The following is a 115,343-nucleotide window of genomic DNA, read 5'->3' as shown; positions in this document are numbered from 1 at the left end:
ACGAGGCGCGTGCGCCAGCGCGCGCGGCCCCGCGGCGCATGCGCGGCGAGGTGGCGATCGAGCGAGCGGAAGCAGAGGGCAAGACGATTCGCACCGCCGAGCGTCACGGCGATGTCGTGCGCGACGTACATGTTGTCCGAGCAGAGCAGCAGCGCGTCGTCGAGCCAGACCTCGGCGATCGTCGCGAGCCCGTTCAGCCGGACGATGCGCGGCCCCGCGCCGTGCAGCGTCGTTCGATACCAGTAGTCGCTATCGCCGAGCGGATACGGATGCGCCGGATCGAAGCGCCGCGCGCCGGCAAGCGCCTGCGCGACCGTGCCGGGCACGGGCGCGGCGCACCAGCCGGCTTCGGAGAGCTCGCTCGGCCGCGCGATCGCGCCGGCGGGCGTCGCGATCAACGTCCATTGAGCGGCGCTGCGCGCCACGCGATCCGGCGCGGATTTCATCTGACCGTGGAGACGGGCCTCGGCGGCACGTACAGCGTGCCGAACGGCGGATTCGGCTCGGCCTTGCCGGGCGGCGCGATTCGCGCGACGCCGTCGACGAGCGAGGCGTACGCGCGCTCGAGAATGTCGAGACTGCTCTCGCCGCGTTCCTCCTTGCCGCGTGCGCTCGCACGCGCGAGGCGGAATTCGAGCACCATCGATTCGGACGCGATCGTGTCGCACGCGGCGACGAGCGTGTCGAACGCGCCGTTGCAGCCGCTCGCCTCGAGCCAGCGCAGATAGCGGCCGAACAGCTCGAAGTTCGCGCCGAGCTGGCGCAGCGTATTGAACGAATACACGTGGAAGTACGAGATCGGCCGCGACGCGATCGTCTTCGCGTCGCGCGCGAGCTGCTCGCGGAACGCGGCGATCGGGTTCGATGCGGGCCGGCGCTTCAGGTGGCGCGCGAGGAGGCCGAGCGACGCTGCGCACAGCTCGCGTTCCTCGAGCGGCTTGAATCGCCGCTTCGCGCATTCGACGTACGGCACGAGCTGCGTCGGCCCGTGCTTGCCGAACAGGCCGTCGTAATCGATGCCTTCCGCGAGGTAATAGCCGCTGTTGTGGAAGTAGCCGACGCGGCGGCGTTCGCGATCGATCGCGTCGATGCCGATCGTCGTTTTCGTGTGCTCGGTCTGATAGCTGTTGCCGCGCGTGTCGGGCAGATACCATGCGTCGACTTCGACGAGCATCAGGTTGCCGCGCGCGACCTGGTTCTCGACGTGCGCGTCGACGGGTTCGAAGATCGCGTGCTCCTGCACGACGATTCCGTACAGCGTCTCGAGATCCTCGAACGGAAACTTGAAGAACGAGAACTGGTCGCCCTCGAAGTCGAGCGTGATCGTAAACGGCAGCGCCGCGTACGGATTGAGCCCCCACCAGCCGAGCACCTCGATCCACAGATCGACGTAGCAGTTGGTTTGCTTCCAGACCATCTGCGGCCCGTGCAGCGCGTGCGGGCGGTAGTGCCGCACGCGATGCCGGATGTCGGTGAAGATTTCTTCGAGCGACGCGCCGTTCGCCGGCGCGTCGAGCAGGATGCTGCTCATCGATGTCCCCACAGTACGTCGCGTACCGCTTGCGGCCATGCGTCCGGATCGAAGCCGTGATGCCTGAAGAGGCCGAGCGTCAGGCGCTCGAGGCCGAAGCCCACGCAGCCCGTGTGCGCGACCGCGGCCTCGGCCGTCTTGATGCCCCACAGCAGGCCGAAGTGGTCCATGTGGTAGTTGAAGCTCAGGCACGCGGTCAGGCGGCCGTCGTATTCGATCGGAATCAGGAGTTCGAACTTCAGGTTCTGATCGCGCTGGCTGCTCGCGACGATCTTGCCGCCGCGGCCGAAAAACGGATCGTTCGCGAGATCGATGCTGTTCGGCAACTGCAGCGCGTCAATCATTCGCGTGCCGCGCTCGATCCAGTCCTGGCGGAACGCGAGGATCTGCTCGGGTGTGCCGATCCGGATGTATTCGCGCATCCGGAACAATTGCATGCGCGTCGGATCGAGCGACGGCTCGTGGCGGAAGCAGTACGAGAACGCATCGACGATCCGGCCGTCGGCGGGCAGCGCGCCGCGCTGCGCGACGACCGGATAGACCGGGTAGCATGCGGCGGGCGTCATCACGACATAGGTCGGCTTCTGATTCTCGGTCCAGTCGTCGCCGCGATCGAGGCATTGCAGCACGCGCTGGTGATCGTGCTCGTTGCCGCAAAAACTGTGCACGGTGCCCGCGAGTTGCGGGAAGCTCTTCAGATATTCGCTGCGCTCGAACTCGGGGCGGCTCATCGCGGGCGGGAAGCGCAGCACTTCCGCGTGCTGGTCGGCGCCAAGGCGCGTGATGTAGCCGTCGAGCGCGTCGACGACGCGTTCGAACTTCTCGCTGCGGCCGAACAGGCCCTGAATGCCCGTCGAGATCAGCAGCCCCGCTTCGACGAGTTCGTCGCGCAACGGGTTCACGCCGCCGCGATCGATGGGCGCCCGAGCCGCTTCGGCCGCGCGCGCGGAAGGGTTGGTCATGTCGTTCAAATCTCTCTCTCCAGCGTTGCGGGACGCAACGCGAGCAGCAGGTTCGCCGTGTTGGCTTCGATGCGATCGTTGCTGATCATGAGCGGCGCCGAATGCAGGTCGCGGATGTGGCGGCCGAGCGTGTATGGCGTGCCGTTCTTGTACGACGCCATCCCGCAGATCATCGTCGCGTGCTTGACCACGTCGAGCGCGGTCGTCGACACGTAAGTCTTCAGCGTGTTGATCTCGGCCGCCTGCGCCATCGACGCGGACCACGAGCGCGCGGCGCTCTGCTCGTGCAGGCGCAGCGCGCCGTCGATGCGCGCCTGCATCGCCTGCAGCAGCGCGAGCGCGTCGGCGATCCGGCGGCCGGACGGCGGCAGCGTGCCGCCTTGCTTTTGCATCTGCGCGCGGAAGAACTGATGCGCGCGCAGGAACGCGTCGTTCGCGATGCCGGTCCACACGGCCGCCCACAGGATGTGCGACGTTGGCACCATGGTCCGCTCGGCGATCTGCGCGAACGGCACCGGGAAGATCTGCTCGCAATAGCCGCGCGCGTCGAGCGCGAAGCCTTCGCTGCAGGTGCCGCGCATGCCGAACGTATCCCAGCCGCTGCGGCGCGTGAGGGTTGCGTTTTCCTTCAGCAGCGTGACGAGCACCTGCTCGGCGGCGGGCGCGTCGCGATCGCGCCGCGCGGTGACGAGGATCGCGTCGGCCTGCGCGCCGTACGAGATGGTCGGCGCGAGTTTCGCGAGCGTGAACATGTCGCCGTCCGCTTCGATCGCGCAGCGGCTGTTGCGCAGATTGCCGCCGACTTCCTCTTCGGACGTCGCCGAGGCGAGCAGCCATTCGCGCTCGGCGAGCTGCTCGATGAAGCGGCGATGCCAGTCGCTCGACAACGCATGATCGACGATGCTGGCGACCTGCGTCTGATGCATCGCGTAGATCATCGCGGCCGACGAGCACGCCTGGCCGATGATCCCGCACGCGGCGGAAACGGCCGTGAGCGACGCGCCCCGGCCGCCCAGCTCGGTCGGCACGAGCGCGCCGAGCAGACGTTCTTCGCGCATCGCGTCGATCGCTTCGGTCGGAAAGCGCGCGTCGCGATCGACGGCATCGGCGAAGCGCGCGGCGACTTGCGCGACTCGGCGCGCTGCTTCGTTCAACGTATGATCTTCCGCAAGCGGGGATTCGACGGCAGCGACGCGTGCGCTGCCGGTTTCGGCGTCGAAGCGCTTCATGCGGATTGCTCGGCGCGCTGCAGTTGCGTGACGGCCCCGGCGAGCGAATCGATGCTTTGGAACAGCTGGCGATTCAGCATTTCGTCCGGAATCTCGATGTTGAAGTGCTTCTCGATGGCAAGCATCAGTTGAATCGTGTTCAGCGAAGACAGACCTGCCTCGTACAGATCGTCGCTGTCCGCGATGTGGTCGATCGACGCTTCGAGATGCGCGACGTCCTTGATGATTGTTCTCAATTCGTTTTTCATCTGGCGGCTCCGGCTTGAATGAGGTTCCCCGTACCTGCGGGCAAGACTCATGACGCCCGCGTGGCGTATCGTGGCTAGTAGACCATCGGGCATGCGGTGGTTCTGTTCGGCACCTAACCGACGTAGTCGCGCACCGCGCGGAGGGCGTGCACCGTGCGCCGCGCGTGCGTTGACGGTGCCGTACGAAGATGTCGCATGAAGCGCGCGCCGCCGCGAGCGTGCGGCGCGAAGCGGGGTCAGCTGCGCAATTCGGTGAGCGCGCCGGACGCGCTCGTCGGCGCGGACAGGATCTTCTTCATCTCGTCGCGGATGATCGTGTGGCATCCGCACGACTGTGCATCGAGCCCGGGCAGGTCGACGAGGATGATCGAGCTGCGGTACTGGCGGATCAGCCCCATCTTCTGGATGTCGCCCGCCGCGTCGGTGACGGTTTCGCGACGCACGCCGAGCATTTGCGCGAGCATGCTGTGCGTGACCTGGATTTCTACGCTGCGCGAGCGGTCGTACGCGAGCAGGAACCACCGGCAAAGCTGGTTCTTCAATACGTGATGCCGGCTGCAGAACGAGATCTGCTTTGCCTGCGCCATCAGCAGATGCGTGCAGCGAAAGATCGCCTGGCGGATCTGCGCCGATTCCTCGAGCAGGTTCGACAGCACGCGCGCGCTGAGCCGATACGAAAAGCCGTCGCGGCAAGTTATCACGCGGCACGGCGTCGCACCGTCGCTGCCGACGAGCTGCGGGCTCACGATCCCTTCGTTGCCGATCTCCGCGATCTCGAGCGTCATGCCGTCCGACGACGCGTACTGAATCGAGATGACGGTCGTGACCGGCAGGTAGACGTGCTCGAGCGGCGTGCCTGGCTCGCACAGCACCTGCCCCGACTTCACGTGCACGAGCTGCAGATGGCTTGCGAGCGTCGCGCGCTCGGCGACGCCGAGCGATGCGAGAAAACGGTTGGCGTCGGTGCGGTGCGGCAGCTCGATGATGCCGCCTGTCCTCGTCGACGGCTCTTTGTATTCGCGGTAGGTCACGGCTTGTCCTTCCCGGATCGGAGATCCGGAGCAACGGCGCAGGGCCCCCTGAAGGCGCCGCGCACGATCAAACCTGCCTGGCTAGACAGGTGTGGTTTTTATTTGTTAATTCGACTTGACGTTGAAAATCCAATTTCAGATTATCACGGCGGATTTTTTGAGGTTTGCGTGCGATGCGCATTTCACAAATTTTAACATTTAGGAATATTCCTAGATTTTTTGAGAAAGTACTTAATTGCTTCGTAAGGAATAATCGGTTTTACCATTTTTAATGCATTGCACGCCGACATTTCGGTATCTATTTCCGATTCAAGAAATTCGTTTGGCAATTTTTACCATTTCCCGAGAGAGGTGGTCGGTGAGCTTTTTGTGTTTTTGTTAAATCGTTTGTAATCAATGAATTACAGGCATTGTGTGGGCTGGATGACAGAGTGTGTCAACTGTTCGTTGACTCACCTTTGCGACAGTTTTCAAAGAACCGCTGCGAACTTCCGTTTTATTGAGATGAAATGGTCATATCATTCCATTGGCGCCTGTAAAAGTGCGCCGGCCGTTGTGCGGGAAGGGTTAAGCGCTAAGCGCCGGGGGCGTTGTAAAGATTACGAAATTGTTAGATGAGACACCTGCTGTCGCTCGAACTGTATCAAAGTGTCCACGGATGAGACGCTTTCGGTTGGCGGCTAAATATTCAGATAGGAATTCTCCGGCCAATGCCTTTATATATTAAGGAATTGCACCAATTGGCACGTTAATCGCTTAAGGGTTTTCACCCCCGCGAAGAGGGTGGTGCGTCAGTGTGTAAGAGGACGACCAGAAGGGCCGCCGACACGATTCCGAGGAACATACGATTCTTGCTGTGACCGTGTCTTGCGAAACGGAATCCTGCGCCGCAAACGAGCGGCGCCGACAAACCGGGACACGAACATGCTTCATCAGAACAATGGGTTTCATGCCAACGCCCTGCTGGGCTCGCTCGACGACGACAGCCTTCGCGCGCTCGCGCCGCACCTCGAGCTCGTGAAGATCAAGAGCGCCCAGCTGCTCTGCGAAACCGACGAGCCGATGCGCCACCTGTATTTCCCGACCACCGCGATGATGTCCGTGCTGTATCTGATGGAAGACGGCGCGATGGTCGAAGTCGCCGCGGTCGGCAGCGAAGGCGTGGTCGGCGTGTCGACGCTCGCCGACTACGGCAGCGGCGGCGCATCGGGCCGCATCGAGGTGCGCAGCGGCGGCTACGCGTATCGCGTGCCGACTCAGGTATTCCGGCGCGAATTCGATCGCTCGCTCGACACCTTCCAGCTGATGCTGCGCTACTGGCAGGCCGCGATGACGCAGATCGCGCGCGGCGCGCTCTGCAACCGGCATCACTCCGTGAGCGAGCAACTGAGCCGCTGGCTGCTGCTCGCGCACGATCGCGTCGAAGGCGACGAGCTCGCCGTCACGCAGCAGACGATCGCGAACATGCTGGGCGTGCGGCGCGAAGGCATCACGGAAGCGGCGGGCAAGCTGCAGGAGGCGGGACTCATTCGCCAGCGCCGCGGCCACATCACGGTGCTCGACCGGCAGGGTCTCGAGGCGCACGCGTGCGAGTGCTACGGCGTGATCCGCGGCGAATTCAACCGCCTCATTCTCGAGGCGAGGCGCGAAGCGCATGCGCCGCAGCCGGTTCCGGCGGAAGGGCGGCCGCTGCGCGTCGCCGCGTATCACGGTGCAGTGCGTTCGGCTGCTTGAGACGAAATAACAAGAAACGCGGAGATTCACTGATGTTGGGACTCTTGAACAAGTTGCTCGATGTGTTGCTGGTCGCGGCGGGGGCGCTGGTCGCGCAATTGCTGTACGACGGCGGCATGCTCGACGTGTCCGACGAGCAGCGTACGGCCATCGCGCTGCTGTGCACGCTGACGCTGATCGTGTTTCCGGCGATCGGCGTCTATGACGGCGCGCGCGAACAGATGTCGTATCGCACGCTGTCGCGTGTGCTGCTCGGCTGGCTCGGCGTCGCGGCGGTTGCCGCGACCTTCACGTTGCTGCTGCACGGCGACGCCGACGCGTCGCTCGCGTGGCTTGGCCGAACGATGCTGATGTCCGGCACGGTGCTGCTGCTCGGCAAGGTGTCGATTCACGGCGTGCTGACGGGCTGGCGCAGGCCGGGCGCGAAGCCGCGCGCGGTCGCGATCGTGGGTTCCGAGGTCTACGGGCGCGCGGTGCTCGAGCAATTGCGCGCGGCGTCGTCGCACGGCTACGAGGTCGTGTGCGTGTTCGACGAAGGCGTGCAAGCCGTCGATGCGAAGCGTCAGGTCGGCGGCGTGCCCGTCGTTTCCGATCTGCGCGAGCTGAAGCGCCACGTGCGCGCGGGTGCGATCGACGAGATCTGGCTCGCGCTGCCGCTGTCGCACGAGCGGCAGATCCAGCGGATCGTGCGCGAGTTTCGCCATGATTTCGTGAACCTGCGCTTCCTGCCCGACGTGCGCGGCATCACGTTCTTCAACCGCTCGGTCACGCAGGTGGTCGGCATGCCGGCGATCAATCTCGCGACGAGCCCGCTGTCGATTCCGCAGCTCTGGCCGAAGTTCATCTTCGATCGCATGTTCGCGCTCGCGGTGCTGATTCCGCTGTCGCCGATTCTTGCCGCGCTTGCGCTCGCGGTGAAGCTGTCGTCGCCGGGGCCCGTGCTGTTCCGGCAGAAGCGCAAGGGCGTGGACGGCCGAGAGTTCGAGATCCTGAAGTTCCGCACGATGCGCGTGCATGCCGAGGCGGCGGGCGTCGTGCGCCAGGCGTCGCGCAACGATTCGCGGATCACGAAAGTCGGCGCGTTCCTGCGCCGCACGTCGCTCGACGAACTGCCGCAGTTCTTCAACGTGCTGTTCGGCCAGATGTCGGTCGTCGGTCCGCGTCCGCACGCGATCGAGCACGACGATATCTACAAGGAGCTCGTCGACGGCTACATGTACCGTTATCGCGTGCGCCCCGGCATCACCGGCTGGGCGCAGGTGAACGGCTATCGAGGCGAGACGCGCAAGGTCGAGAAGATGGCCGCGCGCGTGAAGTTCGACCTCTTCTACATGCAGAACTGGACCTTCTGGTTCGACATCAAGATCATCCTGATCACGCTCGTCAAGGGATTCGTCGGACGCAACGCGTTCTGAACGCCGAGCGCTCGCGCATCGGAACGCGACCGCGGAGAACTCCGCTTCGACGACCACGCTACCAAGGAGAAACCACAAGATGTTCAAGCCCCTAGCATGGGCGGCCGCCGCGGCGGCCGCCTTGTCGGGCTGTGCGCTGGCCCCCGGGCCGGCGCTCGATTCGAGCCGCATGAACGACAATCTGAGCGCACCGACGGATTCGGCGGTGTACGACGTCAAGCTGATTACGCCGCAGCTCGTCTACACGCTCAAGCAGGCCGACGAGGCCGACACGCGCGCGAAGGAAGCGGGGATCGCGCAGAGCCTGCCCGCCGCGCCCGCCGACTATCGCGTCGGCCCGGACGACGTACTCGGCATCGTCGTATGGGATCACCCCGAACTCACGCGCGGCGGCAGTAACGGCACGGGCACCGACACGTCGCCGCTCGCCGACATCGGCACGCTGCAGGCGTCGGGCGGCCTGGGCGGCGTGCTGCCGCAGCAGGTCAGCGCGTTCGGCACGAACGGGCAGGGCGAGGTCGATTCGCCGGGCCAGCGCGTCGCCGCCGACGGCACGATCTTCTTTCCGACGATCGGGCGCGTGCGTGTCGAAGGGATGAGCCCCGTGCAGATCGCCGCGCTGCTGTCGCATCGGCTCAATAAACAGATCAGGAATCCTCAGATCGACGTGCGCGTGACGCAGTACCGCAGTCAGCGCGTGCAGGTGACGGGCGACGTGAAGAACCCGGGCCAACTGTCGCTGACGGGTTCGCATCTGCGCGTCGTCGATGCGCTCAACCGCGCGGGCGGCGGCAATCCCGACGCCGATCTGCAACGCGTGCTCGTCACGCGCGGCGACCAGGTGATGACGATCGACGTGAACCGCATCCTGAATCGCGGCGACTTGCGCCAGAACATCGTGCTGCAGGCGAACGACATCGTTCACGTGCCCGATCGCACGCAGAACCGCGTGTTCGTGATGGGCGAGGTGCCGAAGCCGCAGACGGTCTACATGAACCAGGGGCAGTTGTCGCTCGCGGATGCATTGAGCGCGGCGGGCAGCATCGATCCGACGGGGGCGAATCCGCGCCAGGTGATCGTGGTCCGCCATCCGAATCCGCCGCTTGCTCAGGCACCCGGCGTGCAAAGCGGACTGCAGGAAGGCCTGAAGAAGGTCAACTACGCGCCCGAGCACAACAAGCCCGAAGTGTTCCGCCTCGATATGACGCAGGTGGACGCGCTGATGCTCGCGACCGAGTTCGACATGAAGCCGCTCGACGTCGTGTACGTGGGCACCGCGCCCGCCGCGCGCTTCAACCGGATGCTCGCGCAGATCCTGCCGACCGCCGAGTCGTTCTATCTGATCTGGTCGGTGAGCCACGGCCGCTGACGCATGCGGATGCGGCGCACGGCGACGTTCGCGCGCCGTGCGCCGCCTTGTGCGCTGCGTTGTGCGCCGCGTTGTGCGACGGAACGCACAGACCGCGCGCCACGGAACGACGACACTTGAACGTGTATAGCGTACATCCGCGACTGTCGCGGATGCGACCGTCAACCAGGTGTCGTCACGCCGCCGCTGCCGCCATGAATCTGTCTTCCCCCTTATCCAAACCGTCGCCGCATGTGCTGCGAGATCGTCAGGACTTCGATGTAATGACGGCGAGCGTGTCGCAGGCGGCGAGCGCCGTGCACGACGCGCCGCCTCGCGCCGCGCTCGCCGCCGAGCGTTCGGGCGTCGCGGCGTTGCCGGCGCCCGTCGCGATCAACGGCAAGTTCACGTCGCAGCGCCTCACGGGCGTGCAGCGCGTCGCGCACGAGTTCACGTCGGCGCTTGCGCGTCTGTTGCCGGGCGAGCGTAATCCGACGCTCGTCGTGCCGCGCGATCACGCGAGCGATGCGCTGCCGCCCGCGGTCGCGCGTCGCGTCGTGCCGCGGCTGCGCGGCGCGCTGTGGGAGCAACTGGCGCTGCCGTTCGCGACGCGCGGGCAGACGCTCGTCAGCCTCTGCAACGTCGGGCCGCTCTTCAAGCGCAACCAGGTGGTGATGATTCACGACGTCGCCGTGTTCGACTTTCCGCAGGGCTATTCGCTCACGTTCCGCCTTTGGTATCGCTTCGCGTTCTGGATGCTCAAGCGCCGCGCGCGGCACATCCTGACGGTGTCGCGTTTCTCGAAGGAGCGGATCGTCGCGCGTCTCGGCGTCGCGCCGACGGACGTGTCGACGATCGTGTCGGGCGTCGACCACTTCGGACGCGTCAAAAGCGATCCGTCGGTGCTAGAGCGGCTCGGCCTCGCCTACGACGGCTACGTGCTGATCGTCGGCTCGATCGCGCCCGGCAAGAATCTCGCGCGCACGCTCGACGCGATCGCGCGGCTCGAGCGCACGCACCCCGCGCTCAAGTTCGTGATCGCGGGCGGCAGCAACGTCAAGATTTTCGGCGCGTCGCAGCTCGGCGAGAACGCGAGCGCCCGGAACGTCACGTGGGCGGGCTACGTGAGCGACGGCGAGCTGAAGGCGCTTTACGAGCATGCCGGTTGCTTCGTGTTTCCTTCGTTATACGAAGGATTCGGCCTACCGCCGCTCGAGGCGATGTATTGCGGGTGTCCCGTGATCGTGTCGCGGGCGGCGTCGCTGCCCGAGGCGTGCGGCGACGCCGCGCTGTATTGCGACGCGCACGACGCGATCGACATCGCGGCGACGATCGCGCAGCTGATGGGTAATGCCGAGCTGCGCCGCGAGATGCGCGAGAAAGGGCGCAGGCACGCGTCGCGGTATCAATGGGACGTCGCCGCGAAGCAACTGATCGGCGTGCTGCGCGCGCTCGATTGACGCAAGCCAAAAGAAGTCGAGAGGGCGTCGGAAGCGGTGGCCGAGCCCGGCCTGAATCGCGTCCGTATTGCGGTTGTTTGGCGATCGTAACGCGTGACGACGCGATTCCACGTGACGCGCGCGAGCGATCGTCGAACCGGTAGCTCGCAGGCATCGACGCGATGCCGGACACGCGGCCGTCGCTGTCGCCTTCGCCGGTGCGGTCGTGGAGGCTGCGCGCGTTGAGCGTGAGGTACGCGCCCGCGCCGGCGGAAAGCCTGACCTTGTCATCGAGGAGCGCGTGCGCGAGCCACCGATGCGACATGTAGTACGCGGCGCGCACGCCCATCAACATGCCCCAGCCGTGCGAGTTCGAACAGCCGCGCCCTTCGGACGCGGCGGTCGTGTCGAGATACCGGTACGGGCCCGCGCCCGCCGAGATCACGAAGCGGTTGTCGCGCAGCGGCGGCCGGCTCCAGAGCCGGACCGCCTGGCCGTCGCGGTGGTGATTCGTAATGTGTCCCTCGTTGTACTAGGCGAAGCCCCGGCGGCCGCATAACGGCCGAGCCCTTCCTGATAATCGAACGCCCGCGTGTAGCTGTGAGCGCCTCTGCCCGAGAGCAGACCGCCGAACAGCGCGAATTCCTGCGCGTGCGCGGATGTCGCGGCGAGCGCGGATGCGCGGACTGCGCTTCGCAGCGGAAACCGGCGGGACAGGGCGGTGCGAAGAGGCGACGACGACAGGCGGAGAACTGGCGCAACCTTTCACATGGTTTGATTCGGGTCGAACCGATTGTCGCGTAAATGGCAGGAACGTGACGTGACGCGCCGGCGCGCGACGCTGATTTCGCAAATGGCGGAAGAGACGAGCGGGAGCCGTTCGCGCGCGATGCGACGATGCGGCGTATTGCGCGTGCGGTGAAAGTCCGGCGGCGGCGCTTCGTACGAGCTCGCATCGCCGTGCGAGCGACGTCGCCGCGCAATCGTGCGCGGGCGGACGAGCCGGGCGAAAAAAAGCGGCCCGAAGGCCGCGTCCAAACTCGCAGATTTTCCTTCGGACGGAAGGAAACAAGCAACTGTGTGCAACGAGTGTAGCGAAACCTCGCGTGCGGATTCAGCCCGTTTCGTGCAAATCTGTGTTCTCGGCGGCAGCTTTCCGCCTGCCGGCATCCGTGCATCGGCCGCCGGACGCGATGTCGCGCGCGGGCGGACGCGGCGGGGCGATCGCATCGCGCCGAGCGCCGCGCGTGCAAGATCGTCTACCATCGGAATTCAAGCGGGCGGCGTGCGCGCCCGCGCAATGTGCTCGACGATCGCAAGGAGGAGCCATGTTGACATTGCGCAAGATTGGAATCGGCGTGCTCGCGTGCGCGTTCGCGGCGGGCCTCGCGCGTGCGGAGACGGTGAAGCTTGCCGCGAACCTGCAGCCGTCGAGCGAGGTGCCGCCGACGACGAGCAAGGGCTCGGGCGCGCTCGACGCGACCTACGACACGGCCACCCACACGCTGCGCTGGAACGTCGCGTACCGCGACCTGACGGGCCCGGCTACGGCCGCGCATTTTCACGGCCCCGCGCCCGTCGGCCAGAACGCGGGCGTTCAGGTGCCGATCCCGAAGGACGCGCTCGCGAGCCCGATCGCGGGCGAGAAGGCGCTGACCGACGAGCAGGTCGGCGACCTGATGGCGGGCAAGTGGTATTTCAACGTGCATACGAAAGCCCATCCGGGCGGCGAGATTCGCGGCCAGATCCGGCCGGCGAACTGAGCCGCGCAGGCGGATTTAGAGGGGCCAATCGACGGACGCGCGCCGAATCGCACGTAGTATCGTCACGTTCTTCTGGTTCGGAGTGCGTTCGATGAGTTGGCAGAGCAAAGTCGCGTGCTGGCTGCTGCGCCGGCAATTTCGGCCCGAGACGCTGCGGCCCGTGATCGAGCCGGCGCGCGCGCGGCGTCTGACGAAGCTGCGCATGCGCGTGCCGCGCCGCCCGCCCGCGGGCTGGCGGCTGCGCGAGCGCTACGCCGACGGCGACGCGCCGCTGCGCGGAGAATGGCTCGAGCGCGCGGACGCGCTGCGCGGCCACGCGCGGCACAGCCGGATGCTGCTGTATTTCCACGGCGGCGGCTATTACTTCTGCTGCCCGCAGACGCATCGGCCGCTCGTGTTCGCGCTGACGAAGCACGCGGGCGTGCGCTCGTTCTCGCTCGACTACCGGCTCGCGCCCGAGCATCCGTTTCCGGCCGCGCTCGACGACGCGCTCGCGGCGTACCGGCATCTCGTCGCGGCGGGCACGCCGCCCGAATCGATCGTGTTCGGCGGCGATTCGGCGGGCGGCGGCCTTGCGCTCGCGACGCTCGTCGCGCTGCGCGACGCGGGCGATCCGCTGCCCGCGGGCGCCGTGCTGTTCTCGCCGTGGACCGATCTCGCCGCGACGGGCGACACGCTGCGCTCGCACGACGGCCTCGATCCGATGTTCGCGGGCGCGGCGCTCGGCCGCGCGGCGCGCCTCTATCTCGGCGACACGCCGGGCACGCATCCGTACGCATCGCCGCTATACGCGGATTACACGGGATTGCCGCCGCTCTTCATCCAGGCGGGCAGCACCGAGGTGCTGCTCGACGATTCGCGGCGCGTCGCGCACAAGGCGCGCGCGGCGGGCGTGCACGTCGAGCTCGAGGTGTGGCCGGAGATGCCGCACGTGTGGCAGATCTACGTGCCGTTCGTGCCCGAATCGTCGCGGGCGCTCGAGCGCGCGGCCGCGTTCGTGCGGCGCGTCGCCGTCGAGCGCGCGACTCAGCGCACGGCCGACGCGTCGATCGCCTGATACGCGGCCTTCACGGCCGCCTGCCCGTACTTGCGCTCGAGCCGGCGCACCGCGAAGTGGCCGTGCGCGGCCTGCTGGAAGTGGTCGATGAAGAGCGTATTGACGGTTGCGCCGAGCACGGCGCCGATCGCCGGAATCGACTTCGCGGCGATCTGCTCGGTCACCTGCACCGAAAAGCGCGACGCGATCGACTGCACGAGGCGCAGCAGGGCGGTCGAGCCGTGCGTCGCGAAACCCTTCGACGCCATCTCCGACGAGGCTTTCGACACCGCCTGCGCGAGTGCGCCGCGCAGCACGAAATAGCCGATGTCGGCGTCCTCCTCTTCCTTCTCGCGCCTGTCCCGCCGCGCATTGCCGCCGGTTTTGTCCGCGCCCGGCAGCGGGCCGAAGCCGCCGCCCATCCCGAGCACCGCGAGGCATTGCAGCTGCGCCTCGGCGGCCGACAGATCCTCGCCCTCGCTGCGCGCGATGTCGCAGATCGAGCGGAACATCAGCGTCGTCGTGACGGGCAGCTCGACAGGCAGCGCGAACAGGCCGAACGCGCCGCCCGCCGCGCCCGTCGTCGCGACGGCGAGCTTGTGCAGCAGGTTGCTCGGCTTGCTCGGCGTCTCGCCCTCGCTCGCGACGCCGCCCGACTTGCCGAGCGTGCGCAGCGCGATGTGCAGGCACTTGCGCAGCGCGAGCTGCGTCGCGTCGTTGATCTTGTCGGTCGCGAAGCCGGGCAGCTTGCCGATCATCTTCTCGACGGGCGCGCCGACGACGCTCGTCAGCTTGATCGTCAGCGACGGGCTTTCGAGCGCCTGCTTCGCCCGGCGCAGCGTGTCGAGATCCTCGGCCGACAGCGTCGGCCCGGTAACGATTGTGAGCGGTTCCATCTGACTCCTTCGCGGCGCGCATCGCATGGGGGGCGCCGGCTAGGTTACCCGATGCATGATAAAATTTTTAATTCGTTGACGCATCAAAAGTTGCGCGAACAAAAAATGGCTGTCCATACCGCCGCCCACCATTCGAGCGGGCAAGTCCTTCCGTTTCGAGAATCGCTGCTCGCGATGCTCGGCATTTCCTTCGTGACGATGCTCGTCGCGCTCGACCAGACGGTGGTCGGCACCGCGCTGCCGACGATCGTCGCCGAGCTGCGCGGCTTCGACCTGTACGCGTGGGTCGCGACGTCGTACCTGCTCGCGTCGGTGATCACGGTGCCGATCTTCGGGCGGCTCGGCGACTATTACGGGCGCAAGCCGTTCGTGATCGCGTCGCTCGTCGTGTTCACGGGGGCGTCGGTGCTGTGCGGGATGGCGCAGGACATGCTGTCGCTCGTGCTCGCGCGCGGGTTGCAGGGAATCGGCGGCGGGATGCTCGTCGGCACCGCGTTCGCGTGTATTCCGGACCTCTTTCCCGATTCGGTCGTGCGGCTGCGCTGGCAGGTGCTGATGAGCTCGGCGTTCGGCATCGCGAACGCGATCGGGCCGTCGCTCGGCGGCGTGCTCACGCAGAACTACGGCTGGCGCTCGGTGTTCTACGTGAATCTGCCGGTGGGCCTGCTGTCGCTCTTCTTCGTGTGGCGCTATCTGCCGCACATGCGGCACGTCGAGCACAGCGCCAAGATGCGGCTCGACTGGCCGGGCGCGCTCCTCATCGCGGCGACGCTCGGCGCGATGCAGCTTTTCGTCGAATGGCTGCCGAAGTACGGGATCGGCGGCTGGCCGACGCTGCTGCTCGTCGCCGCGCTTGCGGGCGGCGTCGCGCTGTGGCGCTGGGAGAAGCGCTGCGCGCAGCCGATTCTGCCGTTCGACATGTTCTCGAACCGTGCGCTGTCGGCGCTCTTCATTCTCGCGATCCTCGCTGGCTTCGCGATGTTCTCGCTCCTTTTCTACGCGCCGCTGCTGTTCCAGGGCGGTTTCGGGATGTCGCCGCAGCAGGCGGGCGTCGTCATCACGCCGCTCGTCGTGTTCATCACGATCGGCAGCATCATGAACGGCCGCGTGATCACGCGCATCCGCCACCCGAATGCGATGCTGTACGTCGGTTTCCTGCTGTTCGCGATCGCGTGCGGGGGCGTCGTCGCGTCGACGCACGCGACGCCCGGCTGGGCGCTGATGGCGCTGATGGTCGCGGGCGGCGTGGGCCTCGGCTTCGTGCTGCCGAACCTGACCGTGTTCGCGCAGCAGACGGCGGGCCGCGAGCATCTCGGGATCGCGACCGCGCTGCTGCAATCGCTGCGGATGGTGGGCGGGATGGTCGGCACGGCGCTCACGGGCACGCTCGTCAACCAGCTCTACGCGAGCGGCGTGCGCGACGCGCTCGCCGCCGACGGCGCGCTGCGGTGGCAGGCGAGCCTCGCCGATCCGCAGGTGCTGATCGACCGCGCCGCGCAGGCGCGCCTGGTGGACGAACTCGCGCGCGCCGGGCATCATGGCGCGCGTTTGCTCGAAGCGGCGCGCGAGTCGCTCGTCGGCGCGATTCATATCGGCATCGCGCTCGGCGCGCTCGTCGCGCTCGTCGCGGTGTGGCAAAGCCGCCGCGTGCCGCCCGTCGAGCTGCGCCGCAAGCTCGAGCCGACCGTCGTCGCCGAGTGAGCGGGCGCTTGCTCGCGCCATCCCTATCAGTTTGCTTATCGGAGCCGAAGTCAGCGCATGGAAGAACAGGACCGCATCGCGATCTTGCAGCAGTTCGGACGCACGTACCGCGCGTTCATGGCCGCGTTCGAGACGCACGTCGGGCAGCCGCTGCCGCGCTGGCGCATCATGGTCGCGCTCGAGCAGCAAGGCGGGGCGTCGTCGCAGAAGCGGCTCGTCGAGCTGTTGCGCGTCGATCCGGGCGCGCTCACGCGCCAGTTGAAGACGCTCGAGACGCTCGGCTGGATCGACCGCGAAGCCGATCCGCGCGACAACCGCGTGACGAACGTGAAGCTGACGAGCGCCGGGCGCGCGGCGTTCGAGGCGTGCCTGCCGCGCCGCAATGCGTTCCTGCACGACACGATGGCGTCGCTGCCGGACGATGCGCTCAGTGCGCTGTCCGGCGCATTGGCGATGCTGGAGGCGCGCGTCGCCGAAGTGGGCGGCGCGCCGCAGGCGAAGGCCGCGACGCGCTGAGCGCGCGGCGTGCATGCGGTGCGCGCCGCCGCGCGCGCCGGCTCAGAGTTCGATGCGCGTGCCGAGCAGCGCGAGGAATTGCGACAGCCACGCGGGATGCGCGGGCCACGCGGGCGCGGTGACGAACGGCGCGTCGGTGACGGCGGCGTCGACCGGGATATCCGCATATTCGCCGCCCGCGAGCCGCACTTCCGGCGCGCACGCCGGGTAGGCCGAAATCCGCTTGCCGCGGATCACGTCGGCCGCCGCGAGCAATTGCGCCGCGTGACAAATCGCCGCAATCGGCTTCTTCGCTTCGGCGAACGCGCGCACGAGCGCGATCACTTTCGGGTCGAGACGCAGATACTCCGGCGCGCGGCCGCCGGCGATCGCGAGCGCGTCGTAGCCCGTCGCGTCGACGTCGTCGAACGTCGCGTTGAGCGTGAACTGGTGGCCGGGCTTTTCCGTGTACGTCTGATCGCCTTCGAAATCGTGAATCGCCGTCTTCACCTTGTCGCCCGCGCGCTTGCCGGGACAGACGGCGTCGACGTGATGGCCGATCGCGAGCAGCGCCTGGAACGGCACCATCGTCTCGTAGTCTTCGGCGAAATCGCCCGTCAGAAACAGAATCTTCTTTGCTGCCATGGCCTTCTCCTGTTGAACGACGTCGGATGATCCAGGACGAACGGGCAGTGTACTCCGGCCCGCCGCGATGCAGATGACGCGCGCGTGAAGCGCGCGTGACGCAAGGGGCGATCGGGTGCGCGGCCGCCGCACCGGCGCGGCGCGCACGGATGATGGGGCCGTCGGCGTCAGGATGCTTGGCGAGGCGGCTGCCCTCTCGGCGGCGCGGAGAATGTGGCGCCGGACGGAATGAAATGATGCGCGGAGCGCGGCGCGGATGGGCGAAGCGTGCGGCGTGCGGGCGTTGCGCGAGCGTGCGCCGCCGATCGCGAAACGAACGGGCGCGGGAACGGCGAATCGAGCGGCGACTCGGCATGCACGGCACGCGCGGCATGCACGACGCGCGTGGCGCTAGCGCGCGCTCGTGCGCGACTGCTTCGCGCGAACGCCGGCTGCCCGTGCGCCAGATCGCTACCGCGGCCCGCCAAACGTGCGTCGACGCCGCAAGTGCGCGTGGATCGCCTCGGTCACGTGACGGCGCGAATCGATGACGAAGTAGCGACGAAGCGACGAAGAGCGGCGGCCGCCGCTCGGGTGCGACGCGGCACACGCGGCGTCGCGCGTCGTCATGCCGCGCCGTGCGTTGCCGCACTCGGTCGCCCCTCGCGAGCGGCCGCCGCTCGCGCCGCCGGCCGCTTGCGTGAAACGCGAGTCGACGTCAGAAGTACGTCTCGATCACTTCGGTCACGCGGTACTGCGGATCGACGACGAGCAACTGCCGCCATTTGTCGAACGTGAGGCACGGGTGCGAGATGTCGAACGCCACCATGTCGCCGACCTTCAGGTCCGCGCCCGCCGGAATCTTCAAGTACGCGTGCTGATCCATCAGCCCGGTCACTTCCCAGCCTTCGCCCGGCGCGATCTCGCGCGGCAGCCCGCCCGCGCTCGGGCGGAAGTGGCGCGCCGGCTCCGGCAGGCCCGCGTCGAACGCCGAGTCGCGCTTGCCGAGCGCGACGATCGCGCGCTCCGGCTCCGGAATCGATTGCACGTAAGCCCACAGTTGCAGCGCCGGCAGCAGGCCTTCGCCCATCTTCCGCGCGATCGGGTTGCGCGCGAAGATGTCGGTCTGCGCCTTCTTGTAGATGCCGACGTCGTGCGTCAGATAGCAGCCGGGGCGCAGCACGACGTCGATCACGCCGGCGTCGGACGCCTGCGCGAACTCCTCGGCGACCACGTCGTACCATGCGGAGCCCGCGCCCGACAGCAGCGCCGGCGCGCGCGCGAAGCGGCCCGCCGACGCGAGCTCGTGCACGAGCCCGACCGCGCGCCTGAGGAACGCGCGGATCTCGCCTTCCTCCTTCAACACGCCTTCGTACAGCTCGATGCCCGCGAGCTTCAGCACGCCCGCGTGGCGCGCGATCGCGGCGAGCACCGCGTCGCGTTGCGCGTCGTCGCGCACGCCGGTGCGCCCGCCCGGCACGCCGAGCTCGAGCAGCACGTTGAGCGGCTTGCCCGCCGCGCCGAAGAAGCGGCCGAGTTGCTCGACGCCGTCGACCGAGTCGACGAGGCAGAAGAATTCGAAATCGGGGTCGGTCAGCAGCTCGGCGATCATCGCCATGTTGTGCTTGCCGACGAGCTGGTTCGCGAGCAGCACGCGCCGCACGCCGCCGTGGTACGTGGCGCGCACCTGATGCGCGGTCGCGAGCGTGATGCCCCATGCGCCCGTTTCGAGCTGGCGGCGGAACAACTGCGGCGCCATCGTCGTCTTGCCGTGCGGCGCGAGCTTCACGCCGTATTCGGCGACGAACGCCTGCATCCACTTCAGGTTGTGCTCGATCCGCTGCGCATACAGCACGGCGGCGGGCAGGCTCACGTCCTCGGCGAGCAGATTCCATTCGAGGCGGCCCGCGTCGGCGAGCGGCACGCTCGCGCTCGGCACGTTGCCGAGGCCCTTGCCGAACGGATCGATCGTCGCTTCCTGATAGTTTGTAACTTTCATCTCATCTCGCTCCATCGTCCATATATATCGATGCGAAGTTGACTTCGCGATAGTACAGAAAGTAGCATCGCTGCGGTGATGTTATTTATTAACAAGCCGGTTCGCACCGGCTGCCCCTGCAAGCACGCCGCGTCCCCATGATCTCGTCCATCGAGCAGCCCGCCTTCGACATCGTCGCCCGGATCACCGAGTGCGCGCCCGAGCTGCGCGACGCCGAGCGCAAGGTCGCGGCGCTGATCCTCGGCGATTTGGCCCAGGCCGCGCACGCGAGCATCGGCGCGCTCGCCGCGCAGGCGGACGTGAGTGTCGCGACCGTCACGCGTTTCGCGAAGGCGGTCGGCTGCCGCGACGTGCGCGAGCTGAAGCTGCGGCTCGCGCAGGCGGCGGCGGTCGGCCAGCGCTTTCTGACCCCGGCCGAGGCCGACTCGGAGCGCGACGCAACGCCCGTCGCGCGCGTGTACGAGGACGTGCAGATCGCGCTCGAGCACAACCACCGGCTGCTGCGCCAGACGCCGTTCGACGGGCCGGCCACGGCCCTCGCCGCCGCGAACATGATCTACGTGTACGGCCAGGGCGGCGGCTCGACCGCGCTCGCCGACGAGCTGCGCTTTCGCCTCGTGCGCTTCGGCCGGCCGGTCGCGAGCTACCAGGACGCGCTGTTGCAGCGGATGGTCGCGAGCACGGCGGCGCCCGGCTGCGTCGTCGTCGCGTTGTCGGTGTCGGGGCGCGTTCCCGAGCAGATCGAGAGCTGCGCGCTCGCGAAGCGCTACGGCGCGACGCTCGTCGCGATCACCGCGCCCGCGTCGCCGCTCGCGCAGCTCGCCGATCACCTGATTCCCGTCGTCGCGTTCGAAACCGATTTCATCTTCAAGCCGTCGACATCGCGCTATGCGATGCTGATGGCGCTCGACGTGCTCGTCACCGAAGTCGCGCTGCGGCTCGGCGACGACTGCCGCGAGCTGTTGCGCCGGATGAAGCACGCGCTCGACCTGCACCGCGGCGGCGGCGACCGCCAACCGTTAGGAGACTGACATGCACTCGCATCCCGAAGCGGCCGATACGCTGATCGTCGGCGCGCAGTTGTACGACGGCACGGGCGCGCCTCCCGTCGAGCGCGACGTCGCGATTCGCGGCGACCGGATCGCCGCGATCGGCAACCTGTCGAACTGGCTCGCCGAGCAGGTGGTCGAGGCGAACGGCCGCGCGCTCGCGCCCGGCTTCGTCGACGTGCACACGCACGACGATACGCACGTGATTGACGCGCCGCAGATGCTGCCGAAGATTTCGCAGGGCGTGACGACGGTGATCGTCGGCAATTGCGGGATCAGCGCGTCGCCCGTCGCGCTGAGCGGCGATCCGCCCGATCCGATGAACCTGCTCGGCGCGCGCGAGGCGTTTCGCTATCCGACCTTCGCCGCGTACGTCGACGCGGTGGGCGCGGCGCGGCCGGCCGTGAACGTCGCGGCGCTCGTCGGTCATACCGCGCTGCGCAACAACCAGATGGACCGGCTCGACCGCGCGGCAACCGAATCCGAAATCGCCGCGATGCGCGTGCAGCTCGAGGAGGCGCTCGCGCACGGCGCGCTCGGCCTGAGCTCGGGGCTCGCGTACGGCTCCGCGTTCGCCGCGCCGACCGAAGAGGTGATGGCGCTCGCCGAGCCGCTCGCGAACGCGGGCGCCGTCTACACGACGCACATGCGCACCGAATTCGACGCGATCCTCGACGCGATGGACGAGGCGTACCGCGTCGGCCGGCATGCGCGCGTGCCCGTCGTGATCTCGCATCTGAAGTGCGCGGGGCCGTCGAACTGGGGGCGCAGCGGCGAAGTGCTCGCGTCGCTCGAGGGCGCGCGGCGCATCCAGCCCGTCGGCTGCGACTGCTATCCGTACAGCCGCAGCTCGTCGACGCTCGACATCAAGCAGGCGACGGGCGACATCGACATCACGATCACGTGGTCGCGGCCGCATCCGGAGATGGCGGGCAAGCTGCTGAAGGCGATCGCACGCGAATGGGGCGTGCCCGAGCAGGACGCGGCGCGCCGATTGCAGCCCGCGGGCGCCGTGTATCACAACATGTCGGAGGACGACGTGCGCCGGATTCTGTCGCATCCGGCGACGATGGTCGGCTCCGACGGCCTGCCGAACGATCCGCTGCCGCATCCGCGCCTCTGGGGCGCGTTTCCGCGCGTGCTCGGCCACTACGCGCGCGACGAACGGCTGATCCCGCTCGAGGAGGCGGTGCGCAAGATGACGTCGCTGTCGGCGCGGCGCTTCGGGCTCGCGCAGCGCGGCGAAGTGCGGGGCGGCCATCACGCGGACCTCGTGCTGTTCGACGCGGATCGCGTGCGCGACGCGGCGACGTTCGAGCAGCCGCAGCAGCCGGCGCACGGGATCGAGGCGGTGTGGGTGAACGGCGTGCTGTCGTATTGCGGCGGCGCGCCGACGGGCGAGCGCGCCGGCCGCTTCGTCGCGCGCGGCGCGCGCGCCGCGGCGACGGCGGACGACGCGTTCTGAACGTGCCTGATTGCCGTGATGGAAGCGGCTCCCGATCCGGTCGAGGCGCGTGGCGGTAATCGAACGTCGGCAATGGAACGTCGGCAATGGAACGTCGCGCGCCGCGCGCCTTGCGCGGGCGGCGCGCGTTGGCAAACGAAACGAAGGAGTGAAACGATGAAGCGATATGGCGTGGGCGAAGCGAAGGGCACGGGCGGTCAGGTGATGCCGTTCGCGCGTGCGGTCGAGGCGGACGGGTGGCTCTACGTGTCCGGCCAGACGCCGATGGTGAACGGCGAGGTCGTCGAGGGCGGGATCGTCACGCAGTCGAAGCAGGCGATCGAGAACGTGATCGCGATCCTGAAGGAAGCGGGCTACGGCCTCGAGCACGTCGTGCGCTGCGGCGTGTGGCTCGACGACGCGCGCGATTTCGCGTCGTTCAACAAGGTCTTCATCTCGTATTTCGGCGAGCATCCGCCCGCGCGCGCGTGCGTGCAGTCGAGCATGGTGATCGACTGCAAGGTCGAAGTCGACTGTATCGCGTACAAGGCGCCGGCGAAGTGACGCGGCGCGCGCCGCGCGCGGCACGTCGGCGGTAAACGAAAAACGGGGCCCCGAGCGGGCCCCGTTTTTTCATGGGCGAACCGGATCGGCGCTCGCGGGCGGGGCGCGGCTGACCGATCGCCTCGCACCATCCCGCGCCATCCCGCGCCATCTCTCGCCATCTCGCGGCAAGCCGAGCATTCGCACGCAGGCGGCGCTCGGTGACGGCCGATGGCGGCGCGCGACGCTCGCGCCGCGAGCGTCACCGCCCGCGCGTCACTGCCGCGCGGTGCGCGCGTTGTCCGGCATCGGCTGGTTGTAATTGGTGCGGAACGGATTGATGTCGAGCCCGCCGCGGCGCGTGTAACGCGCGTAGACGGCGAGCTTCACCGGCTTGCACGCGCGCAGGATGTCGACGAAGATCCGCTCGACGCACTGCTCGTGAAAGCCCGTGTGATTGCGAAACGAAATGATGTAGCGCAGCAGGCCGGCATGATCGATCGGCGCGCCGATGTAGTGGATCTGCACGCTGCCCCAGTCTGGCTGGCCCGTCACCGGGCAGTTCGATTTCAGCAGATCGGTGACGAGCGTCTCCTCGACGGGCGCCTCGTCGTGCGACGCGGTGAGGAACGACGGATCGGGCTCGTAGACGTCGGCTTCGAGATCGAGGCGGTCGAGCGACAGCCCGTCGAGCTCGTCCATCTGCAGCTTGCGGAATTCGGCGGGCGGCGCAAGGCGCACCGTCACGTTCGCGCCGCATGCGGCCGACACGTCGCGCTTGAGCGTGTCGCGCACCGCGTCGATCGATTCGAACGCGGTCTGCGCGAACGAGCCGAGATACAGCTTGAACGACTTCGATTCGACGATGTTCGGCGATTCGGCCGGCACGTAGAACGTCGCGATCGCGACTTGCGGCTTGCCGCGCGCGTTGAGCCACGACAGCTCGTACGCGTTCCAGATGTCGGTGCCGAAGAACGGCAGCTGCGCGCCGATGCCGATCTGCTCGCGCGCGCCCGCGCGCGGGATCGGAAACAGCAGCGACGCATCGTAGGCGCCCGAGTAGACGGTCGTCTTGCCGAGCGGGGAGTGTTCGGGGTTCATATCGTATGGGGATTGCGGATCAGGACAGGAAGAGGCGATACGCGGGATTGCCGCTCTCTTCCCAGAACGGATAGCCGAGCGCCGCGAGGAAGCGCTCGAACTCCGCGTGGTCGGCCTGCGGCACTTGCAGGCCGACGAGGATCGAGCTGTAGTCGGCGCCCTGGTTCCGGTAGTGGAACAGGCTGATGTTCCAGTCGGGCGCCATCGACGACAGGAACTTCATCAGCGCGCCCGGCCGCTCGGGGAATTCGAAGCGGAACAGCCGCTCGTCGTGCGCGAGCGGCGAGCGGCCGCCGACCATGTAGCGGACGTGCTGCTTCGACAGCTCGTCGCCCGACAGATCGACAGTGTCGAAGCCGTGCACGGCGAAGTTGCGCGCGATCTCATCCGATTCGTCGCGCCGCTTGATCTGCACGCCGACGAAGATGTGCGCCGATTGCGCGTCGGCGATCCGGTAGTTGAACTCGGTCACGTTGCGCTCGCCGACGAGCGAGCAGAAGCGCTTGAAGCTGCCGCGCTCCTCGGGGAGCGTCACCGCGAACACCGCTTCGCGCGCCTCGCCCACTTCGGCGCGCTCGGCGACGAAGCGCATCCGGTCGAAATTCATGTTCGCGCCGGACGTGATCGCGACGAGCGTCTCGCCTTCGATGCCTTCGCGCTCCGCATACCGCTTCGCACCCGCGACCGCGAGCGAGCCGGCGGGCTCGAGCACGCTGCGCGTGTCCTGGAACACGTCCTTGATCGCCGCGCAGAGCGCGTCGGTGTCGACGGTCAAGACGTCGTCGAGATACGCGGTGCAGAGCCGGAACGTCTCCTCGCCGACGAGCTTCACCGCGGTGCCGTCGGAGAAGAGGCCGACCTCGGCGAGCTCGACGCGCTCGCCCGCGTCGAGCGAGCGCTTCATCGCGCACGAATCGTCGGTCTGCACGCCGATCACCTTGACCTCGGGCCGCACCGCCTTCACGTACGCGGCCACGCCCGCCGCGAGCCCGCCGCCGCCGATCGGCACGAAGATCGCGTGGATTGGCCCCTGATGCTGGCGCAGGATTTCCATCGCGACCGTGCCCTGGCCCGCGATCACGTAAGGATCGTCGAACGGATGGACGAACGTGAGGCCGCGCTCGGCCTGCACCTTCACCGCGTGCGCGTAGGCGTCGCTGTACGATTCGCCCGCCTGGATCACCTCGACGGTCGGGCCGCCGTGCGCGCGCACCGCGTCGACCTTCACCTGCGGCGTCGTCACCGGCACGACGATCACGGCCTTCACGTTCATCCGCGCGGCCGAGAACGCGACGCCCTGCGCATGATTGCCCGCCGACGCGGTGATCACGCCGCGCGCGAGCGCGTCGGCTGGAATGTGCGCCATCTTGTTGTACGCGCCGCGCAGCTTGAACGAGAACACCGGCTGGTTGTCCTCGCGCTTCAGATAGACGGGGTTGTTCAGTCGCGCGGACAGATTGCGCGCGCGTTCGAGCTCGGTTTCGAGCGCGACGTCGTACACCCGGGCGGTCAGGATTTTCTTCAGATAATCGTGGGAGGCCATGAGAGGGCGTGAAAAGCGTGGATGCGGCGGAAAAAGGCAATGATAGCGCCAACCCTCGCCGTTTCGGCCTTAACTGAATGGTTACCGACCGTCCGGACGGCGAATCGGGCGCTTGCCGGGCGCCGTCGGGCGACTGAAAGGGGCGCGCGCCGCGCCGCGCCGCCGGCCGCAAACCCTCGTCGCCCGGGCGGCGCGGCGGATTCGACGGGTCATTCGGCCGCCGCGCCGACGATTAACGCGTTCGTCCAACCTGGGTTAGAATTTCGTTTTGAATCAAGGATCGGAAGATGCAAAGGCAGTCTCGGATCGTCCTGTTGAAGCCGTCGCCGCGCGCCGCGGGTCCTGCGGCGCAACGGCACGCGCGCCGCGCGCGATCGTGTTGACGGTACCGAGCGCCGCCGGGCCGTGTCGACCGGAGTCGCGCATGAGCGCCTGCTCCGGCTCCTTGCGAAGCGGTCGTTCCGGAATCGCGCTCGAACGCGCGCTCCGGGCCCACGCAAAGCAGTCACGCGCCGGGTAACAGAAGATTTCCCCAAAATCGCGCACCACGCGCTTGCCGGATTCGCGCTCCTTCGTCGCGCGCCGGCCTCCGAATCGTCCGAACATGAACGCACCGCAAGTTTTCGATCCGCACGGCGCGGCAGCCGCCGTCGCCGCCGACCCCGCTCCGCGCCTGCGCGAAATCCCCTACAACTACACGTCGTTCTCCGATCGCGAGATCGTGATCCGCCTGCTCGGCGACGAAGCCTGGGCCGCGCTCGACGAGCTGCGCGCCGAACGCCGCACGGGCCGCTCGGCGCGGATGTTGTACGAAGTGCTGGGCGACATCTGGGTGGTGCGCCGCAATCCGTATCTGCAGGACGATCTGCTCGACAATCCGAAGCGCCGCGCGCTCCTCGTCGAGGCGCTGAACCACCGCCTGTCCGAGATCGAGAAGCGCCGCCGCGCGGATCTGTCCGAGCACGGCGACGTGGCGGGCCGCGAGCGCGCCGCGCGCGTCGAGATGCTCGCCGCGGCCGCGCAGCGCGCGGTCGACGAATTCGCGCACGAGTTCGAGAAGATGGCGGAGCTGCGCCGCCGCGCGACGAAGGTGCTCGGCCGCTGCACGCAGAAGGACAACATCCGCTTCGACGGTCTCGCGCGCGTGTCGCACGTGACGGACGCGACCGATTGGCGCGTCGAGTATCCGTTCGTCGTGCTGACGCCCGATACCGAAGCGGAAATCGCGAGCCTCGTGAAGGCGTGCTTCGAGCTCGGCCTGACCGTGATCCCGCGCGGCGGCGGCACGGGCTACACGGGCGGCGCGGTGCCGCTCACGCCGTTCTCGGCCGTGATCAACACCGAGAAGCTCGAGCAGCTGGGCGCCGTCGAGCTGACCGAGCTGCCGGGCGTCGCGCACAAGGTGCCGACGATCTTCTCCGGCGCGGGCGTCGTCACGCGCCGCGTGACCGAGGCGGCGGAGGCGGCCGGCTACGTGTTCGCGGTCGATCCGACCTCGCTCGACGCATCGTGCATCGGCGGCAACGTCGCGATGAACGCGGGCGGCAAGAAGGCCGTGCTCTGGGGCACCGCGCTCGACAACCTCGCGTGGTGGCGGATGGTCGATCCCGAAGGGAACTGGCTCGAAGTCACGCGCGTCGAGCACAACCTCGGCAAGATCCACGACATTCCGGTCGCGCGCTTCGAGCTCAAGTGGTTCGACGGCGCGCGCGCGCCGGGCGAGAAGCTGTTGCGCGCCGAGACGCTCGACATCGAAGGCCGGCGCTTTCGCAAGGAGGGCCTCGGCAAGGACGTGACGGACAAATTCCTCGCGGGCCTGCCGGGCGTGCAGAAGGAAGGCTGCGACGGCCTCATCACGTCCGCGCGCTGGGTGCTGCACAAGATGCCCGCGCACACGCGCACCGTCTGCCTCGAATTTTTCGGCCAGGCGCGCGAGGCGATCCCGAGCATCGTCGAGATCAAGGATTACCTGTTCGAGACGTCGAAGCAGGGCGGCGCGATCCTCGCGGGCCTCGAGCATCTCGACGAGCGCTACCTGCGCGCGGTCGGCTACGCGACGAAGAGCAAGCGCCAGGCGTTTCCGAAAATGGTGCTGATCGGCGACATCGTCGGCGACAACGCGGACGCGGTCGCGCACGCGACGTCCGAAGTCGTGCGGATGGCGAACGGCAAGAGCGGCGAGGGCTTCGTCGCGGTGAGCGCCGAGGCGCGCAAGCGCTTCTGGCTCGACCGCAGCCGCACCGCCGCGATCGCGAAGCACACGAACGCGTTCAAGATCAACGAGGACGTCGTGATTCCGCTCAACCGGATGGGCGAGTACACCGACGGCATCGAGCGGATCAACATCGAGCTGTCGATCAAGAACAAGCTGCAGCTCGTCGACGCGATCGAAGCGTTCTTCACGGCAGGCAGCCTGCCGCTCGGCAAGAGCGACGACGCGAGCGAGATCCCGAGCGCCGAGCTGCTCGAGGACCGCGTGCAGCAGGCGCTCGATCTGATGAAGCGCGTGCGCGCGCGCTGGGAATTCCTGCGCGACAAGCTCGACATGCCGCTGCGCGAGGCGCAGCACTATCTCGTCGCGCTCGGCTGCGAGGCGCTCGCGGAGAAATTCGCGGACCGCGTCGACGCGCAGCCGGACGCCACCGTCTTCCACGTGGCGCAGGACCGCACGGTGCGCGTGTCGTGGAAGCAGGAAATTCGCGCCGAGCTGCGGCAGATCTTCAACGGCGGCGCGTTCAAGCCGATCCTCGACGACGCGCAGGCGATCCACAAGCAGGTGCTGCGCGGCCGCGTGTTCGTCGCGCTGCACATGCACGCGGGCGACGGCAACGTTCACACGAACATTCCGGTGAACTCCGACAACTACGAGATGCTGCAGGACGCGCACGCGGCGGTTGCGCGCATCATGACGCTCGCGCGCTCGCTCGACGGCGTGATCTCCGGCGAGCACGGCATCGGCATCACGAAGCTCGAGTTCCTGACCGACGACGAGATCGCCGAATTCCGCGCGTACAAGCAGCGCGTCGATCCGCAGGGCCGCTTCAACAAGGGCAAGCTGCTCGAAGGCGCGGATCTGCGCAACGCGTACACGCCGAGCTTCGGCCTGATGGGCTACGAGTCGCTGATCATGCAGCAGTCCGACATCGGTGCGATCGCCGAATCGGTGAAGGACTGCCTGCGCTGCGGCAAGTGCAAGCCGGTGTGCGCGACGCACGTGCCGCGCGCGAATCTGCTGTACAGCCCGCGCAACAAGATCCTCGCGACGTCGCTGCTCGTCGAGGCGTTCCTGTACGAGGAGCAGACGCGCCGCGGCGTGTCGATCAAGCACTGGGACGAGTTCAACGACGTGGCCGACCATTGCACCGTCTGCCACAAGTGCGCGACGCCGTGCCCCGTCAAGATCGACTTCGGCGACGTGACGATGAACATGCGCAACCTGCTGCGCAAGATGGGCAAGAAGAAGTTCAACCCGGGCAGCGCGGCGGGCATGTTCTTCCTGAACGCGACGAATCCGCAGACGATCAACGCGACGCGCGCGGTGATGATGGGCTTGGGCTACAAGGCGCAGCGCCTGGCGAACGACGTGCTGAAGAAGGTCGCGCAGAAGCAGACGGCGCACCCGCCGTCGACGACCGGCAAGCGGCCCGCCGTCGAGCAGGTGATCCACTTCGTCAACAAGAAGATGCCGGGCAACCTGCCGAAGAAGACGGCGCGCGCGCTGCTCGACATCGAGGACAACAAGATCGTGCCGATCATCCGCAACCCGAAGACGACGACCGTCGATTCGGAGGCGGTGTTCTACTTCCCCGGCTGCGGCTCCGAGCGCCTGTTCTCGCAGGTCGGCCTCGCCACGCAGGCGATGCTGTGGGAAGCGGGCGTGCAGACCGTGCTGCCGCCCGGGTATCTGTGCTGCGGCTATCCGCAGCGCGGCTCGGGCCAGTACGACAAGGCGGAGAAGATCGTCACCGACAATCGCGTGCTGTTCCACCGGGTCGCGAACACGCTGAACTACCTCGACATCAAGACGGTGGTCGTGTCGTGCGGCACCTGCTACGACCAGCTCGCCGGCTACGAATTCGACAAGATCTTCCCCGGCTGCCGGATCATCGACATCCACGAGTTCCTGCTCGAGAAGGGGCTGAAGCTCGACGGCGTGACGGGCACGCGCTACATGTATCACGATCCGTGCCACACGCCGATCAAGACGATGGACCCGGTCAAGCTCGTCAACGATCTGATGGGCGCGCAGCACGACGGCTACAAGATCGAGAAGAACGAGCGCTGCTGCGGCGAATCGGGCACGCTCGCCGTCGCGCGTCCGGACGTGTCGACGCAGGTTCGGTTCCGAAAAGAGGAAGAGATCAAGAAGGGCGCCGCCAAATTGCGTAACATTCCGGTGGTGTCGGGCAACGGCGCGAACGGCTCGGCCGCCGGCGTGTCGGACGTGAAGATCCTGACGAGCTGCCCGGCGTGCCTGCAGGGCCTGTCGCGCTACAACGAGGACGCGAACATCGAGGCCGACTACATCGTCGTCGAGATCGCGCGCCACATGCTCGGCGAGAACTGGATGGCCGACTACGTCGCGCGCGCGAACAACGGCGGGATCGAGCGCGTGCTGGTGTAAGGTGACGAACGTTCCACCAGTGAAGGAATTGACGATGGATTGCGTATTCTGCCGCGAAGATGGCGGCGAGCTGCTCTGGAAGGACGACGCGGTGCGCGTCGTCCTCGCGACGACCGAAACCGATTACCCGGGCTTCTGCCGGGTGATCTGGCATGCGCACGTCGCCGAGTTTTCCGATCTCGACGAGGCCGAGCGCGCGCATTTGATGCGGATCGTCTACGCGGTAGAGAAGGCGGTGCGGCGGGTGATGCAGCCGACGAAGGTGAATCTCGCGAGCCTCGGCAACCAGGTGCCGCACGTGCACTGGCACGTGATTCCGCGCTTCTCGAACGACGCGCATTTCCCGCAGCCGATCTGGGCGCCGCGCCAGCGGTCGGTGTCCGACGCGCTGCTGCGGCTGCGCGCCGCGCAGGCGACCCTCTTGCACAACGCGGTGCACGAGGAGATCGAGCAGGCGGTGAGCGGAGGCCGGGCATGAGCGGCCAGGCTTCGACGGCGCCCGTGCCGTCCGGCGTCGTCGTCCATGCGGTGTCGCGCGTGCTGGAGTTGCAGTATCCGAGCGGCGAGAGCTTTCGCGTGCCGTTCGAGCTGATGCGCGTCTATTCGCCGTCGGCCGAAGTGCGCGGCCACGGGCCGGGCCAGGAGACGCTGCAGACCGGCAAGCGCGACGTGACGATCACGGCGCTCGAGCCGGTCGGCAACTATGCGCTCAAGCCGACGTTCTCGGACGGCCATTCGACGGGCATCTATTCGTGGGAGCTGCTGTACGAGCTCGCGACCCGGCAGGACGCGCTCTGGCGCGAATATTTCGACAAATTGAAGGCGGCGGGCGTCGAGCGAGACGCGCCAATGCCGGCGGACTCGCTGCCGCGAGGCCACCACCACTGAACGACGGCGCCGGGCGGCGCCGTTTGCCATTGATAGAGGATCAACGCGATGAGCAAAACCCACTTCGGCTTTGAGACCGTCGAGGAAAACGAAAAAGCGAAGAAAGTCGCGGGGGTGTTTCACTCGGTCGCGAGCAACTACGATCTGATGAACGACTTGATGTCGGCGGGCCTGCACCGCGCGTGGAAGGCGTTCACGATCGCGCAGGCGAACGTGCGGCCGGGCTTCAAGGTGCTCGACCTCGCGGCCGGCACGGGCGATCTGACGAAGGCGTTCGCGAAGGCCGCGGGGCCGACGGGAGAAGTCTGGCACACGGACATCAACGAATCGATGCTGCGCGTGGGCCGCGACCGCCTGCTCGACAAGGGCGTCGTCACGCCGTCGTTGCTCTGCGACGCGGAGAAGCTGCCGTTTCCCGACAACTACTTCGACGTCGTCACCGTCGCGTTCGGCTTGCGCAACATGACGCACAAGGACGCCGCGCTCGCCGAGATGCGCCGCGTCGCGAAGCCGGGCGGCCGCGTGATGGTGCTCGAATTCTCGAAAGTCTGGGAGCCGCTGAAAAAAGCGTACGATCTCTATTCTTTCAAAGTATTACCGTGGCTTGGCGACAAGTTCGCGAAAGATGCCGACAGTTATCGGTATCTTGCTGAATCTATCCGGATGCACCCGGATCAGGACACGCTGAAGACGATGATGGAACAAGCTGGGCTCGACGCCGTCAAATATTACAATTTGTCAGGTGGCGTGGTAGCTTTACACGTGGGAACCAAGTATTAAGGGGTTCCATCCATACAATTTCCTTTCAGCTTGGAGGCCAGGATGTCCGAATCGCGTTCGTCGTTTAACCGCAGCAGAGAGCCGAAGTCGTTGGCGCGGCGAATCGGCACGTTCCTGATGGTCGGCCTCCTCGCCGCCGGCACGTTCGCGTCGCTCGACGCCGAGGCGAAGCGCATGGGCGGCGGCCGCAGCGTCGGCCGCCAGTCGCAGACGCTGCAGCAGCGCCAGGCGACGCCGCCCGCGCAGCAGCCGATGCAGCAGGCGGCGCCCGCCCAGGCGCCGCGCCAGCAGCCGGCGCCCGCCGCGCAGCCGAATCGCTCGCGCTGGCTCGGCCCGATCGCGGGGCTCGCGGCCGGCCTCGGCATCGCGGCGCTGCTGTCGCATCTGGGGCTCGGCGGCGCGTTCGCCAGCATGATGGCGAACGTCATCGTGATCGCGCTTCTCGCGATGGTCGGCATTTGGCTCGTCCGCAAGTTCATGAACCGGCGCGGCGCGCAGCGGCCCGCCTACGCGGGCGGCCAGCCGTCGCTGAACCAAGGCGGTTACGGCCAGGATGCGGGCGCTCGGCGCGAGGCGTCGCCGAACGGCGCGTTCGGGGGCTCGGGCAGTTCGTACGCGGGCGAAGCGCAGCGCGTGTTCGGCGGCGCGGCCGCCGCGACGACGGCCGCTGCGGCCGCCGCGCCTGCGGTGCCGGCGGGCTTCGATACCGAAGCGTTCCTGCGTAACGCGAAGGTCTATTTCGTGCGCCTGCAGGCCGCGTGGGACGAGGGCAACCTCGCCGACATCCGCGAATTCACGACGCCCGAGATGTTCGCCGAAGTGAAGATCGATCTCGACGGCCGCGGCGCGGGCGCGAACCAGACGGACGTCGTGCAGCTCGACGCCGAGCTGCTCGCGGTCGAGGATCGCGGCAACGAGCACTTCGCGAGCGTGCGCTTCCACGGCCTCATCCGAGAGGCGCAGGGCGCGGCGGCCGAGCCGTTCGACGAAGTGTGGAATCTGTCGAAGGCCGGCAGCCAGGGCTGGCTCCTCGCGGGCATCCAGCAGGCGAGCACGCACTGACGGAAGTCGTGCCGAGCGTCGCGCCTCGCGAGGCCGCGGCCGAACCGACGTTACAATAGAAGCCCGCGCAGGCGCCCTGCCTGCGCGGGCTTTTCATTGCCAGCCAGATGACCCTTGCCGCCAAGCCGTTTGCCGCCGCCGTCAATCACCTGCTCGCCCGCGAATCCTGGGCGCGCGACCGCCTGATTCCCTATGCCGGCAAGACCGCCCGGCTCGAAGTCCCGCCCGTGACGCTCGTGCTGCTCGTGCAGCCGGACGGCTATCTCGCCGCCGTCGACGCGCACGACGCGCGCCAGTTCGACGTGTCGATCGCGCTGTCGAGCGGCGGCACGGGCGGCCCGTTCGACGCGGCGGCCGCGTTCGTGCAGGGCGGTCAGGCGGCCGTGATGAAGCACGTGAAGATCGACGGCGACGCGGAGTTCGCGACCCAGATCGCGAAGCTTGCCGAGCACCTGCGCTGGGAGCCGGAGGAGGATCTCGCGAAGATCGTCGGCGACGCGGCCGCGCACCGGATCGCGACCTTCGTGCGTTCGACGGGCGAGCACGCGCGCCGTTCCGGCCGCAACGTGCTCGATTCGATCGCCGAATACTGGCTCGACGAGAACCCGCAGGTCGTGCGCAAGAGCGTGCTCGCCGATTTCGACGCGGAGCTCGCGCGGGCGCGGGACGCGCTCGCGCGCGTCGAGAAGCGGATCGAACGACTGGAGCAAAAAATCGACGCGCGCGCGGGCGGCAGCTCGCGACGCGCGCAGTGAGGGCCGCAAGGCATGCGCATTTTCCGTTTCGTCAAAATCGTCTTCACCGTCATCCGCTTCGGCCTCGACGAGGTGATGCTGTCGCGTATCGAAAACCGTCGCGTGAAGCTCCTGCTGCGCATCACGACGATCGGGCGCCGTTTCTCCGATCCGCCCGCGGTGCGGCTGCGCCGCGCGCTGGAAAGCCTCGGGCCGATCTTCGTGAAGTTCGGCCAGGTGCTGTCGACGCGGCGCGATCTGCTGCCCGTCGATTTCGCGAACGAGCTCGCGAAGCTTCAGGACCAGGTGCCGCCGTTCGATTCGGCGGTTGCGATCGGTCTCGTCGAGAAGGCGCTCGGCGCGCGCATCGACGAGCTGTTCGATGCGTTCGAGCGGGAACCCGTCGCGAGCGCGTCGATCGCGCAGGTGCACTTCGCGAAGCTCAAGCAGGGCGAGCACAAGGGCAAGGCGGTCGCGGTCAAGGTGCTGCGTCCCAACATGCTGCCCATCATCGATTCCGATCTCGCGCTGATGCGCGACATCGCGACGTGGGCCGAGCGCCTGTGGGCGGACGGCAGGCGGCTCAAGCCGCGCGAGGTCGTCGCCGAATTCGACAAATACCTGCACGACGAGCTTGACCTGATGCGCGAGGCGGCGAACGGCAGCCAGCTGCGCCGCAACTTCGTGGGGCTCGACCTGCTGCTCGTGCCGGAGATGTTCTGGGATTACTCGACGCCGAGCGTGCTCGTGATGGAGCGGATGGCGGGCGTGCCGATCAGCCAGGTCGACACGCTGCGCGCGGCGGGCGTCGACATTCCGAAGCTCGCGCGCGAAGGCGTCGAAATCTTCTTCACGCAGGTGTTCCGCGACGGCTTCTTCCATGCGGACATGCACCCCGGCAACATCCAGGTGAGCCTCGATCCGAAGCATTTCGGGCGCTATATCGCGCTCGATTTCGGCATCGTCGGCGCGCTGTCCGATTTCGACAAGAATTACCTCGCGCAGAACTTCCTCGCGTTCTTCAAGCGCGACTATCATCGCGTTGCGACGCTGCATCTCGAATCCGGCTGGGTGCCGCCCGATACGCGCGTCGAGGAGCTCGAAAGCGCGATCCGCGCGGTCTGCGAGCCGTACTTCGACCGCGCGCTGAAGGACATCTCGCTCGGCCAGGTGCTGATGCGCCTGTTCTCGACGTCGCGCCGCTTCAACGTCGAAATCCAGCCGCAGCTCGTGCTCTTGCAGAAGACGATGCTGAACGTCGAGGGGCTCGGCCGTTCGCTCGATCCGGAGCTCGATCTGTGGAAGACCGCGAAGCCGTATCTCGAGCGCTGGATGGCCGAGCAGATCGGGCTGCGCGGCTGGTACGAGCGCTTCAAGGTCGAGGCGCCGCAGTGGAGCAAGACGCTGCCGCAGCTGCCGCGCCTCGTCCATCAGGCGCTCACCGCGCATCACGAGGCGCCGCGCGCGATCAGCGACGACCTGATCCGGCAGATACTCGTCGAGCAGAAGCGGACCAACCGGCTGCTGCAGGCGCTCCTCGTGTTCGGGCTCGCGGTCGGCGCGGGCGCGGTGATCGCGCGGGTACTGATCGTCATCGCGTACGGCGGCTGAGCGCGGGGCGCAGAATTCAGACGAGCGCCGCCCACAGCCGGCGCGGGAAAGGCGAGCAACGGGTATGACGAGCGAAACGAAGAAATCCGATGTGGCCGCGCATGCGGCGGGCGATGCGAAACCGGCGAGCGCGGCGGCTTCGGCGATCCCGGCCGCTCCGGCTACTTTGGCTACTTCGGGCACCACGGCCGCGCCTGCCGCTCCGGCCGCGCCCGCCGCTCCGTCCGAATCGTCCGAGGCGAAATTCGCGACGCGTGACCCGGGCGACGCATCGTTCTGGGACGAGCGCTTCGAGCAGGGCTTCATCCCGTGGGACGCCTCGCGCGTGCCGGATGCGTTCGCCGCGTTCGCCGCGCGGCATCCGGCGCGCCCCGTGCTGATCCCGGGCTGCGGAAGCGCATATGAGGCGCGCTGGCTCGCGCGCGCCGGCTGGCCCGTGCGGGCGATCGACTTCTCCGCGCAGGCGGTCGCGGCCGCGCGCCGCGAGCTGGGCGACGACGCGGAGCTCGTCGAGCAGGCCGACTTCTTCACGTACGCGCCGCCGTTCGTCCCGCAATGGATCTACGAGCGCGCGTTCCTGTGCGCGATCCCGACAAGCCGCCGCGCCGACTACGCGCGGCGAATGGCCGAACTGCTGCCGGCGGGCGGCTTCCTCGCCGGCTTCTTTTTCATCGGCGCGACGCGCAAGGGGCCGCCGTTCGGAATCGAGCGCGCGGAGCTCGACGCCCTGCTTTGCCCATACTTCGCGCTCGTCGAGGACGAGCCCGTCGCCGATTCGCTGCCCGTGTTCGCCGGACGCGAGCGCTGGCTCGCGTGGCGCCGCTTGTAGCGGCCCGCTGGCGCGGACCCGGGGTGGCGTCCGCCTTTCGGCTATAATTCAAGGCTTTGCAAGCCTTTTATACCGGTTATTGTTTCTGCGGGAAAATACCATGCCGATCTACGCCTATCGTTGCGAAGCGTGCGGTTACGCGAAGGATGTGCTTCAGAAGATGAGCGACGCGCCGCTGTCGCAGTGCCCGGAATGCGGGAAGGACGCGTTTCGCAAGCAGGTCACGGCGGCCGGGTTTCAATTGAAAGGTTCGGGCTGGTACGTGACGGACTTCCGCGGCGGTTCGGGCGGCAAGAGCGCGCCGGCAGGCGCGTCGGCCGCGGACGGCGACAAGGCGGGCGGCGACAAGGCGGCAGCGCCCGCCGCCGCATCGGACGGCGCGGCGGCGAGCGCGCCGGCCGCGCCCGCGCCCGCCGCCGCGCCCGCGAGCAGCACTTGACGGCTGCGCCGCCCGTGTCGGCGGCGCGCTCCGCGCCTGGCGAACCGGCGCGATTTTTCGACGGCAGATGATGAAAAAGACGACCCTCAAATCGGTGTTTTTGACCGGACTCCTGGTTCTCGTCCCGCTCGCGATCACGCTGTGGGTGCTCGGGCTCATCATCGGCACGATGGATCAGACGCTGCTCCTGTTGCCCGAATCGTGGCAGCCGGAGCGGCTGCTCGGCTTCCGGCTGCCGGGGATCGGCGCGGTGCTGACGCTCGCGTTCATCTTCGTCGTCGGGCTCGCGACGCAGAATTTCATCGGCCAGAAGCTCGTCACCTGGTGGAATGCGGTCGTGCGGCACATTCCCGTCGTCGGGCCGATCTACACGAGCGTGAAGCAGGTGTCCGACACGCTGCTGTCGAGCAGCGGCAACGCATTCCGCAAGGCGCTCCTCATCGAGTATCCGCGCCGCGGCGCCTATACGATCGCGTTCCTCACCGGCACGCCGGGCGGCGACGTGGTCAATCACCTGAAGGAAGAGTACGTGAGCGTCTACGTGCCGACGACGCCGAATCCGACGTCCGGCTTCTTCCTGATGGTGCCGAAAAGCGAGGTCGTCGAGCTCGACATGTCGGTCGACGCCGCGCTCAAGTACATCGTCTCGATGGGCGTCGTCGCGCCCCCGGCGCCCGCGGCCGCGCCCGCGCGCCGCCCCGTCGAGCCGCCTATGTAATGCCCGGGAGAGAGAGCGGCTCTCCCCGTTGACCACTACGAAAGAAAGCAAACATCATGTCGATGCGAACTGAATACTGCGGTCTCGTGACCGAACACCTGCTGGGCCAGACGGTGTCGCTGTGCGGCTGGGTCCAACGTCGCCGCGATCACGGCGGCGTGATCTTCATCGACCTGCGCGATCGCGAAGGGCTCGTGCAGGTGGTGTGCGATCCGGATCGCGCCGAAATGTTCACGGCCGCCGAAGGCGTGCGCAACGAGTTCTGCATCCAGGTGAAGGGCCTCGTGCGCAGCCGTCCGGAAGGCACGGTCAACGCCGGCCTGAAGAGCGGCAAGATCGAAGTGCTGTGCCACGAGCTGAACGTGCTGAACGCGTCGGTCACGCCGCCGTTCCAGCTCGACGACGACAACCTGTCGGAGACGACGCGCCTCACGCACCGCGTGCTCGATCTGCGCCGTCCGCAAATGCAGCACAACCTGCGCCTGCGCTACCGCGTCGCGATCGAGGCGCGCAAGTACCTCGACGAACAGGGTTTCATCGACATCGAAACGCCGATGCTGACGAAGAGCACGCCGGAAGGCGCGCGCGACTACCTCGTGCCGTCGCGCGTGAACGCGGGCCAGTTCTTCGCGCTGCCGCAGTCGCCGCAGCTCTTCAAGCAGCTCTTGATGGTCGCGAACTTCGATCGCTACTACCAGATCACGAAGTGCTTCCGCGACGAGGATCTGCGCGCCGACCGCCAGCCGGAATTCACGCAGATCGACTGCGAGACGTCGTTCCTCGGCGAGCAGGAAATCCGCGACCTGTTCGAGGACATGATCCGTCACATCTTCAAGACGACGATCGACGTCGAGCTCGACGCGAAATTCCCGGTGATGCCGTATTCCGAGGCGATGGCGCGCTTCGGCTCGGACAAGCCGGACCTGCGCGTGAAGCTCGAATTCACCGAGCTCACCGACGCGATGAAGGACGTCGACTTCAAGGTGTTCAGCACGCCCGCGAACACGAAGGACGGCCGCGTCGCGGCGCTGCGCGTGCCGAAGGGCGGCGAGCTCACGCGCGGCGACATCGACGGCTACACGGAATTCGTGCGCATCTACGGCGCGAAGGGTCTCGCGTGGATCAAGGTCAACGAGCGCGCGAAGGGCCGCGACGGCCTGCAAAGCCCGATCGTCAAGAACCTGCACGACGCGTCGATCGCGGCGATCCTCGAGCGCACGGGCGCGCAAGACGGCGACATCATCTTCTTCGCGGCCGACCGCGCGAAGGTCGTCAACGACAGCCTCGGCGCGCTGCGCCTGAAGATCGGCCACTCGGAGTTCGGCAAGGCGAGCGGCCTCGTCGAGTCGGGCTGGAAGCCGCTGTGGGTCGTCGATTTCCCGATGTTCGAATACGACGACGAGGACGCGCGCTATGTCGCCGCGCACCATCCGTTCACGAGCCCGAAGGACGAGCATCTCGAATACCTCGAGACCGACCCGGGCCGCTGCCTCGCGAAGGCGTACGACATGGTGCTGAACGGCTGGGAAATCGGCGGCGGCTCGGTGCGTATCCACCGCGAGGACGTGCAGAGCAAGGTGTTCCGCGCGCTGAAGATCGGGCCGGAAGAGGCGCAGGCGAAGTTCGGCTTCCTGCTCGACGCGCTGCAGTACGGCGCGCCGCCGCACGGCGGGATCGCGTTCGGCCTCGACCGCATCGTCACGATGATGGCGGGCGCCGATTCGATCCGCGACGTGATCGCGTTCCCGAAGACGCAGCGCGCGCAGTGTCTGCTCACGCAGGCGCCGAGCCCCGTCGACGAGCGCCAGCTGCGCGAGCTGCACATCCGCCTGCGCCAGCCGGAGCAGCCGAAGGCGTAAGGCGCGCCGCGCGCCGGCCGCGGCCGAATCCGGTTTCCGGATCGGCCCGCGCTCGGCGCGGCCGGCGGCAACCGACCGCATTCGGCCACTGTCTCCGGCCACCGCATTCGATGGCGTTTGGCTGGCATCGGCGGTAGCCGAAGGAAACCGCAGAAATGGGCGCGCAATGCGCCTTTTTCGTTTTTTGCGGTACAGTCGGACCCATGGTTTTTTGACGGTGCCGCGCTGCCCGCCGTTTCGCGCGGGCTGGCGCCGATGACTTCCCGATGACGAAACCGCCGAAAATCCCCGAATCCGTCCTCGTCGTGATCCATACGCCCGCGCTCGACGTGCTCGTCATCAAGCGCGCCGATCAGCCCGACTTCTGGCAGTCCGTCACGGGGTCGAAGGATGCGCTCGACGAGCCGATCGCCCAGGCCGCCGCGCGCGAAGTCGCCGAGGAGACGGGCATCGTCGTCGGCAGCCCAGGCGTTCCGCCCGCCGCGCTCGTCGACTGGCATCACGCGATCGAATACACGATCTACCCGCAATATCTGCACCGCTACGCGCCCGGCGTCACGCGCAACACCGAGCACTGGTTCAGCCTCGAGGTGCCGGGGCGCGTCGACGTGACGCTGTCGCCGCGCGAGCACACCGACTATCTGTGGCTGCCCTATCGCGACGCGGCCGCGCGCTGCTATTCGCCGTCGAACGCCCAGGCGATCCTGCAGTTGCCCGAGCGCCTCGCGTCGCGCGCCGCATGAGCGGCAAGACTCGCCACCGTCTCGCGCAGTTGCGGCAGATGTTCCTGCACGAGCGCGGCTCCGCGTCGCGGCTCGCGTTCACGTCCGGCAATGTGGTGCGGCTTTGCGACGGCGGCGCGGCGTTCTTCCCCGCGCTGATCGAGCGGATCGATGCCGCGCGCGAGCGCATCGCGCTCGAAACCTACATCTTTCGCGACGACGCGGTGGGCCGCGCGGTCTCAGCCGCGCTGATCCGCGCGGCCGCGCGCGGCGTCCACGTGCGGGTCATCACCGACGGAATCGGCACCGAGCGCCTGCCGCTGTTCGGCACGTGGCCCGACGCGGGGGTCGAGCACCAGATCTACAACCCCTATCTGTTCGGCCGCTTCGGCTTCTCGCGCACGCACCGCAAGCTCGCGGTCGTCGACGACGCGCACGCGTTCTGCGGCGGCATCAACATCGTCGACGACTTCGAGCAGAACGGCGAGCGCCTGCCGTATCCGCGCTGGGATTTCGCGCTCGAGCTGCAAGGGCCTGTCGTCGCCGACATACGCGCGGCGTTCGAGGTGCAGTGGCACCGGATCGCGGCCGGCCACAAGCGCTTTGCGGAGTTCATGCCGCACGGCGTCGACAGCCCGGCGTTCGCCGCGCGCTTTCGCCGCTGGATGCGCAGCCACCGCTGGGTGAAGGCGGGCGCGCTGCGCAACGTGACCGAGCCTAGCGCCGCGTTCGTCGCGCGCGACAACGTCGTGAACCGGCGCGCGATCGAGAAGGCGTATCTCGCCGCGATCGGCCGCGCGCGCCAGTCGATCCTGCTCGCGAATCCGTACTTCATGCCGGGGCGCAAGCTGCGCCGCGCGCTTGCCGGCGCGGCGCGCCGCGGCGTCGACGTGCGGATACTGATCGGGCGCAACGAATTCGCGTCGCTCGATATGGCGGTGCCGTTCCTATATCATGCGTTGCTGCGCTCGGGCGTGCGGGTTGCCGAATACGACCGGACGATGCTGCACGGCAAGGTCGCGGTGATCGACGATCATTGGGCGACCGTCGGCTCGTCGAATCTGGACGCGCTCAGCCTGATGCTGAACAATGAGGCGAACGTCGTGCTCGTGCGGCACCGCGAAGAGACGGCCGCGCTGCGCGACGCGATCGCCGCCGCGTTCGCCGACGGCCGCGAGATCGACCCCGCGCTCTATGCGGCGCGGCCCGCCGTCGAGCGGTTCCTCAACTGGTTCGCGTACACCGCGTACCGGGGCGCGATGAAGCTTCTGACGGTCGGCGGATACGACTAAGCATTCGCTTCATTCGCTTGCGCAAGCGGCGCGCCGCGGCCTGCACAGGGCCTCCTCCCAAGGGCGCGCGACCCTGCAAAATAGCGGGGACGGTTAGAAACCGATTTCTAATAATTTCCTTGTTTCGCCGACGGCCGCACTCAATAATAGTACGGCCGTTCGATTTTATTCGGTCACCTTGAACGGTTATTAAAAGCTATGCGAAAAGGCGAACAGACGCGTGCCGCGATACTCGAAGCAGCATTGGACCTTGCCAGCCGTGACGGGCTCGAGGGCCTGACGATCGGCCTGCTGGCCGAGCGCATGCAGATGAGCAAGAGCGGCGTGTTCGCGCACTTCGGATCGCGCGACGACTTGCAGGTCGAGGTCGTGCGCGAGTACCACCATCGTTTCGAGAACGAGGTGTTCTTTCCGAGCCTGCGCGAGCCGCGCGGTTTGCCGCGCTTGCGGGCGATGCTCGCGCGCTGGATCGAGAAGCGCATCCAGGAAGTGACGACGGGGTGCATCTACATCAGCGGCGCCGTCGAATATGACGATCGCCCGGACAGCGCGGTGCGCGAGCAGTTGATCGCGAGCGTGAAAGCGTGGCGCGCCGCGCTGCTGCGCGCGATTTCGCAGGCGAAGGAAGAGGGGCATCTGCGTGCGGACACAGATCCGAACCTGATGCTCTTCGAGTTGTACAGCTTCACGCTCGGTCTGCATCACGACGCACGCTTCCTGCATCAGCCGGACGCCGTGCGCCTCACGTGGGCCGCGCTTGAAAAGACGATTGTTTCGTACCAGAGCGAGAGCCGTTAGCGGCGGCACGACCGCCGCCGGGGAGCTCGAGCCGATTGCCTTATCTTGGAGAGAGTCATGGGACAGTACGCCGCGCCGTTGCGCGACATGCAATTCGTGTTGCACGAGCTTCTGAACGTCGAAGCCGAGGTCAAGCAGATGCCCAAGCATGCTGATCTCGACGCCGATACGATCAACCAGGTGCTCGAGGAGGCGGGCAAGTTCTGCTCGGAGGTGCTCTTCCCGCTCAACCAGGTCGGCGACCGCGAGGGCTGCACGTATGTCGGCGACGGCGTCGTGAAAACGCCGACGGGCTTCAAGGAAGCGTATCAGCAGTACGTCGAGGCCGGTTGGCCCGCGCTCGGCTGCGATCCCGATTACGGCGGCCAGGGCCTGCCCGCGTTCGTCAACAACGCGCTGTATGAAATGCTGAATTCGTCGAACCAGGCATGGACGATGTATCCGGGCCTGTCGCACGGCGCGTACGAATGTCTGCACGCGCACGGCGCGCCGGAGCTGCAAAAACTCTATCTGCCGAAGCTCGTGTCGGGCGAATGGACGGGCACGATGTGCCTGACCGAGCCGCACTGCGGCACCGACCTCGGCATCCTGCGCACGAAGGCCGAGCCGAACGGCGACGGCACGTATTCGATCACCGGCACCAAGATCTTCATCTCGAGCGGCGAACACGACCTCTCGAAGAACATCGTTCACCTCGTGCTCGCGCGCCTGCCGGACGCGCCGAATGGCACGAAGGGCATCTCCCTGTTCATCGTGCCGAAGTTCGTCCCCGAGGCGTCGGGCGAGCCGGGCGAGCGCAACGGCGTCAAGTGCGGCTCGATCGAGCACAAGATGGGCATCCACGGCAACTCGACGTGCGTGATGAACCTCGACAACGCGAAGGGCTGGATGATCGGCGAGCCGAACAAGGGCTTGAACGCGATGTTCGTGATGATGAACGCCGCGCGTCTCGGCGTCGGCATGCAGGGCCTCGGCCTCACGGAAGTCGCGTACCAGAACTCGCTCACGTACGCGAAGGAGCGCCTGCAGATGCGCTCGCTGACGGGCCCGAAGGCGCCGGACAAGCCGGCCGATCCGATCATCGTTCACCCGGACGTGCGCCGCATGCTGCTCACGCAGAAGGCGTACGCGGAAGGCGCGCGCGCATTCACGTACTGGTCGGCGCTGCAGATCGACAAGGTGCTGTCGCACGGGGATGAGGCGGTGCGCAAGGAGGCGGAGGATCTCGTCGCGCTGCTCACGCCGATCATCAAGGCGTTCCTGACCGACAACGCGTTCGAGTGCACGAACCACGCGATGCAGATCTACGGCGGCCACGGCTTCATCTCCGAATGGGGCATGGAGCAGTACGTGCGCGACGCGCGGATCAACATGATCTACGAAGGCACCAACTCGGTTCAGGCGCTCGACCTGCTCGGCCGCAAGGTGCTGGGCGACATGGGTGCGAAGCTGAAGAAGTTCGGCAAGATCGTCGCCGAGTTCGTCGAGGCGGAAGGCGTGAAGCCCGAAATGTCCGAATTCGTCACGCCGCTCGCCGACATCGGCGAGAAGGTGCAGAAGCTGACAATGGAAGTCGGCATGAAGGCGATGCAGAACCCGGACGAAGTGGGCGCGGCTGCCGTGCCGTACCTGCGCACCGTCGGTCATCTGGTGTTCTCGTACTTCTGGGCGCGGATGGCGCGCATCGCGCTCGACAAGGAAGCGTCGGGCGATCCGTTCTACAAGTCGAAGCTCGCGACCGCGCGCTTCTACTTCGCGCGCCTGCTGCCGGAAACGGCGGCGTCGATCCGTCTCGCGCGCGCCGGCGCGAAGACGATGATGGAAGTCGACGAAGCGCTGTTCTAACGCGACCGCCGGGCGGCGCGCGACGCGCACCGCCCGAACGACCGATTCTTAGCACTCACACGCCGCGCGCGCGTCCTCACGACCGGCGACGCGCGGCTCAATCCGGAGGAGTCCCGTGAGCAATTTCAACATTCGCAAGGTCGCCGTGCTGGGCGCCGGCGTGATGGGCGCGCAGATCGCCGCGCATCTCGTCAACGCGTGCGTGCCGGTGCTGCTGTTCGATCTGCCCGCCAAGGAAGGCCCGAAGAACGGCATCGCGCTGAAGGCGATCGAGAACCTGAAGAAGCTGTCGCCCGCGCCGTTCGGCGTGAAGGACGACGCGAAATATCTCGAACCCGCGAACTACGAAGACGACATCGCGAAGCTCGCCGACTGCGACCTCGTGATCGAGGCGATCGCCGAGCGGATGGACTGGAAGCACGACCTGTACAAGAAGGTCGCGCCGCACATCGCTTCGCACGCGATCTTCGCGACCAACACGTCGGGCCTGTCCATCACGACGCTGTCCGACGGCTTCGCCGACGAGCTGAAGGCGCGCTTCTGCGGCGTGCATTTCTTCAACCCGCCGCGCTACATGCACCTCGTCGAGCTGATCCCGACCACGCACACGCGCGGCGAAATCCTCGACCAGCTCGAAACGTTCCTGACGAGCGTCGTCGGCAAGGGCGTCGTGCGCGCGAAGGACACGCCGAACTTCATCGCGAACCGCGTCGGCATCTTCTCGATCCTCGCCGTGATCACCGAAGCCGAGAAGTTCGGCCTGCGCTTCGACGAAGTCGACGATCTGACCGGCAGCCGTCTCGGCCGCGCGAAGTCGGCGACGTTCCGCACGGCGGACGTGGTCGGCCTCGACACGATGGCGCACGTGATCAAGACGATGCAGGACAACCTCGCCGACGATCCGTTCTTCCCGGTCTACAAGACGCCCGCCGTGCTCGCGAAGCTCGTCGAGCAGGGCGCGCTCGGCCAGAAGACGGGCGGCGGCTTCTACAAGAAGGAAGGCAAGGCGATCAAGGTGCTCGACGCGAAGACGCTTTCGTACGTCGATTCCGGCGCGAAGGCGGACGAGACCGTCGGCCGCATCCTGAAGCGCCCGCCCGCGGAGCGCCTGAAGCTCCTGCGCGAGACGCAGCATCCGCACGCGCAGTTCCTGTGGTCCATTTTCCGTGACGTGTTCCACTACATCGCGTTCCACCTCGAGTCGATCGCCGACAACGCGCGCGACGTCGACCTCGCGATCCGCTGGGGCTTCGGCTGGAACGAAGGCCCGTTCGAAGGCTGGCAGGCCGCGGGCTGGAGGCAGGTTGCCGAGTGGGTGCAGGAAGACATCGCGGCCGGCAAGGCGCTCGCCGGCGTGCCGCTGCCCGCGTGGGTGCTCGAAGGCGTCGTCGCCGACCAGGGCGGCGTGCACACGGCCGAAGGCTCGTGGTCGCCCGCGACGAAGCGCTTCGCGCCGCGCTCGAATCTCGCTGTCTACGGCAATCAGGTGTTCCGCGCGCCGCTGCTCGGCGAAGCGGGCCGCGATCCGAAGACGTTCGGCAAGACGCTGTTCGAAACCGACTCGGTGCGTGCGTGGGTGGACGACCGCGCGGGCGAGGACGACGTCGTGATCGTGTCGTTCAAGTCGAAGATGAACACGATCGGCCCGGGCGTGATCGACGGCCTCGCGCAGGCGATCGATCTCGCCGAGAAGGATTACAAGGCGGTCGTGATCTGGCAGCCGACGTCGCTCAAGCTCGGCAATCCGGGCGGCCCGTTCTCCGCCGGCGCGAACCTCGAAGAGGCGATGCCCGCGTTCATGATGGGCGGCGCTGCGGGCATCGAGCCGTTCGTGAAGAAGTTCCAGGAAGGCATGCTGCGCGTGAAGTACGCGCACGTGCCGGTGGTCGCGGCGGTGTCGGGCCTGGCGCTCGGCGGCGGCTGCGAGCTGATGCTGCATAGCGCGAAGCGCGTCGTGCACGTCGAGAGCTACATCGGGCTCGTCGAAGTGGGCGTCGGCCTCGTGCCGGCGGGCGGCGGCCTGAAGGAAGCGGCGCTGCGCGGCGCGGAAGCGGCGACGGCCGCGGGCATGACGAGCGAGCTGCTCAAGTTCCTGACGAAGTCGTTCGAGAACGCGGCGATGGCGAAGGTGTCGATGTCCGCGCACGAAGCGCGCGCGATGGGCTACGTGAAGCCGTCCGACACGATCGTGTTCAACGTGTTCGAACTGCTCGACGTCGCGAAGAAGGAAGCGCGCGGCCTCGCGGCGGCGGGCTACCGCGCGCCGCTGAAGGCGAAGGAAATCCCGGTGGCCGGCCGCTCGGCGATCGCCACCATCAAGGCCCAGCTCGTCAACATGCGCGACGGCCGCTTCATCAGCGATCACGACTTCCTGATCGCGAGCCGCATCGCCGAGGCGGTGTGCGGCGGCGACGTCGAGGCCGGCAGCACGGTCGACGAGGAATGGCTGCTCGCGCTGGAGCGCCGTGCGTTCGTCGAGCTGCTCGGTACGCAGAAGACGCAGGAGCGGATCATGGGCATGTTGCAGACCGGCAAGCCGGTTCGCAACTGATCGGGTCGAGCGGACAACTTTGCATGGGACCGGAGTCGGCGCTGAGGCGCCGGCTCCGGTCGACAGGAGCGAGAAATGAGCAAACAGTTGCAAGACGCATACATCGTCGCCGCAAGCCGCACGCCGATCGGCAAGGCGCCCCGCGGTGCATTCAAGAACACGCGCCCGGACGAGCTGCTCGTCCACGCGATCAAGTCGGCGATCGCGCAGGTGCCGGAGTTCGACACGAAGCTGATCGAAGACGCGATCGTCGGCTGCGCGATTCCCGAGGCCGAGCAGGGCCTGAACGTCGCGCGGATGGGCGCGCTGCTCGCGGGCCTGCCGAACACGGTCGGCGGCGTGACGGTGAACCGCTTCTGCGCGTCGGGCGTCACCGCGCTCGCGATGGCGGCGGACCGCATTCGCGTCGGCGAATCGGACGCGATCCTCGCGGCCGGCGTCGAATCGATGAGCATGGTGCCGATGATGGGCAACAAGCCGTCGATGTCGCCGCACATCTTCGATCGCAACGAAGACGTCGGCATCGCCTACGGGATGGGCCTCACGGCCGAGCGCGTCGCCGAGCAGTGGAAGGTGAGCCGCGAGGACCAGGACGCGTTCTCGGTCGAATCGCACCGGAAGGCGCTCGCCGCGCAGCAGGCGGGCGAGTTCAAGGACGAGATCGCGCCGTACACGATCATCGAGCGCTTCCCGAATCTCGCGACGGGCGCGATCGACACGAACACGCGCGTGATCGCGCTCGACGAAGGTCCGCGTGCGGACACGTCGCTCGAAGGCCTCGCGAAGCTGAAGACGGTGTTCGCGAACAAGGGCTCGGTGACGGCGGGCAACAGCTCGCAGACGTCGGACGGCTCGGGCGCGCTCCTCGTCGTGTCTGAGAAGGTGCTCAAGCAGTTCAACCTGACGCCGCTCGCGCGCTTCGTCAGCTTCGCCGTGCGCGGCGTGCCGCCGGAGATCATGGGCATCGGCCCGAAGGAAGCGATTCCGGCCGCGCTGAAGGCGGCGGGCCTGAAGCAGGACGACATCGACTGGATCGAGCTGAACGAGGCGTTCGCCGCGCAGTCGCTCGCCGTGATCCGCGATCTCGGCCTCGATCCGTCGAAGGTCAACCCGGTCGGCGGCGCGATCGCGCTCGGCCACCCGCTCGGCGCGACGGGCGCGATTCGCGCGGCAACCGTCGTGCACGGGTTGCGCCGTCGCAACCTGAAGTACGGGATGGTGACGATGTGCGTCGGCACCGGCATGGGCGCGGCGGGCATCATCGAGCGCCTCTGAGCGGAGCGCGCGACGCATGATGACGACGGTGCGCGGGCGGCCAGCTCGCGCACCGTTTTCTTTTGTTTATCGCAGGAAACAGCCATGGAGACGGCTCAGATGGATATCCAGGTCGAAAACGCGGGCGGCGTGCTGACGATCACGCTCGCGCGCCCGTCGAAGAAGAACGCGATCACCGCGGCGATGTACCAGACGATGGCCGATGCGCTCGCCGCGGCGCAGGACGACAAATCGGTGCGCGCGATCCTGATTCGCGGCAGCGACGGCAACTTCAGCGCGGGCAACGATCTCGACGATTTCATGAAGGCGCCGCCGAAGGACGAGAATGCGCCTGTGTTCCAGTTCCTGCGCCAGATCGCGAGCGCGCAAAAGCCGATCGTCGCGGCGGTCGCGGGCGTCGCGGTCGGCATCGGCGTGACGTTGCTGCTGCATTGCGATCTCGTCTATGCGGCCGACACCGCGCAACTGTCGCTGCCGTTCGCGCAGCTCGGCCTGTGCCCGGAGGCGGCGTCGAGCCTGCTGCTGCCGCGCCTCGCCGGCCATCAGGTCGCCGCCGAGAAGCTCCTGCTCGGCGAGCCGTTCGACGCGCTCGAAGCGCACCGGATCGGCCTCGTGAACCGCGTGCTGCCCGCCGCGGACCTCGACGCGTTCGCGGCCGAGCAGGCGGCGAAGCTCGTCGCGCTGCCGGCGTCGTCGCTGCGCGCGACGAAGGCGTTCCTGAAGAAGGGGGCCGGCGCGGAAGTCGCCGCGCGGATGTCGGAGGAAGGCGAGCAGTTCGGCAAGATGCTGCGCTCGCCCGAAGTGCGCGAGGCGATCACCGCGTTCTTCGAGAAGCGCAAGCCGGACTTCCGTCAATTCGACTGAGCGTGGCTGCGGCCGCTGCTGCTGCGGCGGCTGCGCGAGGCGGCGGCTTGCCGGCCGCCCCGTCCGCGTGCGAATTCCGGCGCGGCGGCTCGTCGCTCGCCGGCGCGCACGAATGGCGATGCGGCGGCGCGCTACGCGGTGCCGTAGTCGACGTAGCCCGCCTCGCGGCAGAAGCTCACGAGCCGCAGCCCGGCCTGCCGCGCGATCTCGATCGCGAGCGACGACGGCGCGGAGATCGTCGCGACCATCGGAATGCCGACGCGCGCGGATTTGCGCACGAGCTCGTAGCTCGCGCGGCTCGACAGGAACACGAAGCCGTTCGTCATGTCGGCGCGCGCAAGCGTGAGCGTGCCGATCAGCTTGTCGAGCGCGTTGTGGCGGCCGACGTCCTCGAACGCATGGACGATCGCGCCTGCCGCGTCGCACCACGCGGCCGCGTGCAGGCCGCCCGTTTGCCGCGTGAGCGCCTGATGCGCGGGAAGATCGCGCGCCGCGCGTGCGATCGCATCCGGCGCGAGGCGCGCGAGAAAGCCGGTATCGGGCACGCGTTCCGGCACGAGATCGAGCAGATCGATGCTTTCGATTCCGCATACGCCGCAGCCGGTGCGCCCCGCGAGCGCGCGGCGCTTTTCCTTCAACGCGGCGAACGCCTGCTGGACGACCGTCAATTGCACTTCGGCGTGCGGCAGCGGCCCGTCGCCGTGCAGCACGACCTCGATGTCCTTCACGTCGCTGCCGCGCCCGACGATGCCCTCCGACACCGCGAAGCCGACCGCGAACGCCTCCAGATCGCGCGGCGTGCACATCATCACCGCATGCGAGATGCCGTTGAACACGAGCGCGACAGGCCATTCCTGGCCGACGCTGTCGACGACCGCCTCGAACGCGTCGCCGCGCCGCCTGCGCACCGCGAGCTCGACGATGCCGCGGGGTTCGACGGTTTCGGACAGGCTCACGGGGGGCTCCTTCGATTGGGCGGGATGGGCGAGCGGGGCGCGACGTCAGGCGGCACGCCCCGCTCGTCGCGAAGGTTCTAAAATACTCCAGACGGGCCAAACGTGCCGGCAAACGTCATAGTGGGTGCAAACATGGGACTGAGCGACGCGCCGTTGCTGTTCAATTTCGAAATCGAATCGTCGGAGGATCTGACTTACATTCCGATGATCGTCCGTTTCAACCTCGACCGCTTCGGGCTCAGGATCTCGCTCGAGCAATGGCAGATGCTGCCGATCGAGGATCGCAAGCTGCTCGCGCGCTTTCCGGCCGACGAAGACGTCGTGATCGAGCCGAATTTCGATCATGCGCTCTTCGAGATGCTGCGCACGCACGCGAACGTCGAGCCGACGTGGTTCCAGCCGGACGAGCATCCGGCCTGGCGCGGCGTCGAGATGGTGCCGGATGCGCTCGTCGCGCAGAGCGGGCTGGCCGGGCTGCCGGCGCCGTCCGCCGTGCAGTGGGCGACGCTCACGCCGTTTCAGCGCTACGTGCTCGCGAAGCTGTCGCGCAAGCCGAAGCTCAATCACGACTTCATTCCGGCGATGCGCGAGTTCGGCCTCGCCGCGCACTGAGCGGGCGAGGCAAAGCAAATCGCGGCGCGCATCGCCGCGGCGCCCCGTGCGCGGCCCGCGCGGCCCGCGCGCCGGTGCAACACGCGGGCGAAACGCGCGCAAAACGCGGCGGCGCTTATTCGAGCGGCGGCAGCGCGCGCGGGCGGCGATCGGCGTCGGTTGCGACGTAGGTGAGCGTCGCTTCCGTCACCTTGACGATCTCGCTCATCAGGCTCATCCGCTGCGCGTAGACCTCGACGTCGACGGTCACCGACGTGTTGCCCGTCTTCACGATGCTCGCGTAGAAGCTCAGCAGATCGCCGACGAACACCGGCTGCTTGAACAGGAACGAATTGACCGCGACCGTCGCGACCCGGCCGTTCGCGCGGCGGCTCGCCGGGATCGAGCCCGCGATGTCGACCTGCGCCATGATCCAGCCGCCGAACACGTCGCCGTGGACGTTCGCGTCGGACGGTTGCGGCACGACGCGCAGCGCGGGCGGTTTTTGCGGGAGTTGCAGGGACGAATCGGTCATGGTTGAAGCTTCCATCCTGTAAGAAAAACGGCCGGTTCGCGCGTTTTCGCGGACCGGCGCCTGCGAGGCGGCGGGCAGCGGCGCGAACCGGCTTCTGCGACAATGCAAAGTTATGAAATTGTACGAGAAAGTGTGAACTTGGGCCGCGCCGCACACGCCGCGGCGCGTAGGTCGGGCTGCGTAGGTCGAGCCGCGCACGCCGAGCCGCGCACGCCGGGCCGCGCTGGTCGCATGCGGGTTGTGCCTTCGCGCCATGCCATTCGACCATGCGCGACGATCTGCGCGATTCGGCCGCCGGAGCCCCGCCGCGTACGCCGCACCGCGCGACGGCTACGGCCCCAAGCACGCGCACTTTCACCGACGAAGCGAACCACGAACTCCCCATGCGCCGCTATCCCGCTTCCTCCGAGCCCGCGCCCGTCGTGACCGGGCCGCGCAACGACTGGCAGACGATCCGCTCGCTGCTGCCGTATCTGACTGCCTACAAGTGGCGCGTCGCGTTCGCGCTCGCGTGCCTGATCGGCGCGAAGGTCGCGAACCTCGGCGTGCCCGTCGTGATGAAGCGGATCGTCGACGGCCTCGCCGCCGTCCAGCAACTGACCGCGCTCGGCCGCGCCGAGCAGTCGGCGAGCATCGTGCTCGCGAGCGGGGTCGGGCTCCTCGTGGTCGCCTATGCGCTCGTGCGGCTGTCGACGTCGCTTTTCACCGAGCTGCGCGAAATCCTGTTCTCGAAGGTGACGGAGAGCGCGGTGCGGCGGCTCGCGCTGCAGGTGTTCCGGCATCTGCACGGCCTGTCGCTGCGCTTTCATCTCGAGCGGCAGACGGGCGGCATGTCGCGCGACATCGAGCGAGGCACGCGCGGCATCCAGCAGCTGATCTCGTATTCGCTCTACAGCATCCTGCCGACGCTCGTCGAAGTGGGGCTCGTGCTCGGCTTCTTCGTCGTCAAGTACGAGGCGTACTACGCGTACGTGACCTTCGCCGCGCTCGTCGCGTACATCGGGTTCACCGTGAAGGTGACCGAGTGGCGCACGCATTTCCGCCGCACGATGAACGAGCTCGATTCGCGGGCGAACTCGCGCGCGATCGATTCGCTGATCAACTACGAGACGGTCAAGTACTTCGGCAACGAGGAATGGGAGTCGCAGCGTTACGACGAAAATCTGAAGCGCTATCGGAAGGCTGCGATCCGCTCGCAGAATTCGCTGTCGTTCCTGAATTTCGGCCAGCAGGTGATCATCGGCACGGGGCTCGTGTTCATCCTGTGGCGCGCGACGCAGGGCGTGCTCGCGGGCAAGCTCACGCTCGGCGATCTCGTGCTCATCAACACGTTCATGCTGCAGTTGTACATTCCGCTCAACTTCCTCGGCGTTGTCTACCGAGAGCTCAAGCAGAGCCTGACCGACATGGACCGGATGTTCGGGCTGCTGTCGGCGGCGCGCGAAGTGGACGACGCGCCCGGCGCGAGCGCGCTGAAGGTGAGCGGCGCGCAGGTGCGCTTCGAGCGGGTCAATTTCAGCTACGAGCCGTCGCGGCAGATCCTGCACGGCGTTGATTTCACGATCGACGCCGGCACGACGACGGCGGTGGTCGGCCACAGCGGTTCGGGCAAGTCGACGCTGTCGCGGCTGCTGTTCCGTTTCTACGACCTCGATCGCACGGCGGGCGGCGCGATCACGATCGACGGCCAGGACATCCGCGACGTGAAGCAGGAAACGCTGCGCGCGTCGATCGGCATCGTGCCGCAGGACACGGTGCTCTTCAACGACACGATCTACTACAACATCGCGTACGGCCGGCCTTCGGCGACGCGCGACGAGGTGATCGCGGCCGCGCGCGCCGCGCACATCCACGCGTTCATCGAGAGCTTGCCGAAGGGTTATGACACGCCGGTCGGCGAGCGCGGGCTCAAGCTGTCGGGCGGCGAGAAGCAGCGCGTCGCGATCGCGCGGACGATCCTGAAGAACCCGCCGATTCTGTTGTTCGACGAGGCGACGTCCGCGCTCGATTCGCGCTCCGAGCGCGCGATCCAGCACGAGCTCGAGCAGATCGCGCGGCACCGGACGACGCTCGTGATCGCGCACCGGCTATCGACCGTCGTGCATGCGGACCAGATCATCGTGATGGACCACGGGCGCATCGTCGAGCGCGGCACGCACGCGCAACTGCTGCGCGCGGACGGCCTTTACGCGCAGATGTGGGCGCTGCAGCAGCAGCGCGCGGCGGCCGACGGCGCGGCGGCGGAAGAGGTTTGACGGCGGCGGCGGCCGCCGCGACGATGCGGCGCCGAAAAGCCGAAAAGCCGAAAAGCCGAAAAGCCGAAAAGCCGAAAAGCCGAAAAGCCGAAAAGCCGAAAAGCCGAAAAGCCGAAAAGCCGAAAAGCCGAGCAATCGCGAAACCGTGAAACTCACCGAAAGCCGCGCAGTCGAGCATGAGCGCAACGGGAAGCCAAGCGGCTGACCGGTCGAGCGCTCGAGCAGGCGTGCAGCCAAGCGATCGACCGGCCGAGCGGCCGAGCCAATCGATCAGCCGATCAGCCGAACGGCTAACCGGACATCCAATCGATCAGCAGACTGACCGGCCGGAGGGAGCCCTCAACGCCGCATCGAGTTCGCCGAGCTGCGCGGGCGTGCCGACGTTCTCCCACAGCCCCGTGTATAGCTCGCCCGTCGCGCGGCGCGCGGCGATCGTCTCGCGATAATAGGGCGTGAGCGCGCGGCGCGTGCCGGCGGGCAGAGCGCGGAACATCCGCGTGTCGTACAGCGCGATGCTGCCGAACGTGACGCGCGGCGCGCCGTCGAGCGACAGCAGGCCGTCGCCGTCGAGCGCGAAATCGCCCGCCTGATGGAACGGCGGGTTCGGCACCATCACGAGGTGCATGCCGGGCTCGGTGGCCGCCGCGAGCGCGGCCGCGCGCGTGCGCAGCGTCGCGTGATCGAAGTTCGCGTAGACGTCGCCCGCGACGCCGACGAACACCTTGGGCCCCGCGCCGTCCTCGATGAGCGGCAGCGCCTGGGCGATCCCGCCCGCCGTCTCGAGCGCCTCGCGCTCGGCCGAGTAGCGCAACCGCACGCCCCAGCGCGAGCCGTCGCCGAGCGCGGCCTCGATCTGCGCGCCGAGCCACGCGTGATTGACGACGATCGTGCGGATGCCCGCCGCGGCGAGCCGCTCGATCTGCCAGACGATCAGCGGCTTGCCGCCGGCGGCAAGAAGCGGCTTCGGCGTCGTGTCGGTGAGCGGGCGCATTCGTTCGCCGCGCCCGGCGGCGAAGATCATCGCCGTATCGAGTGTGTGCGTCATCGTTCAGAACGTGTAGCCGATGTCGGCCGTCTTGCCTTCGAGTTCGTCGAGGAGTTTCGCGAACGGCGCGAGCGGCCGGTAGCGCAGCGCGACGCGCCGCGCGTAGCCGAGAAAGCGCGGCAGGTCGGCGAGATAGTGCGGCTTGTGATCGCGGTAGTTGATCCGCGCGAACAGGCCGAGCACCTTGATGTGGCGCTGCAGGCCCATCCATTCGAGCTGCCGGTAGAACTCGCCGAAGTCCGGCTCGACGGGAAGCCCCGCCTTCCTCGCCTTTTCCCAGTAGTACGCGAAGCAGTCGAGCTCGAACTCCTCGTCCCAGTTGATGAACGCGTCGCGCAGGAGCGATACGACGTCGTACGTGAGCGGCCCGTAGACCGCGTCCTGAAAGTCGAGCACGCCGGGGTTCGGCTGCGCGATCATCAGGTTGCGGGGCATGAAGTCGCGCAGCATGTAGCCCTGCGGCTGCGCCTGCGCGCTCGCGATCAGCAGCGCGAAGGTGCGGTCGAGCACGCCGCGCGCGTCGTCCGGGAGCGTCTTGCCGAGATGCCGGCCGACGTACCACTCGGGCATCAGCTCCATCTCGCGGCGCAGGAACGCTTCGTCGAACGGCGGCAGCACGCCTTCGCGCGACGCGAGCTGCCAGCGGATCAGCGCGTCGAGCGCGTCGCGCATCAGCGGCCGCGCGGCGGCGGGCGCGGTGGGGTCGAGTGCCGAGATGTACGAGCGCGTGCCGAGATCTGTGACGAGCATGAAGCCCGCGTCGAAATCGTGCTCTAGCACTTTCGGCGCGTGCACGCCCGCCGCGTCGAGCAATTGCGCGATCTGCACGAACTCGCGGCACTTCTCGGGCGGCGGCGCGTCGACGGCGATCGCCGTGCCGCCCGGCGCGGCCGCGCTCGCGACGCGGAAATAGCGGCGGAAGCTCGCGTCGGCGGACGCCGGGGCGAGCGACGCCGGGTCGAGCGCGTAGCGGCCGGCGAAAGCGGCGAGCCAGGTGCGCAGACGGGTGAGACGGGGATCGGCTGGAGGCTGCGTCATTGAAAGTCGGGGAGGGGGAACGTCTTGCCATATAATACCCCACGACTTTTTTGACGCGTCCCGTGTCAATTCCCGCCGGCGCGGGCCCGCAGCCCGCTACGCCGTCCGTTTGCCCGTTTTCCCCCGGTATGCGCGAAGCCGCAGTCACGGTTCGATTGCGCGGGCTGCGGCGTGCGAAGGCCGGGTTTGACAGGGTCGATTCGCCGAACGATAGATGCCGCCTAAAACGTTATTCCCGCTCGTCCCAGCTTGCGATGCCGCGCCGCGCAAAAAACGGCTCGCGGTCGCGCTTTTGGCCGTACCGGGCCTCGTGCCGGCGGTGTCGCAGGCCCAACTGACGGGCGTCGCGGCCGAGCCGCAGACGTTCGGTTCGCCGTGGGACCTGCGCCTCGCGCCGCAGCTCGACGAGCATCCGCAAAAACAGAGCGGCAAGCCGGCGACGTTCGTGCTCGGCGACCACACGAGCGGCACGGCCGATCAGGATCTCGCCGCGAAGGGCTCGGCCGAGATCCGCCGCGGCAACGCGGTCGTCAAGGCGCAGGCGATCCACTACGAGCAGGACACCGACATGGCCGACGCGTACGGCAAGGTCACGGTGTCGAACGGCGGCACGACGTTCTCGGGCCCCGAGGCGCATCTGAAGGTCGAGGCGAACCAGGGCTTCATGACGACGCCGAAGTACCATTTCACGGCGACGGGCGGCTCGGGCAGCGCCGAGCGGGTGCAACTGCTCGACAGCGAGCGCTCGGTGTTCACGAACGGCACGTACACCGGCTGCCAGTGCGCGACGAACCCGGCGTGGTACATCAAGGGCAGCGAGTTCGATTTCGATACCGGCGCGGACGAAGGCGTCGCGCGCAACGGCGTGCTGTTCTTCCAGGGCGTGCCGCTCTTCGGCAGCCCGTGGCTCACGTTTCCGCTGTCGGGCGAGCGGCGCAGCGGCTTCCTGCCGCCGACGTTCTCGCTCGATTCGTCGAGCGGCTTCGAGTTCGCGCTGCCGTATTACTTCAACATCGCGCCGAACCGCGATCTGACGGTCACGCCGCACATCATCTCGAAGCGCGGGATCTTCACGCAGGCGACGTTCCGCTATCTGTCGACGAACTACTCGGGCACGCTGACGGGCGAATACCTGCCGGACGACCGTGTCGCGAAGCGCAACCGTTACGCGATTTACTGGCAGCACCAGCAGAACTTCGGCAACGGCTTCGGCGGCTACGTCTATTACAACAAGGTCTCGGACAACACGTATCCGGAGGACCTGGGGTCGACGAACCAGTTCCTGAACGGGATCCAGACCATCTATCAGCAGGAAGCCGGCCTGACATACAACAACGGGCCGTGGTCCGTGCTCGGGCGCTACCAGCACTGGCAGACGCTCGCGCCGTCGGTCGCGCCGTACGGTCGCGAGCCGCAGTTGAACGTGAAGTACGCGAAGTACAACGTCGGCGGCTTCGACTTCGGCGCGGAAGCCGACTATTCGCGCTTCCGGATCACGACCGCCGATCAGCCGGAAGGCGACCGCGTGATGTTCAACCCGTACGTGTCGTACGGGCTGTACGGTCCCGGCTACTTCGTCGTCCCGAAGGCGCAGTTGCACATCGCGTCGTACGACCTGACGACGACGACGGGCGGCGTGCCCGGCCAGCCGAAGCGTTTCACGTATTCGATCCCGACGCTCAGCTTCGATACCGGGCTCATCTTCGACCGCTCGGTGCGCCTGTTCGGCCAGGACTTCATCCAGACGCTGGAGCCGCGCCTGTACTACGTGTACACGCCGTACCGGAACCAGTCGGACGCGCCGCTCTTCGACACGGCCGTGTCGGACTTCGGGCTCGCGGAGATCTTCACGCCGAACACGTTCGTCGGCAACGACCGGATCGCCGACGCGAACCGCCTGACGGCCGCGCTCACGACCCGCTTCATCAATCCGGAGACGGGCGACGAGCGCGCGCGCTTCGTGATCGCGCAGCAGTACTACTTCACCGACCAGCGCGTGACGCTGCAGCCGACCGAGGCGCCCGCGACGGCGCGGCACTCGGACCTGATCCTCGGCGCGTCGGTCAAGCTCGGCGCGGGCTTCGCGTCGGAAACCGCGTTCCAGTACAACGTCGACAACAACCAGCTCGTGAAGTCGAGCGTCGGCTTCGGCTACAGCCCGGGCGAACGGCGCGTGATCAACGTCGGCTATCGCTACACGCGGCAGAACCCGACGCTCAGCAACGAGCCGATCAACCAGGTTCTCGTGTCCGCGCAATGGCCGCTCACGCGGCGGCTCTATGCGGTCGGCCGCTTCAACTACGATCTCGCGAGCAGCCGGGTTGTCGACGGTCTCGTCGGCTTCCAGTACGATGCCGACTGCTGGGCGCTCGGCGTCGGCGTCCAGCGCTACGCGAACGGCGTGAATACGTCGGGGCAGCAGAACTCGTCGACCCGCGTGCTCGCGCAACTCGTGCTGAAGGGTCTGACGAGCGTCGACAACGGCCTCGTGTCTGCGTTCAGGGCCGGCGTGCAGGGCTACACGCCGCTGCCGCCCGCGCCGGCGCCGCTGTCGCGCTTCAGCAATTACGATTAACCGCCGAGGAGGCGTTCGCGGCGAGCGGCGTTCGCGCAGCCCGCTTTCAATGGAGTACCTGTGGCAATGAAGAAAACCCTTCGCTTCGCGGCTATCGCATCCGGTCTGCTCGCGTCGCTCATCACGGTCGCGCCGGCCGCGTCCGCGCAGGCGCTGCGCGCGCAGGGCGCGTCGCTCGCCGACGAGGTGGTCGCCGTCGTCAACAACGACGTGATCACCGGGCGCGAGCTCGATCAGCGCGCCGGCCTGATCGCGCGCCGCCTGCAGCAGCAGAACGCGCCCGTGCCGCCGATGGACCAGTTGCGCGCACAGGTGCTCAACCAGATAGTGCTCGAGCGCATCCAGGTGCAACGGGCGAAGGACGACGGCATCGTCGTCGACAACGCCACCGTGCAGGCGACGCTCGGCCGCCTCGCGCAGGCGAACGGGATGCCGCTCGAGCAGTACAAGGCGCGCATCGTGGCGCAAGGCGTGCCGTGGGACGTGTTCGTGGGCGATGCCCGCACCGAGCTGATGCTCTCGAAGCTGCGCGAGAAGGAAGTCGACAGCAAGATCACCGTGTCGGACGCCGAGGTGGCGAGCTACATCGCGAGCCAGCGCGGCCCGAACGCCGGCTCGCAGCAGGATCTGCGGCTCGAGCACGTCTTCGTGAAGGCCCCGACGAGCGCGCCGCAAGCGGACATCGACGTCGCACAGAAGAAGGCGGAAGGCCTGCTGCAGCAGGCGCTCGCGTCGGGCGCCAATTTCGAGCGGCTCGCGAAGAACAATTCGGAGGCCGACGACGCGAAGAAGGGCGGTGATCTCGGCTTCAAGTCGCCGTCGTCGCTGCCGTCGGACGTCGTCGACGCCGTGTCGAAGCTGCGCCCCGGCGAGGTCAACCCGACGCTCATCCGCGTGCCGGACGGCTTCGAGATCGTGCGCCTCGTCGAGCGCCGCGCGAGCCAGAACCCGGCCGCGTCGCCGAAGATCGTGCAGACGCACGTGCGCCACATCCTGCTGCGCGTCGGCGAAGGCAAGTCCGAATCGCAGGCGCGCCAGCAGCTGATCGACATCCGCCGGCAGATCGAGGCGGGCAGCGATTTCGAGAAATTCGCGCGCACCTATTCGCAGGACGGCTCGGCTTCGCAGGGCGGCGATCTCGGCTGGATCAGCCCGGGCGAGACGGTGCCCGAATTCGAGCGGGCGATGAACGCGCTGCAGGACGGCCAGGTCAGCAACCCGGTGCGCACCGAGTACGGCTACCACCTGATCCAGGTGCTCGGCCGACGCGACGCGGAAGGCTCGGTGCAGCAGCAGATGGACATCGCTCGCCAGGCGATCGGTCAGCGCAAGGCCGAGCAGGCGTACGCGGACTGGCTGCGCGAGCTGCGCGATTCGTCGTACGTGCAGATCAAGCTGCCCGTCGCCCAGTAAGCGCATAGGCGCATCATGTCCGCCAGCCCGCAGCCGCTGCGCATCGCGATCACGACCGGCGAGCCGGCCGGCGTCGGCCCCGAGCTGACGGCCCGCGCGCTCGCCGACGCGGCGACGCGCTGGCCGGACGCGCGTTTCACGGTGCTCGGCGACGCGAATCTGATCGCGCAGCGCGCGGCCGCGGTCGGCGTCGACTGGGTGCGCGTGACGGCGGGCGGCGCGAATGCGGATGTCGCAGGCGCGCACGTCGGGAATGCGCATGTCGCCGACGCGCACGTCGCAGACGCGCATGTCGCCGTCGTGCATCGCGCGCTTGCCGCGCCGGCCGAAGCCGGCAAGCTGAATCCGGCGAACGGGCGCTACGTGCTCGATCTGCTCGATGCGGCGATCGACGGCGCGCTCGCCGGCGAATACGACGCGATCGTCACCGCGCCGCTGCAAAAGAGCACGATCAACGATGCGGGCGTGCCGTTCACCGGTCACACCGAATATCTCGCCGAGCGCACGCACACGCCGCGCGTCGTGATGATGCTCGCGGGCACGGGCGAGCGCCCGCTGCGCGTCGCGCTCGCGACGACGCACCTGCCGCTCAAGGACGTGTCGGCCGCGCTGACGATCGACGGTCTTGCCGATACGCTCGCGATCGTCGATCGCGACTTGCGCGGCAGCTTCGGTCTTGCCGCGCCGCGCATCCTCGTGACGGGCCTGAATCCGCACGCGGGCGAGAACGGTTATCTCGGCCGCGAGGAAATCGACGTGATTGAGCCGGCGCTCGAACGCGCGCGGGCGGCGGGCATCGACGCGCGCGGCCCGTACCCGGCCGACACGCTGTTCCAGCCTCGCTACCTCGAGCATGCGGATTGCGTGCTCGCGATGTTTCACGACCAGGGACTGCCGGTCCTCAAGTACGCGACGTTCGGCGAAGGCATCAACGTCACGCTCGGCCTGCCGATCATCCGCACGTCGGTCGATCACGGCACCGCGCTCGATCTCGCCGGCACGGGCCGCGCCGATCCGGGCAGCCTCGTCGCCGCGATCGACACCGCCGTGACGATGGCGCGCCATCGGCGCGCGGGCTGAGTTTTCGCGTCATTCGTTTTTCTATCTCTCGATGTCGAACAGCAGACAGCACCAAGGGCATTTCGCGCGCAAGCGCTTCGGGCAAAACTTTCTCGTCGATCACGGCGTGATCGACGCGATCGTCGCGGCGATCGATCCGAAGCGCGGCGAGCGGATGGTCGAGATCGGTCCGGGCCTCGGCGCGCTCACCGGGCCCGTGATCGCGCGGCTCGCGACGCCCGATTCGCCGCTGCACGCGGTCGAGCTCGATCGCGACCTGATCGGACGCCTCGAGGAGCGCTTCGGCGATCTGCTCGAGCTGCACGCGGGCGACGCGCTCGCGTTCGACTTCGGCTCGCTCGCGCGGCCGGGCGGCGCGCCGTCGCTGCGGATCATCGGCAATCTGCCGTACAACATCTCGAGCCCGCTGCTGTTCCATTTGATGTCGTTCGCGCCCGTCGTGATCGACCAGCACTTCATGCTGCAGAACGAAGTCGTCGAGCGGATGGTCGCCGAGCCGGGCACGAAGGCGTTCAGCCGGCTGTCGGTGATGCTCCAGTACCGCTACACGATGGACAAGCTGATCGATGTGCCGCCCGAATCGTTCCAGCCGCCGCCGAAGGTCGATTCGGCGATCGTGCGGATGATTCCGCACGCGCCGCACGAGTTGCCTCACGTCGACGTCGCGGTGCTCGGCGAAGTGGTGACGGCCGCGTTCTCGCAGCGCCGCAAGATGCTGCGCAACACGCTTGGGGGCTATCGCGACCTGGTGGATTTCGACGCGCTCGGCTTCGATCTCGCGCGCCGCGCGGAAGACGTCGGCGTCGACGAGTACGTGCGCGTCGCGCAGGCGGCCGGCGCCGTGCGGCGGACGGGCGGTTGAGAGGCGACTTGAGAGGCGACTTGAGAGGCGACTTGAGGGGCGACTGAGGGGCGGGCGGCCGGCGACGGGCGGCGCAAAGGGCGGCGCGTCGCGGGATCGCGCGGCCGGTGTCGGCATGTCGGCGTGTCCACGAAGCCGCCGGATCGGCAAAACGACTAAACGGCTAAACGGCAAATCTGCAACGCGCCCCGCCACGGCCGCCGGCCGGATAATCCTCCGTTTCCCGCCTACTTGCCGCGATCCCCTTTCGGCGGCGCGTTGACGAGCCCGATGCCCGCCAGCACGAGCGCGGCCGCCGCGCCGAAGCGTGCGTCGACCGAATCGCCGAGCAGCAGCACGCCGAAGCTCACGCCGAAGAGCGGCGCGAGAAACGTAAACACGGAAAGCCGTGCCGCGCTATAGCGCGTCAGCAGCCAATACCATGCGAGATAGCTCGCGAACGCGACAATCACGCCTTGATACGCGAGGCTCGCGACGGCGAGCGGCGTCACGTTCGCGAGCGTCGTCTGTCCGGTGACGACGGCCAGCCCGAGCAGCGCCGCCGCCGACACCGTCAGCTGGTAGAACAGCGTCTTGCTCGCGCTCGCGCGCGCGAGCGACGTCGAGCGCACGACGACCGTCGTCGCCGCCCACATCACGCCGCCGAGCACGCCGAGCGCGTCGCCCGCGAGCCCGGCGAGCGTCGATGCGCCGCCCGCGGCCGGCCGCGCGAAGCCGTCGGCGAATGCGACCGCGATGCCCGAGAACGCGATCGCGACGCCCATCCATTGCATGCGGCGCATCTTCTCGCCCGGCGCGAACAGGTGCAGGCCGAGCGCGGTGAAGCACGGCGCGGTGTAGAGGAAGATCGCCATGCGCGCGGCGCTCGTCAGCGTGAGGCCGAAAAAGAGGCAGACGAATTCGCCCGCGAACAGCGTGCCCGCGGCGACGCCGGCGCCGAACGTGCCGTCCGCGCGAAAGAGCGACGTGCCGCGCGCGCTCGCCCACGCCCACACGCCGACGGCCGCGATCGCCGAGCGCAGCCCGGCTTGGAGCATCGGCGGGATTGCGTGCGTCGCGCTCTTGATCGCGACTTGCTGGAAGCCCCAGATCGCGCATAGCAGGATCATCACGCCGATCGCGCGCAGATCGAGCGCCGGGCGTGCCGGCGCGTAGGCGACGGCGCTCATCGGACGCCCCCGAACGCGGTGGCGCGCGCCGTGGATATGCCGGCGGCCGGGCGCTCGGCGGACAAGCTCGGTTCGAGGAAGAAGGTTTGCACGGTTTGCGGGCCGGGGGAGCGGCTGTCGGAAAGGTGGTTCGATTCGTCGCGGGACGCGGCGCGGGCGGCCTCGTCGCGGGGTGCGGCGGGCGGCGATGCGGCGCGCATGCCGCACCGCTGCCTGCCGCGACGATCTTAACCGATCGCGCCGCGCGCCGCCTGCCGTCGTGCATGGCTTCCGCTGCCCGGATGGGCGGTGCGGCGGCCGGCGAGAATCGCGCGGGTCTGGTACATTCGCACGTTCAAGCAAGTCCCCACGGAGTACATCATGCGTTTGCTTCACACGATGCTGCGAGTCGGCGATCTCGACCGCTCGATCAAGTTCTACACCGAGCTGCTCGGCATGAAATTGCTGCGCCGCGACGACTATCCGGACGGGAAATTCACGCTTGCATTCGTCGGCTACGGCGACGAGCGGGACCACACGGTCATCGAGCTCACCCACAACTGGGACACGAAGTCGTACGACCTCGGCACGGGCTTCGGCCACCTCGCGCTCGAAGTCGACGACGCGTACGAGGCGTGCGAGCGGATCAAGGCGCAAGGCGGCAAGGTCACGCGCGAAGCCGGCCCGATGAAGCACGGCACGACGGTGATCGCGTTCGTCGAAGATCCGGACGGCTACAAGATCGAGTTCATCCAGCGCAAGTCCCACTGAGCGCTGTCCGGCCGCACGGGGCGCTGCGGCGCTCCGCGCCGGCTCGCATCCGGCGCGCGATGCGTTCGCGCCTGCGCGCCGAGTCGTTTTTCCTCTCCCACGATTCCTTTTCATGAACCCGTTTTGCTCGGGCTGCGAAGCTCGGCGGCGCGTTCGCGTTCGCGCTTGCGCGCGCTTCCGCGGGCGGCGGCGCGGTTCGGGCGACGCGCCGCGTCGTGCGCCGCGTCGCGCGCGGGCGTAGGCGGGCGAGTCGGCGCATGCATCGGTCGTGCGGCGCGGGACGACGGCGGCGAGAGGAGGGGCGGGCGCGGAAGCGCCGAATCGAATCGGTGCGGCGCCTGCCGCATCGAAAGCGCGCCGCGAAAATCGATGTCCGATTGCGGTTGCGCGCGGCCGCGTCCCCCGGGCTACCGCTCGCCGCGTTCGGCCGCCGCCCTTTCGATCGGGCGACGGGCGGCGCGCTTTTGCGAGCGCCGCGCGCTCAGAGCGCCGGCAGCAGCTCCGGCGGATGATGCTTGAGCGTATGCCGCGCTTCGCGGAATTCCGGAAAGATCGATTCGACCGTCTGCCAGAACGCCGGGCTATGGTTCATCTCGCGCAGATGCGACAGCTCGTGCGCGACGACGTAATCGACGATCGACATCGGAAAGTGGACGAGCCGCCAGTTCAGGCGGATCTTGCCGTCGCTCGAGCAACTGCCCCAGCGCGTCGCGGCCGACGACAGCGCATACATCGAATACGTGACGCCGAGCTTCTGCGCATACACCGCCAGCCGCTCGCCGAAGATCCGCTTCGCTTCGCTCTGCAGCCACCCCTGCACGCGGTCCTTGATCTGCTGCTCGCTCGCGTGCGCGGGCAGCCCGAGCTCGAGCGTCGCGGCGGCCGCGTCGAAGCTGAGCGCGCCCTTCGCCGACGCGAGCGCGATGGTGACGGGCTTGCCGAGGTACGGAATCTGCGCGCCTTCCTTCCAGTCGATCTGCGGCAGCGCGCGCTGCTCGGCGCGCGTCTGCCATTCGGCGAGCTTGTTGAAGATCCAGCGACGCTTCTCGGCGATCGCCGCTTCGATGTCGGCGAGCGTCACCCAGCGCGGCGCGGTGATCGTGAGGCCGCTGCCGTCGATCGCGAAGCCGATCGTGCGGCGCGCCGAGCGCTTGAGCTTGTATTCGAGGACGCCGCCGTCGAGCGCGAGCGTGCGGCGACGGGAGCGGTCGGCGTCGGGCGGCGCAGCGGGTGCGGCGGGCGCAACGGACGAAGCGGGCGGAACGGCGGAAGGGGAAGCGGGAGACGCCGAGGCGGCCGGCCCGTCGAAGAGCGGCAGGTCGAGCTGGCGGTGATCGAGAGCCACGACGGCCGGCCGTGGCCTGGGACGCTTCGGCATCAGTTCGCTTCGTTTGGCAGTGCGCAATGGGTGAAACTCGCTTGACTTCAGGTACGCGCGGCGTCGGACGAGCGTGCGGCGCCGCGTGCGCCGTCGCGCTCGTGCCGGTACGCGTCCGGATCGATGCGGCGCATTTCCGCTTCGATCCAGTTCTCGACACGTTCGTTCAATTGATCGGGGGTGAGGCCTTGCGTGTCGATCGGCTTGCCGATCGACACCGTGACGGTGCCGGGATACTTCATAAACGAGTTGCGCGGCCACACGCGTCCCGCGTTGTGGGCGATCGGCACGACGGGCGCGCCCGCGCCGATCGCGAAGCGCGCGCCGCCCGTCTTGTACTTGCCCTGACTGCCGACCGGCGTGCGCGTGCCTTCGGGGAACATGATGACCCACGCGCCGTCCGCCATTCGCGTGCGGCCCTGGCGAATCACCGAATCGAACGCGTTCTTGCCGTCCTTGCGGTTGATGTGGACCATGTGCAGCATCCCGAGCGCCCAGCCGAAGAACGGCACGTACAGCAACTCGCGCTTGAACACGTAGCAGAGCGGCTTCGGCATCAGCGCGGGCAGCGCGATCGTCTCCCACGCGGACTGATGCTTCGGCAGCAGCACGGCCGGGCCGTCGGGCAGGTTCTCGTAGCCTTCGATGCGATAGCGGATGCCGTTCAGCCAGCGCGCGACGAAGAGCGTCGACTTGCACCAGCCGGCCGCCATCCAGTAGCGCGCGTTCGGGCGCAGGAACGGGAACGCGATGAAGCACGCGGTCGCGTACAGCGCCGTGTAGACGATGAAATAAACGAATAGGAGCAGGGAGCGGGCGAAGCGCATCGGCGTGACGTTACGGTGAGGGAGGACGCGCGCGGGTCGGCATCACTCGTGTTCTTCGGAAAGGAAATCGAGCGCGAACGCGCGCAGGTCGTCGTGCACGCGCGTGCCTTGCGGCAGCCCGCCCGCGGCGAGCGTCTTCTTGCCCTTGCCCGTCAGCACGAGGTGCGGCCGGAAGCCGAGCGCCGCGCCCGCCTGCAGGTCGCGCAGCGAATCGCCGACGACGGGCGTGTTCTGCGGATCGATCTCGAAGCGCTCGGCGATCAGCTTCATCATTCCCGGCTGCGGCTTGCGGCAGTCGCAGTGGTCGTCGGCGGTGTGCGGGCAGAAGAACACCGCGTCGATCCGTGCGCCGACCGCGGCCGCCGCGCGATGCATTTTCAGATGCATCGCGTTCAGCGTCGCCATGTCGAACAGGCCCCGGCCGATGCCCGACTGGTTGGTCGCGACGACGACGCGGTAGCCCGCGTGGTTGAGCCGCGCGATCGCCTCGAGGCTGCCGGGCAGCGCGATCCATTCGTCGGGCGACTTGACGAACGCGTCCGAATCGACGTTGATGACGCCGTCGCGGTCGAGGACGACGAGCTTCTTGCTGGGACTGGTCGGCATTGCGTGGCCCCCGGCTTCAGGCGGCGAGCTTCGAGATGTCCGCGACGCAGTTCATCTGCTGATGCAGCGCGGACAGGAGCGCGAGCCGGTTCGCGCGCAGCGCGGGGTCCTCGGCGTTGACCATCACGTCGTCGAAGAACGCGTCGACGGGCGCGCGCAGCGCCGCGAGCGCGGAGAGGGCGCCCGTGTACGCGCGCGCCTCGAGCTGCGACTGCACGCGCGGCGTGACCGCGGCGAGCTGCTCGGCGAGCGCCTTCTCGGCGGCTTCGACGAACAGCGTCGGCTGCACCGCGCCGTTCGCGCCGCTTTCCGACTTCTTCAGGATGTTCGAGATCCGCTTGTTCGCGGCCGCGAGCGCTTCGGCTTCCGCGAGGCGCGTGAATTCGCGCACCGCGTCGAGGCGCGCGACGATGTCGTCGAGGCGCGTCGGGTTCAGGCTCAGCACCGCGTCGACTTCGCCTGCCGTGTAGCCGCGCTCGCGCAACAGGCCGCGCAGGCGATCGATGAAGAACGCGTAGATCGCGTTGGTCGATTCGGCGACGCCCGGCACCGCCGCGAAGCGCTCGTACGCGGTGCGCAGCAGCCAGACGAGATCGAGCGGCAACTGCTTTTCGAGCAGCAGACGCAGCACGCCGAGCGCGTGACGGCGCAGCGCGAACGGGTCCTTCTCGCCCGTCGGCGCGAGGCCGATGCCCCAGATGCCGACGATCGTCTCGAGCTTGTCGGCGAGCGCGACCGCGGTCGACACGGGCGCCGTCGGCAGCGCGTCGCCGGAGAAGCGCGGCTGGTAGTGCTCGGTGCACGCGACAGCGACGTCTTCCGGCTCGCCGTCGTGGCGCGCGTAGTACGTGCCCATCGTGCCCTGCAGCTCGGGGAACTCGCCGACCATGTCGGTCAGCAGGTCGGCCTTCGCGAGGCGCGCCGCGCGGATCGCGATCGTCGCGTCGGCGCCGATCGCGGGCGCGATCTCGCCCGCGAGCGTTTCGAGGCGCTCGACGCGCGCGAGCTGCGAGCCGAGCTTGTTGTGATAGACGACGTTCGCGAGCAGCGGCACGCGCTCGGCGAGCGGCTTCTTCTTGTCCTGTTCGAAGAAGAACTTCGCGTCGGCGAGGCGCGGGCGCACGACGCGCTCGTTGCCCTCGACGATCTCGTCCGGCGTCTTCGTCTCGATGTTCGACACGATCAGGAAGCGCGAGCGCAGCTTGCCCGCCGCGTCGGTGAGCGCGAAGTACTTCTGGTTCGTCTGCATCGTGAGGATCAGGCACTCCTGCGGGACTTGCAGGAATTCGTCCTCGAAGCGGCACGGATAGACGACGGGCCATTCGACGAGCGACGTCACCTCGTCGAGCAGCGCTTCCGGCATCACGACCTGGTCGCCGTCGGCGTGCGCGGCGAGCTGCGTGCGGATCGCTTCCTTGCGGTGCGCGAAGTGCGCGATCACGCGGCCTTTCTCGCGCAGCGCGTCCGCGTACGCGCTCGCGTGCTGGATCGCGACGAGGCCGTCGGACAGGAAGCGGTGGCCGAGCGTCGTGTCGCCCGCGTCGATGCCGAACGCGGACACGGGCACGATGCGATCGTCGTGCAGCACGGTGAGGCGATGCACGGGGCGCACGAACTGGACGTCGGTGCCGTCCGGGCGCTGATAGGTCATCACCTTCGGGATCGGCAGCTTCGCGAGGGTTTCGTCGAGCGCGGCCTGCAGGCCGTCGGCGAGCGACGCGCCGGGCGCCGCGTAGTTGACGAAGAACGCTTCGGCCTTGCCGTCGTGCGCGCGCTCGAGATCGGCGATCGACAGGTTCGGGCGGCCGAGCGCGGCGAGCTTCTTCGCGAGCGGGGCGGTGGGCAAGCCTTGCGCGTCGAGCGCGACCGACACCGGCAGCACTTTTTCGCGGACCTGCTTTTCGGGCGCGACGGCGCGCACGTTCCGGACGACGACGGCGAGGCGGCGCGGCGTCGCGTAGCGCTCGAACGCGAGCTCGCCTTCGATCAGGTCGCGCGCGGCGAGGCGTTGCGCGATGCCTTCGGCGAACGCGTCGCCCAGGCGCGCGAGCGCTTTCGGCGGCAGCTCTTCGGTCAGCAGTTCGACGAGCAGGGAAGCGGAATGGTTTTGCGTCATGGTGTGAAGAATCTCGTCAGTCCTGATCGATCTTGCGTTCGGCCTTCAGCGGCGGCGCCCACGCGGGCTGCGCGGCCTCTTGCGCGTCGGTGGTCAAGCCCGGCACGCCCGGCACCGGGTTGCCGATCATCGGGAAGCCGAGCTTCTCGCGCGAATCGTAGTACGCCTGCGCGACGAGCCGCGACAACGCGCGGATGCGGCCGATGTACGCGGCGCGCTCGGTCACGGAAATCGCGCCGCGCGCGTCGAGCAGGTTGAACGTGTGGCCCGCCTTCAGCACGAGCTCGTACGCGGGCAGCGCGAGCTGAGCGTCGATCATCCGCTTCGCTTCCGCTTCGTAGCTGCTGAAGAACGTGAAGAGCAGCTCGACGTTCGCCTGCTCGAAGTTGTAGGTCGACTGCTCGACTTCGTTCTGGTGATAGACGTCGCCGTAGGTCAGGCGGCGCAGCTCGGGGCCATTCGGGCCTTGCTCTTCCCACTCGGTCCAGATCAGGTCGTAGACGTTCTCGACTTTCTGCAGATACATCGCGAGGCGCTCGAGGCCGTAGGTGATCTCGCCGAGCACCGGCTTGCAGTCGAGGCCGCCCACTTGCTGGAAGTACGTGAACTGCGTGACTTCCATGCCGTTCAGCCAGACTTCCCAGCCGAGGCCCCACGCGCCGAGCGTCGGGTTTTCCCAGTCGTCCTCGACGAAGCGCACGTCGTTCTGCTTCAGATCGAAGCCGAGCGCTTCCAGCGAGCCGAGGTACAGGTCGAGGATGTTCTCCGGCGCGGGCTTGAGCACCACCTGATACTGGTAGTAGTGCTGCAGGCGGTTCGGGTTCTCGCCGTAGCGGCCGTCCTTCGGGCGCCGCGACGGCTGCACGTACGCGGCGCGCCACGGCTCGGGGCCGATCGCGCGCAGGAACGTGTGCACGTGCGACGTACCGGCGCCGACTTCCATGTCGATCGGCTGGAGCAGGGCGCAACCCTGCCTGTCCCAATAGGACTGGAGCGTCAGGATGATTTGCTGAAACGTAAGCATGAGAGGCCTTCGTGGCGCTGGGCGCCGCGCTTCGGGCGGACGGCGCGAGCGGGGCTGGCGCCGGCAGCTCGCGCGGCGCGCGGCTTGGGTCTGTGCTGAAACGCGTAATTTTACCGGATCGGCGGGCAGGTGCGGCCGGAACGGGGTGGGGCAGCCCTCCATACGCGTTCGCGGGCGACGAAATCGCGGGAAAACGGGCGGATGCGCGGGGGCCGATCGGCGGCGCGTCGGCGCGCGATTCGCGGGCGGCCGCGGCGCACGCGGCACGCACGGCACGCACGGCACGCACGGTACGCACGGCACGCACGGCACGCACGGCGCACACGGCACGCACGACGCACACGGCACACACGGCACGCACGGCACGCACGGCTCACACGGCTCACACGGCTCACACGGCTCACACGGCTCACACGACGCACACGACGCACACGGCACATACGGCACACACGACGCACACGGCACACACGGCACACACGGCACACACGGCACACACGGCACACACGGCACACACGGCACACACGGCACACACGGCACACACGGCACACACGGCTCACACGGCTCACACGGCTCACACGGCTCACACGGCTCACACGGCTCACACGGCTCACACGGCTCACACGGCGCGCGCCGCGCCGTGCGCGCGGGCGGCGCACGGCCCCAGCGGCGGATCGCCAGTCGGCCATTCGACGGACGCGCGCGGCGACGAAGCACCCGCGCATTTTCGAGACGCCGGGCGGCGGCGAGCCGGTAAGATGGTGGCTTCCGCGCCGCGTCGCGCGCCACGCCGTCTTCGTGACGATCGCCCATGTCCCTCGCTTCGCCCGGCCCGAACGTTCCGTTGCTGCCGCCCTTCGTCGCGATGCTTCGCCGGGCGCTCGACGCCCGCGGCGACGCGCGCGCGATCTGGCTCGAAGCCGCCGGCCTGCTGCATCCCGTTGACGACGGCGCGATCCATCGGCTGACGATGGCGCTCGTCGGCGACGGGCGCGCCGATGACGCGGTCGAACTCGCGCGCCTCTGCGACGCGCTCGCGCCGACGTCGCCCGCCGCCGCGTTCAACCACGGCTACGCGCTGCAGCACGCGGGGCGTCACGCGGAGGCGATCGCGCCGTACCGGCGCGTGCTGGCCGTCGAGCCCGCATGGCCGTCGCTGAAGAACAACCTCGCGATCGCCGTCCGGATGACGGGCGGCGACGACGCCGAGGAGCTCGCGCTGCTCGAAGGAGCGGCCGCCGGCGCGCCGTCCGAGCCCGATGCGTGGATCAATCTCGTTATCGCGCGGCTGCGCCGCCACGACCTGCCGGGCGCGCTCGACGCGTCGGCGAAGGCGCTCGCGCTCGCGCCCGACAGCCCGCTCGCGCTCACCAACGCGGCGATGGCGTACAAGGAGGCGCAGCGCTGGGACGACGCCGAGCGCGCGTCGCGGCGCGTCATCGAGCTTGAGCCCGGCGATGCGTCGCACCGCTTCAACCTCGCGCTGATCCGGCTCGCGCGCGGCGACTACGCGAGCGGTTGGCCGGCGCACGAACTGCGCTGGAGCGGCGCGCCCGAGCTGCGCGGCAAGCTGCCGGCGCTGCCCGGCCCGCGCTGGCGCGGCGAGCCGCTGGCCGGCAAGACGCTGCTCGTGTGGGGCGAGCAGGGCATGGGCGACCTGCTGCAGTTCGCGCGCTTCGTGCCGGCGCTCGCCGAGCGCGTGCATCGCGAAGGCGGCCGGCTCGAATGGAATGCGTTTCCGCAAATGGGTGATCTGCTCGTGCGCAGCCTCGGCGCGCACGTCGACGGCTATCGTGCGGGCGGCGGCGTCGACGCGCTGCCGCCGTTCGACTACGAGCTTGCGCTGATGAGCGTGCCGTGGATGCTCGGGCTCGGCGATGCGCTGTTCGGCGATACCGTCCCGTATCTGCGCGCCGACGACGCGGCGCTCGCGCGATGGCGCGCGCGCTTCGCCGAGTCCGCGCAGGCGGGGGCGACGCCGTTGCGCGTGGGGCTTGCGTGGACGGGCAGCCTCGCGCATCAGCGCAATCCGTTCAGGCGTGTCGGTCTCGACCGGTACGTCGCCGCGTTCGGCGGGATCGGCGGCGTGACGTTTCATTCGCTGCAGCCGGGCGCGTCGGCGGACGTCGCGGCAGCGCGCTCGGCGGGCTTTCCGATCGTCGACGACACGGCCGAGCTGCGCACGTTCGACGATACGGCCGCCTACGTCGGCGCGCTCGATCTGATCGTGAGCGTCTGCACGTCGGTTGCGCATCTGGGCGGCGCGCTCGGGCGCCCGACGTGGGTGCTGCTCGACGTCAATCCGCACTGGGTGTGGCAGCTCGGGCGGCGCGACAGCCCGTGGTATCCGAGCGCGACGCTGTATCGTCAGCGCGAGTTCGCGCGCTGGGAGCCGGTGATGGACGAGGTGGCGCGCGATCTGCGCGCATGGGCGCAGCGCGCGGGCTGAAGAACGCGCCGCCGGCGGGCGGCGCGCGGAGAGCGTCAGCCGCGCCGGCGCAGCCCCGGCCCGAACGCGAAACCGAACGCGAGGAACAGCAGCGACAGCGCGAGCACCGTCGCGTTGCCGCTCGTCACGTACGGCGTGCGTCCGGCCGTGCCTTCGATCCGCACGTCGAGCGAGCCGATCGTGTAGGGCTTCAGCTGGCCGAGCACGCGCCCTTGCGCGTCGATCGCGGCCGTCATCCCGGTGTTCGTCGCGCGCAGCATCGGCCGGCCGGTCTCCAGCGAGCGCATCCGCGCGATCTGCAGGTGCTGGTCGAGCGCGATCGTGTCGCCGAACCACGCGAGGTTCGTCACGTTGACGAGCACGCCCGGCGACACCGGATTGTCGCGGATCGTCGCCGCGATCTCCTCGCCGAAGATATCCTCGTAGCAGATGTCCGCCATCACCGGCTGGTTGCGCACGATGAACGGCTGCTGGACCGGCGCGCCGCGCGCGAAATCGCCGAGCGGCATCTTCATCAGGTCGACGAACCAGCGAAAGCCCCACGGGATGAATTCGCCGAACGGCACCAGATGGTGCTTGTCGTAGCGGTAGATGTCGCGCGAATGCGGCGTCACGCCGTACAGGCTGTTCGTGTAGTCGACGATCCGGCCGTCGGCCGTCACCGTGCCGCCGACCGCGCCGAACAGCACGGCCGTGTCGGTCGTGTCGCTGAACGCGCGCACCGCGCGCGCGAACGGCTCGGGCAGTTCCTGGATCAGCACCGCGATCGCCGTCTCGGGCGTGACGACGAGATCGGCCGGCTTCTCGGTGATCATCTTCTGATACATCTCGATCGCCGCCTTGATGCCCGCTTCCTCGAACTTGATGTCCTGCTTCACGTTGCCTTGCAGCAGGCGCACCGCGAGCGGCGCGTTCGCGGGCACGGTCCACGGCACGAGCGCGAGCAGTGGGCCGATCGCGACGAGCGCGACGGCCGCGAGCGCCGGCGCCGCGACGCGCGGCGCGCGGGAGGCACGCGGGGCGGCCGTCGCGCTCGTCGCCGTCGCATCGGTTCGGCCGTTGCCGCGGCCGTTTCCGGTTCCATTGCCATCTTCGCGCGCGCGCACGATCGCCTGCACGGCGAGCGCCGCGACGAGCGCGAGCATCCAGCCGATCCCGTAGACGCCGACGATCGACGCGTAGCCGGCGAGCGGCCCGTCGACCTGCGCATAGCCGCTCGCGAGCCACGGAAAGCCGGTGAGCACGGTGCCGCGCAGCCATTCGCCGGCGGCCCATGCGCTCGCGAACGCGAACGCGCCGTGCCAGGTCGGCGAGAACGGGCGCGGCTCGGCGGCCTGGCCGTTTTGCGCGTGTCCCGCGCAGAACGACCAGAGCCCCGCCGAGAACGCCGGATAGATCGACAGATACAGGCAGAACAGCACGAGCGCGCCGCCCGCGAGCGGCGCGGCCATCTCGCCGTACACGTGCATGCTGATGTAGAGCCACCAGATGCCGGTGATGAAGTTGCCGAAGCCGAACGCGCCGCCCGTGGCCGCCGCGTGCTTCCAGCTCGTCGTGCGCGTGAGTTGCGCGAAGAGCCATGCGAATACGACGAACTGCAGCCAGCCGCCGTGAGGCGTCGGCGCGAACGTCAGCGTGTTGGCCGCGCCCGCGAGGAGCGCGGCCGGATAGTGCCAGACGGGCAGCGCACGGCCGGCGGCCGTAGAGGAGACGCTCGATTGCGAGCGGGTCGAGATCGGTTCGGCCATGCGTTGCGTCGAAGGAGCGGGTTGGGAAACGGAGGCCGCGCGTCAGTCTTCGCCGGCCGAGCTGCTGCGCCGGCCCGCGAGCGGCGCGCGGCGCACGAGCAGCACGTGGATCTGGCGGGCGTCGCCGCGCTGGATCTCGAACAGCAGGTCGCCGAGGCGCACCTTCTCGCCGCGATGCGGGACGCGGCCGAAATGGTGCGTGATGAGGCCGCCGATCGTGTCGACTTCGTCGTCGGAGAAATCGGTGCCGAACGTTTCGTTGAACTGCTCGATCTCGGTCAGCGCGCGCACGCGATAGCGGCCGTCCGGCGCGGCGATGATGTTGCCGGCTTCCTCGTCGAAGTCGTATTCGTCCTCGATGTCGCCGACGATCTGCTCGAGCACGTCCTCGATCGTGATGAGGCCCGCGACGCCGCCGTATTCGTCGACGACGATCGCGAGGTGGTTGCGGTTCACGCGGAAGTCGTGCAGCAGCACGTTCAGCCGCTTCGATTCGGGGATGAAGACGGCGGGGCGCAGCATCCCGCGCACGTCGAATTCCTCTTCCGCGTAGAAGCGCAGCAGATCCTTGGCGAGCAGGACGCCGATCACGTTGTCGCGGTTGTCTTCGTACACCGGGTAGCGGGAGTGTGCTTTTTCGAGCACGAACGGGATGAAGTCCTCGGGCTTGTCGGCGATGTTGAGCGCGTCCATCTGCGCGCGGGGCACCATGATGTCGCGCGCGCACAGATCGGACACCTGGAACACGCCCTCGATCATCGACAGCGAGTCGGCGTCGATCAGGTTGCGCTCGTGCGCATCCTGCAGGATTTCGAGGAGCTCGGCCCGCGAATCGGGCTCGGGCGAGATGAAGTCGGTCAGACGCTCGAGCAGCGAGCGCTTTTCATGCGGTTTGTCGGAGGATTTTCGACTGGGATACGAATCGTTCATGGTGGTGCGCCCTGCGTATCGAAGGCGCGCTGTCACGGAATTGGCAAGGATACACCAAGGCTATGGCGCGTCCGTGTCGACGGGCATGCGCGCGAGCCGCAGCGGCGCGTCGCGCGATTCCGGCCGAGCGGCGCGGCCTCGGGCGTCCCTCATCGTAGCGCAGAAACGCTCACGCGGGCAGCGGCGGAAAAAAACGGCGGATGCGAAGCGGCGCGCGGCCGGTGCGCGGGCGGGTGGGCTTGCGGGGCGCGCGCACGTCCGGCGCCGGTGGTGCGAGACGGCGTGCGGCGGCTGTGGCGGCATTTGGCGATCGCATCGCGCCTTCGCATCCCTCGTTTGGCATCCGGCAACCGGTACTCGGCGTTCGGCGCGTCGCGCGACCGCTCGCCGCACCGTCCGCCCACGCCCGCCGACCGACTGCGTTGACAGAGTCGGCGGCGTTGAGAGCGTCAGCCCTTCGGCCGCTATCTGCAGCGCGCGAGCAGCGCCTCGAGCGCCTGATCGGGCATTCCGCTGTCGCGCAGCGCGTCGACGGTGCGGCTCACGTAGTCGAGCGTGGTGCCGTAGCGGCCGCTCGCGCAGCCGAACACGATTCTCACGACGTCGTCGTGCAGCTTGCCGGTATAGGTCGGGACGTCGCGCCGCATGACGAACGCGAGCGCGCTGACCCGCTCACGGCCCGCGAGCGCGCACGGCAGCCACGCGGGGCGGTACGAGCCCATCGCCATCTCGCGCCGCCACAGCGCCTCGAGGTGCGGTATCGCGGTGCGGCCGGCGAGCCGGAACGCAAGCCCCGTGCACGAGCCGCCGCGGTCGAGCGCGAGCACGAGCCCAGGCTGCTCGGGCGTGCCGCGGTTCACGCGCGACCACAAATAGAGCCCGCGGTGGTAGCCGTGGACCTTCGCGCGCACCGACTCGACGGCGGGCATCCCCGGGTTCCAGATCAGCGAGCCATAGCCGAACAGCCACAGATCGCTCGTGCGATCCCAGCCGGCCAGCGTCGCGCCGAGCGACGCCGCGAGTTCGTCGTCGCTCAGGTAGCGCGCTTCGCCGAGCGACGGAGGGTATGGGCAGCGGCTGGGTGCGGGGGCGGGGCGGCTCACGGGCGGGCAGGGCGGCGCGAATCAGCGGTACGGATTCGGGAAGCCGAGCTTTGCGAGGATGTCGGTTTCGAGCGCTTCCATCTCGGCCGCGTCCTCCTCTCCGCGCTCGTGGTCATACCCCTGCGCGTGCAGCGCGCCATGCACGAGCAGATGCGCGTAGTGCGCGACGAGCGTCTTGCCCTGCTCGCGCGCCTCCTTTTCGACGACGGGGCAGCACAGCACGAGATCCGCGACGGTGACGCCGTCCGGCTCCTCGCCGTACGCGAAGGTCAGCACGTTCGTCGCGTAGTCCTTGTGCCGATAGCTGTGGTTGAGCGCGCGCCCTTCGTCGGCGCCGACGAAGCGCACGGTGAACTGCGCGTCGGAGAAGATCGCGGGCTCGAGCCATTCGGCGATCACCTTGCGCTTGGGCAGCGACTTGCGCTGCGCGTCGCCGATCTCGTCGCCGTACTGGACCGCGAGGTCGAGCTCGGGCTCGCGGTCGTGCGCGTCTTCGCCCGCGTCGCTCGTTTCGTCGTGAGCGAAGTCCGGATTCTCGTCGGCGCCGACTTCGACCGTCACGCTATCGTAGTGCTCGGGGCGCAGCGCGATCGTCGCGCGCAGCGACGGGTCCGCGTGCTGAGCGACGATCGCGACGGCCGCGTCGCCCGAACTGCCGGACAGGTCGAACATCAGGCTGCGGCCGTCGGCGAAGTCGACGCGCAGCGCCTGCGCGTCGACCGATTTGACTTTGCCTTTCGCATCGAACAGCGACAGGCGAGGAAATTCGGGTTGCGCTGCCTCGGCGCGCGCGGACTTGGTGGAACGGGACGATTTCATCACGCTGACGTCGGTTTGAACGCGGTTGAGGATACACCAAACGGACGAGCGTCCGGGGGCCAATTGGCGAGTTGTCGCGAGTGGGGAGGGGGCTTGCGCGCGGCATTTTTGGGCTCGCCCGGCGACGATTCGGGCGAGGCCCGGCGCGCAGTATCAGGCGCGTGCGGCCGGCGTGCGGCCGGCGGTTCTTGGGGGCGAGCGTTGCGCCGACACGCGCGGCAGGCGGGCGGGGCGCGCATCGGCCGGCATGGGACCGGTGCCCGAGCGCTGCGGATCGTCGACGGGGCGGCGGGCGCGCCGTCGACGGATTCGGATTGCGATCCGTCGCGCGTCGCCGCGCGCGAACCCGGTCGATGGCGTTGCCGTGCGGAACGGACGATCGGGCGACTGGTCGCTCAGGCGCTCCCCGGAAGATCCGCCGATCGACCGGCCGAGCGATCGACCAATCGAGCGGCCGAGCGGCCGATCACGCGAACGATCACGCGACCGATGATCGCGCGACGAACGATCGAGTGATCAGGCGGCCTGCGCGAGCGGTGCGAGGCGCCGCCCGCGCAGGCCGTGCACGCCGCCCGATCGGCAAGCACGCTTCCGTTCGTGGCGCGCTTCGGCCCGATCGTCCCGCGCGGCCGCGCCGGCGCGACGCGTTCACTCGTCCTTGTGCTGCGCGTGGAATTCGTCGTAGGCCTCGACGATGCGCGCGACGAGCGGATGGCGGACCACGTCGGCGCTCGTGAAGCGCGTGAGCGCGATGCCGCGCACGCCGCCGAGCACCTGCTGCGCCTCGATCAGGCCGCTCTTCTGCGCGCGCGGCAAATCGACCTGGCTCGTGTCGCCCGTGACGACCGCCTTCGAGCCGAAGCCGATCCGCGTGAGGAACATCTTCATCTGCTCGGGCGTCGTGTTCTGCGCCTCGTCGAGGATGATGAACGCGTGGTTCAGCGTGCGGCCGCGCATGTACGCGAGCGGCGCGATCTCGATCATCTGCCGCTCGAACATCTTCGCGGTCTTGTCGAAGCCGAGCAGATCGTAGAGCGCGTCGTACAGCGGCCGCAGGTACGGATCGACCTTCTGCGCGAGGTCGCCGGGCAGGAAGCCGAGCCGCTCGCCGGCCTCGACGGCCGGGCGCGTCAGCACGATGCGCTTGACCTGGTCGCGTTCGAGCGCGTCGACCGCGCACGCGACCGCGAGATACGTCTTGCCGGTGCCCGCCGGGCCGACGCCGAACGTCACGTCGTGCGACAGGATCTGCTTCAGGTACTCGCGCTGCGCGGGCGTGCGGCCGCGCAGATCGGCGCGGCGCGTATAGAGCTTCGGCGCGCCATCGTCGATGTGCTCTTCGTCGCCGATGCGCACGACGGGCTCGTCGAACGGATGGTCCGGATCGCCGCGAAACCGCACGTCGACTTCGGTCCCGCCGTTGCCTTCGCCATGGCCGTTACGGCGCGGATTGCCCGGATGGCGGGCCTCGACGAGCGCGAGCTGGATATCGTCGACCGACAGCGGATCGCGCGCGCGGTTGTAGAAGTCCTCGAGCGCCGTCAGCGCGGTTTTCGCGCCGCGCCCGCGAATCGCGATCCGGTGGCCGCGCCGCGTGAGCGTCACGTCGAGCGCCTGTTCGATCTGCCGCAGATTTTCGTCGAGCGGGCCGCAGAGATTCGCGAGGCGCGCGTTGTCGTCGCGCGGCGCGGTGAATTCCAGTGCTTGAGCGGTTTTCAAAGTGGCGTCGGGTTCCTGTAGGGCATTCAGTGCGTGGCGGCGCTCGCGTCGTCGTGCGCGAGCACGAGCTCGCCGCGCAGCGAGTGCGGATACGCGTGATTGATCTTCACGTCGATCATCTGGCCGATGAGGCGCGGGTGCGAGGCGAGTGGCGCGGGGAAGTTCACGACCCGGTTGTTCTCGGTGCGGCCCGCGAGTTCGTTCGGGTCCTTGCGCGACGGTCCCTCGACGAGAATCCGCTCGACCCTGCCGACCATCGACTGGCTGATGCGTGCGACGTTCTCCTCGATCGTCGCCTGCAGATGTTGCAGGCGTTTGAGCTTGACCTCGCGCGGGGTGTCGTCGGCGAGGTTCGCGGCGGGCGTGCCGGGGCGCGGGCTGTAGATGAACGAGAAGCTCGTGTCGTAGCTCATCTCGTGGACGAGCGCCATCGTCTTGTCGAAGTCGGCTTCGGTCTCGCCGGGGAAGCCGACGATGATGTCCGTCGACAGCGACAGGTTCGGGCGGATCGCGCGCAGCTTGCGGATCACCGATTTGTACTCGAGCACCGTGTAGCCGCGCTTCATCGCCATCAGGATGCGGTCCGAGCCGTGCTGGACGGGCAGGTGCAGGTGGTCGACGAGCTTCGGCACCTTCGCGTACACGTCGAGCAGGCGCTGCGTGAATTCCTTCGGATGCGACGTCGTATAGCGGATTCGCTCGATGCCGGGGACGTCGGCGACGTATTCGATCAGCGTCGCGAAATCGGCGATTTCGCCGGAGCCGGCCGCGAGCGGGCCCCGATATGCGTTCACGTTCTGGCCGAGCAGCGTGACTTCGCGCACGCCCTGATCGGCGAGGCCGGCGATCTCGGTCAGCACGTCGTCGAGCGGGCGCGACACTTCATCGCCGCGCGTGTACGGCACGACGCAGTAGCTGCAGTACTTGCTGCAGCCTTCCATGATCGACACGAACGCGCTCGGGCCTTCGACGCGCGCGGGCGGCAGGTGATCGAACTTCTCAATTTCGGGGAACGTGATGTCGACCTGCGCGCGGCCGCTCGCGCGGCGCGCGTCGATCATCTGCGGCAGGCGGTGCAGCGTCTGCGGGCCGAACACGAGATCGACGTACGGCGCGCGCGCGACGATCGACGCGCCTTCCTGGCTCGCGACGCAGCCGCCGACGCCGATCAGCAGTTCCGGCTTCGCCTCTTTCAGCTCGCGCACGCGGCCGAGATCGGAGAACACCTTTTCCTGCGCCTTCTCGCGCACCGAGCAGGTGTTGAAGAGGATGATGTCCGCGTCTTCGGGGGTGTCGGTCTTCTCGAGGCCTTCGGCGGCGTTGAGCACGTCGACCATCTTGTCGGAGTCGTACTCGTTCATCTGGCAGCCGAAGGTCTTTACGTAAACTTTCTTGGTCATGAGGATTCGCCGTTCGCAGTGGTTGACCTGGGGGCGTCGTTCAAAGTGGATCGGGGGACGGATCGGCGCGCCGCCAGCCGCGCGATGCGCGCGCCGCGTACGGGAAGATGCCGCCGGGAAAGCTTTCTATTATAGCTTTTCGGGCTTCGCGGAGCAGGCGGCGGGGCGTCGCGCGAGGCGGGGCGGCGTTTGGCCGATCGCGTGGCGGGCGCACGGGCAAGGGCGGCAGGCAGCGAATTGCGGCGGGGCGGCAGGCACGCGCGCCGCTTGGTGCGATCCTCGCACCGACGAACCGACGAACCGACGAACCGACGAACCGACGAACCGACGAACCGACGAACCGACGAACCGACGAACCGACGAACCGACGAACCGACGAACCGACGAACCGACGAACCGACGAGCCGACGAGCCGACGAGCCGACGAGCCGACGAGCCGACGAGCCGACAACCGACAACCGACAACCGACAACCGACAACCGACAACCGACAACCGACAACCGACAACCGACAACCGACTAGTCAATAAGCCTACGAGGCAAGAAGCGAGGAGCCGAGAGCCGAGAGTCGAGCGAGAATCCAAGAAGCGGAAAGCCGCGGCGGCGAGCACCGATTCGCGCGGTCGGGCCGAGCAGCGCGCCGAAGCGCCGAAGCGGCGTGCGCCCCGCGTCACCGGCACGCGTTCAGCAGACCCTCGAGCGCCTTTTCCTCCTGCGCGAAGCGCTCGACGAGAAAATCGAGCAGCACCCGCACGCGCGGCGCCATGTAGCGCTTGCCGTGATAGATCGCGTGCAGCGGCGCGTCGTGGTGCCGCCACTCGGGCAGCAGCACCTTGAGCCGCCCCGCGCGCACGTCGGCCGCGATGTCCCAGATCGATTTCAGCGCGATGCCGTAGCCGCGAATCGTCCATTCGCGCGTGAGGCCGCCGTCGTTCGTCTCGTGCGCGTTCGCGAGCGGCACCGTGTAGGTCTGCGTGTCGTCGCCGCGCGTGAAGCGCCACACGTTGAGCGGCCCCGACGCGATCGTGATCACGTTGCACGGAAAGCGGGCCAGATCGAGTGGGTCTTTCGGCGCGCCGTGCTTGCCGATGAACGCGGGCGACGCGCACAGCACGCGCCGGTTCGCCGCGAGCCGCCGCGCGATCAGCGCGCCGTCGGGCGGCGCGGCGAAGCGGATCGCGAGATCGATCTCGTCCTGCCAGAGGTTCGACGACGAATCCGACGCCGTCACGGAGAACGTCACGTCGGGATAGCGCGCGTTGAATTCGTCGAGCCAGTCGAGCAGCTGATTGCGCCCGAAATCCGACGTCGACGACAGCCGCACCTTGCCGCTCACGACGTTGCGGCCTTCCTGAAGCATCGCGTCGGCGTCGTCGAGTGCCTGCAGCGCCTGCCGGCAGCAGTTCAGGTACAGGCGGCCCTCGTCGGTGAGCCGCAGCCGCCGCGTCGAGCGCTCGAAGAGGCGCGTCGACACCTGCGCCTCCAGCTTCGCGAGCCGCGCGCTCGCGGCGGCGGGCGTCAGGTTCAGCTTGCGCCCGGCGGCCGACAGGCTGCCGAGCTCGGCAGCCTCGACGAACAAGCGGATGTCGCCCAATCGATCCATGCGATTTTCAGATATTTTTTGAAAATGATTCAAATGCTACGCCAATTATCAAAATTCTTCTGATTCGGGACAATGCGCGCTCGTCAGTTTTTTGATGCGGTGCCGCATGAGTCGCGCCGCATCCCGCACCGGAGCGTCTCATGCCTCTACCGTTACTCGCGCTCGCGATCAGCGCGTTCGCCATCGGCACCACCGAATTCGTCATCATGGGCCTCTTGCCCGACGTCGCGCGCGATCTCGCGGTCACGCTGCCGTCCGCGGGCCTCCTCGTCAGCGGCTATGCGCTCGGCGTCGCCGCGGGCGCGCCGCTGCTCGCCGTGCTCACCAGCAGAATGCCGCGCAAGGCGGCGCTGCAACTGCTGATGGCGATCTTCATCGTCGGCAACGTGCTGTGCGCGGTCGCGCAAAGCTACGGGATGCTGATGATCGCGCGCGTCGTCACGTCGTTCGCGCACGGCTCGTTCTTCGGCATCGGCGCGGTCGTCGCCGCGTCGCTCGTGAGCGCCGACAAGCGCGCGAGCGCCATCGCGCTGATGTTCACGGGGCTCACGCTCGCGAACGTGCTCGGCGTGCCGTTCGGCACCTTCGTCGGCCAGACGCTCGGCTGGCGCGCGACGTTCTGGATCGTCGCGGCGCTCGGCGTCGCGTCGTTCGCCGGCGTCGCCGCGCTCGTGCCGAAGCAGCGCGATGCGGCGGGCGTCGCGCTCGGCCGCGAGCTGCGCGTGCTGAAGGAGCCGCAGGTGTGGCTCGCGCTCATGATGACGGTGCTCGGCTTCGGCGGCGTGTTCGTCGTGTTCACGTACATCGCGCCGATCCTCGAGGACGTGACGCGCTTCTCGCCGCACGCGGTGTCGCTCGTTCTCGTGCTGTTCGGCGTCGGGCTCACGATCGGCAACACGATCGGCGGCAGGCTCGCGGACCGCGCGCTGATGCCGTCGCTGATCGCGATCCTCGTCGCGCTCGTCGCCGTGATGGCGGTGTTCGCGAAGACGAGCCATCTGCCCGTCGCGGCCGCCGTTACCGTGTTCGTGTGGGGGATCGCTGCTTTCGCGACGGTTCCTCCGCTGCAGTCGCGGGTGGTCGAGAAAGCCGCGCATGCGCCGAATCTCGCGTCGACGCTCAATATCGGCGCGTTCAACGTCGGCAATGCGGGCGGCGCGTGGCTGGGCGGCGTCGCGCTGTCGCACGGCATGCCGCTCGACGCGCTGCCGTGGGTCGCGGCCGTCGTCACGCTCGCCGCGCTCGCGGTCACCGTGCTCGCCGCGCGGCTCGATACGCGCGTCTCACAGGGTGCGGCCGCAACGGCGCAATGACGCATCGCGGAACGCCGTCCTCTGCGATCCTGATAACAGTGTGAAGATAACTTTGTTTGACGGCCCCCAAGCGGATGTTAGTCTTTGGCTCATCTGAAACCGTTGGGCTTGCTTTGGCCCTGGAGGCAACGTCATGCATTCTCCGTTGGCGCTCGTGCGCGATGTGTCTTCACCGGATGCCGCCTCGGCGGCCGATGCCGACGCGTCGTACGAGTCGTTCGATGCGCTCGAGCGGCTCGTCGGCGTGAATCTCGCGCGCCTGCGCGCGGAGCGCCAGTTGTCGCTCGATGCGCTCGCGCGGCTCTCGGGCGTGTCGCGGGCGATGCTCGCGCAGATCGAATCGGCGCGCAGCGTGCCGTCGATCAAGGTGCTCTGCAAGGTCGCGGCCGCGCTGAAGGTGTCGGTGGCCGCGTTCCTGCGGCGTCATGCGGTCAATGGTTTCGAGCATCTGAGCGCCGAGCGCGCGGTGCGCGTCGTCAGCTCGAACGGGCGCTTCTCCGCGCGCGCGCTGTATCCGGAAGGCGAGCCCGCGGTCGCCGAATTCCACGAGCTGCGGATCGCGCCGCTGCACACCGAGCCGGGCGCGTCGCGCGCACCCGGCACGAGCGTGAATCTCGTCGTCAGCGAAGGCACGCTCGAAGTCAGCATCCACGATCGGCGCCAGTTGCTCGCGACGGGCGACGCGATCGTGTTCGACGCCGATCAGCCGTACACGCTGCGCAACCCCGGCGATACCGAGGCGCGTGCGTTTCGCGTGACGGTCAACGCCGAAGTGCCGCCGCGCTGGCACGTGCCGGCGTGACGCCGAGCGTTGCGGCGCACGCTCGCGCGTCGCGGTCTAGCACGGTTTAGACGGATTCGTCAGTAGGGTCTTGTCGGCTTCTCGCTGCGGCGCGTCCGCAGGTGTTGTATGCTTCACCGGCCGGTTCGTCCGGCAATCAGTGCGTCTTCAGGGCGGGGTGAAATTCCCCACCGGCGGTAGGCCGGCATGTTGCCGGCGAGCCCGCGAGCGCCCGCGCAATGCGTGGGGTCAGCAGATCTGGTCCGATGCCAGAGCCGACGGTCATAGTCCGGATGAGAGAAGATGTGCAGATGGTCATGTGCGCCAGGCCTCGTCCGCTGCGCGCGCGGCGCGGAAGCGGTGTCGCGCTGTCTGTTTGCTAAGCCCTGAAACGTTTTTCGCCCCATTTTTTCCGCGAGGAGCGTTTCATATCATGTCGTTTCCGTTGCCTTCGAAGTCGGCGCCCGCCGACGCTTTCTCCGATCTCCCGTTGCTCGACGCCGAACCGGTGCCGCCGCGCATCGCCGCCGCGCTCGCCGCGCTGCGCGAAGGGCGCGCGGTCGTGCTGCAGGACGACGACGACCGCGAGAACGAAGCCGATTTGATCGTCGCCGCCGAGCGTCTCACCGACGAGACGATGGCGCTGCTGATCCGCGAGTGCAGCGGCATCGTGTGCCTGTGCCTGACGGACGAAAAGGTGCGCGCGCTCGAGCTGCCGCCGATGGCGCAATTGAACGAAAGCAAGAACGGCACCGCGTTCACGGTGTCGATCGAGGCGCGCGTCGGCGTGACGACCGGCGTGTCGGCCGCCGATCGCGTGACGACGATTCGCGCGGCGATCGCCGACGGCGCGTTGCCGCACGACATCGTGCGCCCCGGCCACGTGTTTCCGCTGCGCGCGGCGCCGGGCGGCGTGCTCGCGCGGCGCGGCCATACCGAGGGCACCGTCGATCTCGCGATCCTGGCCGGGCTCGAGCCCGCGGGCGTGCTGTGCGAGCTGATGAATCCGGACGGCACGATGACGCGCGGCGCCGACGTCGAGCGCTTCGCCGCGCAGCACGGGCTGCCGATGCTGACGATCGCCGAGCTCGTCGAATTCCGCGAGCGGCTCGCGGCCGCGCGCGAACGCGACGCGTGCTGCGAGGACGTTGCCTGATCGATTCCGGTTTGCTCGGCGACAGCGTGCGGCGGGCGAGCCGCGCCGCGCGCGAAGCGACGTTGCGCGACTACGACTGCACGCCGCCGAATTCGCCGCGCAAGCCCGCCTCGACGAGCGCAGGCAGCTCGTCCATCGAGCGCATGATGCGCGTGATCCCCATTTTGCGCAGTGCGTCTTCGTAGCCGCCGGGAATGTGGCTCGCGCCGACGAACGCGATCGTCTTCATGCCCGCCGCGCGCGCCGCGTTCAGCCCCGACACGCTGTCCTCGACGACGACGCAGCGCGCCGGCTCGACGCCGAGCGTGCGCGCCGCGTGCAGATACACGTCCGGATAGGGCTTCGGCCGAGCGACCTGCTCGGCGCTGAACACGCGCTCGCCGAACACGTCCGTGAGCGCCGCGCGCTTGAGCGAGTTGCGCACGCGCTCGAGCCGGCTGTTCGACACGACGGCCGCGGGCAGCGCGATCTTCGACAGCGCGTCGCGCACGCCGGCGATCGGCGCGAGCCACTGCGCAAGGCCGATCTCGATGTTGTGCTCGATCGTATCGAGGAAATTCGCCGGCATCGCAATGCCGTGGCGCGCTTCGAGGCCCGCGAGAAAGCGCGACGTCTGCTGGCCGAACGCGGCTTTCGCGTCGACCGTGAAATCGATCGCGGGAAACGTGGCCGACAGCGTGTCGAACAGCACGCGATCGGCGATCACTTCGCTGTCGACGAGCACGCCGTCGCAGTCGCAAATGAGGTGGTCGAGCATAGGAAAACAACGAAAAATGGGACGAGGCGACGAAGCATCATGATACGTGCTTTGTCGCGGCGGGGCGCGGCTCGTCGGCGCGAATCATGGTGCGACACGTTGCGTGGGCCGCGCGGCGCTCGTTCGTGTTCGCATGCGTTGGTGCGGGCGAGCGCGCGGCAGCGAGGGCGAGGCTCCGCGCCGACGCTCGTGACGCTGCGCGATTTCCCGCGAGGCAATGCGGACGCAAAGCGGCGAGCGAGCGTGAAGCAAGCGGCGGCGAGGGGCGGGCAGGGGGCCATGCTCCCGGCGCGCGGTGCGGCGTGGCGCGTCGTGTCGATGTCGATGTCGATGTCGAATCGACGGACGCATGATCGATGCAGGCTCGCACGTTCACGTCCGCGCGCGAGCCGCGCGGGTGCCGATCATCGTCGCGTCGTGCGGCTGCCTGTCGCGGGCCCGGCGGCACGCAGCCGCATGCCCTTGATGCTCGCGCCGCGCCGTCGACGCGAGGCTCGGCCGGGCCGATCGGCCCGAGCCGCTCGGACTGCGAGCTTGCGGCGTGCTCTTCAGCATCACGACGCCGACGTGAATGCCGCAATGCCGACCCATTGCAGCGCACTCGGCCGCTCGCCGCGCACGAAGAAGCCGAGCAGCGCCATGAAGCCGCTCGCGAGCGAGCTGAGCACGGTGACGATCGCGACGTGGCCTGCCGTCGAGCCGTACGCGAGCGAGAAGAAGCCGACCAGGCTGAATACGCTGATCGACAGGGCCAGCGGCACGATCGAGCCGGGCGGCGCGGACAGGTTGCGCGCGCGGGCGAGCGTCGAGAACAGGATCGCGACGGCCGTCAGGTAGCAGATCCGGATAGATGGGGGGCGCTTTCGAAGGATTCCGAACCGGCTCGGCCCGCCCCGCCCCGATTCGGCTCACGCCAATTGAACCCCCCCTCGCTCGTTGCCGGGCGAGGGGGCCGCGGCGAGCGCGCGGCGGCATGCGACGCTGCGCTCAGTGCGCCGTATGCAGATACAGATACAGGTTCGCCGCGAGCACGCCGCCGACGAGCGGCCCGAGCACCGGCACCCACGCATAGCGCCAGTCGCTGTCGCGCTTGCCGGGAATCGGCAGCAGCGCGTGCATGATGCGCGGCGACAGGTCGCGCGCGGGGCTCATCGCGTAGCCCGTCGGGCCGCCGAGCGAGATGCCGATGCCGAGCACGAGCAGGCCGACGGGCAGCGCGTCGAGCGCGCCGAGGCCGACTTGCGGCGACGCGAGATACAGCACGCCGAGGATCAGCACGAACGTGCAGATCGCCTCGGTCAGCACGTTGTGCGTGACGCTGCGGATCGCGGGCGCCGTGCAGAATGCGGCGAGCTTCAGATCGGGATCGGCTTCCTTCGCGAAGTGCTGGCGATACGCGAGCCATACGAGGAACGCGCCCGCCATGCCGCCCAGCATCTGCGACACGATGTAGCCGCCCACCTTCGCCCATGCGAACTTGCCCGCGAGCGCGAGGCTGATCGTGACGATCGGATTCAAATGCGCGCCGGAGAACGATGCGGTCACGTAGACCGCGACGAATACCGCCATCGCCCAGCCCATCACGATGACGATGAGGTCGGCGCCTTTGCCTTTGGTCTTCGCGAGCAACACGTTCGCAACGGCGCCGTTGCCGAGCAGCACGAGGAGAGCCGTGCCGATGAACTCCGCGATATATGGTGACATGATGTGTCTCTCTACCGGTATGGCGGGCTCGCGGCTTGCGTCGCGCGGCCCGCCTGATTGTTGTGAATGTGATTGTCGAATTGCTTTTGATACGGATGCCGAACGATGTTGCTCAGTGCGTGTCGTCCGCCCACGCCTTCGCCGCGCGCACCGCGCGCTGCCAGCCGGCGAGGCACGTGCTGACCTGATCGCTCTGCATCGACGGCGCGAAGCGGCGCTCGAGCTGCCATTGGCTGTGCAGTTCGTCGACGTTCTGCCAGTAGCCGATCGCGAGGCCCGCGAGATACGCGGCGCCGAGCGCGGTCGTCTCGGTGATGCGCGGACGCACCGCGTCGACGCCGAGCAGATCGGCCTGGAACTGCATCAGCAGGTTGTTCGCGCTCGCGCCGCCGTCGACGCGCAGCTCGCCGATCCGGATGCCCGAATCGGCTTCCATCGCCTTCAGCACGTCGAGCGACTGATACGCGATCGAATCGAGCGCCGCGCGCGCGAGGTGCGCGGACGTCGTGCCGCGCGTGACGCCGAAGAGCGACCCGCGGGCGCGCGCGTTCCAGTGCGGCGCGCCGAGGCCGGCGAACGCGGGCACGAGATAGACGCCGTCCGTGTGCGGCACGCCGCCCGCGAGCGCCTCGATCTCCGACGCGCTCTTGATGATCCCGAGCCCGTCGCGCAGCCATTGCACGACCGCGCCCGCGATGAAGATGCTGCCTTCGAGCGCGTAGTTGACCTTGCCGTCCACTTGCCACGCGATCGTCGTGACGAGATTGTTCCGCGATTCGATCGGCTTCTCGCCGGTGTTCATCATCAGGAAGCAGCCGGTGCCGTAGGTGTTCTTCACCATGCCGGAGGTCGTGCACATCTGGCCGAAGAGGGCGGCCTGCTGGTCGCCCGCGATGCCCGCGAGCGGAATCTTCGAGGCGAACACCGTCGTCTTCGTCGGCCCGTAGATCTCGGACGACGGCCGCACTTCCGGCAGCATGTTGCGCGGAATCTCGAGCGCGTCGAGGAGCTCGTCGTCCCAGTCGAGCGTATGGATGTTGAAGAGCATCGTGCGCGATGCGTTCGTCACGTCGGTCACGTGCAGCTCGTGCTTCGTGAAGTTCCAGACGAGCCAGCTGTCGACCGTGCCGAACGCGAGCTTGCCCTGGCGCGCCTTCTCGCGCGCGCCTTCGACGTTGTCGAGAATCCAGCGGATCTTGGTCGCCGAGAAGTACGAATCGATCGGCAGGCCGGTCTTCGCGCGGACCTTCTCGCTCAGGCCCTGCTCCTTGAGCTGGTCGCAGAAATCGGCGGTGCGGCGGTCCTGCCAGACGATCGCGTTGTAGATCGGGTGGCCCGTCTCGCGATCCCAGACGATCGTCGTCTCGCGCTGGTTCGTGATGCCGATCGCGGCGATCGCCGTGCCGTTCAGGCCGACCCGCGTGACGGCTTCCGCCGCGACGCCCGCCTGCGTCGACCAGATCTCCTGCGGGTCGTGCTCGACCCAGCCCGGCTGCGGATAAATTTGCTCGAATTCCTTCTGCGCGATCGACACGATGTTGCCTTGTCGATCGAATAGCATGGCGCGGGAGCTGGTCGTGCCCTGGTCGAGCGCGAGGATGTACTGATCCTGCATGTGTCTCATCTCCATCCGTACGTAGTTGTGATACGCGCCGCGGGCGCGGCGCGTTCCTGATGTTTCCTGTCGTCGTTCGTTGCCGCCGGCGTCGACGCGCCGGTCAGTGCACGGCGCTCGCCGCTTCGCGCGCGGCGCCGAACCAGGCGTCGAGCGCGGCCGTCACGGTGTCGAGCGTGCCCGGCGCGACATGCAGACCGAGCTTCGAACGCCGCCACAGCACGTCGTCCGCGCAGCTCGCCCATTCGGCGTCGCGCAGATAACGCAATTCCGCTTCGTAAAGACCGGGCGCGAGCTCGGCGCCGAGCGCGGCGAGCGATTTCGCGTCGCCGATCACGCGCTCGGCGCGCGTGCCGTACGCGCGCGCATAGCGGCGCGCGAGCCCGGCGGGCAACCACGGATGACGTTTCGCGAACGCTTCGGCGAACGGCGCGAAGCGCGCATCGGCGATGTCGCCGCCAGGCAGCGGCACGCCCGCCGTCCACGCGCCGCGCGATGCGCCGAGCATGCCGCCCAGCATGTCGGTCGCTTCCTCGGCGAGCTTGCGGAACGTCGTGATCTTGCCGCCGAACACCGACAGCAGCGGCGCGCCTTCGCCGCCGTCCATCTCGAGGCGATAGTCGCGCGTGACGGCGGACGGGTTGTCCGCGTTCTCGTCCTCGAGGAGCGGGCGCACGCCGGAATAGGTCCAGCACACGTCGGCGGGCGAGATCTTACGCTTGAAGTAGCGATTGATCGACTCGCACAGGTAGCGCGTTTCGTCGCGGTCGATGGCGACGCGCGACGGATCGTCGTGATATTCGACGTCGGTCGTGCCGATCAGCGTGAAGTCGCGCTCGTACGGAATCGCGAAGATGATCCGCTTGTCCGGATTCTGGAAGATGTAGGCGTGGTCGTGATCGAACAGGCGCCGCGTGACGATGTGGCTGCCCTTCACGAGCCGCACGCTGTGCTGCGCGCCGCGGCCGAGCGCGCCGTGCAGCACGTCGCCGACCCACGGGCCGGCCGCGTTCGCAACCGCGCGGGCGCGCACGTCGAGCGTCGTGCCGTCGGCGCGCTGCAGCCGCGCGTGCCATTGCCCGTCGCGGCGCTCCGCCGACACGAGCTTCGTGCGCGTGAGGATGCGCGCGCCGCGCTCCTGCGCGTCGAGCGCGTTCAGCACGACGAGCCGCGCGTCGTCGACCCAGCCGTCCGAGTAGACGAAGCCGCGCTTGATCGAATCGACGAGCGGCGCGCCCGCGGGGTGGCGGCGCATGACGATGCCGCGCGAGCCGGGCAGCAGCTCGCGCTTCGCGAGATGGTCGTACAGGAACAGGCCGATGCGGATGAGCCATGCGGGGCGCAGGTTCGGCATGTGCGGCATCACGAAGCGCAGCGGCCATATGATGTGCGGCGCCGCGCGCAACAGCGTCTCGCGCTCCTGCAGCGCCTTGCGCACGAGCCCGAATTCCTTGTACTCGAGATAGCGCAGACCGCCGTGGATCAGCTTCGTGCTCGACGAGGAGGTGTGCGACGCGAGGTCGTCCTGCTCGCAGAGGAGTACCGACAGGCCGCGGCCGGCCGCGTCGCGCGCGATGCCCGCGCCGTTGATCCCGCCGCCGACGACGAGCAGATCGTAACGATTCTGTTGAGTCACCCGCTGATCCTACCGTTCGTATGTTCGTGTAATAGAAAATGAGCGAACCAGAAATGTTCGCATTCGAAATTTAACGAACACAATCGAAAAAGTAAAGTTCGCTTTTGAGGGTCGGGTGGCGCAGCGCACGCTCTGGGACGATACTGGCGCATGACCAACGAGCGAGGGGATGCACATGCGTACGATGATCACGGCGGGCGCGCTCGCGCTGCTGGCCGGATGTGCGGGCGGGCCGGCGATGTTCGGTAGCTGGGGCGGGCCGTCGTTTTCCGAGCTGCAGCGGACTTGCGGCGACGTGCGGGACTACGGCGACGACGCGCAGGCCGTCTATTCGGCGGCATTCGATGCGTGGGTCGCGAAGCGACACGGCAAGCTGACCGACGCGCGCTTCTGCGCGTTCGAAAACGAACTTGCGCAGCGCCACGCGGCGCTCGGGACGAACGCCGACCCGGCTGAACGAAGCCGCTGGGTGAGCTATCTCAACGACGCGCGCGCGCAAGCGCTCAGCTGGCGGGCGGCGGTAGACCCGTCGCTGCGCGGCAGTTGAAAGACGGCAGAGGAGTGGGCCGAACGGGCGCCGCCTGGCACTGGCCGCGCCCGTTCGGCCGGAACATCACGAATAACGGAGCTTGATCGATCGCAAGGCCGCGTCGCCGATTTCGGTGACGCAGTATTTCCTGCCGGAGCCGAGCGATTCCAGCTTCACGAGCTGCCGCTCGAGCAGCGCGTCGAGTTCGTCGCGGTCCATGTCGGCTTGGTCGGGGGCATCCTTCACAAGCAACAGCGTGGCGAATTCATGCGGACTTAGCATCGTTCTCTCCATGACAACCGTACTGTCCCGGGCGCAAATGTCCGGTCGAGTGACCCAGCAAGGGAAGGCGTGGGGGGAAAGCCGCTGTCCCGGCCTTGGCGTTATTGACGTCGCCCCGGTTGCGCCGAGCGCGCAACCGCGCCGGGGATTTGGAGTGTAGTCAAGCGAGCCGGCATCTACAAATCGCACCCCGATAATTTTCTGATTGACATCAAGAAATTCGTCAGGCGGTTGCGACGGTGCGCCAATTCCTTGATTTCACTTGAAGTTTTGGGTGCGGCGCAGCAATGCGCGGTGCCGCTCGCGCGGCCGCCCGGTCAGTCGGCGACGTAGACCTGCGTGCCCGCCTGCGCGATCGTGTCGGCCATCTCGTCGGGAAGCGGCTTGTCGGTGAAGAGCGCGTGGATCTGGCTCAGATGCCCCTGGCGCACGAGCGCCGGGCGGCCGAACTTCGAATGGTCGGTGACGAGGTAGACGGTGCGCGCGTGCTGGATGATCGCCTCGGCGACGCGCACCTCGCGCGTGTCGAAGTCGCGCAGCGTGCCGTCGTTTTCGATCGACGAGGTGCCGATGATCGCGTAGTCGACCCTGAACTGGCGGATGAAGTCGATCGCGAGCTCGCCGACGATGCCCTTGTCCCAAGGCCGCACGATGCCGCCCGTGATCAGCACCTCGCATTCCGGATAGCCGCTCATCATGCTCGCGACATTCAGGTTGTTCGTGATGACGTGCAGGCCGCGATGCCGGTTGAGCGCGCGCGCGACCTCCTCGGTCGTCGTGCCGAGGTTGATGAAGAGCGACGCCTGATCGGGGATGTGCGACGCGGCGAGCGCGGCGATCTTGCGCTTCTCGTCGTGGAACATCCGCTGGCGCGCGGTGTACGACACGTTCTCCGAGCTCGTGGGCAGGCTCGCGCCGCCGTGGTAGCGGCGCAGCAGGTTCAGGTCGGCGAGCCAGTTGACGTCGCGGCGGATCGTCTGCGGCGTCACGTTGAAATGGGCGGCGAGATCGTCGACAGTGACGAAGCCGTCGCGCTGCACCCATTCGAGCAATTCCTGCTGACGTGCGTTCAGGGTGAGGCGGGGGTCTCGTGTCATGTTCGCGGGTTTCGATTCGGCTCGATGGGACGGGGCACTGGAGGCGGCCATTTCGCATTGTAAGGGCTGTTCGCGCCGATTCGACGGGCGGGCGGCGCATGCCGCCGCGCACGCGGGCCGATCTCGGTCTAGACTCGATTCATGTCGTTCCCGCATCAATTCATGTGACAAATGAATTTGTCGGGGCCGCGTATTCGCGCTGGAATGTTTGTTTCGATCCTCTTTACCGTTGGCCTGAGATGAATCTTCATTCGAAACCGCCCGGCGCGACGTTCTCGTGGCGCAACCCGTATCCGACGACGCGCGTGCCGGTGTTCGCGCGCAACGTAGTCTCGACTTCGCATCCGCTCGCCGCGCAGGCGGGGCTCAGGATGCTGTGGAAGGGCGGCAACGCGATCGATGCGGCGATCGCCGCGGCGGCCGCGATCACCGTGGTCGAGCCGGTGTCGTGCGGCCTCGGCGGCGATGCGTTCGCGCTCGTCTGGGACGGCGCGAAGCTGCACGGCCTGAACGCGTCGGGCGTCGCGCCCGCCGCATGGAACGTCGATTATTTCCGCCGCCGGCACGGCGAGGCGGGCAACGGCCTCGCGCGACAGCCGACGCGCGGCTGGGACACCGTGACGGTGCCCGGCGTGATCGCCGGCTGGGAGGCGCTGCACGCGAAGTTCGGCTCGCTGCCGTTCGCCGATCTGCTCGAGCCGGCGATCGAACTCGCGGAGCGCGGGCACGCGGTCGCCGCGATCGTCGCGCACAAGTGGGCGGCCGCCGTGCCCGAGCTGAAGGATCAGCCGGGCTTCGCGCAGGCTTTCATGCCGCGCGGCCGCGCGCCCGAGACGAGCGAGCTGCTGCGGCTGCCCGACCACGCGAAGACGCTGCGCACGATCGCGGCGCAAGGCGCGCGCGCGTTCTACGAAGGCAGCATCGCCGACGCGATCGCCGCGTTCTTCCGCGAAGGCGGCGGCGCGCTGAGCGCCGCCGACCTGCGCGCATACCGGCCCGAGTGGGTCGAGCCGATCGGCAAGGACTACCGCGGCTACACGGTGCACGAGATCCCGCCGAACGGGCAGGGGATCGCCGCGCTGATCGCGCTCGGCATCATGGAGCGCTTCGATCTCGACGATCTGCCGCTCGACTCGGCGGATTCGCAGCACGTGCAGATCGAGGCGATGAAGCTCGCGTTCGCCGACGTCTACCGCTACGTCGCCGATCCGCGCGCGATGGAGGTCACGCCCGCGCAGATGCTCGACGACGCGTATCTCGACGCGCGTGCGAAGCTGATCGACGTCAGGCGGGCGACGCACTTCACGTTCGGCATGCCGCGCGCGGGCGGTACGATCTATTTGTCCGCGGCCGACGAGCGCGGCATGATGGTGAGCTTCATTCAGTCCAACTACATGGGCTTCGGCTCGGGCCTCGTCGTGCCGGGCACGGGGATCGCGTTGCAGAACCGCGGCTGCGGATTCTCGATGAATCCGGCGTCGCCGAACGTCGTCGCGGGCGGCAAGCGGCCGTTCCATACGATCATCCCGGCGTTCGTCACGCAGCAGGTCGAGGGCGTGCGGCACGCGGCGATGAGCTTCGGCGTGATGGGCGGCGACATGCAGCCGCAAGGCCATCTGCAGACGATCGTGCGGATGCTCGGCTACGGCCAGCAGCCGCAGGCCGCGTGCGACGCGCCGCGCTGGAAGGTAAGCCGGTCGTTCACGCTCGACGTCGAATCGACGCTCGACGCATCGGTCGTCGATTCGCTTGCCGCGCGCGGTCACACGATCCAGGCGATCCACGATCCGTACATGGACTTCGGGTCCGGGCAGTTCATCTGGCGGCTCGATCGCGACGAGCCCGACCGGGGCTACGTCGCGGCGAGCGACAGCCGGCGAGACGGTCTCGCGGCGGGCTTTTGACGCGCCGCGCGCGTCACCTGCAATGTCCGTTGCGGGCGAAACGATATCGAAAGGCATTTCAAAAGAGGCTTTCGCTTTCCATATCGCTCGCCTTTTCGAATTACGCGTCTAATATTGCGTGATAGCCGCCGTGGAACTGCGATTGCCGGTTAAGGTCAGTGCTTCGAAGCACGATCGAAAAAGTCCGGCTAAGATGGCCGGACATGTCGAATAACCGATTTCAACGCGCCGCAACCGGCGGAATCGCGCGCGGCGCGGTCCGTCGCGAATGCGAGGCGGCGTTTGGGAGCGCGAAACATGTTGGCTGATACCACGCACGAGATGCCCTGGCGCATCGAAGACATCGACTTGACGCGCATCGACCGTCAACGCGCCGCGGCGAACGAGGATCTGTTGCTGCTGCTGTGCGCGGCGTCGTTCATCGAGAGCGGCTCCGATCTTTACACGAGCAATTTGAGCCAATTCTTCGACGGCGATCCCGAAGTGTCGGCATGGCTCAACGCCGAATGGGAGCACGAGGAATTGCAGCACGGCCGCGCATTGAAGGCGTATATCGCGCACGTGTGGCCGGAATTCGATTGGGATCTCGCATTCGCGAATTTCTTCGAAGAGTATTCGAAGACCTGTTCGCTCGAAGCGTTCGAGAAGACGCGCGCGCTCGAGATGGTCGCGCGTTGCGTCGTCGAGACGGGCACGGCGACGCTCTATCGCGCGATCAACGAATGCTCGGACGAGCCCGTGCTCAAGGAAATCACCGACAACATCCGCACCGACGAAGTCCGCCATTACAAGCATTTCTTCCGCTACTTCAAGAAGTACAACAAGGTCGAGGGCAACGGCCGGCTCGCGGTGCTCGGCGCGCTGATGCGGCGCGTGCTCGAGATCAAGAACGAGGATTCGGAGATCGCGCTGCGGCACGTGTTCGCGATCCGCTACCCGGAACGTGTGGGCGATTCCGCGTATTGCCGCGAGCGGACCGCGCGCGTGAACGCGCTCGTGAGGCGCAACCTGTCCGCCGACATGTGCGTGAAGATGCTGCTCAAGCCGCTCGACTTGCCCGCGAAGATCCAGCCGGGCGTCCACTATCCGCTGACGAAGCTCACGCAGCACGTGTTCTTCCGTTAGGGCTAGTTCACGCTGATAACGGGCTTGCGAACGTGCCTTTGCGCCCGCAGGGCAAGGGTGCTATTGCGACGACGAACGACGCCGCAATGCGGGCGCACGGGCACGTTCCCGTGATCGAAGAAATCCTTCGAGGGGCTGGCCGCCAGAAGAGCCGATCGCTGCGTCATGCTCCTTGCGAATACGTCGAGTATTCGCTTCGTCGCAATCCTTGCGCGCGGCCCTTCCGGCGGCCGGCGCAAGCCCGTTATCAGCGTGAACTAGCCCTGAGCGCTGGCAACGCGTCGCGCGGTATGCTGAGGGTTTCGTTCGACACGACACGCAGCAGGAGAGCACACCGTGACCGATTCGCACCGACGCACTCTCGAACGGACGACGTATGACGCGTGGCCGCGCGCGGCGCTCGCGCTGTTCGACGGCGACGATCTCGCGCGCAAGGCGGGGTTTGCCGCTGCGCTCGTGGTCGTCGATCGCGATGTCGATCCGCCGCAGCCGCGCACGACGCTGCTGAGCGCGGGCGAGCTCTATGCGCCCGATGCGCGGTCGCTGCGCTTCTCACTGTGGCCGCAGTCACGCGCGGCGCGCGCGCTCGCCGCGCATCCCGACGCGACGCTCACGTTCGTCGCCGACGGCGCGTTCCATCAGGCGCGCTTGCGCATCGATTCATCCGATTCGACCGACGACGGACTCGCGCGCTTCGTCGCCGCGCTCGTCGACGGCGAAGCGCAGCGGGTCGGCTATGCGCGCCTCACGACGGGGATCGCGTTCGAGCTCGCGCGAGCCGACGCGCCCGCCGTGCTCGCGCGCTGGGCGCGGCAGATCGCGCAGCTCAGGCGTTGAACGACGTGCGGGCCGCGCGCCGAAAGCAGATGACGCGAACACTTGGGCCGCGCGCGGGGAGGCGGGAAGGCGGCATGATGTTGGTCGACGTGACGTGACGTGACGTGACGCGACGCGACGCGACGTGACGTGACGCGAGGCGAGGCGAGGCGAGGCGAGGCGAGGCGCTTCGACGCGCGGCCCCGCCACGCATGCCGATGCTCAGCGGCCGCGCTGGCCGCTGCGCGACGAACGGCTGCGGTTCGCATGCGTGCCGCCGCCGTTCGAATTGCCGTTGCCCGCCGGGCGGCCGTTGCCGCCGCGTGCCTGCTGCGGCTTGGCGGTCTTCGCCTGCGCACCACCGTCGCGTCGCGCGGCGGGTTGACCTTGCTGCGCCTGCGGCTGGCTCGCCGCGCGCGGCGAGCGATTGCCGCGGCCGCCGTTGCCTGCGCCGCTACCGTCATTGCCGCTGCCGCCACTGTTGCCGCCGCGCTGTCCGCGACGCTGGATCGGCTCGGGCTTCGCGTTCGGGTCCGGCTCGAAGCCCGGGATCACTTCCTGCGGAATCTCGCGCTTGATGAGCCGTTCGATGTCGCGCAGCAGTTGCTTCTCGTCGACGCACACGAGCGACACCGCCTCGCCGTTCGCGCCCGCCCGGCCGGTGCGGCCGATCCGGTGCACGTAGTCCTCGGGGACGTTCGGCAGATCGAAGTTGACGACGTGCGGCAACTGGTCGATGTCGATTCCGCGCGCGGCGATGTCGGTCGCGACGAGCACCTGCAGCGTGCTGCTCTTGAATTCGGCGAGGGCGCGCGTGCGCGCCGACTGGCTCTTGTTGCCGTGGATCGCCATCGCGCTGATGCCGTCCTTCGTCAGCTGCTCGGCGAGCCGGTTCGCGCCGTGCTTCGTGCGCGTGAACACGAGCACCTGGAACCAGTTGTGCTTGCGGATCAGATGCGTGAGCAGCTCGCGCTTGCGGTCGCGATCGACCGGGTGGATCTTCTGCGCGATCGTCTCGGCCGTCGTGTTGCGGCGCGCGACTTCGATGAGCGCCGGCGAGTCGAGCAGGCTGTCCGCGAGGGATTTGATCTCGTCGGAGAAGGTGGCGGAGAACAGCAGGTTCTGGCGCTTCGCCGGCAGCCGCGCGAGCACGCGCTTGATGTCGTGGATGAAGCCCATGTCGAGCATCCGGTCCGCCTCGTCGAGCACGAGGATGTCGAGGCTCGACACGTCGATCGTTTTTTGCTGCATGTGATCGAGCAGGCGCCCCGGCGTCGCGACGACGATGTCGACGCCGCGCTTCAACGCGTCGATCTGCGGATTGATGCTGACGCCGCCGAACATCACGGTCGAGCGCAGCTTCACGTACTTGCTGTACGCGCGCACGCTTTCCTCGACTTGCGCGGCGAGCTCGCGCGTCGGCGTGAGGATGAGCGCGCGCACCGCGCGGCGCGCGTTGCGGTTTTCGCCGTAGAACGCGTGGAGGCGTTGCAGGATCGGCAGCGTGAAGCCGGCGGTCTTGCCGGTGCCCGTCTGCGCGCCGGCGAGGAGGTCGCCGCCGCCCAGCACGGCGGGAATGGCCTGAGCCTGGATTGGCGTGGGCTGCGTGTAGCCCAGCTCGTTGACGGCCCGCACGAGCGGTTCGGCGAGGCCGAGAGATGCGAAAGACATAGATACTCTTGATTATTGATGAGGCGGCGTCCTCGCGCGGCCCGCGCGGAAAACGGACGTCGCCGGAAAAACAAAAGGGCGCGGCCGCGGTTTCCCGCAGCCGCGCCCCGTTAGCGTCACCCGATACTCAGTCGAGAGGCGCGGAACGCAGGTCGCTCACCTGTTGCGGCGAAACCGGCGAACCGTTGTTGCCCCACGACATCCGGATGTACGTGACAACCGCCGCGACTTCCTGGTTCGACAGCGACTGCGCGAACGGCGGCATCCCATACGGACGCGGATTCTTGAACGTGCTCGGCGGGTAGCCGCCGTTCAGCACCATGCGGATCGGGTTCACGGCCGATTCCATCATGATCGAACGGTTCTGCGCGAGCGGCGGGTAAGCGGTCGGCTTGCCTTCGCCCTGCGCGCCGTGGCAGGTCGCGCAGTTGTCCGCGTAGATCTTCTTGCCCTGCTCGAGCAGCGTCGTGCCGAACTGCTTCGACGGCTCGTACTGCATGTTCTTCGGCGCTTCGGCCTTCTGCGGGATCGACTTCAGGTAAGTCGACATCGCGCGCGTGTCCTCGTCCGTCATGTACTGCAGGCTGTTGTGGACGACGTCCGCCATCGGGCCGAACACCGCGCCCTTGTTCGACACGCCCGCCTGCAGCAGGTTGGACAGCTCCTGGACATGCCAGTCGCCGAGGCCGAGCTCCTTGTCGTTCGTGAGCGACGGCGCGTACCAGTTCTGCAGCGGAATCAGGCCGCCCGCGAAGGCCGCCGAACTCACCGGGCCGCCCATCATGTTGATCGACGTGTGGCACATCGAGCAGTGGCCGAGGCCTTCGACGAGATACGCGCCGCGGTTCCACTCGACCGACTTCGTCGGATCGGGCTTGTACTCGCCTTCCTTGAAGAACAGCGTGCGCCAGCCGATCAGCAGGTTGCGGTTGTTGAACGGGAAGCGCAGCTCGTGCGGACGGCTCGGCGTGTTGACGGGCGCGACGGAGCGCAGGTACGCGTAGATCGCATCCGAATCCGCGCGCGTGACTTTCGTGTAGCTCGCGAACGGGAAGCCCGGATAGAGCAGGCTGCCGTCCTTCGAGCGGCCCGTGTGCATCGCGCGGTAGAAATCGTCCGATGTCCACTTGCCGATCCCGTACTGATCGTCCGGCGTGATGTTCGGCGTGTACATCGTGCCGAACGGCGTGGCCATCGGCAGGCCGCCCGCGAACGACTTGCCGCCGCGCACGGTGTGGCACGCGATACAGTCGCCGACGCGCGCGAGATATTCGCCCTTCTTGATGAGCGCGGCCTGGTCGGCGGGCGTCGCGGCGACGGCGGCGTTGCCGTGCAGCGTGTCGTTGCCCGGCCACAGGACGGGCACGAGGGCCGCTGCCGCGACGATCGCGACAGCCGAGAGTGCAAACAGGGACTTGCGTTTCATTGTGTCTGTCTCCCTTGCCTTATTGCGGTTCGCTGCCGCAGGCGAGCGGAGTCTTCATCGAGCGGGCCGGGGCCGGCACCGGGTTGGCGGGCGCCGGCTGCGCGGCGAGCCACGCGGTCACGGCGGTCACGTCCTCGTCGGACAGCTTGCTCGCGATTTCATGCATGCAATCGGGTGTCTTCGCATGGCGCGTGCCCGAACGCCAAGCGCCGATCTGCGCGCTCAGATAGTCGCTATGCAGGCCGACGAGACCCGGAATCGCGGGCTGCATGCCGGTGAGCGCGGTGCCGTGGCACGCGACGCACGCGGGCAGCTTGCGCGCCGGATCGCCGTGCAGCGCGAGCTGCTTGCCGCGCTCGACGACCGCGGCGGGCACCGTCGGCTTCGTCGGCGCCGGGTACGGCGGACGCTGCTGCGAGAAGTGCTCCGCGATCTCGCGAAGGTAGTCGTCGTTCAGATACGTGAGCAAATAGTTCATCGGCGGGTACTTGCGGCGACCGTCGCGGAAATTCACGAGCTGGTTGTACAGGTACTCGGCCGGCTTGCCTGCCAGACGCGGGAAGTAATCGTTGTCGGTGCCCTGCCCGTGCGTGCCGTGACAGGCCGTACAGCCGCGCACGCGCTCCGCCATCGTGTCGGGCGCCTTCAGGGGCGCCTTCGCGGCGGCCGGCTCGATGGGCTTGGTTTGCGCTTGCGCAGTGCTCAGAAGGCCCGCTGCGCCCATCAACACAACAGCGAGCAGCGGACGGAAAAGGCGTCTAGAAGACACACGGGACTCCATTGTTATTCGTCGGGGACCTGACCGGGCTCCGATCGGCTCGGCATGACGGCAAGAACTAACGAGGGCAGGCAGCCGGGCTGCTGCGACGCGGCATTCTATCATCGATGGATAATGGCGGCTATTTGACGCGGAGGGCACGGTTCCATGCCGCGGTCGGGTTGCGACAATTTGACGCGCGAATGACGGTTCGAACGCGCCCAAACGTCGGACAAGCTGCGCAGGCGGCGGCGAAGCCCGTACACTTCGGGGGCGCGGCGTCGGGACGGCCGGCCGCGCCGGCGCCGATTTCTTTTCTTTCATGCGAGTCGATGAAGTCCTCTTTTTCCTGTTTGCCTGAAAACAACAGTCGATCCTTTCACGCCTTGCGCGCGGCGCGCGTCGGGGCGGCGTCCGGCGCGCGCCGCGCGGGCGGTGCGCGATGAAGATCGACAGCCTCTGGTTCGGCCAGGCGGCGCTCGCCGCGCTCGGCGACGTCGCGTTTGCGGTCGCGGTGGGCTCCGCGCTGATCGGCGCGTGGCTCGCGAACGACGGCGCGAAGAGCGTGATCGCGCCGTCGCACCCCGCGTGGCGGCAATCGCTGCGCTCGCTCGCGGTTGCGGCGGCCGTGCTGGTCCTCGCCGACGTCGGCTGGCTCGTCTACCAGGCCGCTGCGATGAGCGGCGCGGGCTTGCGCGGCGCGTTCGGCGCGATCCCGGTCGTGCTCGCGCAGACGCACGTCGGGCATGCATGGAGCGTTGCGTGCGGCGGCGCGGTGCTGCTGTTCGTCGTCGCGCTCGCCCGGCCGAGCGGCCCGCTCGCCGGCGCGTTGCTCGCGCTCGCGACGCTCGTGGTTGCGGCGGGCAAGGCGTCGCTCGGCCACGCGGCCGATTCGGGCGCGTTCTCGGCCGCAGTCGGCGTGCAGACCGTGCACGTCGCCGCGACGGCCGCGTGGGGCGGGCTCGTGATCGCAGGCGGGATGGCGGTGCTGCCGGCGCTCGGCTCGTCGGTCGCGCGCGGCGCGATGATCCGCATTGCGCAGCGGCTGTCGCGCGGGTCGATCGCCGCGCTTGCGTTCGTGGTCGTCACGGGCGTGCTGAACACGATTCGCGGCACGGGCGGCGATTTCGCCGCGCTCGACGGCAGCACGTGGGGCCGCATCCTGCTGCTGAAGCTCGCGCTCGTCGCGCTCGCGCTGGTGCTCGCGGCGCTCAACCGCTTCTCGGCGTTGCCGCGGCTGCGCCGCACCGCGTCGACCGAGGACGCGCACACGTTCCGCAACGTGCTGCATCTCGAGGCGCTCACGATGATCGGCGTGTTCGTCGCGGCGGCCGTGTTGTCTTTCACCGCGCCGATCTCGGTGAGCTGACGCGGGCTCGGTCGCTCGGGCGCGAGTGGACTCGGGGCCTGGTTCGGGCGTGACTCGGGGCTTGGGCGGGCGACAGGCGCCGGCTGCAGGCACGATACGCGGGCCGCGGCAAGGGGGCGAACGCGATGCGGCGATGCCAAGACCGGCCCGCCGATCGCCGCGTCGGTCATCGACGCGACGCCGGCCGGACGCCGGGACGCCTCGGTTTCGGCGCGGCATGGGCGGCGCTGTGGCGGCCGGCCGTGCTTGCCCGCCGGCCGCTGCCGGATGCCGCCTGATGCGCCGGCCTGCCCGACGGCTGGCGGCGCGTGCGTTCGTTCACATCGGCGATCCCCCGTTCGGCGCGCCGCGTCGCGATGTCTTCGGCCTGTGCGGCATCGGCCGGGGCATCGGTGTCGGCATCTGCGTCGAGCGCCGTGTGTCGAACGTCAGGCGCTGTGCGTCAAGCGCCGGGCGGGCGTCGGGTGTCCGGCATGGCGGCCGCGCATCGGCCGTTCGGCGCATCGTCAGGCGGCAAGCGGCAAGCGTTCGGGCTCCGGCGTCGAATCAGGCGTTCGGCCGCGGCCGGGGCTGTGCGAACACGCAAAACTACACGGCACGGTTTTCGGGTGCCGCTCAACCCTTCCCGCGCCGCCCCCGGCCAATACCGCGCGATCCGAACGATCGACTCTATCGACCGCCGCGATCGGCGTGCGACTTCACACGGCCTCGGCCCGTCGCCGGCGCGATGCGTTGCCTGCCGTGGCCGTGCGCGCGTGTCTTCACCACTCGGCGACGCTGCCGTCCGCGTGCCGCCAGACCGGATTGCGCCAACGGTGTCCGGTCTTCGCCATCTCGCGCACCTTCTCCTCGTCGACGTCGATGCCGAGCCCCGGCCCCTGCGGGATCGCGACGAAGCCGTCCGCGTAGCGGAACACTTCGGGATTGCGAAGATAGTCGAGCAGATCGCTGCCCCGGTTGTAGTGAATCCCGAGGCTCTGTTCCTGGATGAACGCGTTGTGGCTGACCGCGTCGAGTTGCAGGCACGCGGCGAGCGCGATCGGCCCGAGCGGGCAGTGCAGCGCGAGCGCGACGTCGTAGCTCTCCGCGAGCGTCGCGATCTTCCTGCACTCGGTGATCCCGCCCGCGTGCGACGCGTCCGGCTGCACGATGTCGACGTAGCCGCCTTCGAGGATGTGCTTGAAATCCCAGCGCGAATAAAGCCGCTCGCCGAGCGCGATCGGCGTGCTCGTCTGGTTCGCGATGTCGCGCAGCGCCTCGGCGTTCTCCGACAGCACCGGCTCCTCGATGAACATCAGCTTGTACGGATCGAGCTCCTTCGCGAGCACCTTCGCCATCGGCTTGTGCACGCGGCCGTGGAAATCGACGCCGATGCCGACGTAAGGCCCGACCGCCTCGCGCACCGCCGCGACGTTCGCGATCACTTTTTCGACCTTGTCGAACGTGTCGATGATCTGCAGTTCCTCCGAGCCGTTCATCTTCACCGCCTGGAAGCCGCGCTCGACCACCGCGCGCGCGTTGTTCGCGACGTCGCTCGGCCGGTCGCCGCCGATCCACGAATAGACCTTGATCCGGTCGCGCACCGGGCCGCCGAGCAGCGCGTGGACGGGCGCGCCGTGATGCTTGCCCAAGATGTCCCAGAGCGCCTGGTCGATGCCCGCGATCGCGCTCATCGTGATCGGGCCGCCGCGGTAGAAGCCCGCGCGGTACATCACTTGCCAGTGGTCCTCGATGCGAAGCGGGTCCTGGCCGACGAGGTAGTCGGCTAGCTCGTGCACGGCCGCCTCGACCGTATGCGCGCGGCCTTCGACGATCGGCTCGCCCCAGCCGACGATGCCCGCGTCGGTCTCGATCTTCAGAAACAGCCATCGAGGCGGAACGACGAAGGTTTCGAGGCGGGTGATCTTCATTGCGGGTGTCTCCTGTTGTCTGCATGAACCACGCGTGAATCGTACAGCGGCGCCGCGCGAAAGTCGTATCGATCGCGCCTGTGCGCACATAGTGGGCGCGGCGGCCGGATGCGCGCCGTGCGTCGACGCGGCACGCCGCCGGATCGCGCGGCGCGTCGGGCGCGGATCGCGGCGCGCGAGCGGGGTCGGGTGCGATTGATCGCCTTCGCCGCTCGTGCGCCGCTCGCGCGGCGCCGGACGGTTGCGGTCCGTACGGCCGAGCGTTACCGTACGGCACCGGCCGGGCGCCCGGGCGCGGCGCGGCCGCGTCGCCGGGCCGGACACGATCGAAGGAGGCGACGATGCTTTACACCGGCAGCTGCCATTGCGGCAGGATCAAGTTCGAGGTGGAAGGGGAGATCGAGAGCGCTTGCGCTTGCAACTGTTCGATGTGCGTGCGCAAGGGCTCGCTGCTGTGGTTCGTGCCGCGTGACGCGTTTCATCTGAAAACGCCCGACGACGACATCGCGACCTATCTGTTCAACGAGCGCACGATCCGGCATCGGTTCTGCCCGACCTGCGGCATCCACCCGTTCGCGGAAGGCACGGACCCGAAGGGCAACGCGATGGCGGCAGTCAACATCCGCTGCATCGACGGCATCGATCTCGACGCGGTGCCGGTCCGGCATTTCGACGGGCGCGCGCTCTGAACATATCGAGCGCGCCGGCCCAAATCGGGATCGTGCAGCGCGTGCGGCATGCGCCGCGCGCGTCACTACGCCGTCCGGCTCAGCGCGGCTGCTGCCGGACGACGCGCTTCAACACCCAGCGGATCGACGAGCCGTCGGCAGGCGGATTCGGCACGCTGTGTTCGGCGATCTCGAGCTGGTATTCGTAGCCGGGGCGGTAGTCGAAGCCTTCGATGCCGCTGTACCAGAGCTGCCACGGCTCGCTCGGGCTTGTGCGCACCTGCAGGCAGTCCATCGGCGCGACGCCGACGCAGCGCGCCGTTTGCGCGGCGACGTAGACGGTCTTCGTCGCGGTTTGCGGCGCGGCCGCCGGCGCGATGGGCGCGTTCGCCGCTGCATTAGTCTCGCAGCCGGCAAGGCCGGCCGCGCCGGCGAACGCGACGGCCGCGAGCGCGCGGCGTGGCATATCGAGCATGACCTTCCTCGTCGATCGAATCGCGATTGGACCCGATCGCGCCGGACGGGTTCATGGTGCGTGGGCGCGCCGTTTTGCGCGCGGCGCGCGCGACTCGCGTTTTCTCGACGCGGCGTTGCGGCGCGCGATGGCCGCGGGGCCGTCGCCGTAGTTGCAGTTGTCGTTGCAGTTGTCGTTGTCGTTGTCGTTGTGATTTCGACCGCGATTTTAGTTGCGATTTGGGTTGCGATTGCGCTGGCGATCGCAATTGCGCAGCCGCGTTGCGGCACCCCGAAACCACGAAACCACGAAACCACGCGGCAACGCCACCGACTCCAACGCCGATGCGTCGCGGACTTGACGCCGACGCGATGCCGGCCGGCCGCGAAGCGAAAACGGACTCGCCCCATCGACCGTGCGAACCGGGCGTCCCCGCCGCATACGCGGATTCCCGCCAGGCGGCCGGCATCCGCGCGGCGCGACGCGGGGCTGACATCGTCGCGTCACGCATCCCGTCATAAGGTGTCGGCGCTGGCGGTGACGGCGCTGACGCGCGCGGCCGGGCGCCGATGCCCGCGGCCGCCGCGCCGTCGCTCGCTTTCATTCCTTTCCCCACGACTCTCCGACGATCGAACGAAATCATGCCGAACAAGCCAGCTTCCGACGCGCCGCCGACCGAGCAGCCTTGCGCCGTCTCTCGCCGCGGCTTCCTCAAGTTCGCCGGCGTATCCGGGCTCGCGACCGCCGCGAGCGGCCTCGCGGCCACGCGGGCCGCCGCCGCGCCCGACGGCACGCCCGAGCAGATTCATCTGACCTGGGGCGACGCCGACGCGCACGAAGTCGTCGTATCGTGGGCGTCGCTCGCGGCCGCGACCAACCCGCGCGTGCGCTTCGCGGGACCGAACGAAGCGTGGCGGACCGCGCACGGCGTGCAGCGCACGTACACCGACGGCCTAAACGGCGAAGTGGTGTTCACGTATCACGCGCGGCTGCACGGCCTCAAGCCGGGCTCGGCGTATCGCTACGAGGTCACGGCCGACAACGACGGCAACGCGGCGAAGCCGTTCGCCGCCCGCTTCGAGACCGCGCCGCGCGGCCGCTCGCCGTTTCGCTGGACGAGCTACGGCGACCTCGCGACGCCGAACACCGGCTGGGTGCTGTCGTCGCCGCAGAGCCGCTTCGCGGTGCAGGCGATCGAGCGCTTTCAGCCGCTCTTTCATCTGCTGAACGGCGATCTCTGCTACGCGAACCTGAACCCCGCGCATCAGCCGGCCGTGTGGCGCGACTTCGGCAACAACAATCAGACGTCCGCCGCGAACCGTCCGTGGATGCCGTGCCCCGGCAATCACGAGATCGAGTTTCACAACGGCCCGCAAGGCCTCGACTCGTATCTCGCGCGCTACACGTTGCCCGAGAACGGCACGCGTTTTCCGGGCCGCTGGTACAGCTTCCGCGTCGGCGCGGTGCTGTTCGTGTCGCTCGACGCGGACGACGTCGTCTATCAGGACGCGGCCGCGTTCGTCGCGGGCCCGAACCCGCTCGTGCCGGCGGCGAGCACCGGCAACGAGCCGATCGCCCCCGGCACGTCGTTCTACGTGCGCGGCTACAGCCGCGGCGAGCAGACGCGCTGGCTCGAAGAGACGCTGCGCCGCGCGTCGCGCGATCGCGACATCGACTGGATCGTCGTGCAGATGCATCAGGACGCGCTCAGCTCGTCGAAGACGGGCAACGGCTCGGACAAGGGCATCCGCGAGGCGTGGCTGCCGCTCTTCGACCGTTACGGCGTCGACCTCGTGCTGTGCGGCCACGATCACGACTACGAGCGCAGCTTTCCGGTGCGCGGCTGCAACCACCGCGCGGGCGTCGACGCGGCGACGGGCGAGGTCGTCGACACGCTGCAGCCGCGCCCCGTCGTCACGTCCGATCCGGCCGACGGCAAGTTCGACACGTCGCACGGCACGATCCACATGATTCTCGGCGGCGGCGGCACGAGCGCGCCGCTCGACGTGTACGGCGAGAATCCGGCGACGGGCTTGCCTCAGGCGCGCGTGTTCACGAAGCCGAACCGGCCGGTGCCGGGCGCGGCGCCGAACACGTTCGTGCGGCACGGCGCGGATGCGGTGGAGGATGCGATCTGGTCCGCGCGGCGCGACACGGGCACGGGCTACGGGATCGCCGTGTTCGACTACGATCCGGGCGAGCACGGCGGCAACACGACGATCACCGTGAACTACCATCACGCGCCGGGCGCCGATCAGCAGCCGACGGCCGAGTACGAGCTGTTCGAGACGATCGTGCTCAGCAAGGCTCGCCGCGCGTAAGCGGCGCGGCGGCGCGCACTGTCCGGTGCGCGCCGTCCGCGCCGTCGGGCGCGTTGGAGTTGGCGTTCGCTGCCGAGCCGGACTTGCGCCGGATCGGCAGCGTGATCGTAAACGTCGTGCCGCGGCCGACGCGGCTCTCGACGTCGATGCGCCCGCCGTGATGCTCCACGATGCCGTGCGAGATCGACAGCCCGAGCCCCGTGCCCTGGCCGACGGGCTTCGTCGTGAAGAACGGATCGAAGATCCTGCCGATCACGTCCTCGGAGATGCCCGCGCCCGTGTCGGCGATCGAGATCGACACGGCGTCGGCGTCGTGCGACGTGCGAATCGTGATCGTGCCGTGTGCGTCGATCGACTGCGCGGCGTTGACGAGCAGATTCATGAACACCTGGTTCAACTGCGCGGCGTTGCATTCGACGAGCGGCAGGCTGCCGTATTCGCGCACGACGTCCGCCTTGTACTTGAGCTCGTTGTGGACGACGTTCAGCGTGCTCTCGAGCCCCGCGTGCAGATCGGCGAGCGCCCATTCGTCGCCGCTCGGCCGCGAGAAATCGCGCAGGTCGCCGACGATGCGGCGCACGCGCATCGCGCCGTCGATCGATTCGTCGATGAGCGCGACGATGTCGCTGCGCACGTAGTCGAGATCGACTTCGCGCGACACCGCGTCGAGCGGCGCGCGCGCGTCGGCGCAAAGCGTGCGCGTGAGTTTTTCCTGCGCGGCGATCACATCGAGGAGACCCTGCACCCAGCCCTTCAGCGTGTTGAGATTCGCGTTGACGAAGCCGATCGGGTTGTTGATCTCGTGCGCGACGCCCGCTGCGAGCTGGCCGATCGACGCGAGCTTTTCCGATTGCAGCAGCTGCACGTGCGTTTCCTCGATCTGACGAATCAGCCGGCGCTGCTCGTCCTTTTCGTGCTCGAGGCGCGCCTGCGCGGCCTTGCGTTCGTCGATTTCCTGCTCCATTTTCTTGCGCGTGCGCTGCAGCACGTGCGTCGTGCGCTCGTACTGCCGCAGCGCGCCTTCGAGCTCGCTCGTGCGCTTCGTGACGAGCTCCTCGAGCGCGTCGGTCATGCCGCGCAGGAACGCGGTGCGCGCATCGAAACGCGAGACGACGAGCGTCGCGCTCAGGATCGTCGCCGTGAAGAGCGCGATCGTCGCGCCGAGCCACGCGCCACTGATTTCGCCGGCGGCGCCGCACACCGCGTTCGCCGGAAAATGCGCGGCCGCCATGCCCGTGTAATGCATGCCCGTGATCGCGATGCCCATCATGCCCGCCGCGCCGATCCGCTTCGCGAACACGTGCGGCTCGTTCTCGTCGCTCAGGCGATGCGCGATCCAGAGCGCGATCGTCGACGCGCCGATCGCGATCGCGATCGATGCGACGAAGAGCGTGCGGTCGTAGCCGATCGCGGGGTGCATTTGCAGCGCGCTCATGCCGGTGTAGTGCATGGCCGCGATGCCGAGCCCCATCAGCACGCCGCCCACCGCGAGCCGCTCGTGCGTGAGCGCGGCGCGCGTCAGCGCGTTCAGCGCGAAGTACGAGACGATCATCGCGATCGCGAGCGAGGCGAACGTGTGCCCGAAGTCGTAGCCGAGCGGAATCGGCAGCGAGAACGCGAGCATGCCGACGAAGTGCATCGCCCAGATGCCCGTGCCCATCGCGGCCGCGCCGCCCGCGAGCCACGCGTGCCGCATCCGCGGCTTGTCGAGGAGCGAGATGAGCGCGCTCAGATCGAGCGCGGTATACGACGCGAGCGTCGCGACCGCGAGCGACAGTACGACGAGCGGGATGTCGAAGGTTCCGTGCATGAGGAGCGGCTCGTCTCGGTATGCGCGACGGCGACGGCGACGGCGGCGCGCGCGTCAGCCTTCGCGCATCGAGGCCGCCGCGGCATCGGCGTTCGGCGGCGGCGTCTGGATCAGGATCGTGAACGGCGTGGCTTCCTGCGCTTCGTAGCGCCGCACGAGCGCGACCTGATGCGCGGACACGACACTGCCTTTCGTCATCAGCAGCACGCCGCGGCTCGTGCGCAAATCGTCGGCGAGCCGCATGCCTTCCAGCAGCTGGCCGCCCGTGATCTGCGCGTACGGCGTGTTGCAGCCGAACGTCGCCAAGTCCTTCGCGAGCGCGACGAAACGATCGACGATCTGCGGGTCGTAGCGCATGCCGGCCTGCGACTGGATGAGCGCGATCGCCTGATCGGGCAGCAGGCGATGATTGACGATGCCGCCGCGCTGGAGCCCTTCGTAGTCGCGCGCGACCGCGAGAATGCGCGAGCCGAGCGGGATGTCTTCGCCCGCGAGCCCGTCGGGCGTGCCTCGGCCGTTGAAGCGCTCGTACTGGTGGCGAATGACGTGCGCGACGTGATTGAGCTGCGTGACGGGCGTGAGCACCATCTGCGCGCGCAGCGCATGCTGATGAAACTGGCGGCTTTCCTCCGCGCTCATTCGGTCGATTGATTTGCGCAGCAGCTCGTCCGGCAGCGACAGCTTGCCGATTCCGTGCAGCAGCCCGGCGAAATGCAGGTCCCGCGCCTGCAGCTCGCTCATGTCGAACGCGAGCGCGAGCCGCTTCGCGAGTTCGCCGATGCGCCGCGATTCGCCGCCCATCACGCCGCAGCGCAGCTCGATCATGTTCGCGCCGACCTGGATCATCGTCATGAAATTGCGCTTCAGGTCGCGTTGCGCGTCCTCGAGGAACATCACGGTTTGCCGGATTTCCTCGGTGCGCGCGTGCACTTGCGCTTCGAGCTCCGTGCTGAACGCGACGAGCGCCTCGTTCTGCTTCTGCGTGATCGCGAAGAGGCGGGCGGTCTCCTGGCGCAGCCGACGCTGCTCGAGCGCCTGCTTGACCGTGAGCAGCAGATCGTGATCGTCCCACGGCTTGTTCAGGTAGCGATACACGCCGCCTTCGTTGATTGCGCTCACGACCGCGTCGATCTCGGAGTAGCCCGTCAGCAGGACGCGCATCGTGTCCGGGCGCAGCGTCTGCGCGCGAGCGAGGAATTCGGCGCCCGTCATGCCGGGCATTCGCATGTCGGAGACGATGAGGTCGACGTCGCCGGCGGCGAGCACGTCGAGCCCCGCCGCGCCGCTGTCGGCCGTCACGACCTGATAGCGCGCCGTGCGCAGCAGACGCTTGAGAGCGGAGAGGATGCTCGGTTCGTCGTCGACGATCAGGATCACGGGGGACGCGTTGCCGACCATGTTTGCGGGAGCGGCGTTCGTCGATCGGGCGTGATCGGCCGCGCGCGGGTGCGATGCATCCGCCGCGATGGGCATTGTCGGTTCCTCGGGTCCGTTCACGAAGCCTCCGTTTCATTTTTGTCATCGGCTGGCTGAGATATCGGCGTGCGGCCGTGCGTCCTTGAGCCAAAAAAACGGGGCGTCAGCGTATCTACCTAGACGGCGCGTTCGATACCGCCCGCGACGTGCGCGTTTGGTGTGTGCGCATCGAAAGAATCGTCGCGACCGTTTCGGTTGCGGGTTGCGGCGCTCGCGCGACACCGATGCGCATGCGGGATGCGCGACCCGCATGCGCCACGGATCGTGAGGCGAACGAAGCGATGCATCGGCGCGCGTCGATCGACGGCTTGATTCGATTGGGCTTACGGCATCGCGTAAAAGATGCGGGTGTCGCCGCCGCGAGTTTCCATCGGCGGAAAATTTTGACCGATGCGATGCGATGCGATGCGATGCGATGCGGTGCGGTGCGGTGCGCCGATGACGAATGCGAAGCGTACGTACGCGACGCCCGCGCGCGCCGCGCGTGCTCGCGCGGCCAATTGTCTTACCTCCCGTTACACAAGCGACACCATCGTTTCACCTCGGTCGCGACGCGCCTCCTAGAATGCATTGGACGGGTTGCGGCGCATCCGAGTCCATGGCCGGTGCGCTCGCGGCGACGGCGTCGAACGCGTTGCCGCTCCCGGCCCGCAGCGCCGCAGCCCCGTTCATCGATCCGTTGATGAATTTCACCCTAAGGAGAACGTATGACTCGCCGCTCTACTTTTTCGCTTGCCGGTGCGTGCGCCGCAGGTCTGTTCGTCTTCGCGACCGCCGCGTCCGCACAAACCGCTCCCACGCCTACGCCTACGCAACCGCGCCCCGAGGCGGCCGCTGAAACCGGTACGCGGCTGCACGAGGCCGATCAGGCTTTCGTCACCGACGCGACGAAGGCGGTGTCGACGCAGCGAGACGCCGCGCGCATCGCGAATTCGCGCTCGAGTGATCGCGCCGTGAAGGCGTTCGCGGAACGGGTCGCGAGCGACAACGAGAAGCTGTCGCAGACGCTGCGCGCCGCGAGCCCGCGCGGCGTCGACGTGCCGCACAACGATCCCGATCCCGCCGTGCTCGACGGCATCAAGAATCTGCGCGGCGACGCGTTCGACAAGGCGTACATCGAGCAGGTCGCGCTCGAAGGCAACCGCAAGACGCTGTCGGTGTTCCAGGCCGAGCTCGCATCGGGCCGCAACGAGCAGCTGAAGAACGCTGCGCGCAAGGGCCTGCCGGTGATTCAGGCGCACTATCAGCAGGCTCGGGAACTCGCGAGCCGCAAGCACCTGCCGGGCGACGCGTCGCAGTGACGGCAGTCGTTCGCGGGCCGTCGCCGCGCGCGCGGTAACGCATGCGCGGGTGACGAGACCGTTCGACGCGCGTTGTGAAGGAGGCGCATCGAACGGCAAACGAACAGGCGGCGCGCGGGTGCCGCCTGTTTTCGTATCGACGCCGCGACGGCCGGCACGCGCTGCTCAGAACGTTTGCCAATCGGCATTCGGGCTCGCCGCCGCGAGGGCGGGAACGGGCGCGGCGCTCGCGGGCGCGTGCGGCGGGGCGGACGCGATGCGCGTCGCGGAGCGCTTGCGCGCGGCGGGCATGCGCTGGAGCGGCGTCGCGGCCGCGGTGCCGGCTTGCGGCGCGCGCGCGTCGTAGCGCCGCGCAGGCGCGGGCGCGTTCGACCGGAACACGGCCACTGCATCGACGAGCCGCTGCGTGCGGTGCTTCAGGTCGTCGGCGGTCGCCGCCGATTCCTGCACCAGCGCGGCGTTCTGTTGCGTCATCTGATCGAGCTGCGCGACGGCGACGTTGACCTGGCCGATCCCGTCCGACTGCTCGCGCGTGGCCGAGCTGATCTCGCCGATGAGGCCGGCGACCCGCGCGACCTGCGATCGGATATCGTTCATCGCTTCGCCCGCCTGATTGACGAGCGCGCCGCCCGCCGCGGTTTTCTCGACGCTGTCGTGGATCAGCGCCGCGATCTCCTTCGCCGCGTTCGCGCTGCGCTGCGCGAGCGTTCTCACTTCGGCCGCGACGACCGCGAAGCCGCGGCCCTGCTCGCCCGCCCGCGCCGCCTCGACGGCCGCGTTCAATGCGAGGATGTTGGTCTGGAACGCGATGCCGTCGATCACGCCGATGATCTCGCGGATCTTGCGGCTCGACGCGCTGATCTCGCCCATCGTGTCGACCGCCTTGCCGACCACCGCGTCGCCTTTCGCGGCGGCATCGCGCGTCGAGCCGGCAAGCTCGCTCGCCTGCATGGAGGTGTCCGCGTTGTTGCGCACCGTCGCGGTCATCTGCTCCATCGACGCGGCGGTTTCCTCGAGGCTCGCGGCCGCCTGCTCGCTGCGCGCGCTCAGATCGTCGTTGCCCGCGGTGATCTTGCCGCTCGCGTCTTGCAGGCCGGACAACTGCTCGCTCACGTCGTCGACGAGCGAGCGCAGGTTGAGGCCCGCCTGATTGACCGCCCGCATGATCATGCCGATCTCGTCGATACGGTTCAGGTGAACATTGTCGCCGGCCTGGCCCGCGGCGACCGCGAGCGATTGCTTCAGCACGCGCTGCAGCGGCGCGGTGATCTGCGCGGCGAGCCAGAATTCCGCGAACAGCAGCAGCATTGTCTCGGCGGCGGCGAAGCCGTCGAGCATCGCGCCGCGCAGCCCGAAGAGGAACGCCATCCACGCGGAGCCGGCGAGGAGCGTGAGCAGCGCGGTTCGGATGCGCCAGCGCGCGCTGAGCGTCTGCAGCAGCGACGTCCATCCGAGCAGTCCGGTGCGCACGATCAGACCCTGATGAAACTTCCTGCCGCGCGCGCCGTGCTCGCGAAAGTCGCGATAGAGCGCTTCGGCCCCGGCGATCTCGTCGCGCGACGGTTTCGTGCGCACCGACATGTAGCCGACGAGTTGCCCGTTGCGGATCACGGGCGTCGCGTTCGCGCGCACCCAGTAGTGGTCGCCGTTCTTGCGGCGGTTCTTGACGAGCGCGGTCCACGAGCAGCCGGCCTTCAACGTCGCCCACATGTCGGCGAACGCCTCGGCCGGCATGTCGGGATGCCGAACGAGATTGTGCGGCTCGCCGATGATCTCGTCGCGCTCGAATCCGCTCACCTGAATGAACGCCGCGTTCGCATACGTGACGTAGCTCTGGGGATCGGTCGTCGACATCAGCGTGGCGTCGTCGGGGAACTCGAATTCCCGCTGGGTGACAGGAAGATTGGCGCGCATGGAAGGCTCTCTGCAAGGTCCGTAACGTCGAATGTCGCGATTGCGGCGGAGTGCGCAGTCCGGCGACATGATCGGGTTTACGGATGATTTCGCGAGAGCTGAGTGAGTAGAATCCATGACGCGCGCTTGACGCCGGTCAACGTGCGCGCAATCGTGCAATCGTTTGCCGGTTCGCCGCGGCGACGGGAAAACGATCGGAATCCAGATTTTCGGGCGAGCGAGGCGGCGCGGCCGACGCTCGACGGGTGCGCCCCGTCAGCCGCGCGACAGCAGCAGCACGAGCGGCATCGTGAACGCCGCGAGCGCGGTCTGCACCGTGATGATGCCGGCCGCGAGCCGGTGATCGCCGCCGAGCAGCTTCGCCATGATGTACGCCGAAGGCGTGCACGGCAGCGAGTTGAACAGCACGATGATCGTGAGCGCCGGCCCCTTGATGCCGAGGCTCACGCCGATCCAGAGCGTGACGAGCGGCACGAGCAGCAGCTTGATGAACGACGATTGCAGCACGGGGCCGCTCGCCGCTTTCGCGGCTTTCATGTCGAGCCCCGCGCCGACCGCGAGCAGGCCGAGCGGCAGCGAGGCCGAGCCGAGGATCGACAACAGGCTCGCGAGCGTGCCGGGCAGCGCGAGGCCGCTCAGGTTGAAAAGCGCGCCGAGCAGCACCGCGACGATCACGGGATTCTTGACGAGCGCATTGCCGACCTGCTTGAAGGAGGGCATGCCGCCGCTGCCGTAGTGCATCAGGATCACGATCGACGCGACGTTCAACAGCGGGATCGCGATCGCGATGCTGATCGACGTCAGCGTGAGGCCGACGCTGCCGTACATCGCGGCGGCGGCCGCGACGCCGACGTACGTGTTCGGCCGCAACGCACCCTGGATCACCGACGAAAACACCGCGCCCGGCTGCCGGCTCCACGCGCGCCACGCGTACAGCACGAGCGCGCCGCAGCCGACCGCGCCGAGGATCGCCGTCGCGATCGGGCGAATCGCGAATTGCGCGAGGTTCGCCTTCGCGACCTGGCTGAACATCAGCGCCGGAAACAGATAGTAGTAGTTGAGCGTCTCGCACGGCAGCCAGAACGCATCGGCGAGCAGCCTCCGCCGGCGTATCACGAAGCCCATCAGGATCAGCGCGAAGATCGGCACGAGCGCCGCCATGACGTTGGCCATCGAATGCTCCGTCATAGCGCGGTCTTCGCGAGCACGGCGGCGCCGTACGCGCCGATGAAGCCCGTCATTGCGTGCTCGTACAGCGATGCGCCCGCGCGCCGGAACATCGCGTTGCCGAGCGCGACATAGACGAGCGCCGCGATCGGCGCGACGGCCGCGCCCGACCAGCTCAGCGCGGCGGGCCGCAGCAGCGCGAGCGTGCCGAGCTGGATCGTGCCGAACAGCAGGTAGTAGCGGGCGACGATCGCGCGGATCTCGTCCTTGTCGCGCTGCCCGCTCGCCGCATAGACGGCGAGCAGCGCGCCGCCCATGTTGGTTAGCCCATGCACGACGCCCATCAGGACGACGTAGCGTCGGTCATGCCGCGCGATGCGCGCGCGCAGGCGGTCGCGCAGCACCGGCGCGACGCGCACCACGGCGGCGGCCAGCATCGCGCCGCCGACGAACAGATCGACGCGCGCGTTGAGCTTCGTCAGCACGAGCGTCGCGAGCGACACGACGACGACGGCCGCGCAGACCGCCATGTTGCCGCGCTCGCGAGCGGGCAGCGGCAGGCCGCGGCTCGACCACACCTGGATCGCGGACAGCGTCATCGACGCGGGCAGCAGCAGGCCGAGCACCGCCGCGAACTCCACGCCGAACAGCAGCAGCGTCGGCGTGCCGAACACGAGGATGCCCATCCCGAAGATCGATTGAATCAGCGCGAGCGCGGTGACGAGCGCGGCGAGCAGCGTGAGATCGTGCATGTCAGGCCGCCTCGAGCGCGCGGTTCGCCGGCCAGCGCAACGCTTTCGCGAGCGCGCCGACGCGCACCGTCTGCAACGCGTTCAGCGACGCGTCGTTTTCGTCGCTCGCGGCAAGCACCGTCAGCACGACGTCGCGTTCGTCGATGCGCCCGTCGCGCCAGAGCGCTTCGAGCGCGGCGGGCACGGCGTCGGCGGCCCCCACGTCGAGCCTCGGCAGATGCACGCCCGTCGTGCCGGGCAGCAGATTCCACGCGCGCACGCGCGCGCGGTCGCTGCCGACCGCGACGATCGGCTGGCGGATCTGCGCCATCGACACGAGCCGCGCCGCATGCCCGGTGCGCGACAGCACGACGATTTTCGACACCGGCAGCGTGCGCGCGAGCGCTTGCGTCGCCGCGCGCAGGTCGTCGTAGTCCGCGTCGGAGGCGGTGCGCGCCGACGCCGCGAGCGCCGCGCGATGCGCGTCGGCGAGCGCGGCGATGCCGTGCAGCCGCGCCACCGCCTCGACCGGAAACTTGCCGACCGCCGTTTCGCCGGACAGCATCACGGCCGACGCGCCGTCGATCACCGAGTGCGTGATGTCGCCGATTTCGGCCTTCGTCGGCAGCGGGCTGTCGATCATGCTGTGCAGCAGCTCGGTCGCGACGATCACGGGCTTCGCATGACGGCGCGCGCTCGCGACGATCGTCCGTTGATGGAGCGATACGTAGTCGAGACCTGTCTCGACCGACAGGTCGCCGCGATCGATCATCAGCGCGTCGGCGGCGGCGGCGATCTCGTCGAGATGGTCGAGGCCGCCGCGGTTTTCGACCTTCGCGACGATCTGCGGCGTCGCGCCGTCGACAAGCGCGCGGATCGCGCCGACGTGCGCGGCCGATTCGACGAAGCTGATGCCGACGAAATCGACGCCCGTCTCCTTCGCGAACGCGATCATCTCGCGATCGCGCGGCGTGACGAGATCGTGGCCGAGATCGATCTCCGGCACGTTGATCCCCTTGCGGCTCTTCAGCGTGCCGGCGGTTTCGGCGATCACGAGCACGTCGCGGCCGCGCACCGCGTCGACGACGAACGACAGCGTGCCGTCGTCCGCGTAGACGCGCACGCCGGCGCGCAGTTTCTCGTGAAAGCGCGCGTAGTTGACGGGCACTTTCTGCGAGCCGTCGTGCGACGGATCGGTCGTCAGCGTGACGACGTCGCCCGCGGCGAACGACGGCTCGACCCGCAACTGCGTCGTGCGGATCTTGCGGCCGGGGATGTCGAGCAGGATCGGCAGATCGGGCAGCGTGTCGCGCAACAGCGCGATCGTCGCGCGATGCCAGTCGAGATCGCCGTGCGAGCCGTTCAGCCGCGCGACGCTCATGCCGGCGCGATGCAGCGCCCGCAGCGCGTCCGGCGCGGCCGAGGCCGGCCCGATGGTGGCGATGACGGTGGTGGTTGTCATATTTCCTCGCGTTGCTCTTGTATGACGGAAATATGACAGACCGCTATCGGCGCCGAAAATAATAAAAATTCCGCTTTTTATTTTGTATGGTCATAAGCGGGCCGCGGCGCGGTGCGGCGGGCTGCGGGCCGCTTGCCGCGTCAGCGCAGCAGCCGGTCGAGGAGCGGCGACGAGAACACGCG

Annotated in this window: 95 protein-coding genes, 4 pseudogenes and 1 riboswitch (2 of these 100 cut by a window edge); of the genes and pseudogenes, 49 read left to right on the top strand and 50 right to left on the bottom strand. The window is 68.1% G+C overall.

Going from position 1 to position 115,343, the window contains the following annotated elements:
• The 6 genes from WS78_RS16585 to WS78_RS16560 form a co-directional block, all read right to left on the bottom strand.
• Positions 1-446, bottom strand: the 5' end (the start) of a protein-coding gene (locus WS78_RS16585) for a glycoside hydrolase family 2 protein (protein ID WP_059575867.1). Its footprint begins 2,074 nt before the window's first position; the window shows 446 of its 2,520 coding nt (coding positions 1-446); the start codon lies at positions 444-446; its stop codon lies beyond the left edge, outside the window.
• The gene (locus WS78_RS16580) at positions 443-1,531 is read right to left on the bottom strand and encodes a DUF1839 family protein (RefSeq protein WP_038744396.1); all 1,089 of its coding nucleotides are present in this window, start codon (positions 1,529-1,531) and stop codon (positions 443-445) included. Before WS78_RS16580 ends, WS78_RS16585 begins: the two co-directional genes overlap by 4 nt.
• On the bottom strand, positions 1,528-2,502 hold the full coding sequence (locus tag WS78_RS16575) for an amino acid--[acyl-carrier-protein] ligase (protein WP_081989329.1): 975 nt from the start codon (positions 2,500-2,502) through the stop codon (positions 1,528-1,530). The genes WS78_RS16580 and WS78_RS16575 overlap by 4 nt, the downstream gene beginning before the upstream one ends.
• Positions 2,499-3,722 carry an acyl-CoA dehydrogenase family protein gene (locus WS78_RS16570; protein ID WP_038744393.1) on the bottom strand — a complete coding sequence of 408 codons (1,224 nt, stop codon included), beginning with the start codon at positions 3,720-3,722 and terminating at the stop codon, positions 2,499-2,501. Before WS78_RS16570 ends, WS78_RS16575 begins: the two co-directional genes overlap by 4 nt.
• Complete coding sequence (locus WS78_RS16565; protein WP_038744391.1) at positions 3,719-3,970, bottom strand: acyl carrier protein; 252 nt, start codon at positions 3,968-3,970, stop codon at positions 3,719-3,721. The genes WS78_RS16570 and WS78_RS16565 overlap by 4 nt, the downstream gene beginning before the upstream one ends.
• 236 nt (positions 3,971-4,206) lie before the next feature.
• A complete protein-coding gene (locus WS78_RS16560; RefSeq protein ID WP_038744389.1) occupies positions 4,207-5,001 on the bottom strand; it encodes a Crp/Fnr family transcriptional regulator in 795 nt (264 codons plus the stop codon).
• 924 nt (positions 5,002-5,925) lie between these two features.
• Between WS78_RS16560 and WS78_RS16550 the strand changes: the two genes are divergently transcribed.
• The 4 genes from WS78_RS16550 (at position 5,926) to WS78_RS16535 (ending at position 10,958) form a co-directional block, all read left to right on the top strand.
• Complete coding sequence (locus tag WS78_RS16550) at positions 5,926-6,735, top strand: Crp/Fnr family transcriptional regulator (RefSeq protein ID WP_038744387.1); 810 nt, start codon at positions 5,926-5,928, stop codon at positions 6,733-6,735.
• Positions 6,736-6,767: 32 nt separating this feature from the next.
• A complete protein-coding gene (locus WS78_RS16545; RefSeq protein WP_038744385.1) occupies positions 6,768-8,150 on the top strand; it encodes an undecaprenyl-phosphate glucose phosphotransferase in 1,383 nt (460 codons plus the stop codon).
• Between the two features lie 79 nt (positions 8,151-8,229).
• The gene (locus WS78_RS16540; RefSeq protein WP_059575869.1) at positions 8,230-9,519 is read left to right on the top strand and encodes a polysaccharide biosynthesis/export family protein; all 1,290 of its coding nucleotides are present in this window, start codon (positions 8,230-8,232) and stop codon (positions 9,517-9,519) included.
• 194 nt (positions 9,520-9,713) lie between these two features.
• Positions 9,714-10,958 carry a glycosyltransferase family 4 protein gene (locus WS78_RS16535; protein ID WP_059575871.1) on the top strand — a complete coding sequence of 415 codons (1,245 nt, stop codon included), beginning with the start codon at positions 9,714-9,716 and terminating at the stop codon, positions 10,956-10,958.
• Between the two features lie 30 nt (positions 10,959-10,988).
• Here the strand turns inward: WS78_RS16535 and WS78_RS16530 are convergent.
• Both WS78_RS16530 and WS78_RS35965 read right to left on the bottom strand, forming a co-directional pair.
• Positions 10,989-11,681 (bottom strand): annotated as a pseudogene (locus WS78_RS16530) (hypothetical protein); the annotation flags it as partial.
• Positions 11,682-11,702: 21 nt separating this feature from the next.
• Positions 11,703-11,975 carry a hypothetical protein gene (locus tag WS78_RS35965; protein WP_059575873.1) on the bottom strand — a complete coding sequence of 91 codons (273 nt, stop codon included), beginning with the start codon at positions 11,973-11,975 and terminating at the stop codon, positions 11,703-11,705.
• Positions 11,976-12,265: 290 nt separating this feature from the next.
• Here WS78_RS35965 and WS78_RS16520 point away from each other — a divergent pair, with 290 nt between their 5' ends.
• Together WS78_RS16520 and WS78_RS16515 are read left to right on the top strand one after the other, a co-directional pair.
• Positions 12,266-12,700: a CHRD domain-containing protein gene (locus WS78_RS16520; protein ID WP_059575875.1), complete on the top strand. Its 435-nt coding sequence runs from the start codon at positions 12,266-12,268 to the stop codon at positions 12,698-12,700.
• Positions 12,701-12,791: 91 nt separating this feature from the next.
• Positions 12,792-13,757 carry an alpha/beta hydrolase gene (locus WS78_RS16515; RefSeq protein WP_059575877.1) on the top strand — a complete coding sequence of 322 codons (966 nt, stop codon included), beginning with the start codon at positions 12,792-12,794 and terminating at the stop codon, positions 13,755-13,757.
• Here the strand turns inward: WS78_RS16515 and WS78_RS16510 are convergent.
• Positions 13,727-14,632, bottom strand: coding sequence for an EcsC family protein (locus tag WS78_RS16510; RefSeq protein WP_059575879.1), 906 nt, complete (start codon positions 14,630-14,632; stop codon positions 13,727-13,729). The two genes, WS78_RS16515 and WS78_RS16510, sit on opposite strands and share 31 nt — an antisense overlap.
• 105 nt (positions 14,633-14,737) lie before the next feature.
• On the opposite strand from WS78_RS16510, the gene WS78_RS16505 reads away from it, so the two are divergent.
• Together WS78_RS16505 and WS78_RS16500 are read left to right on the top strand one after the other, a co-directional pair.
• On the top strand, positions 14,738-16,333 hold the full coding sequence (locus WS78_RS16505; protein ID WP_038744373.1) for an MFS transporter: 1,596 nt from the start codon (positions 14,738-14,740) through the stop codon (positions 16,331-16,333).
• A gap of 57 nt (positions 16,334-16,390) precedes the next feature.
• Entirely contained in the window at positions 16,391-16,849 is a 459-nt protein-coding gene (locus tag WS78_RS16500; RefSeq protein ID WP_038744371.1) for a MarR family winged helix-turn-helix transcriptional regulator, read from the top strand.
• 42 nt (positions 16,850-16,891) lie between these two features.
• Here the strand turns inward: WS78_RS16500 and WS78_RS16495 are convergent, their stop codons facing one another.
• Together WS78_RS16495 and WS78_RS16490 are read right to left on the bottom strand one after the other, a co-directional pair.
• Positions 16,892-17,473 carry a DJ-1/PfpI family protein gene (locus WS78_RS16495; protein ID WP_038744369.1) on the bottom strand — a complete coding sequence of 194 codons (582 nt, stop codon included), beginning with the start codon at positions 17,471-17,473 and terminating at the stop codon, positions 16,892-16,894.
• Positions 17,474-18,170: 697 nt separating this feature from the next.
• Positions 18,171-19,451: an amino acid deaminase gene (locus WS78_RS16490; RefSeq protein ID WP_059575881.1), complete on the bottom strand. Its 1,281-nt coding sequence runs from the start codon at positions 19,449-19,451 to the stop codon at positions 18,171-18,173.
• Positions 19,452-19,588: 137 nt separating this feature from the next.
• Between WS78_RS16490 and WS78_RS16485 the strand changes: the two genes are divergently transcribed.
• From WS78_RS16485 to WS78_RS16475, 3 genes are all read left to right on the top strand, one after another.
• Positions 19,589-20,482 carry a MurR/RpiR family transcriptional regulator gene (locus tag WS78_RS16485; RefSeq protein ID WP_038744364.1) on the top strand — a complete coding sequence of 298 codons (894 nt, stop codon included), beginning with the start codon at positions 19,589-19,591 and terminating at the stop codon, positions 20,480-20,482.
• Position 20,483: 1 nt separating this feature from the next.
• Entirely contained in the window at positions 20,484-21,965 is a 1,482-nt protein-coding gene (locus WS78_RS16480; RefSeq protein WP_059575883.1) for an N-acyl-D-amino-acid deacylase family protein, read from the top strand.
• A 156-nt stretch (positions 21,966-22,121) separates the two neighbouring features.
• Positions 22,122-22,508 (top strand): RidA family protein, encoded by a 387-nt coding sequence (locus WS78_RS16475; protein WP_004189219.1) that lies wholly within the window; start codon positions 22,122-22,124, stop codon positions 22,506-22,508.
• 255 nt (positions 22,509-22,763) lie between these two features.
• Here WS78_RS16475 and queF read toward each other — a convergent pair whose 3' ends face one another.
• On the bottom strand, positions 22,764-23,588 hold the full coding sequence (gene queF, locus WS78_RS16470) for an NADPH-dependent 7-cyano-7-deazaguanine reductase QueF (RefSeq protein WP_038744705.1): 825 nt from the start codon (positions 23,586-23,588) through the stop codon (positions 22,764-22,766).
• Between the two features lie 19 nt (positions 23,589-23,607).
• Positions 23,608-25,131, bottom strand: coding sequence for a threonine ammonia-lyase, biosynthetic (gene ilvA, locus WS78_RS16465; protein ID WP_085701524.1), 1,524 nt, complete (start codon positions 25,129-25,131; stop codon positions 23,608-23,610).
• On the opposite strand from ilvA, the pseudogene WS78_RS38210 reads away from it, so the two are divergent.
• A pseudogene (locus tag WS78_RS38210) lies at positions 25,120-25,205 on the top strand (DNA methyltransferase); the annotation flags it as partial. The gene ilvA and the pseudogene WS78_RS38210 overlap by 12 nt on opposite strands.
• 158 nt (positions 25,206-25,363) lie before the next feature.
• Here WS78_RS38210 and WS78_RS16460 read toward each other — a convergent pair.
• Positions 25,364-25,765 (bottom strand): annotated as a pseudogene (locus WS78_RS16460) (hypothetical protein).
• Here WS78_RS16460 and WS78_RS16450 point away from each other — a divergent pair.
• The 18 genes from WS78_RS16450 to WS78_RS16365 all read left to right on the top strand — a co-directional run bounded on the left by WS78_RS16450 (position 25,736) and on the right by WS78_RS16365 (position 48,022).
• Positions 25,736-29,755 carry a DUF3683 domain-containing protein gene (locus tag WS78_RS16450; protein WP_038751218.1) on the top strand — a complete coding sequence of 1,340 codons (4,020 nt, stop codon included), beginning with the start codon at positions 25,736-25,738 and terminating at the stop codon, positions 29,753-29,755. The pseudogene WS78_RS16460 and the gene WS78_RS16450 sit on opposite strands and share 30 nt — an antisense overlap.
• A gap of 34 nt (positions 29,756-29,789) precedes the next feature.
• Positions 29,790-30,233, top strand: coding sequence for an HIT family protein (locus WS78_RS16445; RefSeq protein ID WP_038751154.1), 444 nt, complete (start codon positions 29,790-29,792; stop codon positions 30,231-30,233).
• The gene (locus WS78_RS16440) at positions 30,230-30,643 is read left to right on the top strand and encodes a gamma-butyrobetaine hydroxylase-like domain-containing protein (protein ID WP_038751156.1); all 414 of its coding nucleotides are present in this window, start codon (positions 30,230-30,232) and stop codon (positions 30,641-30,643) included. The genes WS78_RS16445 and WS78_RS16440 overlap by 4 nt, the downstream gene beginning before the upstream one ends.
• A 48-nt stretch (positions 30,644-30,691) precedes the next feature.
• On the top strand, positions 30,692-31,423 hold the full coding sequence (gene ubiE, locus WS78_RS16435) for a bifunctional demethylmenaquinone methyltransferase/2-methoxy-6-polyprenyl-1,4-benzoquinol methylase UbiE (protein WP_038751157.1): 732 nt from the start codon (positions 30,692-30,694) through the stop codon (positions 31,421-31,423).
• Positions 31,424-31,465: 42 nt separating this feature from the next.
• Positions 31,466-32,485, top strand: coding sequence for a Tim44 domain-containing protein (locus WS78_RS16430; RefSeq protein WP_052145131.1), 1,020 nt, complete (start codon positions 31,466-31,468; stop codon positions 32,483-32,485).
• A gap of 107 nt (positions 32,486-32,592) precedes the next feature.
• Positions 32,593-33,240, top strand: a complete 648-nt coding sequence (locus WS78_RS16425; protein WP_059577306.1) for a ubiquinone biosynthesis accessory factor UbiJ — start codon at positions 32,593-32,595, stop codon at positions 33,238-33,240.
• 12 nt (positions 33,241-33,252) lie between these two features.
• Positions 33,253-34,830, top strand: coding sequence for a ubiquinone biosynthesis regulatory protein kinase UbiB (gene ubiB, locus WS78_RS16420; protein WP_059577303.1), 1,578 nt, complete (start codon positions 33,253-33,255; stop codon positions 34,828-34,830).
• A 64-nt stretch (positions 34,831-34,894) separates the two neighbouring features.
• Positions 34,895-35,659 (top strand): methyltransferase domain-containing protein, encoded by a 765-nt coding sequence (locus WS78_RS16415; RefSeq protein ID WP_059577300.1) that lies wholly within the window; start codon positions 34,895-34,897, stop codon positions 35,657-35,659.
• A gap of 100 nt (positions 35,660-35,759) precedes the next feature.
• Positions 35,760-36,098, top strand: a complete 339-nt coding sequence (locus WS78_RS16410) for an FmdB family zinc ribbon protein (protein ID WP_059577298.1) — start codon at positions 35,760-35,762, stop codon at positions 36,096-36,098.
• Between the two features lie 67 nt (positions 36,099-36,165).
• Positions 36,166-36,816: a DUF502 domain-containing protein gene (locus tag WS78_RS16405; RefSeq protein WP_038751168.1), complete on the top strand. Its 651-nt coding sequence runs from the start codon at positions 36,166-36,168 to the stop codon at positions 36,814-36,816.
• A 56-nt stretch (positions 36,817-36,872) separates the two neighbouring features.
• Positions 36,873-38,675, top strand: a complete 1,803-nt coding sequence (aspS, locus tag WS78_RS16400) for an aspartate--tRNA ligase (protein WP_038751170.1) — start codon at positions 36,873-36,875, stop codon at positions 38,673-38,675.
• Positions 38,676-38,941: 266 nt separating this feature from the next.
• A complete protein-coding gene (gene nudB, locus WS78_RS16395) occupies positions 38,942-39,418 on the top strand; it encodes a dihydroneopterin triphosphate diphosphatase (protein WP_059577295.1) in 477 nt (158 codons plus the stop codon).
• The gene (gene clsB / locus WS78_RS16390) at positions 39,415-40,689 is read left to right on the top strand and encodes a cardiolipin synthase ClsB (protein WP_059577293.1); all 1,275 of its coding nucleotides are present in this window, start codon (positions 39,415-39,417) and stop codon (positions 40,687-40,689) included. Before nudB ends, clsB begins: the two co-directional genes overlap by 4 nt.
• A gap of 198 nt (positions 40,690-40,887) precedes the next feature.
• Entirely contained in the window at positions 40,888-41,487 is a 600-nt protein-coding gene (locus WS78_RS16385; RefSeq protein ID WP_004522799.1) for a TetR/AcrR family transcriptional regulator, read from the top strand.
• Positions 41,488-41,544: 57 nt separating this feature from the next.
• Positions 41,545-43,332 carry an acyl-CoA dehydrogenase C-terminal domain-containing protein gene (locus tag WS78_RS16380; protein WP_038751175.1) on the top strand — a complete coding sequence of 596 codons (1,788 nt, stop codon included), beginning with the start codon at positions 41,545-41,547 and terminating at the stop codon, positions 43,330-43,332.
• A 115-nt stretch (positions 43,333-43,447) separates the two neighbouring features.
• Positions 43,448-45,883, top strand: coding sequence for a 3-hydroxyacyl-CoA dehydrogenase/enoyl-CoA hydratase family protein (locus WS78_RS16375; RefSeq protein WP_059577290.1), 2,436 nt, complete (start codon positions 43,448-43,450; stop codon positions 45,881-45,883).
• Positions 45,884-45,958: 75 nt separating this feature from the next.
• Positions 45,959-47,158, top strand: a complete 1,200-nt coding sequence (locus WS78_RS16370; RefSeq protein WP_038751178.1) for an acetyl-CoA C-acyltransferase — start codon at positions 45,959-45,961, stop codon at positions 47,156-47,158.
• Positions 47,159-47,257: 99 nt separating this feature from the next.
• Positions 47,258-48,022: an enoyl-CoA hydratase gene (locus WS78_RS16365; protein WP_059577287.1), complete on the top strand. Its 765-nt coding sequence runs from the start codon at positions 47,258-47,260 to the stop codon at positions 48,020-48,022.
• Positions 48,023-48,153: 131 nt separating this feature from the next.
• Here WS78_RS16365 and fdhD read toward each other — a convergent pair whose 3' ends face one another.
• Complete coding sequence (fdhD, locus tag WS78_RS16360; RefSeq protein WP_059577284.1) at positions 48,154-48,978, bottom strand: formate dehydrogenase accessory sulfurtransferase FdhD; 825 nt, start codon at positions 48,976-48,978, stop codon at positions 48,154-48,156.
• A 132-nt stretch (positions 48,979-49,110) separates the two neighbouring features.
• Here fdhD and WS78_RS16355 point away from each other — a divergent pair, with 132 nt between their 5' ends.
• A complete protein-coding gene (locus WS78_RS16355; protein ID WP_038751184.1) occupies positions 49,111-49,590 on the top strand; it encodes a nitrate reductase associated protein in 480 nt (159 codons plus the stop codon).
• 115 nt (positions 49,591-49,705) lie between these two features.
• Here the strand turns inward: WS78_RS16355 and WS78_RS16350 are convergent, their stop codons facing one another.
• Positions 49,706-50,119, bottom strand: a complete 414-nt coding sequence (locus WS78_RS16350; protein ID WP_152611757.1) for an acyl-CoA thioesterase — start codon at positions 50,117-50,119, stop codon at positions 49,706-49,708.
• A gap of 368 nt (positions 50,120-50,487) precedes the next feature.
• Between WS78_RS16350 and WS78_RS16340 the strand changes: the two genes are divergently transcribed.
• A complete protein-coding gene (locus tag WS78_RS16340; RefSeq protein ID WP_059577310.1) occupies positions 50,488-52,359 on the top strand; it encodes an ABCB family ABC transporter ATP-binding protein/permease in 1,872 nt (623 codons plus the stop codon).
• A gap of 310 nt (positions 52,360-52,669) precedes the next feature.
• Here WS78_RS16340 and murU read toward each other — a convergent pair whose 3' ends face one another.
• Together murU and WS78_RS16330 are read right to left on the bottom strand one after the other, a co-directional pair.
• Positions 52,670-53,404: an N-acetylmuramate alpha-1-phosphate uridylyltransferase MurU gene (gene murU / locus WS78_RS16335; protein ID WP_059577280.1), complete on the bottom strand. Its 735-nt coding sequence runs from the start codon at positions 53,402-53,404 to the stop codon at positions 52,670-52,672.
• Between the two features lie 3 nt (positions 53,405-53,407).
• Positions 53,408-54,442: an aminoglycoside phosphotransferase family protein gene (locus WS78_RS16330; protein ID WP_059577277.1), complete on the bottom strand. Its 1,035-nt coding sequence runs from the start codon at positions 54,440-54,442 to the stop codon at positions 53,408-53,410.
• A gap of 214 nt (positions 54,443-54,656) precedes the next feature.
• Between WS78_RS16330 and WS78_RS16325 the strand changes: the two genes are divergently transcribed.
• The 4 genes from WS78_RS16325 to rsmA all read left to right on the top strand — a co-directional run bounded on the left by WS78_RS16325 (position 54,657) and on the right by rsmA (position 60,372).
• Entirely contained in the window at positions 54,657-57,017 is a 2,361-nt protein-coding gene (locus WS78_RS16325) for an LPS-assembly protein LptD (RefSeq protein ID WP_059577273.1), read from the top strand.
• A 66-nt stretch (positions 57,018-57,083) separates the two neighbouring features.
• Positions 57,084-58,430: a peptidylprolyl isomerase gene (locus WS78_RS16320; RefSeq protein WP_038751194.1), complete on the top strand. Its 1,347-nt coding sequence runs from the start codon at positions 57,084-57,086 to the stop codon at positions 58,428-58,430.
• Positions 58,431-58,445: 15 nt separating this feature from the next.
• Entirely contained in the window at positions 58,446-59,510 is a 1,065-nt protein-coding gene (gene pdxA, locus WS78_RS16315; RefSeq protein WP_038751196.1) for a 4-hydroxythreonine-4-phosphate dehydrogenase PdxA, read from the top strand.
• Positions 59,511-59,541: 31 nt separating this feature from the next.
• Entirely contained in the window at positions 59,542-60,372 is an 831-nt protein-coding gene (gene rsmA / locus WS78_RS16310; RefSeq protein WP_038751198.1) for a 16S rRNA (adenine(1518)-N(6)/adenine(1519)-N(6))-dimethyltransferase RsmA, read from the top strand.
• A gap of 227 nt (positions 60,373-60,599) precedes the next feature.
• Here rsmA and WS78_RS16305 read toward each other — a convergent pair whose 3' ends face one another.
• Complete coding sequence (locus WS78_RS16305; protein WP_038751200.1) at positions 60,600-61,541, bottom strand: DMT family transporter; 942 nt, start codon at positions 61,539-61,541, stop codon at positions 60,600-60,602.
• Positions 61,542-61,901: 360 nt separating this feature from the next.
• On the opposite strand from WS78_RS16305, the gene gloA reads away from it, so the two are divergent.
• Entirely contained in the window at positions 61,902-62,291 is a 390-nt protein-coding gene (gene gloA / locus WS78_RS16295; protein ID WP_038751204.1) for a lactoylglutathione lyase, read from the top strand.
• A gap of 481 nt (positions 62,292-62,772) precedes the next feature.
• On the opposite strand, the gene WS78_RS16285 is transcribed toward gloA, so the two are convergent.
• From WS78_RS16285 to glyQ, 5 genes are read right to left on the bottom strand one after another with little or no spacing between them, the layout of a single operon-like run.
• The gene (locus WS78_RS16285; protein ID WP_038751208.1) at positions 62,773-63,669 is read right to left on the bottom strand and encodes a M48 family metallopeptidase; all 897 of its coding nucleotides are present in this window, start codon (positions 63,667-63,669) and stop codon (positions 62,773-62,775) included.
• A gap of 47 nt (positions 63,670-63,716) precedes the next feature.
• Complete coding sequence (locus WS78_RS16280; protein WP_038751210.1) at positions 63,717-64,496, bottom strand: lysophospholipid acyltransferase family protein; 780 nt, start codon at positions 64,494-64,496, stop codon at positions 63,717-63,719.
• A 42-nt stretch (positions 64,497-64,538) separates the two neighbouring features.
• Positions 64,539-65,102 (bottom strand): D-glycero-beta-D-manno-heptose 1,7-bisphosphate 7-phosphatase, encoded by a 564-nt coding sequence (gene gmhB, locus WS78_RS16275; protein WP_059577267.1) that lies wholly within the window; start codon positions 65,100-65,102, stop codon positions 64,539-64,541.
• A gap of 16 nt (positions 65,103-65,118) precedes the next feature.
• Positions 65,119-67,218 carry a glycine--tRNA ligase subunit beta gene (glyS, locus tag WS78_RS16270; protein ID WP_059577264.1) on the bottom strand — a complete coding sequence of 700 codons (2,100 nt, stop codon included), beginning with the start codon at positions 67,216-67,218 and terminating at the stop codon, positions 65,119-65,121.
• 16 nt (positions 67,219-67,234) lie between these two features.
• Positions 67,235-68,242, bottom strand: coding sequence for a glycine--tRNA ligase subunit alpha (gene glyQ / locus WS78_RS16265; RefSeq protein WP_081989874.1), 1,008 nt, complete (start codon positions 68,240-68,242; stop codon positions 67,235-67,237).
• A gap of 808 nt (positions 68,243-69,050) precedes the next feature.
• Here glyQ and WS78_RS16260 point away from each other — a divergent pair.
• Positions 69,051-70,688 carry a tetratricopeptide repeat protein gene (locus WS78_RS16260; RefSeq protein WP_059575271.1) on the top strand — a complete coding sequence of 546 codons (1,638 nt, stop codon included), beginning with the start codon at positions 69,051-69,053 and terminating at the stop codon, positions 70,686-70,688.
• Between the two features lie 35 nt (positions 70,689-70,723).
• On the opposite strand, the gene lnt is transcribed toward WS78_RS16260, so the two are convergent.
• The 7 genes from lnt to WS78_RS16215 all read right to left on the bottom strand — a co-directional run bounded on the left by lnt (position 70,724) and on the right by WS78_RS16215 (position 80,009).
• On the bottom strand, positions 70,724-72,436 hold the full coding sequence (gene lnt, locus WS78_RS16255) for an apolipoprotein N-acyltransferase (protein ID WP_038751907.1): 1,713 nt from the start codon (positions 72,434-72,436) through the stop codon (positions 70,724-70,726).
• Between the two features lie 42 nt (positions 72,437-72,478).
• The gene (locus WS78_RS16250) at positions 72,479-73,366 is read right to left on the bottom strand and encodes an HlyC/CorC family transporter (RefSeq protein ID WP_038751910.1); all 888 of its coding nucleotides are present in this window, start codon (positions 73,364-73,366) and stop codon (positions 72,479-72,481) included.
• Between the two features lie 464 nt (positions 73,367-73,830).
• Positions 73,831-74,469, bottom strand: a complete 639-nt coding sequence (locus WS78_RS16245) for a gamma-glutamylcyclotransferase (RefSeq protein WP_038751913.1) — start codon at positions 74,467-74,469, stop codon at positions 73,831-73,833.
• Between the two features lie 21 nt (positions 74,470-74,490).
• Entirely contained in the window at positions 74,491-75,288 is a 798-nt protein-coding gene (gene ybeY, locus WS78_RS16240) for an rRNA maturation RNase YbeY (RefSeq protein ID WP_059575269.1), read from the bottom strand.
• 648 nt (positions 75,289-75,936) lie between these two features.
• Complete coding sequence (locus WS78_RS16230; protein WP_038751919.1) at positions 75,937-77,007, bottom strand: PhoH family protein; 1,071 nt, start codon at positions 77,005-77,007, stop codon at positions 75,937-75,939.
• 26 nt (positions 77,008-77,033) lie between these two features.
• A complete protein-coding gene (miaB, locus tag WS78_RS16225) occupies positions 77,034-78,407 on the bottom strand; it encodes a tRNA (N6-isopentenyl adenosine(37)-C2)-methylthiotransferase MiaB (RefSeq protein WP_038751922.1) in 1,374 nt (457 codons plus the stop codon).
• Between the two features lie 669 nt (positions 78,408-79,076).
• The gene (locus tag WS78_RS16215; protein WP_038751924.1) at positions 79,077-80,009 is read right to left on the bottom strand and encodes a LysR family transcriptional regulator; all 933 of its coding nucleotides are present in this window, start codon (positions 80,007-80,009) and stop codon (positions 79,077-79,079) included.
• A 140-nt stretch (positions 80,010-80,149) separates the two neighbouring features.
• Between WS78_RS16215 and WS78_RS16210 the strand changes: the two genes are divergently transcribed.
• From WS78_RS16210 to ribB, 3 genes are all read left to right on the top strand, one after another.
• The gene (locus WS78_RS16210) at positions 80,150-81,322 is read left to right on the top strand and encodes an MFS transporter (protein WP_059575267.1); all 1,173 of its coding nucleotides are present in this window, start codon (positions 80,150-80,152) and stop codon (positions 81,320-81,322) included.
• Positions 81,323-81,455: 133 nt separating this feature from the next.
• Positions 81,456-82,124, top strand: coding sequence for a helix-turn-helix domain-containing protein (locus tag WS78_RS16205; RefSeq protein WP_038751929.1), 669 nt, complete (start codon positions 81,456-81,458; stop codon positions 82,122-82,124).
• Positions 82,125-82,263: 139 nt separating this feature from the next.
• A riboswitch (FMN riboswitch) is annotated at positions 82,264-82,412 on the top strand.
• Between the two features lie 124 nt (positions 82,413-82,536).
• On the top strand, positions 82,537-83,259 hold the full coding sequence (ribB, locus tag WS78_RS16200) for a 3,4-dihydroxy-2-butanone-4-phosphate synthase (RefSeq protein ID WP_038751933.1): 723 nt from the start codon (positions 82,537-82,539) through the stop codon (positions 83,257-83,259).
• A 70-nt stretch (positions 83,260-83,329) separates the two neighbouring features.
• Here the strand turns inward: ribB and WS78_RS16195 are convergent, their stop codons facing one another.
• From WS78_RS16195 to glpD, 5 genes and pseudogenes are all read right to left on the bottom strand, one after another.
• Positions 83,330-84,016, bottom strand: coding sequence for an HAD family hydrolase (locus WS78_RS16195; RefSeq protein WP_038751935.1), 687 nt, complete (start codon positions 84,014-84,016; stop codon positions 83,330-83,332).
• A 531-nt stretch (positions 84,017-84,547) separates the two neighbouring features.
• Positions 84,548-84,858, bottom strand: a pseudogene (locus tag WS78_RS16190) (EamA family transporter); the annotation flags it as partial.
• Between the two features lie 145 nt (positions 84,859-85,003).
• Positions 85,004-85,720, bottom strand: coding sequence for an MIP/aquaporin family protein (locus tag WS78_RS16185; RefSeq protein ID WP_038751938.1), 717 nt, complete (start codon positions 85,718-85,720; stop codon positions 85,004-85,006).
• A 112-nt stretch (positions 85,721-85,832) separates the two neighbouring features.
• Positions 85,833-87,335, bottom strand: a complete 1,503-nt coding sequence (gene glpK / locus WS78_RS16180) for a glycerol kinase GlpK (protein WP_038751941.1) — start codon at positions 87,333-87,335, stop codon at positions 85,833-85,835.
• Between the two features lie 103 nt (positions 87,336-87,438).
• Positions 87,439-88,971 carry a glycerol-3-phosphate dehydrogenase gene (gene glpD, locus WS78_RS16175; protein ID WP_059575265.1) on the bottom strand — a complete coding sequence of 511 codons (1,533 nt, stop codon included), beginning with the start codon at positions 88,969-88,971 and terminating at the stop codon, positions 87,439-87,441.
• 175 nt (positions 88,972-89,146) lie between these two features.
• On the opposite strand from glpD, the gene WS78_RS16170 reads away from it, so the two are divergent.
• A complete protein-coding gene (locus WS78_RS16170) occupies positions 89,147-89,518 on the top strand; it encodes a hypothetical protein (protein ID WP_038751984.1) in 372 nt (123 codons plus the stop codon).
• Positions 89,519-89,584: 66 nt separating this feature from the next.
• Here the strand turns inward: WS78_RS16170 and WS78_RS16165 are convergent, their stop codons facing one another.
• Together WS78_RS16165 and WS78_RS16155 are read right to left on the bottom strand one after the other, a co-directional pair.
• Positions 89,585-89,782, bottom strand: coding sequence for a phage tail assembly chaperone (locus WS78_RS16165; RefSeq protein WP_038751987.1), 198 nt, complete (start codon positions 89,780-89,782; stop codon positions 89,585-89,587).
• Positions 89,783-90,099: 317 nt separating this feature from the next.
• Entirely contained in the window at positions 90,100-90,879 is a 780-nt protein-coding gene (locus WS78_RS16155; protein WP_038751947.1) for a DeoR/GlpR family DNA-binding transcription regulator, read from the bottom strand.
• A gap of 239 nt (positions 90,880-91,118) precedes the next feature.
• On the opposite strand from WS78_RS16155, the gene WS78_RS16150 reads away from it, so the two are divergent.
• The 3 genes from WS78_RS16150 to WS78_RS16140 all read left to right on the top strand — a co-directional run bounded on the left by WS78_RS16150 (position 91,119) and on the right by WS78_RS16140 (position 94,745).
• On the top strand, positions 91,119-92,783 hold the full coding sequence (locus WS78_RS16150; protein ID WP_059575263.1) for a gamma-glutamyltransferase family protein: 1,665 nt from the start codon (positions 91,119-91,121) through the stop codon (positions 92,781-92,783).
• A 297-nt stretch (positions 92,784-93,080) separates the two neighbouring features.
• Positions 93,081-93,908, top strand: a complete 828-nt coding sequence (locus WS78_RS16145) for a ferritin-like domain-containing protein (RefSeq protein WP_038751952.1) — start codon at positions 93,081-93,083, stop codon at positions 93,906-93,908.
• Positions 93,909-94,244: 336 nt separating this feature from the next.
• Positions 94,245-94,745 (top strand): PNPOx family protein, encoded by a 501-nt coding sequence (locus tag WS78_RS16140; protein WP_038751955.1) that lies wholly within the window; start codon positions 94,245-94,247, stop codon positions 94,743-94,745.
• A gap of 201 nt (positions 94,746-94,946) precedes the next feature.
• Here WS78_RS16140 and WS78_RS16135 read toward each other — a convergent pair whose 3' ends face one another.
• The 3 genes from WS78_RS16135 to WS78_RS16125 all read right to left on the bottom strand — a co-directional run bounded on the left by WS78_RS16135 (position 94,947) and on the right by WS78_RS16125 (position 98,602).
• A complete protein-coding gene (locus WS78_RS16135) occupies positions 94,947-96,395 on the bottom strand; it encodes a DEAD/DEAH box helicase (protein WP_038751958.1) in 1,449 nt (482 codons plus the stop codon).
• 127 nt (positions 96,396-96,522) lie between these two features.
• A complete protein-coding gene (locus tag WS78_RS16130; protein WP_038751961.1) occupies positions 96,523-97,821 on the bottom strand; it encodes a c-type cytochrome in 1,299 nt (432 codons plus the stop codon).
• A gap of 19 nt (positions 97,822-97,840) precedes the next feature.
• The gene (locus WS78_RS16125; protein WP_038751964.1) at positions 97,841-98,602 is read right to left on the bottom strand and encodes a c-type cytochrome; all 762 of its coding nucleotides are present in this window, start codon (positions 98,600-98,602) and stop codon (positions 97,841-97,843) included.
• 418 nt (positions 98,603-99,020) lie between these two features.
• Here WS78_RS16125 and WS78_RS16115 point away from each other — a divergent pair, with 418 nt between their 5' ends.
• Positions 99,021-99,947, top strand: a complete 927-nt coding sequence (locus tag WS78_RS16115; protein ID WP_059575261.1) for a CopD family protein — start codon at positions 99,021-99,023, stop codon at positions 99,945-99,947.
• A gap of 761 nt (positions 99,948-100,708) precedes the next feature.
• On the opposite strand, the gene dgoD is transcribed toward WS78_RS16115, so the two are convergent.
• Entirely contained in the window at positions 100,709-101,857 is a 1,149-nt protein-coding gene (gene dgoD / locus WS78_RS16110) for a galactonate dehydratase (RefSeq protein ID WP_038751969.1), read from the bottom strand.
• Between the two features lie 341 nt (positions 101,858-102,198).
• Here dgoD and WS78_RS16105 point away from each other — a divergent pair, with 341 nt between their 5' ends.
• Positions 102,199-102,546, top strand: a complete 348-nt coding sequence (locus WS78_RS16105; RefSeq protein WP_059575259.1) for a GFA family protein — start codon at positions 102,199-102,201, stop codon at positions 102,544-102,546.
• Positions 102,547-102,625: 79 nt separating this feature from the next.
• Here the strand turns inward: WS78_RS16105 and WS78_RS16100 are convergent, their stop codons facing one another.
• On the bottom strand, positions 102,626-103,000 hold the full coding sequence (locus WS78_RS16100; protein WP_059575257.1) for a DUF4377 domain-containing protein: 375 nt from the start codon (positions 102,998-103,000) through the stop codon (positions 102,626-102,628).
• Between the two features lie 620 nt (positions 103,001-103,620).
• Between WS78_RS16100 and WS78_RS16095 the strand changes: the two genes are divergently transcribed.
• Positions 103,621-105,300 carry a purple acid phosphatase family protein gene (locus WS78_RS16095; protein WP_059575256.1) on the top strand — a complete coding sequence of 560 codons (1,680 nt, stop codon included), beginning with the start codon at positions 103,621-103,623 and terminating at the stop codon, positions 105,298-105,300.
• On the opposite strand, the gene WS78_RS16090 is transcribed toward WS78_RS16095, so the two are convergent.
• Both WS78_RS16090 and WS78_RS16085 read right to left on the bottom strand, forming a co-directional pair.
• Positions 105,278-107,110: a histidine kinase gene (locus tag WS78_RS16090; RefSeq protein ID WP_059575254.1), complete on the bottom strand. Its 1,833-nt coding sequence runs from the start codon at positions 107,108-107,110 to the stop codon at positions 105,278-105,280. The two genes, WS78_RS16095 and WS78_RS16090, sit on opposite strands and share 23 nt — an antisense overlap.
• A gap of 54 nt (positions 107,111-107,164) precedes the next feature.
• A complete protein-coding gene (locus tag WS78_RS16085) occupies positions 107,165-108,607 on the bottom strand; it encodes an HD domain-containing phosphohydrolase (RefSeq protein WP_059575251.1) in 1,443 nt (480 codons plus the stop codon).
• 686 nt (positions 108,608-109,293) lie between these two features.
• On the opposite strand from WS78_RS16085, the gene WS78_RS16070 reads away from it, so the two are divergent.
• Positions 109,294-109,887: a DUF4142 domain-containing protein gene (locus tag WS78_RS16070; protein ID WP_038748852.1), complete on the top strand. Its 594-nt coding sequence runs from the start codon at positions 109,294-109,296 to the stop codon at positions 109,885-109,887.
• Between the two features lie 165 nt (positions 109,888-110,052).
• On the opposite strand, the gene WS78_RS16065 is transcribed toward WS78_RS16070, so the two are convergent.
• From WS78_RS16065 to WS78_RS16045, 5 genes are all read right to left on the bottom strand, one after another.
• Positions 110,053-111,801 (bottom strand): methyl-accepting chemotaxis protein, encoded by a 1,749-nt coding sequence (locus WS78_RS16065; RefSeq protein ID WP_059575249.1) that lies wholly within the window; start codon positions 111,799-111,801, stop codon positions 110,053-110,055.
• A 255-nt stretch (positions 111,802-112,056) separates the two neighbouring features.
• Positions 112,057-112,974, bottom strand: coding sequence for an AEC family transporter (locus WS78_RS16060; protein ID WP_059575278.1), 918 nt, complete (start codon positions 112,972-112,974; stop codon positions 112,057-112,059).
• An 11-nt stretch (positions 112,975-112,985) separates the two neighbouring features.
• Positions 112,986-113,720, bottom strand: a complete 735-nt coding sequence (locus tag WS78_RS16055; RefSeq protein ID WP_038748856.1) for a TSUP family transporter — start codon at positions 113,718-113,720, stop codon at positions 112,986-112,988.
• A gap of 1 nt (position 113,721) precedes the next feature.
• Positions 113,722-115,161 carry a pyruvate kinase gene (gene pyk / locus WS78_RS16050; protein WP_059575247.1) on the bottom strand — a complete coding sequence of 480 codons (1,440 nt, stop codon included), beginning with the start codon at positions 115,159-115,161 and terminating at the stop codon, positions 113,722-113,724.
• A 140-nt stretch (positions 115,162-115,301) separates the two neighbouring features.
• Positions 115,302-115,343: the end of a cholesterol oxidase substrate-binding domain-containing protein gene (locus WS78_RS16045; protein WP_059575245.1), read on the bottom strand. It continues 1,719 nt past the right edge of the window; only the last 42 of its 1,761 coding nucleotides appear in the window; its start codon lies beyond the right edge, outside the window; the stop codon is at positions 115,302-115,304.

Source organism: Burkholderia savannae (assembly GCF_001524445.2).
Lineage (GTDB): Bacteria > Pseudomonadota > Gammaproteobacteria > Burkholderiales > Burkholderiaceae > Burkholderia > Burkholderia savannae.
Note: the sequence above shows the minus strand (reverse complement) of the source record. Positions and strands in the feature narration are given on the sequence as shown.

Bases quoted from the DNA above. Each gene is read 5' to 3' on its own strand.
- WS78_RS16580 (WP_038744396.1), bottom strand. From the start codon at position 1,531: ATGAGCAGCATCCTGCTCGACGCGCCGGCGAACGGCGCGTCGCTCGAA.
- WS78_RS16570 (WP_038744393.1), bottom strand. From the start codon at position 3,722: ATGAAGCGCTTCGACGCCGAAACCGGCAGCGCACGCGTCGCTGCCGTC.
- WS78_RS16565 (WP_038744391.1), bottom strand. From the start codon at position 3,970: ATGAAAAACGAATTGAGAACAATCATCAAGGACGTCGCGCATCTCGAA.
- WS78_RS16550 (WP_038744387.1), top strand. From the start codon at position 5,926: ATGCTTCATCAGAACAATGGGTTTCATGCCAACGCCCTGCTGGGCTCG.
- WS78_RS16545 (WP_038744385.1), top strand. From the start codon at position 6,768: ATGTTGGGACTCTTGAACAAGTTGCTCGATGTGTTGCTGGTCGCGGCG.
- WS78_RS16540 (WP_059575869.1), top strand. From the start codon at position 8,230: ATGTTCAAGCCCCTAGCATGGGCGGCCGCCGCGGCGGCCGCCTTGTCG.
- WS78_RS16535 (WP_059575871.1), top strand. From the start codon at position 9,714: ATGAATCTGTCTTCCCCCTTATCCAAACCGTCGCCGCATGTGCTGCGA.
- WS78_RS16520 (WP_059575875.1), top strand. From the start codon at position 12,266: ATGTTGACATTGCGCAAGATTGGAATCGGCGTGCTCGCGTGCGCGTTC.
- WS78_RS16515 (WP_059575877.1), top strand. From the start codon at position 12,792: ATGAGTTGGCAGAGCAAAGTCGCGTGCTGGCTGCTGCGCCGGCAATTT.
- WS78_RS16510 (WP_059575879.1), bottom strand. From the start codon at position 14,632: ATGGAACCGCTCACAATCGTTACCGGGCCGACGCTGTCGGCCGAGGAT.
- WS78_RS16505 (WP_038744373.1), top strand. From the start codon at position 14,738: ATGGCTGTCCATACCGCCGCCCACCATTCGAGCGGGCAAGTCCTTCCG.
- WS78_RS16500 (WP_038744371.1), top strand. From the start codon at position 16,391: ATGGAAGAACAGGACCGCATCGCGATCTTGCAGCAGTTCGGACGCACG.
- WS78_RS16495 (WP_038744369.1), bottom strand. From the start codon at position 17,473: ATGGCAGCAAAGAAGATTCTGTTTCTGACGGGCGATTTCGCCGAAGAC.
- WS78_RS16490 (WP_059575881.1), bottom strand. From the start codon at position 19,451: ATGAAAGTTACAAACTATCAGGAAGCGACGATCGATCCGTTCGGCAAG.
- WS78_RS16485 (WP_038744364.1), top strand. From the start codon at position 19,589: ATGATCTCGTCCATCGAGCAGCCCGCCTTCGACATCGTCGCCCGGATC.
- WS78_RS16480 (WP_059575883.1), top strand. From the start codon at position 20,484: ATGCACTCGCATCCCGAAGCGGCCGATACGCTGATCGTCGGCGCGCAG.
- WS78_RS16475 (WP_004189219.1), top strand. From the start codon at position 22,122: ATGAAGCGATATGGCGTGGGCGAAGCGAAGGGCACGGGCGGTCAGGTG.
- queF (WP_038744705.1), bottom strand. From the start codon at position 23,588: ATGAACCCCGAACACTCCCCGCTCGGCAAGACGACCGTCTACTCGGGC.
- ilvA (WP_085701524.1), bottom strand. From the start codon at position 25,131: ATGGCCTCCCACGATTATCTGAAGAAAATCCTGACCGCCCGGGTGTAC.
- WS78_RS16450 (WP_038751218.1), top strand. From the start codon at position 25,736: ATGAACGCACCGCAAGTTTTCGATCCGCACGGCGCGGCAGCCGCCGTC.
- WS78_RS16445 (WP_038751154.1), top strand. From the start codon at position 29,790: ATGGATTGCGTATTCTGCCGCGAAGATGGCGGCGAGCTGCTCTGGAAG.
- WS78_RS16440 (WP_038751156.1), top strand. From the start codon at position 30,230: ATGAGCGGCCAGGCTTCGACGGCGCCCGTGCCGTCCGGCGTCGTCGTC.
- ubiE (WP_038751157.1), top strand. From the start codon at position 30,692: ATGAGCAAAACCCACTTCGGCTTTGAGACCGTCGAGGAAAACGAAAAA.
- WS78_RS16430 (WP_052145131.1), top strand. From the start codon at position 31,466: ATGTCCGAATCGCGTTCGTCGTTTAACCGCAGCAGAGAGCCGAAGTCG.
- WS78_RS16425 (WP_059577306.1), top strand. From the start codon at position 32,593: ATGACCCTTGCCGCCAAGCCGTTTGCCGCCGCCGTCAATCACCTGCTC.
- ubiB (WP_059577303.1), top strand. From the start codon at position 33,253: ATGCGCATTTTCCGTTTCGTCAAAATCGTCTTCACCGTCATCCGCTTC.
- WS78_RS16415 (WP_059577300.1), top strand. From the start codon at position 34,895: ATGACGAGCGAAACGAAGAAATCCGATGTGGCCGCGCATGCGGCGGGC.
- WS78_RS16410 (WP_059577298.1), top strand. From the start codon at position 35,760: ATGCCGATCTACGCCTATCGTTGCGAAGCGTGCGGTTACGCGAAGGAT.
- WS78_RS16405 (WP_038751168.1), top strand. From the start codon at position 36,166: ATGATGAAAAAGACGACCCTCAAATCGGTGTTTTTGACCGGACTCCTG.
- aspS (WP_038751170.1), top strand. From the start codon at position 36,873: ATGTCGATGCGAACTGAATACTGCGGTCTCGTGACCGAACACCTGCTG.
- nudB (WP_059577295.1), top strand. From the start codon at position 38,942: ATGACGAAACCGCCGAAAATCCCCGAATCCGTCCTCGTCGTGATCCAT.
- clsB (WP_059577293.1), top strand. From the start codon at position 39,415: ATGAGCGGCAAGACTCGCCACCGTCTCGCGCAGTTGCGGCAGATGTTC.
- WS78_RS16385 (WP_004522799.1), top strand. From the start codon at position 40,888: ATGCGAAAAGGCGAACAGACGCGTGCCGCGATACTCGAAGCAGCATTG.
- WS78_RS16380 (WP_038751175.1), top strand. From the start codon at position 41,545: ATGGGACAGTACGCCGCGCCGTTGCGCGACATGCAATTCGTGTTGCAC.
- WS78_RS16370 (WP_038751178.1), top strand. From the start codon at position 45,959: ATGAGCAAACAGTTGCAAGACGCATACATCGTCGCCGCAAGCCGCACG.
- WS78_RS16365 (WP_059577287.1), top strand. From the start codon at position 47,258: ATGGATATCCAGGTCGAAAACGCGGGCGGCGTGCTGACGATCACGCTC.
- WS78_RS16355 (WP_038751184.1), top strand. From the start codon at position 49,111: ATGGGACTGAGCGACGCGCCGTTGCTGTTCAATTTCGAAATCGAATCG.
- WS78_RS16350 (WP_152611757.1), bottom strand. From the start codon at position 50,119: ATGGAAGCTTCAACCATGACCGATTCGTCCCTGCAACTCCCGCAAAAA.
- WS78_RS16340 (WP_059577310.1), top strand. From the start codon at position 50,488: ATGCGCCGCTATCCCGCTTCCTCCGAGCCCGCGCCCGTCGTGACCGGG.
- murU (WP_059577280.1), bottom strand. From the start codon at position 53,404: ATGACGCACACACTCGATACGGCGATGATCTTCGCCGCCGGGCGCGGC.
- WS78_RS16330 (WP_059577277.1), bottom strand. From the start codon at position 54,442: ATGACGCAGCCTCCAGCCGATCCCCGTCTCACCCGTCTGCGCACCTGG.
- WS78_RS16325 (WP_059577273.1), top strand. From the start codon at position 54,657: ATGCCGCCTAAAACGTTATTCCCGCTCGTCCCAGCTTGCGATGCCGCG.
- WS78_RS16320 (WP_038751194.1), top strand. From the start codon at position 57,084: ATGAAGAAAACCCTTCGCTTCGCGGCTATCGCATCCGGTCTGCTCGCG.
- pdxA (WP_038751196.1), top strand. From the start codon at position 58,446: ATGTCCGCCAGCCCGCAGCCGCTGCGCATCGCGATCACGACCGGCGAG.
- rsmA (WP_038751198.1), top strand. From the start codon at position 59,542: ATGTCGAACAGCAGACAGCACCAAGGGCATTTCGCGCGCAAGCGCTTC.
- WS78_RS16305 (WP_038751200.1), bottom strand. From the start codon at position 61,541: ATGAGCGCCGTCGCCTACGCGCCGGCACGCCCGGCGCTCGATCTGCGC.
- gloA (WP_038751204.1), top strand. From the start codon at position 61,902: ATGCGTTTGCTTCACACGATGCTGCGAGTCGGCGATCTCGACCGCTCG.
- WS78_RS16285 (WP_038751208.1), bottom strand. From the start codon at position 63,669: ATGCCGAAGCGTCCCAGGCCACGGCCGGCCGTCGTGGCTCTCGATCAC.
- WS78_RS16280 (WP_038751210.1), bottom strand. From the start codon at position 64,496: ATGCGCTTCGCCCGCTCCCTGCTCCTATTCGTTTATTTCATCGTCTAC.
- gmhB (WP_059577267.1), bottom strand. From the start codon at position 65,102: ATGCCGACCAGTCCCAGCAAGAAGCTCGTCGTCCTCGACCGCGACGGC.
- glyS (WP_059577264.1), bottom strand. From the start codon at position 67,218: ATGACGCAAAACCATTCCGCTTCCCTGCTCGTCGAACTGCTGACCGAA.
- glyQ (WP_081989874.1), bottom strand. From the start codon at position 68,242: ATGCTTACGTTTCAGCAAATCATCCTGACGCTCCAGTCCTATTGGGAC.
- WS78_RS16260 (WP_059575271.1), top strand. From the start codon at position 69,051: ATGTCCCTCGCTTCGCCCGGCCCGAACGTTCCGTTGCTGCCGCCCTTC.
- lnt (WP_038751907.1), bottom strand. From the start codon at position 72,436: ATGGCCGAACCGATCTCGACCCGCTCGCAATCGAGCGTCTCCTCTACG.
- WS78_RS16250 (WP_038751910.1), bottom strand. From the start codon at position 73,366: ATGAACGATTCGTATCCCAGTCGAAAATCCTCCGACAAACCGCATGAA.
- ybeY (WP_059575269.1), bottom strand. From the start codon at position 75,288: ATGAAATCGTCCCGTTCCACCAAGTCCGCGCGCGCCGAGGCAGCGCAA.
- miaB (WP_038751922.1), bottom strand. From the start codon at position 78,407: ATGACCAAGAAAGTTTACGTAAAGACCTTCGGCTGCCAGATGAACGAG.
- WS78_RS16215 (WP_038751924.1), bottom strand. From the start codon at position 80,009: ATGGATCGATTGGGCGACATCCGCTTGTTCGTCGAGGCTGCCGAGCTC.
- WS78_RS16210 (WP_059575267.1), top strand. From the start codon at position 80,150: ATGCCTCTACCGTTACTCGCGCTCGCGATCAGCGCGTTCGCCATCGGC.
- WS78_RS16205 (WP_038751929.1), top strand. From the start codon at position 81,456: ATGCATTCTCCGTTGGCGCTCGTGCGCGATGTGTCTTCACCGGATGCC.
- ribB (WP_038751933.1), top strand. From the start codon at position 82,537: ATGTCGTTTCCGTTGCCTTCGAAGTCGGCGCCCGCCGACGCTTTCTCC.
- WS78_RS16195 (WP_038751935.1), bottom strand. From the start codon at position 84,016: ATGCTCGACCACCTCATTTGCGACTGCGACGGCGTGCTCGTCGACAGC.
- WS78_RS16185 (WP_038751938.1), bottom strand. From the start codon at position 85,720: ATGTCACCATATATCGCGGAGTTCATCGGCACGGCTCTCCTCGTGCTG.
- glpK (WP_038751941.1), bottom strand. From the start codon at position 87,335: ATGCAGGATCAGTACATCCTCGCGCTCGACCAGGGCACGACCAGCTCC.
- WS78_RS16170 (WP_038751984.1), top strand. From the start codon at position 89,147: ATGCGTACGATGATCACGGCGGGCGCGCTCGCGCTGCTGGCCGGATGT.
- WS78_RS16165 (WP_038751987.1), bottom strand. From the start codon at position 89,782: ATGCTAAGTCCGCATGAATTCGCCACGCTGTTGCTTGTGAAGGATGCC.
- WS78_RS16155 (WP_038751947.1), bottom strand. From the start codon at position 90,879: ATGACACGAGACCCCCGCCTCACCCTGAACGCACGTCAGCAGGAATTG.
- WS78_RS16150 (WP_059575263.1), top strand. From the start codon at position 91,119: ATGAATCTTCATTCGAAACCGCCCGGCGCGACGTTCTCGTGGCGCAAC.
- WS78_RS16145 (WP_038751952.1), top strand. From the start codon at position 93,081: ATGTTGGCTGATACCACGCACGAGATGCCCTGGCGCATCGAAGACATC.
- WS78_RS16135 (WP_038751958.1), bottom strand. From the start codon at position 96,395: ATGTCTTTCGCATCTCTCGGCCTCGCCGAACCGCTCGTGCGGGCCGTC.
- WS78_RS16130 (WP_038751961.1), bottom strand. From the start codon at position 97,821: ATGAAACGCAAGTCCCTGTTTGCACTCTCGGCTGTCGCGATCGTCGCG.
- WS78_RS16125 (WP_038751964.1), bottom strand. From the start codon at position 98,602: ATGGAGTCCCGTGTGTCTTCTAGACGCCTTTTCCGTCCGCTGCTCGCT.
- WS78_RS16115 (WP_059575261.1), top strand. From the start codon at position 99,021: ATGAAGATCGACAGCCTCTGGTTCGGCCAGGCGGCGCTCGCCGCGCTC.
- dgoD (WP_038751969.1), bottom strand. From the start codon at position 101,857: ATGAAGATCACCCGCCTCGAAACCTTCGTCGTTCCGCCTCGATGGCTG.
- WS78_RS16105 (WP_059575259.1), top strand. From the start codon at position 102,199: ATGCTTTACACCGGCAGCTGCCATTGCGGCAGGATCAAGTTCGAGGTG.
- WS78_RS16100 (WP_059575257.1), bottom strand. From the start codon at position 103,000: ATGCTCGATATGCCACGCCGCGCGCTCGCGGCCGTCGCGTTCGCCGGC.
- WS78_RS16095 (WP_059575256.1), top strand. From the start codon at position 103,621: ATGCCGAACAAGCCAGCTTCCGACGCGCCGCCGACCGAGCAGCCTTGC.
- WS78_RS16090 (WP_059575254.1), bottom strand. From the start codon at position 107,110: ATGCACGGAACCTTCGACATCCCGCTCGTCGTACTGTCGCTCGCGGTC.
- WS78_RS16070 (WP_038748852.1), top strand. From the start codon at position 109,294: ATGACTCGCCGCTCTACTTTTTCGCTTGCCGGTGCGTGCGCCGCAGGT.
- WS78_RS16065 (WP_059575249.1), bottom strand. From the start codon at position 111,801: ATGCGCGCCAATCTTCCTGTCACCCAGCGGGAATTCGAGTTCCCCGAC.
- WS78_RS16060 (WP_059575278.1), bottom strand. From the start codon at position 112,974: ATGGCCAACGTCATGGCGGCGCTCGTGCCGATCTTCGCGCTGATCCTG.
- WS78_RS16055 (WP_038748856.1), bottom strand. From the start codon at position 113,720: ATGCACGATCTCACGCTGCTCGCCGCGCTCGTCACCGCGCTCGCGCTG.
- pyk (WP_059575247.1), bottom strand. From the start codon at position 115,161: ATGACAACCACCACCGTCATCGCCACCATCGGGCCGGCCTCGGCCGCG.